The 108,194-nt window shown below is 55.6% G+C and carries 118 protein-coding genes and 1 tRNA gene (2 of these 119 only partly in view); 44 read left to right on the top strand and 75 right to left on the bottom strand.

Annotated elements, in window-relative coordinates:
* On the bottom strand, positions 1 to 1,073 hold the 5' portion of the coding sequence (locus TIRI35C_RS11060) for a carboxypeptidase M32 (RefSeq protein WP_188202869.1). The gene continues 424 nt to the left of window position 1, outside the view; 1,073 of the gene's 1,497 nt are visible here — the first part of the coding sequence; its start codon is at positions 1,071 to 1,073; its stop codon lies beyond the left edge, outside the window.
* 156 nt (positions 1,074 to 1,229) lie between these two features.
* Between TIRI35C_RS11060 and TIRI35C_RS11055 the strand changes: the two genes are divergently transcribed.
* A complete protein-coding gene (locus TIRI35C_RS11055) occupies positions 1,230 to 2,063 on the top strand; it encodes a carbohydrate kinase family protein (protein WP_188203263.1) in 834 nt (277 codons plus the stop codon).
* Here TIRI35C_RS11055 and TIRI35C_RS11050 read toward each other — a convergent pair.
* Genes TIRI35C_RS11050 through TIRI35C_RS11030 form a run of 5 tightly spaced genes read right to left on the bottom strand, consistent with a single transcriptional unit; the run spans position 2,060 to position 6,005 of the window.
* The gene (locus TIRI35C_RS11050; protein ID WP_188202868.1) at positions 2,060 to 2,482 is read right to left on the bottom strand and encodes a hypothetical protein; all 423 of its coding nucleotides are present in this window, start codon (positions 2,480 to 2,482) and stop codon (positions 2,060 to 2,062) included. The genes TIRI35C_RS11055 and TIRI35C_RS11050 overlap by 4 nt on opposite strands.
* The gene (locus TIRI35C_RS11045) at positions 2,473 to 3,783 is read right to left on the bottom strand and encodes a DUF58 domain-containing protein (RefSeq protein ID WP_188202867.1); all 1,311 of its coding nucleotides are present in this window, start codon (positions 3,781 to 3,783) and stop codon (positions 2,473 to 2,475) included. The genes TIRI35C_RS11050 and TIRI35C_RS11045 overlap by 10 nt, the downstream gene beginning before the upstream one ends.
* Before the next feature lie 9 nt (positions 3,784 to 3,792).
* Positions 3,793 to 4,746: an AAA family ATPase gene (locus tag TIRI35C_RS11040; protein WP_188202866.1), complete on the bottom strand. Its 954-nt coding sequence runs from the start codon at positions 4,744 to 4,746 to the stop codon at positions 3,793 to 3,795.
* Positions 4,715 to 5,167 (bottom strand): hypothetical protein, encoded by a 453-nt coding sequence (locus TIRI35C_RS11035; RefSeq protein ID WP_188202865.1) that lies wholly within the window; start codon positions 5,165 to 5,167, stop codon positions 4,715 to 4,717. Before TIRI35C_RS11035 ends, TIRI35C_RS11040 begins: the two co-directional genes overlap by 32 nt.
* Positions 5,154 to 6,005: a DUF4129 domain-containing protein gene (locus TIRI35C_RS11030; RefSeq protein WP_188202864.1), complete on the bottom strand. Its 852-nt coding sequence runs from the start codon at positions 6,003 to 6,005 to the stop codon at positions 5,154 to 5,156. Before TIRI35C_RS11030 ends, TIRI35C_RS11035 begins: the two co-directional genes overlap by 14 nt.
* A gap of 68 nt (positions 6,006 to 6,073) precedes the next feature.
* Here TIRI35C_RS11030 and TIRI35C_RS11025 point away from each other — a divergent pair, with 68 nt between their 5' ends.
* The gene (locus TIRI35C_RS11025; RefSeq protein ID WP_188202863.1) at positions 6,074 to 6,568 is read left to right on the top strand and encodes a DUF2118 family protein; all 495 of its coding nucleotides are present in this window, start codon (positions 6,074 to 6,076) and stop codon (positions 6,566 to 6,568) included.
* Between the two features lie 5 nt (positions 6,569 to 6,573).
* On the opposite strand, the gene TIRI35C_RS11020 is transcribed toward TIRI35C_RS11025, so the two are convergent.
* Positions 6,574 to 6,870 carry a hypothetical protein gene (locus TIRI35C_RS11020; RefSeq protein ID WP_188203262.1) on the bottom strand — a complete coding sequence of 99 codons (297 nt, stop codon included), beginning with the start codon at positions 6,868 to 6,870 and terminating at the stop codon, positions 6,574 to 6,576.
* Between the two features lie 125 nt (positions 6,871 to 6,995).
* On the opposite strand from TIRI35C_RS11020, the gene TIRI35C_RS11015 reads away from it, so the two are divergent.
* Positions 6,996 to 7,490 carry an FKBP-type peptidyl-prolyl cis-trans isomerase gene (locus tag TIRI35C_RS11015; protein ID WP_188203261.1) on the top strand — a complete coding sequence of 165 codons (495 nt, stop codon included), beginning with the start codon at positions 6,996 to 6,998 and terminating at the stop codon, positions 7,488 to 7,490.
* On the opposite strand, the gene TIRI35C_RS11010 is transcribed toward TIRI35C_RS11015, so the two are convergent.
* Genes TIRI35C_RS11010 through TIRI35C_RS10990 form a run of 5 tightly spaced genes read right to left on the bottom strand, consistent with a single transcriptional unit; the run spans position 7,467 to position 15,367 of the window.
* Positions 7,467 to 8,366 carry a type II secretion system F family protein gene (locus TIRI35C_RS11010; protein ID WP_188202862.1) on the bottom strand — a complete coding sequence of 300 codons (900 nt, stop codon included), beginning with the start codon at positions 8,364 to 8,366 and terminating at the stop codon, positions 7,467 to 7,469. The two genes, TIRI35C_RS11015 and TIRI35C_RS11010, sit on opposite strands and share 24 nt — an antisense overlap.
* 5 nt (positions 8,367 to 8,371) lie before the next feature.
* Positions 8,372 to 9,436 carry a type II secretion system F family protein gene (locus TIRI35C_RS11005; RefSeq protein WP_188202861.1) on the bottom strand — a complete coding sequence of 355 codons (1,065 nt, stop codon included), beginning with the start codon at positions 9,434 to 9,436 and terminating at the stop codon, positions 8,372 to 8,374.
* 11 nt (positions 9,437 to 9,447) lie between these two features.
* On the bottom strand, positions 9,448 to 12,882 hold the full coding sequence (locus TIRI35C_RS11000) for an ATPase, T2SS/T4P/T4SS family (RefSeq protein WP_188202860.1): 3,435 nt from the start codon (positions 12,880 to 12,882) through the stop codon (positions 9,448 to 9,450).
* Between the two features lie 6 nt (positions 12,883 to 12,888).
* Positions 12,889 to 13,896: a hypothetical protein gene (locus TIRI35C_RS10995; RefSeq protein WP_188202859.1), complete on the bottom strand. Its 1,008-nt coding sequence runs from the start codon at positions 13,894 to 13,896 to the stop codon at positions 12,889 to 12,891.
* A gap of 10 nt (positions 13,897 to 13,906) precedes the next feature.
* Complete coding sequence (locus TIRI35C_RS10990) at positions 13,907 to 15,367, bottom strand: DUF515 domain-containing protein (RefSeq protein ID WP_246454778.1); 1,461 nt, start codon at positions 15,365 to 15,367, stop codon at positions 13,907 to 13,909.
* Positions 15,368 to 15,443: 76 nt separating this feature from the next.
* Between TIRI35C_RS10990 and TIRI35C_RS10985 the strand changes: the two genes are divergently transcribed.
* Positions 15,444 to 15,776, top strand: coding sequence for a TIGR04076 family protein (locus tag TIRI35C_RS10985; protein ID WP_188202858.1), 333 nt, complete (start codon positions 15,444 to 15,446; stop codon positions 15,774 to 15,776).
* Positions 15,733 to 16,806, top strand: coding sequence for a GTPase (locus TIRI35C_RS10980; RefSeq protein WP_188202857.1), 1,074 nt, complete (start codon positions 15,733 to 15,735; stop codon positions 16,804 to 16,806). Before TIRI35C_RS10985 ends, TIRI35C_RS10980 begins: the two co-directional genes overlap by 44 nt.
* Here TIRI35C_RS10980 and TIRI35C_RS10975 read toward each other — a convergent pair whose 3' ends face one another.
* Positions 16,807 to 18,057: an ABC transporter permease gene (locus TIRI35C_RS10975; RefSeq protein WP_188202856.1), complete on the bottom strand. Its 1,251-nt coding sequence runs from the start codon at positions 18,055 to 18,057 to the stop codon at positions 16,807 to 16,809.
* 1 nt (position 18,058) lies between these two features.
* The gene (locus TIRI35C_RS10970) at positions 18,059 to 19,090 is read right to left on the bottom strand and encodes an ABC transporter permease subunit (protein WP_188202855.1); all 1,032 of its coding nucleotides are present in this window, start codon (positions 19,088 to 19,090) and stop codon (positions 18,059 to 18,061) included.
* Between the two features lie 118 nt (positions 19,091 to 19,208).
* Here TIRI35C_RS10970 and trm14 point away from each other — a divergent pair, with 118 nt between their 5' ends.
* Positions 19,209 to 20,306: a tRNA (guanine(6)-N2)-methyltransferase gene (gene trm14, locus TIRI35C_RS10965; protein ID WP_188202854.1), complete on the top strand. Its 1,098-nt coding sequence runs from the start codon at positions 19,209 to 19,211 to the stop codon at positions 20,304 to 20,306.
* A 20-nt stretch (positions 20,307 to 20,326) separates the two neighbouring features.
* Here trm14 and TIRI35C_RS10960 read toward each other — a convergent pair whose 3' ends face one another.
* The 4 genes from TIRI35C_RS10960 to TIRI35C_RS10945 all read right to left on the bottom strand — a co-directional run bounded on the left by TIRI35C_RS10960 (position 20,327) and on the right by TIRI35C_RS10945 (position 24,004).
* Complete coding sequence (locus TIRI35C_RS10960) at positions 20,327 to 20,845, bottom strand: cell division protein (RefSeq protein ID WP_246454776.1); 519 nt, start codon at positions 20,843 to 20,845, stop codon at positions 20,327 to 20,329.
* A gap of 4 nt (positions 20,846 to 20,849) precedes the next feature.
* Complete coding sequence (locus tag TIRI35C_RS10955; RefSeq protein WP_188202853.1) at positions 20,850 to 22,601, bottom strand: OPT family oligopeptide transporter; 1,752 nt, start codon at positions 22,599 to 22,601, stop codon at positions 20,850 to 20,852.
* A 341-nt stretch (positions 22,602 to 22,942) separates the two neighbouring features.
* Positions 22,943 to 23,281, bottom strand: a complete 339-nt coding sequence (locus TIRI35C_RS10950) for a hypothetical protein (RefSeq protein ID WP_188202852.1) — start codon at positions 23,279 to 23,281, stop codon at positions 22,943 to 22,945.
* Between the two features lie 45 nt (positions 23,282 to 23,326).
* Complete coding sequence (locus tag TIRI35C_RS10945; protein ID WP_188202851.1) at positions 23,327 to 24,004, bottom strand: fumarylacetoacetate hydrolase family protein; 678 nt, start codon at positions 24,002 to 24,004, stop codon at positions 23,327 to 23,329.
* A 468-nt stretch (positions 24,005 to 24,472) separates the two neighbouring features.
* Here TIRI35C_RS10945 and TIRI35C_RS10940 point away from each other — a divergent pair, with 468 nt between their 5' ends.
* On the top strand, positions 24,473 to 25,435 hold the full coding sequence (locus tag TIRI35C_RS10940; RefSeq protein WP_188203258.1) for a hypothetical protein: 963 nt from the start codon (positions 24,473 to 24,475) through the stop codon (positions 25,433 to 25,435).
* On the opposite strand, the gene TIRI35C_RS10935 is transcribed toward TIRI35C_RS10940, so the two are convergent.
* Together TIRI35C_RS10935 and TIRI35C_RS10930 are read right to left on the bottom strand one after the other, a co-directional pair.
* Entirely contained in the window at positions 25,432 to 26,586 is a 1,155-nt protein-coding gene (locus TIRI35C_RS10935; protein ID WP_188202850.1) for a tryptophan--tRNA ligase, read from the bottom strand. The two genes, TIRI35C_RS10940 and TIRI35C_RS10935, sit on opposite strands and share 4 nt — an antisense overlap.
* A 120-nt stretch (positions 26,587 to 26,706) precedes the next feature.
* On the bottom strand, positions 26,707 to 28,116 hold the full coding sequence (locus tag TIRI35C_RS10930) for an acetate--CoA ligase family protein (protein WP_188203257.1): 1,410 nt from the start codon (positions 28,114 to 28,116) through the stop codon (positions 26,707 to 26,709).
* A gap of 205 nt (positions 28,117 to 28,321) precedes the next feature.
* Here TIRI35C_RS10930 and TIRI35C_RS10925 point away from each other — a divergent pair, with 205 nt between their 5' ends.
* The 4 genes from TIRI35C_RS10925 to TIRI35C_RS10910 all read left to right on the top strand — a co-directional run bounded on the left by TIRI35C_RS10925 (position 28,322) and on the right by TIRI35C_RS10910 (position 31,358).
* Positions 28,322 to 28,897, top strand: coding sequence for an ArsR family transcriptional regulator (locus TIRI35C_RS10925; RefSeq protein WP_188202849.1), 576 nt, complete (start codon positions 28,322 to 28,324; stop codon positions 28,895 to 28,897).
* 24 nt (positions 28,898 to 28,921) lie between these two features.
* Positions 28,922 to 29,227: a DUF211 domain-containing protein gene (locus TIRI35C_RS10920; RefSeq protein WP_058939297.1), complete on the top strand. Its 306-nt coding sequence runs from the start codon at positions 28,922 to 28,924 to the stop codon at positions 29,225 to 29,227.
* Positions 29,228 to 29,788, top strand: a complete 561-nt coding sequence (locus TIRI35C_RS10915; protein WP_188202848.1) for an ArsR/SmtB family transcription factor — start codon at positions 29,228 to 29,230, stop codon at positions 29,786 to 29,788. It abuts the gene before it with no gap.
* Between the two features lie 196 nt (positions 29,789 to 29,984).
* Positions 29,985 to 31,358, top strand: a complete 1,374-nt coding sequence (locus TIRI35C_RS10910; protein ID WP_188203256.1) for an alpha-amylase — start codon at positions 29,985 to 29,987, stop codon at positions 31,356 to 31,358.
* A gap of 42 nt (positions 31,359 to 31,400) precedes the next feature.
* Here TIRI35C_RS10910 and TIRI35C_RS10905 read toward each other — a convergent pair whose 3' ends face one another.
* The 5 genes from TIRI35C_RS10905 to TIRI35C_RS10885 form a co-directional block, all read right to left on the bottom strand.
* On the bottom strand, positions 31,401 to 31,781 hold the full coding sequence (locus TIRI35C_RS10905) for a hypothetical protein (RefSeq protein WP_188202847.1): 381 nt from the start codon (positions 31,779 to 31,781) through the stop codon (positions 31,401 to 31,403).
* Positions 31,781 to 32,416, bottom strand: coding sequence for a hypothetical protein (locus TIRI35C_RS10900; RefSeq protein ID WP_188202846.1), 636 nt, complete (start codon positions 32,414 to 32,416; stop codon positions 31,781 to 31,783). The genes TIRI35C_RS10905 and TIRI35C_RS10900 overlap by 1 nt, the downstream gene beginning before the upstream one ends.
* A gap of 9 nt (positions 32,417 to 32,425) precedes the next feature.
* On the bottom strand, positions 32,426 to 33,868 hold the full coding sequence (locus TIRI35C_RS10895; RefSeq protein ID WP_188203255.1) for an NAD(P)H-hydrate dehydratase: 1,443 nt from the start codon (positions 33,866 to 33,868) through the stop codon (positions 32,426 to 32,428).
* 149 nt (positions 33,869 to 34,017) lie between these two features.
* Positions 34,018 to 34,350, bottom strand: coding sequence for a hypothetical protein (locus tag TIRI35C_RS10890; protein ID WP_188202845.1), 333 nt, complete (start codon positions 34,348 to 34,350; stop codon positions 34,018 to 34,020).
* A gap of 24 nt (positions 34,351 to 34,374) precedes the next feature.
* Positions 34,375 to 34,944: a [protein ADP-ribosylglutamate] hydrolase gene (locus TIRI35C_RS10885; protein ID WP_188203254.1), complete on the bottom strand. Its 570-nt coding sequence runs from the start codon at positions 34,942 to 34,944 to the stop codon at positions 34,375 to 34,377.
* Positions 34,945 to 35,081: 137 nt separating this feature from the next.
* Here TIRI35C_RS10885 and TIRI35C_RS10880 point away from each other — a divergent pair, with 137 nt between their 5' ends.
* Positions 35,082 to 35,894: a hypothetical protein gene (locus TIRI35C_RS10880; protein WP_246454774.1), complete on the top strand. Its 813-nt coding sequence runs from the start codon at positions 35,082 to 35,084 to the stop codon at positions 35,892 to 35,894.
* On the opposite strand, the gene TIRI35C_RS10875 is transcribed toward TIRI35C_RS10880, so the two are convergent.
* The 5 genes from TIRI35C_RS10875 to TIRI35C_RS10855 form a co-directional block, all read right to left on the bottom strand.
* On the bottom strand, positions 35,891 to 37,165 hold the full coding sequence (locus TIRI35C_RS10875; RefSeq protein WP_188202844.1) for an amidohydrolase family protein: 1,275 nt from the start codon (positions 37,163 to 37,165) through the stop codon (positions 35,891 to 35,893). The two genes, TIRI35C_RS10880 and TIRI35C_RS10875, sit on opposite strands and share 4 nt — an antisense overlap.
* A gap of 70 nt (positions 37,166 to 37,235) precedes the next feature.
* Positions 37,236 to 37,697 carry a thermonuclease family protein gene (locus TIRI35C_RS10870; RefSeq protein WP_188202843.1) on the bottom strand — a complete coding sequence of 154 codons (462 nt, stop codon included), beginning with the start codon at positions 37,695 to 37,697 and terminating at the stop codon, positions 37,236 to 37,238.
* 105 nt (positions 37,698 to 37,802) lie between these two features.
* Complete coding sequence (locus tag TIRI35C_RS10865; RefSeq protein ID WP_188203252.1) at positions 37,803 to 38,576, bottom strand: S-methyl-5'-thioadenosine phosphorylase; 774 nt, start codon at positions 38,574 to 38,576, stop codon at positions 37,803 to 37,805.
* Positions 38,577 to 38,656: 80 nt separating this feature from the next.
* The gene (locus tag TIRI35C_RS10860; protein ID WP_188202842.1) at positions 38,657 to 39,364 is read right to left on the bottom strand and encodes a hypothetical protein; all 708 of its coding nucleotides are present in this window, start codon (positions 39,362 to 39,364) and stop codon (positions 38,657 to 38,659) included.
* Positions 39,365 to 39,379: 15 nt separating this feature from the next.
* Positions 39,380 to 39,682 (bottom strand): hypothetical protein, encoded by a 303-nt coding sequence (locus TIRI35C_RS10855; RefSeq protein WP_188202841.1) that lies wholly within the window; start codon positions 39,680 to 39,682, stop codon positions 39,380 to 39,382.
* Between the two features lie 293 nt (positions 39,683 to 39,975).
* Here TIRI35C_RS10855 and TIRI35C_RS10850 point away from each other — a divergent pair, with 293 nt between their 5' ends.
* Positions 39,976 to 40,704 carry a proteasome assembly chaperone family protein gene (locus TIRI35C_RS10850; RefSeq protein WP_188202840.1) on the top strand — a complete coding sequence of 243 codons (729 nt, stop codon included), beginning with the start codon at positions 39,976 to 39,978 and terminating at the stop codon, positions 40,702 to 40,704.
* Between the two features lie 9 nt (positions 40,705 to 40,713).
* Complete coding sequence (locus TIRI35C_RS10845; protein WP_148883137.1) at positions 40,714 to 41,094, top strand: DUF473 domain-containing protein; 381 nt, start codon at positions 40,714 to 40,716, stop codon at positions 41,092 to 41,094.
* On the opposite strand, the gene nucS is transcribed toward TIRI35C_RS10845, so the two are convergent.
* The 3 genes from nucS to TIRI35C_RS10830 form a co-directional block, all read right to left on the bottom strand.
* Positions 41,091 to 41,843, bottom strand: coding sequence for an endonuclease NucS (nucS, locus tag TIRI35C_RS10840; protein WP_188202839.1), 753 nt, complete (start codon positions 41,841 to 41,843; stop codon positions 41,091 to 41,093). The genes TIRI35C_RS10845 and nucS overlap by 4 nt on opposite strands.
* Before the next feature lie 35 nt (positions 41,844 to 41,878).
* Positions 41,879 to 44,389, bottom strand: a complete 2,511-nt coding sequence (radA, locus tag TIRI35C_RS10835) for a DNA repair and recombination protein RadA (protein WP_188202838.1) — start codon at positions 44,387 to 44,389, stop codon at positions 41,879 to 41,881.
* A gap of 187 nt (positions 44,390 to 44,576) precedes the next feature.
* Entirely contained in the window at positions 44,577 to 45,593 is a 1,017-nt protein-coding gene (locus TIRI35C_RS10830; RefSeq protein ID WP_188202837.1) for a potassium channel family protein, read from the bottom strand.
* Between the two features lie 707 nt (positions 45,594 to 46,300).
* Here TIRI35C_RS10830 and TIRI35C_RS10825 point away from each other — a divergent pair.
* The 5 genes from TIRI35C_RS10825 to TIRI35C_RS10805 all read left to right on the top strand — a co-directional run bounded on the left by TIRI35C_RS10825 (position 46,301) and on the right by TIRI35C_RS10805 (position 55,368).
* The gene (locus TIRI35C_RS10825) at positions 46,301 to 46,924 is read left to right on the top strand and encodes a DNA-binding protein (protein WP_188203251.1); all 624 of its coding nucleotides are present in this window, start codon (positions 46,301 to 46,303) and stop codon (positions 46,922 to 46,924) included.
* Positions 46,925 to 47,301: 377 nt separating this feature from the next.
* Positions 47,302 to 48,549, top strand: coding sequence for an ORC1-type DNA replication protein (locus TIRI35C_RS10820; RefSeq protein WP_188202836.1), 1,248 nt, complete (start codon positions 47,302 to 47,304; stop codon positions 48,547 to 48,549).
* Positions 48,549 to 50,708: a DNA-directed DNA polymerase II small subunit gene (locus tag TIRI35C_RS10815; RefSeq protein ID WP_188202835.1), complete on the top strand. Its 2,160-nt coding sequence runs from the start codon at positions 48,549 to 48,551 to the stop codon at positions 50,706 to 50,708. The genes TIRI35C_RS10820 and TIRI35C_RS10815 overlap by 1 nt, the downstream gene beginning before the upstream one ends.
* The gene (locus TIRI35C_RS10810) at positions 50,709 to 54,632 is read left to right on the top strand and encodes a DNA-directed DNA polymerase II large subunit (RefSeq protein ID WP_188202834.1); all 3,924 of its coding nucleotides are present in this window, start codon (positions 50,709 to 50,711) and stop codon (positions 54,630 to 54,632) included.
* A 49-nt stretch (positions 54,633 to 54,681) separates the two neighbouring features.
* Positions 54,682 to 55,368 (top strand): hypothetical protein, encoded by a 687-nt coding sequence (locus TIRI35C_RS10805; RefSeq protein ID WP_188203250.1) that lies wholly within the window; start codon positions 54,682 to 54,684, stop codon positions 55,366 to 55,368.
* 592 nt (positions 55,369 to 55,960) lie between these two features.
* On the opposite strand, the gene TIRI35C_RS10800 is transcribed toward TIRI35C_RS10805, so the two are convergent.
* Positions 55,961 to 56,036, bottom strand: a tRNA-Gln gene (locus TIRI35C_RS10800).
* 169 nt (positions 56,037 to 56,205) lie between these two features.
* Here TIRI35C_RS10800 and TIRI35C_RS10795 point away from each other — a divergent pair.
* Entirely contained in the window at positions 56,206 to 56,979 is a 774-nt protein-coding gene (locus tag TIRI35C_RS10795; protein ID WP_188202833.1) for an SDR family NAD(P)-dependent oxidoreductase, read from the top strand.
* 43 nt (positions 56,980 to 57,022) lie between these two features.
* On the opposite strand, the gene tpiA is transcribed toward TIRI35C_RS10795, so the two are convergent.
* Together tpiA and coaD are read right to left on the bottom strand one after the other, a co-directional pair.
* Positions 57,023 to 57,703, bottom strand: a complete 681-nt coding sequence (gene tpiA / locus TIRI35C_RS10790) for a triose-phosphate isomerase (RefSeq protein ID WP_188203249.1) — start codon at positions 57,701 to 57,703, stop codon at positions 57,023 to 57,025.
* Positions 57,704 to 57,735: 32 nt separating this feature from the next.
* Positions 57,736 to 58,239: a phosphopantetheine adenylyltransferase gene (gene coaD, locus TIRI35C_RS10785; protein ID WP_188202832.1), complete on the bottom strand. Its 504-nt coding sequence runs from the start codon at positions 58,237 to 58,239 to the stop codon at positions 57,736 to 57,738.
* Positions 58,240 to 58,308: 69 nt separating this feature from the next.
* On the opposite strand from coaD, the gene TIRI35C_RS10780 reads away from it, so the two are divergent.
* The 4 genes from TIRI35C_RS10780 to TIRI35C_RS10765 all read left to right on the top strand — a co-directional run bounded on the left by TIRI35C_RS10780 (position 58,309) and on the right by TIRI35C_RS10765 (position 62,681).
* Positions 58,309 to 59,505, top strand: coding sequence for a hypothetical protein (locus TIRI35C_RS10780; protein ID WP_188202831.1), 1,197 nt, complete (start codon positions 58,309 to 58,311; stop codon positions 59,503 to 59,505).
* Positions 59,506 to 60,831 carry an acetate--CoA ligase family protein gene (locus TIRI35C_RS10775; RefSeq protein ID WP_188202830.1) on the top strand — a complete coding sequence of 442 codons (1,326 nt, stop codon included), beginning with the start codon at positions 59,506 to 59,508 and terminating at the stop codon, positions 60,829 to 60,831.
* A 99-nt stretch (positions 60,832 to 60,930) separates the two neighbouring features.
* Positions 60,931 to 61,908, top strand: a complete 978-nt coding sequence (locus TIRI35C_RS10770) for a bifunctional N(6)-L-threonylcarbamoyladenine synthase/serine/threonine protein kinase (RefSeq protein WP_188203248.1) — start codon at positions 60,931 to 60,933, stop codon at positions 61,906 to 61,908.
* Positions 61,899 to 62,681: a DUF835 domain-containing protein gene (locus tag TIRI35C_RS10765; protein WP_188202829.1), complete on the top strand. Its 783-nt coding sequence runs from the start codon at positions 61,899 to 61,901 to the stop codon at positions 62,679 to 62,681. Before TIRI35C_RS10770 ends, TIRI35C_RS10765 begins: the two co-directional genes overlap by 10 nt.
* On the opposite strand, the gene TIRI35C_RS10760 is transcribed toward TIRI35C_RS10765, so the two are convergent.
* Genes TIRI35C_RS10760 through TIRI35C_RS10725 form a run of 8 tightly spaced genes read right to left on the bottom strand, consistent with a single transcriptional unit; the run spans position 62,665 to position 72,992 of the window.
* Entirely contained in the window at positions 62,665 to 63,501 is an 837-nt protein-coding gene (locus tag TIRI35C_RS10760; protein WP_188202828.1) for an NAD(+) kinase, read from the bottom strand. The genes TIRI35C_RS10765 and TIRI35C_RS10760 overlap by 17 nt on opposite strands.
* Positions 63,498 to 64,577: a lysylphosphatidylglycerol synthase transmembrane domain-containing protein gene (locus TIRI35C_RS10755; protein ID WP_188202827.1), complete on the bottom strand. Its 1,080-nt coding sequence runs from the start codon at positions 64,575 to 64,577 to the stop codon at positions 63,498 to 63,500. Before TIRI35C_RS10755 ends, TIRI35C_RS10760 begins: the two co-directional genes overlap by 4 nt.
* Positions 64,578 to 64,588: 11 nt before the next feature.
* Positions 64,589 to 65,653, bottom strand: a complete 1,065-nt coding sequence (locus tag TIRI35C_RS10750; RefSeq protein ID WP_188202826.1) for a lysylphosphatidylglycerol synthase transmembrane domain-containing protein — start codon at positions 65,651 to 65,653, stop codon at positions 64,589 to 64,591.
* Between the two features lie 2 nt (positions 65,654 to 65,655).
* Positions 65,656 to 66,807 carry an RsmB/NOP family class I SAM-dependent RNA methyltransferase gene (locus TIRI35C_RS10745; protein WP_188202825.1) on the bottom strand — a complete coding sequence of 384 codons (1,152 nt, stop codon included), beginning with the start codon at positions 66,805 to 66,807 and terminating at the stop codon, positions 65,656 to 65,658.
* A gap of 9 nt (positions 66,808 to 66,816) precedes the next feature.
* Positions 66,817 to 67,335, bottom strand: coding sequence for a DUF3201 domain-containing protein (locus tag TIRI35C_RS10740; protein ID WP_188203247.1), 519 nt, complete (start codon positions 67,333 to 67,335; stop codon positions 66,817 to 66,819).
* Positions 67,336 to 67,390: 55 nt separating this feature from the next.
* Entirely contained in the window at positions 67,391 to 68,296 is a 906-nt protein-coding gene (locus tag TIRI35C_RS10735; RefSeq protein WP_188202824.1) for an LEA type 2 family protein, read from the bottom strand.
* 50 nt (positions 68,297 to 68,346) lie between these two features.
* Positions 68,347 to 70,731: a COG1361 S-layer family protein gene (locus TIRI35C_RS10730; RefSeq protein WP_188202823.1), complete on the bottom strand. Its 2,385-nt coding sequence runs from the start codon at positions 70,729 to 70,731 to the stop codon at positions 68,347 to 68,349.
* A complete protein-coding gene (locus TIRI35C_RS10725; protein WP_188202822.1) occupies positions 70,728 to 72,992 on the bottom strand; it encodes a hydrophobe/amphiphile efflux-3 (HAE3) family transporter in 2,265 nt (754 codons plus the stop codon). The genes TIRI35C_RS10730 and TIRI35C_RS10725 overlap by 4 nt, the downstream gene beginning before the upstream one ends.
* Before the next feature lie 96 nt (positions 72,993 to 73,088).
* On the opposite strand from TIRI35C_RS10725, the gene TIRI35C_RS10720 reads away from it, so the two are divergent.
* Genes TIRI35C_RS10720 through TIRI35C_RS10705 form a run of 4 tightly spaced genes read left to right on the top strand, consistent with a single transcriptional unit; the run spans position 73,089 to position 75,188 of the window.
* A complete protein-coding gene (locus TIRI35C_RS10720) occupies positions 73,089 to 73,610 on the top strand; it encodes a GbsR/MarR family transcriptional regulator (protein ID WP_188203246.1) in 522 nt (173 codons plus the stop codon).
* A gap of 39 nt (positions 73,611 to 73,649) precedes the next feature.
* Positions 73,650 to 74,165, top strand: a complete 516-nt coding sequence (locus TIRI35C_RS10715) for a CDP-2,3-bis-(O-geranylgeranyl)-sn-glycerol synthase (protein ID WP_188202821.1) — start codon at positions 73,650 to 73,652, stop codon at positions 74,163 to 74,165.
* A gap of 56 nt (positions 74,166 to 74,221) precedes the next feature.
* Complete coding sequence (locus TIRI35C_RS10710; protein WP_188202820.1) at positions 74,222 to 74,488, top strand: ubiquitin-like small modifier protein 1; 267 nt, start codon at positions 74,222 to 74,224, stop codon at positions 74,486 to 74,488.
* A 1-nt stretch (position 74,489) separates the two neighbouring features.
* Complete coding sequence (locus TIRI35C_RS10705; RefSeq protein ID WP_188202819.1) at positions 74,490 to 75,188, top strand: ThiF family adenylyltransferase; 699 nt, start codon at positions 74,490 to 74,492, stop codon at positions 75,186 to 75,188.
* On the opposite strand, the gene TIRI35C_RS10700 is transcribed toward TIRI35C_RS10705, so the two are convergent.
* On the bottom strand, positions 75,181 to 76,044 hold the full coding sequence (locus TIRI35C_RS10700) for a hypothetical protein (RefSeq protein ID WP_188203245.1): 864 nt from the start codon (positions 76,042 to 76,044) through the stop codon (positions 75,181 to 75,183). The genes TIRI35C_RS10705 and TIRI35C_RS10700 overlap by 8 nt on opposite strands.
* Positions 76,045 to 76,139: 95 nt before the next feature.
* Between TIRI35C_RS10700 and TIRI35C_RS10695 the strand changes: the two genes are divergently transcribed.
* Complete coding sequence (locus tag TIRI35C_RS10695) at positions 76,140 to 76,568, top strand: molybdenum cofactor biosynthesis protein MoaE (RefSeq protein ID WP_188202818.1); 429 nt, start codon at positions 76,140 to 76,142, stop codon at positions 76,566 to 76,568.
* 104 nt (positions 76,569 to 76,672) lie between these two features.
* Positions 76,673 to 77,605 carry an SPASM domain-containing protein gene (locus TIRI35C_RS10690; protein WP_188202817.1) on the top strand — a complete coding sequence of 311 codons (933 nt, stop codon included), beginning with the start codon at positions 76,673 to 76,675 and terminating at the stop codon, positions 77,603 to 77,605.
* Here TIRI35C_RS10690 and TIRI35C_RS10685 read toward each other — a convergent pair.
* Positions 77,602 to 78,519 carry an Lrp/AsnC family transcriptional regulator gene (locus TIRI35C_RS10685; protein WP_188202816.1) on the bottom strand — a complete coding sequence of 306 codons (918 nt, stop codon included), beginning with the start codon at positions 78,517 to 78,519 and terminating at the stop codon, positions 77,602 to 77,604. The genes TIRI35C_RS10690 and TIRI35C_RS10685 overlap by 4 nt on opposite strands.
* Positions 78,520 to 78,590: 71 nt before the next feature.
* Between TIRI35C_RS10685 and TIRI35C_RS10680 the strand changes: the two genes are divergently transcribed.
* Genes TIRI35C_RS10680 through TIRI35C_RS10670 form a run of 3 tightly spaced genes read left to right on the top strand, consistent with a single transcriptional unit; the run spans position 78,591 to position 80,193 of the window.
* On the top strand, positions 78,591 to 79,079 hold the full coding sequence (locus TIRI35C_RS10680) for an adenosine-specific kinase (protein ID WP_188203244.1): 489 nt from the start codon (positions 78,591 to 78,593) through the stop codon (positions 79,077 to 79,079).
* 51 nt (positions 79,080 to 79,130) lie between these two features.
* Positions 79,131 to 79,685, top strand: a complete 555-nt coding sequence (locus TIRI35C_RS10675) for an XTP/dITP diphosphatase (protein WP_188202815.1) — start codon at positions 79,131 to 79,133, stop codon at positions 79,683 to 79,685.
* 55 nt (positions 79,686 to 79,740) lie between these two features.
* On the top strand, positions 79,741 to 80,193 hold the full coding sequence (locus TIRI35C_RS10670) for an Lrp/AsnC family transcriptional regulator (RefSeq protein ID WP_167889888.1): 453 nt from the start codon (positions 79,741 to 79,743) through the stop codon (positions 80,191 to 80,193).
* 59 nt (positions 80,194 to 80,252) lie between these two features.
* Here TIRI35C_RS10670 and TIRI35C_RS10665 read toward each other — a convergent pair whose 3' ends face one another.
* The 3 genes from TIRI35C_RS10665 to eno all read right to left on the bottom strand — a co-directional run bounded on the left by TIRI35C_RS10665 (position 80,253) and on the right by eno (position 83,294).
* Positions 80,253 to 81,080: a radical SAM protein gene (locus TIRI35C_RS10665; protein WP_188202814.1), complete on the bottom strand. Its 828-nt coding sequence runs from the start codon at positions 81,078 to 81,080 to the stop codon at positions 80,253 to 80,255.
* 219 nt (positions 81,081 to 81,299) lie between these two features.
* Positions 81,300 to 81,965, bottom strand: a complete 666-nt coding sequence (locus TIRI35C_RS10660; protein WP_188202813.1) for a hypothetical protein — start codon at positions 81,963 to 81,965, stop codon at positions 81,300 to 81,302.
* Positions 81,966 to 82,001: 36 nt separating this feature from the next.
* Complete coding sequence (gene eno, locus TIRI35C_RS10655; RefSeq protein WP_188203243.1) at positions 82,002 to 83,294, bottom strand: phosphopyruvate hydratase; 1,293 nt, start codon at positions 83,292 to 83,294, stop codon at positions 82,002 to 82,004.
* A gap of 115 nt (positions 83,295 to 83,409) precedes the next feature.
* Here eno and TIRI35C_RS10650 point away from each other — a divergent pair, with 115 nt between their 5' ends.
* The 5 genes from TIRI35C_RS10650 to TIRI35C_RS10630 all read left to right on the top strand — a co-directional run bounded on the left by TIRI35C_RS10650 (position 83,410) and on the right by TIRI35C_RS10630 (position 86,089).
* Positions 83,410 to 83,832: a hypothetical protein gene (locus tag TIRI35C_RS10650; protein WP_188202812.1), complete on the top strand. Its 423-nt coding sequence runs from the start codon at positions 83,410 to 83,412 to the stop codon at positions 83,830 to 83,832.
* Positions 83,795 to 84,625, top strand: a complete 831-nt coding sequence (locus TIRI35C_RS10645; protein WP_188202811.1) for a CGP-CTERM-anchored Cys-rich protein — start codon at positions 83,795 to 83,797, stop codon at positions 84,623 to 84,625. The genes TIRI35C_RS10650 and TIRI35C_RS10645 overlap by 38 nt, the downstream gene beginning before the upstream one ends.
* Before the next feature lie 30 nt (positions 84,626 to 84,655).
* Entirely contained in the window at positions 84,656 to 84,964 is a 309-nt protein-coding gene (locus TIRI35C_RS10640; protein ID WP_188202810.1) for a hypothetical protein, read from the top strand.
* A 169-nt stretch (positions 84,965 to 85,133) separates the two neighbouring features.
* A complete protein-coding gene (deoC, locus tag TIRI35C_RS10635) occupies positions 85,134 to 85,808 on the top strand; it encodes a deoxyribose-phosphate aldolase (protein WP_188203241.1) in 675 nt (224 codons plus the stop codon).
* Positions 85,805 to 86,089: a family 4B encapsulin nanocompartment shell protein gene (locus TIRI35C_RS10630; RefSeq protein ID WP_188202809.1), complete on the top strand. Its 285-nt coding sequence runs from the start codon at positions 85,805 to 85,807 to the stop codon at positions 86,087 to 86,089. The genes deoC and TIRI35C_RS10630 overlap by 4 nt, the downstream gene beginning before the upstream one ends.
* Here TIRI35C_RS10630 and TIRI35C_RS10625 read toward each other — a convergent pair.
* Positions 86,086 to 86,685: an ECF transporter S component gene (locus TIRI35C_RS10625; protein ID WP_188203242.1), complete on the bottom strand. Its 600-nt coding sequence runs from the start codon at positions 86,683 to 86,685 to the stop codon at positions 86,086 to 86,088. The two genes, TIRI35C_RS10630 and TIRI35C_RS10625, sit on opposite strands and share 4 nt — an antisense overlap.
* 73 nt (positions 86,686 to 86,758) lie before the next feature.
* Here TIRI35C_RS10625 and TIRI35C_RS11220 point away from each other — a divergent pair, with 73 nt between their 5' ends.
* Complete coding sequence (locus tag TIRI35C_RS11220; RefSeq protein WP_281400572.1) at positions 86,759 to 86,890, top strand: hypothetical protein; 132 nt, start codon at positions 86,759 to 86,761, stop codon at positions 86,888 to 86,890.
* Between the two features lie 100 nt (positions 86,891 to 86,990).
* Complete coding sequence (locus TIRI35C_RS10620) at positions 86,991 to 87,623, top strand: hypothetical protein (RefSeq protein ID WP_188202808.1); 633 nt, start codon at positions 86,991 to 86,993, stop codon at positions 87,621 to 87,623.
* Between the two features lie 201 nt (positions 87,624 to 87,824).
* Here the strand turns inward: TIRI35C_RS10620 and TIRI35C_RS10615 are convergent, their stop codons facing one another.
* The 7 genes from TIRI35C_RS10615 to TIRI35C_RS10585 form a co-directional block, all read right to left on the bottom strand.
* On the bottom strand, positions 87,825 to 88,712 hold the full coding sequence (locus TIRI35C_RS10615) for a hypothetical protein (protein WP_188202807.1): 888 nt from the start codon (positions 88,710 to 88,712) through the stop codon (positions 87,825 to 87,827).
* 103 nt (positions 88,713 to 88,815) lie between these two features.
* Positions 88,816 to 89,589 carry a hypothetical protein gene (locus TIRI35C_RS10610; protein WP_188202806.1) on the bottom strand — a complete coding sequence of 258 codons (774 nt, stop codon included), beginning with the start codon at positions 89,587 to 89,589 and terminating at the stop codon, positions 88,816 to 88,818.
* Between the two features lie 189 nt (positions 89,590 to 89,778).
* The gene (locus TIRI35C_RS10605; RefSeq protein WP_188203240.1) at positions 89,779 to 91,116 is read right to left on the bottom strand and encodes an ornithine aminotransferase; all 1,338 of its coding nucleotides are present in this window, start codon (positions 91,114 to 91,116) and stop codon (positions 89,779 to 89,781) included.
* A gap of 157 nt (positions 91,117 to 91,273) precedes the next feature.
* Entirely contained in the window at positions 91,274 to 92,263 is a 990-nt protein-coding gene (gene trxB / locus TIRI35C_RS10600) for a thioredoxin-disulfide reductase (protein WP_188202805.1), read from the bottom strand.
* Positions 92,264 to 92,328: 65 nt separating this feature from the next.
* On the bottom strand, positions 92,329 to 93,174 hold the full coding sequence (locus TIRI35C_RS10595; protein WP_188202804.1) for a hypothetical protein: 846 nt from the start codon (positions 93,172 to 93,174) through the stop codon (positions 92,329 to 92,331).
* Between the two features lie 45 nt (positions 93,175 to 93,219).
* Positions 93,220 to 93,750 (bottom strand): metal-dependent hydrolase, encoded by a 531-nt coding sequence (locus TIRI35C_RS10590; protein ID WP_188202803.1) that lies wholly within the window; start codon positions 93,748 to 93,750, stop codon positions 93,220 to 93,222.
* Between the two features lie 6 nt (positions 93,751 to 93,756).
* The gene (locus TIRI35C_RS10585) at positions 93,757 to 94,962 is read right to left on the bottom strand and encodes an AAA family ATPase (RefSeq protein ID WP_188202802.1); all 1,206 of its coding nucleotides are present in this window, start codon (positions 94,960 to 94,962) and stop codon (positions 93,757 to 93,759) included.
* Between the two features lie 61 nt (positions 94,963 to 95,023).
* Here TIRI35C_RS10585 and TIRI35C_RS10580 point away from each other — a divergent pair, with 61 nt between their 5' ends.
* From TIRI35C_RS10580 to TIRI35C_RS10565, 4 genes are read left to right on the top strand one after another with little or no spacing between them, the layout of a single operon-like run.
* Positions 95,024 to 95,509, top strand: coding sequence for a THUMP domain-containing protein (locus tag TIRI35C_RS10580; protein ID WP_188202801.1), 486 nt, complete (start codon positions 95,024 to 95,026; stop codon positions 95,507 to 95,509).
* Positions 95,510 to 95,542: 33 nt separating this feature from the next.
* Positions 95,543 to 96,250, top strand: a complete 708-nt coding sequence (locus TIRI35C_RS10575) for a SagB/ThcOx family dehydrogenase (RefSeq protein WP_188202800.1) — start codon at positions 95,543 to 95,545, stop codon at positions 96,248 to 96,250.
* Positions 96,243 to 96,422 carry a hypothetical protein gene (locus tag TIRI35C_RS10570; RefSeq protein ID WP_188202799.1) on the top strand — a complete coding sequence of 60 codons (180 nt, stop codon included), beginning with the start codon at positions 96,243 to 96,245 and terminating at the stop codon, positions 96,420 to 96,422. Before TIRI35C_RS10575 ends, TIRI35C_RS10570 begins: the two co-directional genes overlap by 8 nt.
* A 41-nt stretch (positions 96,423 to 96,463) precedes the next feature.
* The gene (locus TIRI35C_RS10565; RefSeq protein WP_343044045.1) at positions 96,464 to 96,964 is read left to right on the top strand and encodes a ferritin-like domain-containing protein; all 501 of its coding nucleotides are present in this window, start codon (positions 96,464 to 96,466) and stop codon (positions 96,962 to 96,964) included.
* Positions 96,965 to 97,070: 106 nt separating this feature from the next.
* Here TIRI35C_RS10565 and TIRI35C_RS10560 read toward each other — a convergent pair whose 3' ends face one another.
* The 18 genes from TIRI35C_RS10560 to TIRI35C_RS10475 all read right to left on the bottom strand — a co-directional run.
* Positions 97,071 to 97,562 (bottom strand): 4Fe-4S dicluster domain-containing protein, encoded by a 492-nt coding sequence (locus tag TIRI35C_RS10560; protein ID WP_188202798.1) that lies wholly within the window; start codon positions 97,560 to 97,562, stop codon positions 97,071 to 97,073.
* A gap of 3 nt (positions 97,563 to 97,565) precedes the next feature.
* A complete protein-coding gene (locus TIRI35C_RS10555) occupies positions 97,566 to 98,531 on the bottom strand; it encodes a respiratory chain complex I subunit 1 family protein (protein ID WP_188202797.1) in 966 nt (321 codons plus the stop codon).
* Positions 98,528 to 98,770 (bottom strand): hypothetical protein, encoded by a 243-nt coding sequence (locus TIRI35C_RS10550; protein WP_188202796.1) that lies wholly within the window; start codon positions 98,768 to 98,770, stop codon positions 98,528 to 98,530. The genes TIRI35C_RS10555 and TIRI35C_RS10550 overlap by 4 nt, the downstream gene beginning before the upstream one ends.
* Positions 98,767 to 100,005, bottom strand: a complete 1,239-nt coding sequence (locus tag TIRI35C_RS10545; RefSeq protein WP_188202795.1) for a hydrogenase large subunit — start codon at positions 100,003 to 100,005, stop codon at positions 98,767 to 98,769. The genes TIRI35C_RS10550 and TIRI35C_RS10545 overlap by 4 nt, the downstream gene beginning before the upstream one ends.
* Positions 100,005 to 100,568 (bottom strand): NADH-quinone oxidoreductase subunit C, encoded by a 564-nt coding sequence (locus TIRI35C_RS10540; protein ID WP_188202794.1) that lies wholly within the window; start codon positions 100,566 to 100,568, stop codon positions 100,005 to 100,007. The genes TIRI35C_RS10545 and TIRI35C_RS10540 overlap by 1 nt, the downstream gene beginning before the upstream one ends.
* The gene (locus TIRI35C_RS10535) at positions 100,565 to 101,011 is read right to left on the bottom strand and encodes an NADH-quinone oxidoreductase subunit B family protein (RefSeq protein ID WP_188202793.1); all 447 of its coding nucleotides are present in this window, start codon (positions 101,009 to 101,011) and stop codon (positions 100,565 to 100,567) included. The genes TIRI35C_RS10540 and TIRI35C_RS10535 overlap by 4 nt, the downstream gene beginning before the upstream one ends.
* Entirely contained in the window at positions 101,012 to 101,365 is a 354-nt protein-coding gene (locus TIRI35C_RS10530) for a hydrogenase (protein WP_188202792.1), read from the bottom strand. It abuts the gene before it with no gap.
* Positions 101,362 to 102,915: a proton-conducting transporter transmembrane domain-containing protein gene (locus tag TIRI35C_RS10525; protein ID WP_188202791.1), complete on the bottom strand. Its 1,554-nt coding sequence runs from the start codon at positions 102,913 to 102,915 to the stop codon at positions 101,362 to 101,364. The genes TIRI35C_RS10530 and TIRI35C_RS10525 overlap by 4 nt, the downstream gene beginning before the upstream one ends.
* Positions 102,912 to 103,277 carry a sodium:proton antiporter gene (locus tag TIRI35C_RS10520; RefSeq protein ID WP_188202790.1) on the bottom strand — a complete coding sequence of 122 codons (366 nt, stop codon included), beginning with the start codon at positions 103,275 to 103,277 and terminating at the stop codon, positions 102,912 to 102,914. Before TIRI35C_RS10520 ends, TIRI35C_RS10525 begins: the two co-directional genes overlap by 4 nt.
* Positions 103,270 to 103,737 (bottom strand): MnhB domain-containing protein, encoded by a 468-nt coding sequence (locus TIRI35C_RS10515; protein WP_167892836.1) that lies wholly within the window; start codon positions 103,735 to 103,737, stop codon positions 103,270 to 103,272. The genes TIRI35C_RS10520 and TIRI35C_RS10515 overlap by 8 nt, the downstream gene beginning before the upstream one ends.
* Entirely contained in the window at positions 103,734 to 104,006 is a 273-nt protein-coding gene (gene mbhE / locus TIRI35C_RS10510) for a hydrogen gas-evolving membrane-bound hydrogenase subunit E (protein WP_167892835.1), read from the bottom strand. Before mbhE ends, TIRI35C_RS10515 begins: the two co-directional genes overlap by 4 nt.
* The gene (locus TIRI35C_RS10505) at positions 104,003 to 104,266 is read right to left on the bottom strand and encodes a hydrogenase subunit MbhD domain-containing protein (RefSeq protein WP_167892834.1); all 264 of its coding nucleotides are present in this window, start codon (positions 104,264 to 104,266) and stop codon (positions 104,003 to 104,005) included. Before TIRI35C_RS10505 ends, mbhE begins: the two co-directional genes overlap by 4 nt.
* Positions 104,263 to 104,616 (bottom strand): monovalent cation/H(+) antiporter subunit G, encoded by a 354-nt coding sequence (gene mnhG, locus TIRI35C_RS10500; RefSeq protein WP_188202789.1) that lies wholly within the window; start codon positions 104,614 to 104,616, stop codon positions 104,263 to 104,265. Before mnhG ends, TIRI35C_RS10505 begins: the two co-directional genes overlap by 4 nt.
* A complete protein-coding gene (locus TIRI35C_RS10495; protein ID WP_188202788.1) occupies positions 104,613 to 104,915 on the bottom strand; it encodes a cation:proton antiporter in 303 nt (100 codons plus the stop codon). Before TIRI35C_RS10495 ends, mnhG begins: the two co-directional genes overlap by 4 nt.
* Positions 104,912 to 105,415 (bottom strand): Na+/H+ antiporter subunit E, encoded by a 504-nt coding sequence (locus tag TIRI35C_RS10490; RefSeq protein WP_188202787.1) that lies wholly within the window; start codon positions 105,413 to 105,415, stop codon positions 104,912 to 104,914. The genes TIRI35C_RS10495 and TIRI35C_RS10490 overlap by 4 nt, the downstream gene beginning before the upstream one ends.
* A gap of 255 nt (positions 105,416 to 105,670) precedes the next feature.
* Entirely contained in the window at positions 105,671 to 106,090 is a 420-nt protein-coding gene (locus TIRI35C_RS10485; RefSeq protein WP_188202786.1) for a 4Fe-4S binding protein, read from the bottom strand.
* On the bottom strand, positions 106,087 to 107,076 hold the full coding sequence (locus TIRI35C_RS10480; RefSeq protein WP_188202785.1) for a respiratory chain complex I subunit 1 family protein: 990 nt from the start codon (positions 107,074 to 107,076) through the stop codon (positions 106,087 to 106,089). Before TIRI35C_RS10480 ends, TIRI35C_RS10485 begins: the two co-directional genes overlap by 4 nt.
* Positions 107,073 to 108,194, bottom strand: the 3' portion of a protein-coding gene (locus tag TIRI35C_RS10475) for a hydrogenase large subunit (protein ID WP_188202784.1). It continues 174 nt past the right edge of the window; only the last 1,122 of its 1,296 coding nucleotides appear in the window; the start codon falls outside the window, past its right edge; it ends in the stop codon at positions 107,073 to 107,075. The genes TIRI35C_RS10480 and TIRI35C_RS10475 overlap by 4 nt, the downstream gene beginning before the upstream one ends.

The following is a 108,194-nucleotide window of genomic DNA, read 5'->3' as shown; positions in this document are numbered from 1 at the left end:
GTGACAACGTCCGCCTCGGTCCTTATGAAGTCCGGGCGAACCGTGTTAAAGTACAGGTAAACGTCCTCCTGAGTGTAGTTTGCCATGAAGGGCAGGTTCTCCCTCAGGACCGGGTAGATGAGTCCCGCGAACTCCCTTGAGCGGCCGATGATGTTCTCCCAGAAGCGGCTCTGGCTCTCGTGGATTCCAAGGCTGACGCCACCGACTATCGGGCTGAACATGAACCTCTCGTCCTGCTGGAGCTCGTAGAGTGCATGCCCGAACTCATGGACGGTGCTCAGAATCGTCCTCCTGAAGTCGTAGCCCTCGTAGCGGGTGGTTATCCTGACGTCCCTTATTCCAAACTCCGTTGTGAACGGGTGAGCGGATACATCAAGCCTTGAGCGAACGCCGAGCGGGAAGCCGAACTTCTCGAGGATCCAGCGGTTTACCTTCTCCATCTGGGCCTGCTCATAGCGCTCGTTCTCGAGCGGGTGGCTCTGGGGAACCCTTCCCTCCTCCATTATCTTCTCAACGAGCGGTTTCAGCTCCTTCTCCAGCCTGTCGAACATGCGCTCGACGTCCTTGGTGGTGGTTCCCTCCTCGAAGAGGTCGAGCAGTGCATCATAAGGCTCGTTCTCATAGCCGAGATATTCAGCGGCGCGCTTGGCGAGGTCTATAATCCTGTCGAGCCAAGGCTCGAACTTGGAGTAGTCGTCGGCCTTTTTTGCCTCCTCCCAAGCCTTGGTTGCCTGACTGGTCACCTCGCTCATCTCCCTGAGGAACTCCGGCGGGAAGGAGCGGCTTATTCTTATCGAGCGGTCGAGGACGCGAACGACGCCGCGCTCGTACTCGTTGAGGTTCTCGATTCCCTTCGCCCTCTCAACGAGCTCGACGAAGTCGGGTTTAAGCAGAAACTCCTGGCTGAGAACGGAAAGCTCGCCCTGGGCCACCGAACGCTCAAGAATTCCCTCACCGGGCATGTTCACCTCCATGTCCCAGCCGAGGACGCTCTGGGCGTGGCCTATCGCCCATATCCTGCGGTACTTGCCGAGAATCTCCTTTACCGTCTCGTTCTGGAAGACGCTCTCCATGGCAATCACCCCGTATCACTTTGAAGAATTTTCGGGGGCAGTTCTTTTAATCTTTTCGATGTCCATCTAAACGAGGGGGTAGAAATCGATTACTCAGACCGGAAACTGCTTAAAGGGATGGCCGTAGTCAGTGAAAACAAACCCCCGGTGATGAAGATGAAGTTCGACCTGGTTGTCCTGGGACACGTTTCCATTGACCACATCATATTCCCCGGAAGGGATGAGCTACTCCTGCCCGGCGGAGCGGCGGCTGCTGTTGCCACCTCCGCCGCCCTGGCCGGCGCAAAAGTGGGCCTTGTGACCAGAGTTGGGGAGGATTTTCCTGGAGAATGGATGAAAAAGCTGGCCTCCATCCTCGATGTGCAAGGTGTCCAGGTGTTGCCGGGGAAGACCATCCACATCTACATGATTTACCACGAGGACGGGAGCGTGGATGCCCCCGTGGAGATGGGCGTCGCCCGGAGGATGGGCGAGACCCCGATTCCCGAAGGATACATGGGAGCGGAGCTGTTTCACATCGCACCCATTCCGCCGGCGGAGCAGCTTAAAGCCCTGAAGAGGCTCGAGGGGAAGAGGATAAGCCTCGACTTCAACCCCACCTACATGAAGGAGTACCGGGAAAAGAGCGACCTCATGATGGAAATTGTCTCGAGGACGGACGTTGTCTTCCCAAACGAGAGAGAAGCGCTCGTCATGACCCGCGCGGAGAGTGTCGAGGAGGCCGCGGCGACTCTCCACGAATGGGGCGCCGGAATCGTGGTTGTAACCCGCGGCGAGAGGGGGGTTCTCATCTACGATGGGAAGTTCAGGAAGTTTCCGGCGCTCCCCATAAATGAAAACGAAATCGTGGACCCCACGGGCGCCGGAGACGCCTTTGCCGGCGGCTTTCTGGCCGGCTACGCCAGGGGAGAGCCCCTTGAGACCTGCGTAAAACTCGGACTGGAGCGGGCGAGGGAGGTTCTGAAGAAAAAGGGAAGTTGGAGCGTCTAATCCGTCGCGAGCCTGACGAAGACGTAAAGCACAACCAGCAGGAAAGCGGCCAAAGCGGTGACCTCGAGCCTCGGCAGGAGTGGGGAGGCGGAAACCATCAGCAGGTACGTGGGGAAGGCCAGGCCAACCGCCGCCAGAAGGACGGCGTAGTGCTCCAGCGGCGCCCGCTCCCTGTCGAGGTGGGCCATCTCTATGACCAGAAGGGCAAGGGTCATAACCGCCAGGCCGTAGAAACCGCCGGTCCTAGTGTAGATTAGGAAGGCCCCCACGGAGACGAGGAAGAGGGAGCCAATAAAGTACCACTGAAGGCCCATGATGGCCAGGGGAAGCAGGAGGAGAGTGCGGCGGTCGATCAGGGCCAGCAGGAGGAAGAGCGGAACCAGCGGTGCAAGGGAGTAGAGCCTTCTTTTTATCCCCATACCTGAATCACCTCCGCTATCGCGGCCTTGAGAGGTTTCCTGACGTCCCAGTCGATTATCCTCCCGTAGCCCGCCATCTTCATTAAAATCGCCCTTCTCCGGAGACTTAGGAGCCTCAGCGCCAGCTCCTCCTCGCGACTCTTTGGCTCAACTGCGGTGTATGGATCGGGGCTTATAACGACGACGTTGTAGCCGAAGGATGACATTATCCTGAGCGCTTCCCTGCTCTCCTCAGTAAGGAGTGGGGAAAAGTAGACCAGCTGCGCCCTCGGCGGGAAGTGGGAGCGTATCAGGTGCTCAACCTGGTAGGCTATCATGTTGTTCCTGTCGGGCCTGGCCGTGCTGAGGAAGTCGATGCACTTGAAGAAGTGCCTCTTGCCGTAGTCCGGGCGGACCCAGAGGGGAACCTCCTCTGCAAGGAGAAGACCGAAGCTGGTTCCGCTGTTGAGGGCATTGAGCATGAGCGAAGCGGCGGCTCGAATGAGGTTGTCGAAGACCGGCTCCCCGGTGTAGGAGGCATCGACGATGAAGATAACGTCCACCTTGCGCTCGCTCTCGTACTCGTTGGCCATTATCCTGCCGGTTCTGGCGGTGGCCTTCCAGTTGATTATCTTGAGCGGGTCCCCAGGCTGGTACTCCCTGATAGCGTGGAACTCCACGCCCTCACCGACCCTTGGACTGGGCAGGGAACCGACGGTTATCTTGGTTCCCCTCGTGGAGTAGGGCGTGGGGACGTCCTCTATTATGGGAACGCCTATGAGCTCGGTGTAGAGGTCGAACTTCTTCGTGAAGTGGAAGAAGCCGAAGGGGTCGCGGTAGCTCAGCTCGACCCAGCTGAACTCGTGGATTCCCCGCTTAACGCGGACGCGGTAGCGAAGTTCCTTCAGCTCGCCTTTCCTCAGGGACAGCACCCACTCGGTTCTTCCGTCTATCAGCTCAAGCCCCTCGGGGAGGTCCTCCCTCACCTTTAGGCTTGGAATCCTCTCACCGGCCCGTATTTTGAGCACTATCTCAATCTCAGTGCCCTCCAGGAAGCGGTTGTGGGGGACGACCCGCTCCAGCTCCACCACCATCTTGGGCTTGAAGAAGAACACCGCGACGAAGACGAGCCACAGGGCCGGAAGGAGGAGGTAAACCAGCTCCCAGCGGAGCAGGAGGAAGGCGATGAGAACCAGGAGCCAGAGGGCGAGGAAAAGCTCTTCCGCCTTCTCCGTTGGGACCATTCTCCCATCTAGCCCAGCGTCCTCAGCAGGCTCATTCGCAAGTTCAACTGGTGTTAGAGCTCTTGGAACCGGCTGCACCGTTTCACCTCACTCGAATTTAGGGACCGGAACGCGTTCGAGGAGCTTTCCCATTATGCTCTCCTGGCTCACCTTGGTGTACCACAGCTCGCGCTTTAGGATGAGCCTGTGGCTCAGTGCCGGGACTGCAACGGCCTTCACGTCGTCGGGAATCACGTAGTCCCTGCCGTTGAGGGCGGCGTAGGCCCTGGAGAGCTTAAGAAGGGCCAGGCTTCCCCTAGGGGAGGCACCTATCTCTATCTCCCTCTTGTCCTCTCTCGTGGCGGTGACGATGTCGGTTATGTACTCCAGTATGGCGTCGCTGACGTAGACCTCCTCGATAGCCCTCTGCATCTCAACCACTTCCTCCGCGCTTAGAACCGTCTGGACGTCCGGTTCCTCCTTCTTCCTGGCCATTCTCCTGCGGAGTATCTCTATCTCCTCCGCCTTGGAGGGGTAACCAACGCGAAGCCTGACGAGGAACCTGTCGAGCTGGGCCTCCGGGAGCGGGTAGGTTCCCTCCTGCTCTATCGGGTTCTGAGTCGCTATGACGATGAAGGGCTTGGACAGTGAGTAGGTGTTCCCCTCAACGGTAACCTGCCTTTCCTGCATGGCCTCAAGTAGCGCGCTCTGTGTCTTCGGCGGGGCGCGGTTTATCTCGTCCGCCAGAAGGACGTTCGTGAAGACAGGCCCCTTCCTGAACTCGAACTCGAGCGTCTTCTGGTTGAAGACCGAAACGCCGAGTATGTCGCTCGGCAGAAGGTCAGGCGTGAACTGGACGCGGGTGAACTGGACGCCCAATGCCTTTGCGAAGCTCTTGGCCATCAGGGTCTTGGCAAGCCCCGGCAGGTCCTCCAGCAGAATGTGGCCGTCGGCGAGTATCGTGGTCAGGATAAGCCTCAGCACCTCGTCCTTTCCAACTATCGCCTTCCTTACCTCTCCAAGGACGGCGTTACCCTTCTCGTGTATCTCCTCCACCTTCATCTAAATCAGCCTCCACAATCTTAAGGGCCTTCTCAAGGTTGTCGAGAAAATCCCCCTCCGCGCGGAGGGTTCTTATAGCGTCGTTCGGGTTCGTGATGAGTGAGTGATAGGTTGAGTTGTAGTCATCGGACAGTGTGGCGTAGATTTCCACTATCCTCTCCTCCACCAGCGAGCGGGCGACCCTGCCGGTTCTGGCCTTCCGGAGGAGGGAAACGGTTCTGTCCACGTCGGTCTTCCTCTCAACCCTCTGTTTGCGGTCCCGCTTCCGCCTCGCCACGTTCATCTCGACGCCGAACAGAAAGAACGCCATCACCGCCCCCAGGAAGAGAACGGCCAGCCACCTGACCAGGTAGGAGCCGGCCAGTGTGGCCACGAGCACCAGGACGGAGCCGATGACGAGGAGGACCTTATGAAACTTCATCCACAGCACCCCTCATCTTCCTGTAGAGTTCAAGCACCTTCTCCGCATCCTCCCACGTGACCTTCTCCGGGGCGTACTTTGCCTTCTCAAAGAGCTCCGTTATGCCCCTGAAGGGCTCCCTGAAAATTTGAACCCTCTCAGCGTGCTCCCAGTGGGTCCAGCTCTCCTGATAGGGAACGCCGAGTATTTCGAGCCAGAGGACGGCGTTCTTGTATATCCCGACAACCGCCTCCCTGGGGTCGCTGAACATATCCAGGCCCAGCTCCTCCACCTTCCTGTCAAAAAGCTCCGCCTTAAGCCTCATCTCCTTGAGCTTCCTCCTCCGGAGGGCCTCGCGGTAGTAGATCACGGCAAAGTAGGACAGACCCGCGAGGAACAGAAGCGCCGCGCCGTAGAGAACGTAGCTCGAGGGAACCCCCGAGGAAGGGGCGGCTGAAACTGTGTCGTTGTGGTAAACCGGGGCGGGGGGAGTGGCAACACCGGCGGTCGTATTGTTGAAGGAGCGGTTGAACGTGAGGTTGGAAGGCACACTAGCCACGCGGGTTCTTTCCAGGTAGTAGATTATCCCCGCCGTGCCTGCTATCGCGAACGCCCAGGCCATAAGGTAGGACCTGACGTTAACGGGATACTTTTTCTTGCCTGGCGAAAGGTCCCTCCAGCTCAGGAGAACGAGAAAGATGACCAGCAGGGAAACGGCAACGATAGCAAGCAGCAGAACGCCGAAGGATGAAGCCTCGCTCCTCTGAAGTTCGGAGTTTTTAACGCTGTAGCCCATCATAAGGGTCATCAATGTGAAGAGCAGGGCGTAGAGTGCCGCGAATTTTACCCTGATGGACATTTTTATCAAAGGTGGTACGAAGGGCAGGTTTAAAAGCTTTTACCCCGAGGTAAACCTTGGGTGGTAGCATGGAGAAGATGCCGAGGCTCTACGTGGAGGTTCCTCCGGAGGAGTGCATCAAAGATGGAAAGGTAACCAGGGACTGTGTGATAATCCAGGGAAGCGTTGAGGTCTGGCTGAGAAAGGATGAAGGGGTTCCCACCTTCGTTGAGGCAGAGGGAGCGAAGTTCCTGGCGAAGGAGGTCTACGACCGCTTTTATCTATACGTGGACGGAACGGAGGGAAGGATGCTCGCCGACGCGGTACTAATCCTCCCCGACGGGAGAACCAGGATATACCTGAAGAAGAGCGACGAACTGCTCATCCTCCCCGTGGAGGGCTATACAAAGACCATCATAGCCAACGTCGGCAACCGAGTGAGGAGAGGGGACGCCTTCGCCGCGGTGACGACGAAGAAAGGGGAAGTCCACTACCTCAAGCCACCGAAGACCGGAACGGTGGTCTTCATCGACGAGATAACCAACAGGCCGCACTACGTGTACTACATCCTGCCCGAGGAGTGAGGGGCTCACCCCTTCCCCATTCCCGCCATCATGGCCTCAATGCTCGACTTGAGGGCCAGCTTTATGCCCTCCAGGGTGTCCATTCCCTTAAGCGTCCGGGTGTTGTGGGCGCTGGTTATGATTATTGACCACTTGTAGAGGTTCTCCTTAACCGGAACGCTCTGGAACATGGCGATGAACTTCTCTCCTCCCACAGAGACCTCGAGTATCTCCACGTCCGTCTCCCCCAGCTTCGTGGAGTAGACTTCCCTAACTTCGAGGTTTCCATATTCCTTACTCAGCATATCAGAAAGGTATCCCATGTCAATCACCGACATTATATAGTGCAACGTCCTTATATACCTGTCGTGCCTTCCGAAAGGGACACCAAAAGCGTTATAAGGCGCGGGAGTAATCCCTATTGAAGACAGTTTTGGAGTTGAAGGAAATGAAGATTGAAGCTGGAGATTTTGTGGTGTTCCACTACATAGGCAGGTTTGAGAACGGTGAAGTTTTTGACACGAGTTACGAGGATATCGCCAGAGAAAACGAGATATACGTCGAGGAGAGGGAGTACGGCCCGCTCGGCGTCAATGTCGGCGTGGGCGAGATAATTCCCGGCCTCGACGAGGCACTGATCGGGATGGAGATCGGTGAAAAGAAGACCGTCACGATTCCGCCGGAGAAGGCCTACGGTATGCCCAACCCGGAGCTGATCATAGACGTTCCCCTCACCGAGTTCACCAACATAGGGATGGAGCCGGTTGAGGGCATGTACGTCATGACCGACTCGGGGATAGCGAAGATAGCCAAAGTCGGGGAAGAGAGCGTCAGTCTCGACTTCAACCACCCGCTCGCAGGAAAGACCCTCGTGTTCGAGGTCGAGATAGTGGATGTAGAGAAAGCAAAAGAAGAGCCATCAGGCAGCGAGTCCGATGCCTGAGGCACCCTTGTAAACTATAACACCCATTACGGCAAGCAGCAGGCTGTACTTCAGCCCTGCTGAGTACTTTCCTTCTCTTATGACCCCGATTCCAAGGCCCGATGCTATGGCCTGGAGAACGACAAACCCGAGGAGTATGTTCTTCACGGTCTCCACTGGGAGGTTTATGTCCCCGACGTTCATCGAAGCCATGATTTGGGCAACCACACCGAGGATCAGCGGACCTATAACGCCACTCGTGATTATGAAGAACATCACCTGCATTCCGGTCGATGCTTTCCTCTCCTGCTTGATCCTCAGTATCTCCCTGACGTCGTTTCCAACGAAGACCAGAACGTCGCTCATCGGGGCACCCCTCTCAAGGGCCTCAATGATAATCATCATTGAGCGATATATGACCGTGGACTTCCTGTTCCTGATGGCGAAGGATTTGAGGGCGTCAATGGTGGGGCGGCCCTTCTTTATCTCGGCAACGGTTTTTCTGAACTCGTCCGTTAGCGGTCCGAACTTGGCCGTGGTCAGCTCCTCCAGGGCCTCGGAGAAGGATATACCCGCCCTGAGAGAGCTCGCGAGGTAGAAAAACGCATCGGGCAGCATTCTCTCCATCTCTTCAGTGCGCTTGCTGACCCTCCAGTAGGGATAGCCGAAGGCCATTAACAGGAACACCGCCAGGAATGCCGCCAGAGAGTACATCCACATGGAGGCTATGTACGCGAGGAGACCAGCTATAACTCCCATCAGAAGGGAGACAACGAGGTACTCCGCAGCCAAGAAGTTTATGTTCGCGGAGTATATGAAGACCTCGTACCGTTTCATCCATTTGGATGGAACCAGCCTCTCGATGATCGATACCAATACCGATGAAAGTCCAGCCATCAGAGTCACCTCGGCTCTCCCTTCTTGATCATGTTGATTATTATCAGCGATATGGCGGGAAACGCGAACAGCAGGATTACCGCCAGTGTCTCAGGGGGCATTATCAGCTGCCTTGCCATGACAGAGCCGGCGAGGATTCCAACCACGAACATTGTGGGCATGACGATCGTGAGGAACATGTATATGAATGCTATACCGTTGACCCTCTGAACGTACTCCACGAGCTTCATTCTGTACTCGAAGGCGAAGTCCTCGGCCAGTTTGTAGAGTATCTCTGAGAGGTTTCCACCGAATTTGACCGCCCTCAGTATCTGCTTGACGACCCTGCTGACGTTTTCCGAACCCATCTTCTCGTCAAACTTCATGAGGGCATCCTCAAAGGAGGAACCCGTTCTCATGTCCCTCAGCACAAGCTCAAACTCCTCGGAGATAACGCCGTAGTCCGCACGGGCCACGGAGAGCATCGCCTCCGAGATACCAACGCCGGCGCTGAGGAGGGAAGCCATGTGTCGGAGGGCGTAGGGCATGCTTCTCTCAACCTCAGCAACCCTGCGCTTCCACACCATCTTGGGATACTGCCTCATGTAGAAGAAGCCCCCAATGAATCCCAGAACCCCTATCAGGGCGGATGTTTCAATGGGCATGTAAAGGAGGTATGCGAAGATGAAGCCGAATATCCCCGCAAATATAGCAACGGCCAGTATCAGGGCGACGTACCTGTCTGGAGGGGTAAGTATGCTTGCCCGGTAGAGATCCTGGTCGAGGCCCTTAAACGAGGATGTCATGGACTCGATCGGGCCCCTGAAATAGCGCAGCATGGTATCGGCGAGCCTATCAGAGAACGGGCGCTGTATCTCTTTCTTCCTCCATTCGATTATCTCCTCCATCTCCTTTTCGGTCTCGACCTCGGCCTTCTCCGCCTCGATCTCCTTCTGGAGTTCCTTCAACGCCCTGAGCCTTTCCTGAACGCTCTTGCCCTGGGGAATCTTTCTCACGGGCTTCTCAGCTACTTCTATTGTCTTCCCGCCAAGGCGCTCCAAAAAGTTCGTGATGACTCCAATGACGCCCACGATTATCACCCTTAGATTATATTCTTAATCTGTCTGCTAGTCTCAAGACTGCTCTCCGCGGCTATCTTCTTGAGCAGCGCCTCCTCGTCTATGTAGAACTGTCTGATGTAGTGACCCACCTTCTCGATGCTCCTTATTCCCTGCTCGACCATCCAGTCGAGGATTATCTTTCTCTTTTCCCTCTCCAGCTCCAGCTCGGATACGCTCATACCTGTGTGGTGGGAGAGGGTGTTCAGTGTCTTGCTCGGCACACCAGTGGGGACCAGCTCATCCTTCGCCGGGTCGTACTTGTAGAGCTTGTTGAGCTGAACGCTCTCGGCCTCGATGCCCGATATCTCCGCTATCTCGGTGATGCGCCTTATAGTACCCTTCTTTCTGCTGTGGAACCTGACCTGCATGATGACGATATCAAGTGCGGGGATCATGATCCTGGGGACGGACATTGGGGGGCTCTCAAGACGGACTATCGTCTCACGGGCGCTGTTGGCGTGGATTGTACCCATACAGTTCGAAACAAGTATACCGTTAGCAACGTAGTTGTGATCCTCCTCGACGGTGAGGTCGTAGAGGTACTCTATACCCAGCTCCGCCGGCTCGACCTCATCAACGCTGATAACCTCGTCCCAGTAGACGTCCCCCTCTGCTATTAGCTCAAGCCTCTTCGCCTGAACCCAGGCCTCGTCATCGTTCAAATCCTTCGCCACCTGCTGGAGTGCTATTGCAATTCCCTTCAAAGCGGAGCGCCTTATCTCCTTTACCCTACCCTTCTCGACGTGGCGTATGAGGCTTTCTGAAACCTTCTCGCCGGCGTGGCTGGTGGCGAGCTTTGAAAGCTCGGAAACCCTGAGGTTGAGTTTCTTTCTTATGGGTTCGAGCATTGACGGTGAAATCGGAACGCGATCGGTCCTCTTTCCGCGGTAGGCTCTGTACTTCCTGATGAGTCCCTCAAGCTTTGCTTTCTTCCGCGAGTGCATGAGGGGAACCGAGCGGTTGAACCTGATTAAATCATCGACGCCCCTCACGGTGACCCTGAAGATTAAGCTATCTTTGTAGCCTTTGTTCTTCACCCTGGAAACAGTGCTTACTATCCCCAACCTCTGAAGGGCGTACCAGACCTTCCTCGCGAGGTTCTCACTCCTCGTCGTGAGTATCACTGCCGGGCCGTTCTCGTCAACGTAGCCATCGGCATCGAAGAGGCCAGCTATGAAGTACCTCAGAAGGTCGTCGTTGGAAAGAACCAAATCGGGTACGTCAATGTTCTCCTTCCGACCCTTCGGGATTCCAAATGCCCTGTTAAGGAACTCGGCGAATATCTTCGAGCCGTAGGTCACAACGGTATAACCATTGTTTCTTTTGATTTCGGGCTCGCTCTTCGGCAGGAACTCCGACAGGGCCGAGGTGAAGGCGTTCATGTAGGAGGAGTCGTCGAAGGTGGCCGAGACGTAGTAGCCGTTCGAGGAGATGTAGCCGTCGCCGAGGATTACGCCAACGGCGTAGGAGAGCTTCTCGTCCACCTCGCGGACAATCCTAACTGGCCGGGAGTTGACTGAGATCAAATATTGGGCTTCCTCAGGTGGAATTCCGTCGTTCGGAACCTTCACGAGGCCCTCTCCGTTGGGAACGATGTAGTAGTCACTTATTCTCGCGTAAACCTCCGGACTTACGATGGCCTTCCTCTGCGGTGGCCTTGGCGGTTTCCTCATCACAGCAACTCTGTCCCCTGGCTTCAGCTTCTCCGCCTCTTTTCTCACGACGTCACCATCGGAGAAGACAAAGAACGGGTGGGTCTTGGTGAGTATTACCTCGTTGCCCGTCCTCGTTCTCACGCGGATAAGCTTCTCTCCGGGCCTTACCTTTCTCCTCCAGACCCTTGAAACGACGTGCTTTCCTGCCTTCAGGTCGGGACCGACGCTTACCACTTCGAACCTGTCCTTCTCGTCGAGGGCTATGTACTCCAAATCCTTGTAGGTTTCAACTCTGTCCGAGTACTTCTCGAAGAGTTCATCGATGAGGTCACCGATGAGCACGAACCTGCCGTCCGAGAGCTGTATGACCGAGAAGTCGTAGAGGGCCCCATTATGTCCCGTGTTCATTGCAGTAAACATCGTCCTCGCTTCCGGACCACGAACCTCACCGACGATAATTCTGTCAGGACGCATACGGAGGGTGTTCTTAACGAGGTCGTCCATCGTGACCTCTCCCTTGCCTTCGACGTTTGGCGGTCTGGTCTCGAGTCTGATCCAGTGCTCAACTGGCAGCTGAAGCTCCGCGGTGTCCTCTATGGTTATGACACGCTCGCTCGGCGGGATGAACATTCCGAGTGAGTTGAGGGTGGTGGTTTTACCTGAACCCGTTCCACCAGCAACGAGGACGTTGGCGGGCTTGACACCGAGTCCATCGACAAAGATCCAGAGAAGGGCCGCTATGTCCGTGTTCATGGTACCGTACTTGATGAGGTCTATGATGGTGAGCGGGTCCTTCTTGAACTTACGAATGGTTATGGTCGGTCCGTCAATGCTTATCGGCGGTATGGTGGCGTTCACACGGCTTCCATCGGGAAGGCGGGCATCAAGGAGGGGGCTCTGCTGGTCTATCCTCCTGCCTACCTCCCTGGCTATGCGCTCGATGATGTTCAGTATCTCCTTCTCCTCATCGAACACAATGTTGGTCTTGCACATGTTGAAGCGCCTGTGCCAGACGTAAACCGGCCTGTTGTTCCCGATAACCATGACTTCCTCAAGGTTGTCGTCGCGGACGAGGGGGTCCAGCTTGCCGTAGCCTATCATTGACTGGACTATCATCTCGGCGAGTATCTCCACCCTGCCCTCCGAGAAGTGCGGGGCCTCGTCCTTTATCATCCTCCTGACCGCGTTCATGAAGACCCTTCTGCGCTCCTCAGCGTTGGGGAACGCGGAGGGGTCTATCTGAAGCTCGGTTATAGCCCTGTCCTTGATCCTCAAAAACAGCTCCTCCTCCTCGCGACTGAGCTTGGGGAGGCGTATCTCGTACAGGGGGACTGGCTCTCCCTTGACCCTCAGGATACGCACGTTACCGTACGCGTCAAGAACCTCAGCCCTTCCGGCGTAGGCGGTCTCTTCAACGCGTACGGAAGAACCAAGGATATCCTGGAGGGTGGATGGCGGCTTGGACTTCGGTGCCGGCTTTGGCTTCTCCTTGGGCTTCTCTTCCTTAACCAATATCTCCCCCAGGATATCGGCACCGGTGGGTCTGTTCTCCGCCGCCTCCTCTGGGGTCGTAGGGGTGCTCAGGATGTCCTCCAGATTTACCCCGCCGCCTCCTTTGATGAAGGGAACACCCTCTCCCTTGTCTTCCTTTCTCTTCTTCTCATCCCCCTTCAGCATGTTCTCAAGCAGGTCATCTTCCCCATTGAGTATCTCATCGATCCATGAGAGGCTTTCTTTCTTCTTTTTCTTCTCATCGAACACAGACTCTCACCGCCCCTCAGCAGTCCACTCCACGTGGTATTTTATGTCAACTCCCTTACCCATGAAAATTATCCAGACCGGGAAGTCAAGACCCGCTTCCCTCGGGGGTTTAACCTCTGGGGCACCAACCGTAACCCCCGTCAGAAGGGTGTCTGAGAGCTGGAACAGGTTGGACGTGCTCGGGAGCTGCTGGGGTTCCCTCCTCTTCGGCGGCTCCAGTCCCTTGTACCTCCATACGAACTCGTCCATGTACTCCCTGTAGGTCATCGTGTAGTTGGGGGTGAAGTTGTACATCCTGGCATCTTTGAAGATAACCGGTATCGCCGCGGCAAAGAACGTGTTGAATACGCCGGCCCTGTTTGGAGCGTTGGTGAGGCGGAAGGTGACGGTTCCCTCGTATTTGAGGACCTTTATGTGCCCGTCGTTCATCGGGAACATGCTCCTCATTGAGATAACCTTCGGCGTGTTCACCAGCTGGGGATACGCCACCCCACAGCTGAGCATGGAAATGTCGTCCGGCACCTCTATGTGACCACCGTAGGTCAGATTGCCTCCAATGACGTAATAGGTAACGTTGGTTATCTTACCGGAGTCGCCGCAGAGGGACTGATAGTCCACGGTCTGAAGAAGGTAGGAGTTGTTGTAGGGTATCCTGAAGTTGACGACCACGGTCTCATAGGGCATGACCCAGAAACCCAGATAGTAGTTCAGGGACGTTCTATCAAGACGGGAGGGAGCGTGGTAGGTGGTGTTTCCAATGCGGAAGGAGACCATATACTCATCATGGGAGAGCCTGAGAACGTGAAAATCGTAACGGGGGTTGACTATCACGAACTTGGGGAAGGGAGCGGTGTTTACAACGGTAACGTTGAGGTCCACCATGACCTCCCCGAGGATTCCAATGTTGTTATAGGGCTTCTGATCCGGGGTCTGGCCGGGGAGGTTGTAAGTCTCCGCACTAACCAGAGAAGAAGCTAACAAAAGAATAAAGATGGTCGCTACGAGGCGCTTCATGCCGACCACCTCAGGTTGCAATCTTAGCTATGTAGAGGTACTGCTGGTTGGAGAGTATGTCGGGCACGAATATCGAGGGTACCCTGACGACCACGAGGAACTGGGAGTTCGGGTCGAGCACGAGCATTCCCGACTCCTTCTCGAGGTCAACCACCTCCCAGCCGTAGGCCCTGAGCTGCTCCTTGACCTCATCGCTGGCCTGTATCTTGCCAGCGGCGATCGCCTTGAGTATCTCGGTGAGGTCAACGGAGTAGCTGTAGCTCGCCGAAGCGCTCTGGCTGGCGCTCTGGCTGTTGGTGTAGGTGTCGCTGGTGGTCTGTCCATCGCTTATGGTGGTGTCGCCGGGGGTGTATGTGGTGGAGTGGTCCTCACTGTACTGAGTGCTCGAGGACGTACTGGATGAGCTGCTCTGGCTCTGGGCTTCGTTGACTGAGATAATACCCGCATCCGTCGGCAGGAGTACCAGCTGGACGTAGCCCTCGTTGGCTATCTCCTTGAACTGTGCGCTGGTATCGTTCTTGGCGAAAACCATGATCTTGTCTCCGGGTGAGAGGAAGGCACCGTTTATCCTGTCCCTTGAGAGGACAAGGGCTATATCCACGTACTCAACCTTGTAAACCTGGTACTGCATGAGCTCCCTGTAGTCAAGGATCCCGCCCAGGATTGCCTTGGCGTCCGCTTTGCTAACTATCCTCTTGACGGATTCCCTCTCAAGGATGACCTCCTGGCCCGGGATCATGTCAATCTTATAGTAGTAATAGTCCCTCCAAAGCTCGAGGAGGTAGGGGGACGGGTCGATGGAATTCACCTGCTCCACGGTCTCCGCGCTCTCGACCTGCGCCTCGAGGCTTTTCATGGAGTCTATGACGTTGGCCTTTATATCATCCGGAAGTGGCATGGCAAGGAGGCCCTGGAACTCGGTCTCTATGTCCCGTATCTTCTCAGCCTTGGTCTGGTTGAGAACCCTCTCATACTTCAGGCGCTCTATCCTCTGGAGGCATTCGTTGTACTCATTCAGGGCCTGATCGTAGGCTCCCTTAACGTCAACGGCACTGAGCTCATCAACCGACTGAGCAGATTTGATGGCATTGATGAGGTCCCTTCTTATCTCTATCGGCTTCTGGGTACAGTTCTTGGACTGGTTGACGATGTCCCCCTGGAAGTAGGTGTATACTTCTTTGAGCTTCTGGTTCTTCTCATTGGCAAGCTGTTCCGCAGCCCTGTTCTGTATGTAGAAATACGCACCCACGGAGATTATGAGGATGACGATAATGACTATCGCGGCGCCGGTGAGGATTCTTTTCCTTCTCTCCCTCTCCCTAATGCTCCCCACAGGACGGGGCTTCTTGGGAGGCTTTTTGACAGGAGGGGCAGCGGTTTTTGGGACTTCGGGCTCCGCGCTGGCTTTACCCAGCTCCCTCAAACGGCGAATCTTCGCCTCGATATCCTCGGACACGTTGAGCACCACCATCAATCGTTATCATAACTGGCTTCTTATATCAAATAGTTTTTTGAACGTCAATCTTTATTTAGGTTTCGGTGAGTGTATGGAGCGGTTAGAGATTCGCGTAGTAGAAATCCGGGGAAAATGTCCCGTTTTTCGCCTCGGAGACAGGATAGTGGTCGAGGGACCCAGGGTGAACCTGGAAGAAACGGACGCAATATGCACCCATGCATTCTCATCGCTGCTGCCGTACATAGTTGCGCTGCGAAAGGGTATTAAGCCGGGTGAACTAGGCCTGGGTAGGGGTGAGAAGGCATACGTTCAGTGCCTCGACCCGGGGCCGCCGTACACGGACGGCGGTACAGTAATCTTCGAGATAACGGTGGTGAGAGATGAAGGCGAGAAAGGCGTGGAGGGTGGTGAGGGAGGTAGTTGACGAGGCCGACGTTATCGTCGAGGTCGTCGATGCCCGCGACCCCATAGGAACCAGGAACCGAAAGCTTGAGAGGCTCATCCTAGAGGAGGAAAAACCGCTCCTCATAGTCATGAACAAGGCGGACCTGGTACCAAAAGAATGGGCCGAGGAGTACAAGCGAAAGAGCGAGATACCGGTGGTTTTCATATCCGCCCGCGAGAGAAAGGGAACCGGGATACTGAGGAGGGAAATTAAAAGGCTCGCCAGGCCGCTTTTGGATGAGAGGGAAAAGGTCAAGGTGGCCCTCATCGGCTACCCCAACGTCGGCAAGAGCACGATAATCAACACCCTGAAGGGAAAGAAAGCGGTTGGAACCGCCCCGATTCCAGGCTACACAAAGGGCAAACAGCTGATAAAGCTGAGCAAAAAGCTATGGCTCCTCGACAGCCCCGGTGTCATCCCGATAGACGACTTCGACGAGCTGGTCATCAAGGGGGGCTTTCCCGCGGACAAGATAGACGAGCCCGTCAAACCGGCGCTCAAACTCATCAGGCGTATTCTGGATACGAGGAGGGAGGCCCTCACCGAGAAATTCGGCATCGAGGAGTTCGAGAGTGAGGAGGAAATCCTCAGGCGGATAGGGGAGAAGAGGGGCCTCATAAAGGCCGGTGGCGAGGTCGACCTGGAGGAGACGGCAAGGTGGTTCCTCCGGGAGTGGCAGACCGGCAGGTTCACCCTCTTCGGCAGGGAGAAGAAAGCCGAAGAAGACGTCACATGGGATTTCGAGGAAATCCTCGACGGTGTCGAGCGAGAACTCCTTCTCGACCCGAGGAGGATACTCTGGAAGTACGGCGACGAGCTGAGGGAGAAGCTTGACGGCACAAAGCGCGTAGGAATAAGGGAAATAGAGGGCTTCACCGTGGGAATAGCGACGGGCTTCAAGAAGTGCGACGGCGGAACGAAGCTCCTGGAGCGGCTGACTGGCAAACACGTCCTGGCGAGCGAGTGCTTCGGCAAGAAGTGGAAGGGTGTGGTGGCGATAATGGAGTAGCTAACCGGAGCCAGAGGAGACGAAAGCCAGACCGGCGCTCAGGACGGCCATGGCGAGGCCTGGAGCCACTATCCACCACCAGTAGCCCCCGTAGAGCGCCCCCTGGTTCATGGCCTCTATCATAAAGGAGCCCCAGTTGGTACCCGGAATCAGGCCAAAGAACCCGAACACGGAAACGAGGGCCACTATCCTGGCTAGGAGTATAGTGGAGTACCTCAGCGAGAACTCCCCGACCGGCGGGAGTATGTGCCTCCTCAGGACCCAGAGCGTGCCGGCGCCCATGCTCACCGCGGCTTTGACGTACTCGTTCACCTTCTCCTTTATCGTCATCATTCTAACCGTCTTGGCGAACTTCCCGAGGGTGAGGAGGGCAACGAAAAACATGAAGAGGACGGGGTTTATCCTGACCTGCTGGCCGTAGCCCTGGGTGGAGAAGAGCCAGACGAGGACGACGAGGATCGGGAGCATCGGCAAAGCGACGAGAACCTCCAAGAGGAACGTTATGAACTCACCCAGGGCACCGCCAATGTAGCCGGACAGGAGGCCTATCAGAACCCCCAGGACCACTATTATCACCGTGGTGAAGAATGCAAGGTAGAGGGTGTTGTTCATTCCCTTGACGAAGCCGACCCACATGTCCCTGCCGTAGGAGTCCGTGCCGAGGAGACCGTAGCAGGTTCCGAGGATTTCAACGGAGGGTGTGGCGTTTCCAGCAAAGCGAACCTCAAAGACGTACTCCCCGTTGAGAGTCGCCATACTTCCGTCGCGGGAGAACAGGAGCTGAGTTGCGGAGAAGAGAACGTACCCAGCTTCGCTGAGATTGAGAACGTCGGAAAGCGAAGAAACAACTCCCGCCCGCATGTTGGTGTTGAGGCTGAGGTTGCCCGAGGTCGCTATACCGCCATAGAGGGGCACTCTAATCCCGTCCGGCCTCAAAACGCTTATTTCAACCTCTCCACCGTAGGGAAGGCCGTAGAACCTAACGTCGCTCGGCTTGTCGCGGTAGGTATGTTCGTAGGAAAACCTGTAGACCAGCGAGCCGTTCTCCTCAAGAACCACCGGCTTCAGAAAGGCCGTGGGGGTCCTGTCGCCGAAGAGGACGAACCACGAGGGGTAAGCCATTCGGGGGTTGTCCTTCCAGTAGTTAAGGTTCTCCCAGTTGGCCATGTCCTCGTCGCTCACGCCCGCGTTAGAGAAGGCCACGAAGAGCGCGAAGATTACCAGTATCGCTATTCCCGCTTTCCGCCCCATTTCAGCTCACCCTCGGATCGAGCAGTCCCTTGGTCAGCTCAAGCAGCAGGGAGAAGAGGAAGGTTATGGTAGCTATAGAGAGAGTGACGACGAAGAAGAGGCGGTAGTCAAAGCGCACGACGACACCTATGGCCGGGACTATGGTCCTAACGAAGCTGGCCCTTAGGAGGGTTCCAAGACCGCCGAGGCCGAAGAGGACGTCGATGACTATGTAATCCGTGAACATCTCCACGAACTTCTGGACCGTGAAAGAACTCAGGACGATGGAAACGTTTCTGAGGACGTGCTTCCTGTATATCAGCCCCTCAGGAAGGCCTTTAGCCCTCTCCGTGAGGACGTAGGGCTTTCCAAGCTCGTTCCTCACCTCGTGGGCCACAGTAACTATGAACTCCCAGACGTAGACGAAGACCAGCGTGGAAACCGGGAGGATGAGGTGCCAGAGAACGTCGAGGAAGTCCCCAAAGCCCTCCTTTGGAGGGGTGCTCCTCAGGCCGGCGATGGGAAGAACGCCCAGCTCGACCGCGAAGACCGCTATCAGAACCGCACCAATCCACCAGGAGGGCAGGCCGTTGAAAAAGCGCGCCAGTCCCTCAACCGTTCCAAGGAACCTACCGTTCGCCAGCCTGAAGCCGAGGAAGAGGCCCAGGAAAAGAGTCAGAACCATGGCCAGCCCCATGACTGCGAGGCTGATTCCTATGACGTGGGCGAAGTCGTACTTGGGGTTCTCGCGGTAGTAGTCAAAGCTCTTCCTGAGGAGGTCTATCCCCATGAGGAGAAGGTTGTCGGTTTCAACTCCCTTTGCCTTAGTGAGTATTCTGTAGTAGTACTCATCGACCGTCAGTCCTTCCCGAGTGGCGTTCCTCTCAAGCTCGGCGTAAAAAGCCGGGTTGGATTCGCGGATGTGGAGAACAGCCTCATGAGCATACTCCCACGTCAGTTTGTTCGAGCTGGCGCCGGCTACCAGAACGATCACTAGGAGGACGCCAAGGTAAACCGCCACAAGGCGCACCAGGCTCCTGACCGGAAGTCTCATGGCAAAGTATTTTGACCGCGAATTGTATATAAAGCTATCGGGAAAAGTTAAATATAAAAACTCCAAAAACACGGAAGGGCGGAGCAGGTTTTTTAAACGGGGCGAACAACGTGACCACATGAGGCTTTTACTAACGACTTCCAAGGGCATGGAGGACATTGCAAAGGGAGAGGTTGAGAACCTGCTCTCTGGCCTTGGAGTTCCGTTTCGAGTGGAGGAAAAGCCACTCGGCGTTGAGGGGAGGGTTTTAGCTGAAGTCGGCGAAGCTTTCTACACCGACGAAAAGGGCAGGAAGAGGGAGCTGAGCGTTTCAACCTATCTTAACGAGCGCTCAAGGCTCCTTCACCGTGTAATAGTCGAGATAGCGAGCGAGCGCTTTGAGGGGATCGGGGGAGACGAACCCGACCTTGCCCTCAGGAGGATAGAGGAGTTCGTCTCAGAGCTTCCAGTGGAAAGGTACGTCAAGGTGAGCGAACCCTTTGCAGTACGCTCCTTCAGGAAGGGTGAACATAAGATAACGAGCCTCGACATATCAAAGAAAGTTGGAAAGGCGATATTCGAGAGGCTTGAGCGCTTCGGAAGGCCAAAAGTCAACCTCGACCACCCGGCGGTGATTTTCAGGGCGGAACTTATAGGAGACGTCTTCTTCCTCGGGATAGATACGACTGGAGATAGTTCCCTCCATAAGAGGCCCTGGCGCGTTTACGACCACCCCGCTCATCTCAAGGCCAGCATAGCGAACGCATTGATTGAGCTGGCAAGGCCAGACGGCGGTTCCTTCGTAGACCCATTCTGTGGAAGCGGTACGATTCCGATTGAGTTAGCGCTCAGGAGCTACGAAGGGAGAATACTCGGCCTGGAGAAGTACAGAAAACACCTGCGCGGGGCCGAGATGAACGCCCTCTCCGCGGGAGTCATGGGGAGGATAGAGTTCCTCCTCGGAGACGCCACCAGGCTGAGCGAATACGTCGAGAGTGTGGACTTCGCGGTGAGCAACCTTCCCTACGGCCTTAAAATAGGCAGAAAGAGCATGATTCCGGGGCTCTACATGGACTTCTTTGGCGAGCTGGCAAAGGTTCTCGAAAAGCGCGGGGTCTTCATAACGACAGAAAAGCGGGCGATAGAGGAAGCCATAACAGAGAACGGCTTTGAAATCAAGCACCACCGCCTCATAGGGCACGGAGGGCTTATGGTGCACACATACATCATAGAATAGCGAGAAAGAAAAATTTAGGATCAGACCTTCAGCGCCTTGACCGCGCTGAGGGTCTCCTTGAGGTCCTCGTAGCCGTAGCGGAGGTATCTCCTTCCCTCGTTCTCATAGCCGTCGGCGAAGGCGCTCCATGCCCTGTTGAGGGCCCTCTCGCCCCTGCTGAAGACGCTCATGATGGTTCCGTATGTCATGAGGCCCTCTATCCTTAGGGGCTGCGCCTTCTCGGCGAACTCATCGAGCTCCTCAAGGATTCCGGTGAGCTCTTCAACGGCCTTCTCGCGCGGGGCGTCCATTATCCTCTCAATCCTGCCAAGGGCATCGGTGAGGAGCCTCTCAAGCTCCCTGACGCCACCGGTTCCGCTCTGGGCCGCCCTATGGAGCTCCTCCCTGGCACCCTGGCGCCTGAGGAATATTCCGGCACCCATGACGGCCAGGGAAACTGCCAAGCCGCCCCACATGGGCGGTATCCTGGCGGCGGTAATGGCTCCCGTAACGAGGCCTACCGTGAGCAGGACGTTTCCAACGAGCTTCTTCATTTCCATCACCTCACGGGTGGAGCACTCCCATAACGGTCAGGACCGCGAAGAGGAGCGTCATTGCCGCCTCTCCGACCATCAGTCCGGCCGCGACCGGGAGCACCTTCTCGGTTATGAACTCGTTGCCCTTCTTCCTCTTGGCTATCTCGTGGACGATACAGCCGAGTCCGTAGGGCAGGATGTAGAGCATCGGCAGGTACATTGACAGGCCGACGAGGACGCCGAGTCCCGGTATTCCGCTCATGGAGAGGGCGAAGCCGAGGATTCCTCCCGCGAGGAACTTGTCCACCGGAACGTTGCCGCCGAGGATCGCATCGACCATGGACTTGAGGGCCATCGCCTGCGGCGCCGGGACCATCTCGTTTCCAATGCCGTAGGCCTTCCATATGAGGCCGACGACGGTGAGGGCTATTATCGGGCCTATCCAGGCGGTGAGGAGCTCGACCTTCTGCTGCCTGGAGGGAATGCCGCCAACGAGGTGGCCGGTCTTGAGGTCCTGCATCATATCGGCGGCGCCGGAGATGGCGACACCGACGGTGGCTCCGAGGAGTATGGTCAGCGGCACCTGCTTGCCGGTGAGGTAGAGGAGTATCATGACCGACACGAGCGAGAGGCCGGAAACCGGACTCCAGTCGGTCATTCCGGTGGACATGGCGACGAGCAGCGAGGCGACGAATATCCAGGCGACGCCGACGAGTGCAGTGAGCAGGCTCCTGCCGATGCCGAGGCCGCCGAGCTGGTAGGTAGTGACCAGCAGGAGGAGGAAGGCTAGGGTTATTCCGGCGTAGAGGTACTTTATCGGGAGCTCCTCGTTCCTTCCGGTTCCGAGCTTGCTCGCGTTGGCTATGCTCCTGAGGGCGACTATGATGACGGGCATCGAGAGTATCAGCCCGGCTATCGAGCCGCCGAGGAGCATTCCTATGCCAAGCGGCCTGGTCATGTTGGCGTAGACGAAGCCGCTGATCGCTCCACCGCTGACGTCGCTCGGAAGCCAGCCGAGGGTCTTAACTATGGGCGTGATGATGTAGTATGAGAGTATTCCACCGGCGAGGACTATGAGACCGTTCCTTCCGGTGATGAGGCCCATTCCAAAGACCATCAGCGAGAGGGCCATAGCCAGGCTGACCCATCCGGGGAGGTGGAGCATCGCGCCGAGGTCAATGTACTCTGGGATTATCTCCGGAAGGCCAAGCACCGGGAACTGCTGAATCAGGTAGACAACTGCACTGACGGCCATGCCGAGGAAGAGCAGTCTGGCCTTCTCGATTCCGCTTCCCGGGGTCTTGAGGACGGTGGCAACGGCCGTTCCGGTCGGGAAGCGGAGGCGGTCTATCTCAATCATCTGCTTCCTCAGCGGGATGATGAAGGTGATTCCCAGTATCGCCCCAGCCGCGGTGGCGAGGAAGAAGTAGGTCGTGTTTATCTCCTGGTGCAGGCCCATGATGTAGAGCGCAGGTATGGTGAAGATGACTCCGGAGACGGAGATGTTGACTGCCGAAGCGATGGTCTGGACGATGTTGTTCTCGACGACGGTTCCCTTCTTGAGAATTCCCCTGAGGACTCCCCATCCGACGATGGCGGCTATCGCTGAACCGCCGGAGGTGAAGCCCATTATCATTCCCGCGTAGGTGAAGCTGGCGGCCATGAAGGCGCCCCAGATGACGCCGAGGATTATAGCAGCGGGCGTCACTTCGCGGTAGGTCTCGTCCGAATCCTTACTCTTCCAGCTCGCTTCTCCAAGCTTCCAGTTGGCGTCCGCCATCTCCCAACCTCCTGTACAGTTATGAGCATTCATGTCCACGTTCTTTAGGAATGTGCATTCCTTGGAGGTTGGCCCGTTTCAGAATATAAAGTTTTTCAGCCCTGTAAAAGTCAAGAACGCGAAGTTAAAACCAGAAACGAGTTGAAAGGAACTTCTATGCCGTTTTTAGTCTTAGCATGAATAAAAATTCATCAGGAAGATGGACAAGTGGACACCAACGCACATTACGACATTGGAGGCTCGAAGGGCGTTTAATGTGTCGTTTAATCTGCCGAACGATGGTTAGTTGAAACTTGAAAAGGCTGAAGCGATTTAGGAAAAGCCCGGGAAAAAACGAAGGCTCAGGCCTTAATGGTCACGTCAATGACCGCGGTCTCATTGCCGGGGTTCTTCACCACGACCTTCCATCTACCCTCAGGAAGTTCAACGACCCCATTCACTTCCCTGACGGTTCCAAAATCCCTCAGCACGGTTCCGTCGGGGGAGACAACCTTCACCTCAACCGGAACGCTGGAGCTTATCTCAACGCTAAGGTTCGCCGGACCCCTGAAGGGCCACTCTCTGCTCTCCCCGGCCGGAACGCTCTTTCCCCTGGCGTAGACGAAGTTGTTGTCCAGACAGCCAGCCATCGCAACAGAGAGAACCAGCAGGAGGACGACCCCCAAACGCACCCTCTTCATAACACCACCGGAGACAGTTAAAGATTAAAAACTTAAAAAAGTTTTTCAGCAGAGTATCGAGCCCTCGGCCAGAACGTCGAATTCAACTTTCCCGATTCCCTCAATCCACGCCTCAACCCTGTCGCCGTGCCTGAGCGGGCCTATTCCGGCCGGGGTTCCGGTCGCTATTATGTCGCCGGGTTCGAGTGTCATTATGGTCGAGATGTATTCGATTATCTCCGGGACCTTGAAGACCATCTCGCTCGTCCTTCCGAGTTGCCTGAGTTGGCCGTTCACCTTGAGGCCGATTTCAAGGTCTGCTATGTTCAGCTCGCGCCTGTCAACCACCCTCGGCCCGACCGGGGCAAAGGTGTCAAAGCCCTTCGCTATCGTCCATGGGAGACCCTTCTCCCTCGCCTCGGCCTGAAGGTCCCTCGCCGTTATGTCAAGGAGTATCGTGTAGCCGAGGATATAATCGAACGCCTTTTCCCTCGGGATTCTCCTCCCGCGCTTCCCGATTATCACCGCCAGCTCAACCTCGTGGTCAACCCTTTTGCTCATCCTCGGCAGTATTATCGGCTCGCCGGGCCCTATCAGTGCACTCGGTGGTTTGAGGAAGAAGACCGGCCTTTCAGGGACATTGCCCTTCATCTCTTTAGCGTGTTCTGCGTAGTTCTTGGCAAGGGCCACTATCTTGCTCGGCCTGATTTCGTAGTACGTGTCACGGAAGGGGAGGCGCACCATGATGCAACACCGGCATAAATTCGGGGCAGGGGTTATAAACCGCTCGCGGGAAAGCTGACCTCCTCCCCGCCGTGAAGGGGCGGTTCGGTTCGCGGGCCCATCACCTACTCCTCTCGCGAGTTTCGGCTCGGCCCGCAGGCCCGGTCTCGGGCCCGTTACCCCTACGGGTAAAAACCCGCTCGGGGTTATCGCTCAACGGCCACCCTTCAGAGGTTTTGACTGCTCAAAGGCGGTTTTGAAAGGACGCTTAACAGCGTCAACCCTCTAATGCTGGAGGGTAACGTGAAACCCCTCTTAGTGGGGTTGTTTTACGGTAGCCTCTTCGAGGCCTTATTACACTGGCAAGACTTAAAAAGGTCTCGGTTGTTTAGTTACTCATTGAGCTAATCATTGCACCCCCCGTGAGCGGCGAGACTATCAAAAGAAAAATGTAATAAACAACCCCTCCGAAGCCCATTGGTGGACATCATGAAAGTCGTCGTTCTCAGGGACAGGGGAAGCACCCTGGCGGTGGTATTCATACTAATCTTCATGGTGGCGTTCATGGCGCCTCTGATCTACATGTTCCTGAGCGCTGCCGGGGGGACGCTGTTTCTGATGCTCTTCATCGCGTTCGCGCTCCTGATATTCGGGGGCGGGCTCTACGGCGTAATACGGGTTCGCTCCGCATCAAAGAAAGCGGAAGCGTTCTTCTCTGCCGCAGAGTTCTCGGACTCGGCAGTTTCCATTCCAGGCGAGATGGACTTCGAGGTTGGCGTTCTGGAGATGAGGGGCTGGTGGAGCGGAGGAAAGAACAGGACCTACCACGTGAGCAGAAAGTTCACGGCCGAGAGGATGTCCCGGGGCCCGCGGATCCCGTTCATCGATGGAGAGTTCAAGGCCGCGGTCTACTCGGACGGCACCGGATTCATCAGGGCGCCGGCGGTCAGGGTGCTGAGCGAGCCGTACAGGGACGTGGTGCTCCTCTTCCTGACCAGCAAAGGGCGTGTGGAAGGTGAGGGCACGGTGACGGTCTCAACGCAGGAGGACTCCGCCCAGGTGAGCTTCAGGGGCGACGGAAAACTCATCAGGGGAAGCGTGTACTCAACCCTCACGAAGGCGAGGCGGGTAAAGGTGGCGCTTACGACGGAGGGCTTCAGCTTCGAAAAGATTCTGGGGGCCGGAACGTCCTTCGAGTTCAGCACCCTCATGCTGCCAGAGGAGAGCACGGTGGTCGTCGGAAACTACAAAACGGTCAGCCCGAGGAGCCTGGCGGGCAGCCTCGGAGGCGAGACTCTCATTATGGGGCACGGTGAATTCACACTGCGCGCCATCCTCGACATAAGGCTGAGGCCGGACGTTAAAGCCGAAGAGCCGTTCAGAGTGGAAATGGAGACGGGAGAAGTCGAAGAAAGCGGAGAAAATGAATTCCAGGAAGGGTGGGGGTTCTAAACCCTCAGCGGCTCCGGAATTGATTTATCCCACTGCTCCCTCGCCAGTTCGCCGGTGTACTTGAACTTCTCGACCTTCTTTTCCGCTTCTTTGCGCTTCTTCTGGTGCTCCTTCAGGAACTCCTGAACCCTCTCAATCAGCTCGCGCTTGCACTGGCCGCAGAGTAGCTCACCGCTCTTGCACGCGTGGTAGCGCTCCATGAGCTTCTTGTCGTCCGGCTCAAAGAATATCTCGAACCACTTGAAGACGACGCACTTCTCCGGCTGGCCGCCCTTCTCGCGCTGCTCCTTTGCGGTTGCCCTGCCTCCGGTTAAAGCATACTTCCATATCTTCTTACCCGCCTCCTCCGGGTCGTCGGTGAGGTAAACTGCTGTTTCAGGCTTTGAGGCGCTCATCTTGCCCTCAAGGCCCATGAGGCCTGGCACGAACTTGGAGTGAATGGCAGCGGTCTTGTAGTAGCCGAGGCTCTCTGCAAAGTCCCTCTGGAGCCTCCAGTACGGATCCTGGTCTATAGCCGCTGGAATGAGACAGCGCTTCCTCTCAAAGAAGGTCGGCGCCGCCTGAATCGCCGGGTAGAATATCATCCCAATCTTGCTCTGCTCCGTGAAGCCAAAAACAGCACGGGCCATCGAGTAGTTTATCTTCTTCGCTATCGGTATCGCCATCTCGTATATCTTGGTGAACTCGCTGTCCTGGAAGATGAAGGTCTTGTCCGGATCGAAGCCGACAGCTATGATGTCAAGGATGTTGTCGTAGGCCCATCTCTTGGTGTCGTCGAAGGTGAGCTTCTCCTTGAAGAGGAACTTCTCGTCGTCCGTTATCTGGATGTAGAGGTTGACGCCGAACTTCTCCTGGAGCCACTTTGTGGCGAAGAATGGAATGATGTGGCCTATGTGCATCGGGCCGCTCGGACCCCTCCCCGTGTACAGGAAGAAGCCCTTTCCACTCTCGTAATCAGCCAGAACCTTGTCGTAGTCCCTGTGGGAGAAGAAGAACCTCCTCCTGAAGTATATCGGCAGTTCGCTCTTCGTCAGCTCTGCGGTCTTCTCTATCAGCTCGTCCGTCAGCGGACTGGTTCCGAACTCCTCTATCAGCTTCGCGTAGTCCACAACACCCTCAACGTCCCATGGGGTGACCTTAAAGTCGTCCATTCAAAACACCTCCATTTCCAGTGGAAACGAAACTCAGGACTAAGCCGGGGCAGAAAAGGAAGGCTTCACCAGGGCCAAAAACGACCACCGCGCATGGGAAGAGAAAGGGAAGAAGGGGATTTAAAGTTTTCCATTCTCCCTCAGCCACTCGCCGTACTTGACGAGGGCGTAGACCGCATCGACGCCGTCCTCGACGGTCTCGTAGACGGGAACGCCCTTGAGCTCGATGTTCCTGGCCATCTTATGCGGATAGTCTCCACCTGGAGCGACAAAGACTATCGGCTTGCCGTAAGCTTGCATTCTCTCCATGGCCTCAACGATTCCCTCATCGAGGGCTGGGCTCTGGAAGAGCGCTATGACGACGAGGACATCGACGTTCGGGTCTTCGAGGGCATAGCGCATGGCTATCTCATAGCGGCTCGACGGGGCATCGCCTATGACATCAATCGGGTTTCTGTAGGACATGTGGTGCGGGAGCTTGCCTTCCTCGATGTCCTTCCTAAAGCGCTCGTTGGTCTCATCGCTCAGCTCGGCGAGCTTCATTCCCCTTTCGAGCAGGCCGTCGCTCATCATGACTCCCGCTCCACCGCCGTTGGTGACTATGGCCACGCGGTTTCCTCTGGCCGGCTTCTGCATGGCTAAGGCCTTCGCGTAGTTGAAGAGCTGGCGCATGCTCTTGGCGCTCAGAACACCAGTCTGCTCGAACGCGGCCTCGTATATCTTGTAGGAGCCTGCCAGAGAACCGGTGTGGGAAGCAGCTGCCTTAGCTCCGGCCTCGGTCCTGCCGGCCTTGAGGATGATGATGGGCTTCCTGAGGGTGACCTCCTTGGCGACGTTGAAGAACTTCCTACCGTCCTTGACGCCCTCGATGTAGCCGGTGATAACTCCGGTCTTCTCATCCTGGCCGAGGTAGGCTATGAAGTCGCTCTCATCTAAATCTGCCATGTTGCCGAGGCTGATGAACTTGCTCATTCCTATCTTGTGGCTGGCGGCCCAGTCGAGGATTGCAGCGCCGAACGCTCCACTCTGGCTCATGAAGGCGACCTTTCCGAAGGCTGGCCTGGCCTGCCTCTCCGGCGGGTTGAAGTTGCAGTCAAAGCCGTTCTCGAGGTTCGTCACGCCGAGACAGTTCGGGCCGACGAGCCTTATTCCCCACTTCCTGGCGCGCTTAACGAGTTCCTCCTCAAGCTCGGCCCTTCCGGCCTCTTTGAAGCCGGCGGAGATGACAACAGCCCCTTTAACGCCCTTCTCGCCGCACTCGTCAATGACGTCGGGAACGAACTTCGCCGGAACCGCTATGACTGCAACATCAACCTCGTCAGGTATCTCCTTAATGCTCCTGTAAACTTTAAAGCGCTTCCCGTTGACCTCGACCTCGCCGCCCTTGACGTTTACCGCGTAGACCTTTCCATCGTAGCGAAGAGTTATCGAGCGCATTATGGCGTTTCCAACCTTTCCAGGGACGTTTGACGCCCCGATGACCGCGACGCTCTTTGGATAAAACAGGAAATCGAGCTTTGGAGCCTCCATCTTACCCACCTCCGAAGGTTTTTCGGGAGCCCATATTTAAGCCTTCCTCCCCAGATGGGTACATCCAGGGAAGTGGATATTTTGTCCATCAATGGTTCTTAATGAACCATGGCCTTTACATATATAAAGCTACCGGGGGAAAGCAAAAGGGTTATATGCCATAACGTTAAAAGAAGCATTAGAACGTTTAAATTGGGTGATCCAGATGGCGAAAGTGAAGGTCATAACCGACCCAGAAGTCATAAAGCTGATGCTTGAGGACACGAGAAGGAAGATACTCGGACTGCTCCGCAACAAGGAGATGACCATCTCCCAGCTCAGCGAGATACTGGGGAAGACGCCCCAGACGATATACCACCACATCGAGAAGCTCAAGGAAGCCGGCCTGGTCGAGGTAAAGAGGACGGAGATGAAGGGCAACCTGGTGGAGAAGTACTACGGAAGGACCGCCGATGCGTTCTACATCAACATGTACCTCGGCGATGAGGAGTTGAGGTACTTCGCCCGCTCAAGGCTCAAGATAAAGCTGGAGATATTCAAGGCCCTTGGCTATGAGTTCGATGACGACGAGCTGCTCAATACGATGGATGAGCTCCTCAAAAAGGAGCACGAGTTCAAGACGGAGATATCCAAGGAGATCGAGGCCAACGAAGAGGCGCTTAAGGACTTCTCCAACGAGGACATAATCCACGCCATCGAGTGGCTGGCCATGGCCAGGATGGGCCGCGACGAGGAGACCCTGGCGCTCTTGAAGAAGCTGGGAGAAATACTTAAAAAATGACGGGGAAAGGAGAAGCGATGGGATATGGCGAAGGGCATAAGACTTCTTGTCCTGGACGTGCTTAAGCCACATCAGCCGATGGTGACGGAGCTGGCGCTCGGACTCAGCGAGCTCGACGGGGTCGATGGCGTCAACATAACGCTGGTGGAGATAGACAAGGAGACGGAGAACGTCAAGATAACGATGGCCGGCGACAACCTCGACTACGACGAGATAGTCAGGACGATAGAGGAGTTTGGAGGAGTCGTCCACAGCATAGACATGGTTGCAGCGGGTAGGAAGATCGTTGAGGAGGGAGAAACCCCCCAGGACAAACTGGAGGAGTACTGAGTGAGGGAAGTTTTGATAATCACAGAGCCCGAGAAGGTGAAGGTGCTCTCAGAAGAGACGCGCTTCAGGATTCTCCAGCTCCTCAGAGAGAGACCCATGACCATAAACGAACTGAGTGACGCCCTGGGAAAGGACAGAACAACAGTCTACCGCCATATCAAGACCCTGGAGAGAGCAGGACTCGTTGAAGAAATAGAAGCCCACGGAAACGAGAGGGTCTACTCCAGGGCCGCCAGGCTGTTCCTCATCAAGGCAGACCCGGACGAGAACATAGAGAAGTTCAGACAGGCGTACCTCCAGGTAGAGGCCGAGAAGCTCGTTCAGATCCTAGAGAAAGCGGGTTTCAAGATAAAGAACCGGACAGAGCTGGTAAAACTCGCCAAAGAGGTCCTGGACGAGATAGAGATCAACTCCCAGCCAGTTCTCAAGAGGATATCCCAGGCGGGGATAGAGCTGACAGAGATAGAGCTCTTCCACCTCCTCAACATGCTCGTCTTCATGCAGAGCTGCGAGCTGTGCGGAAAGGCCCAAGAGGTCCGAGGGATGATTGAAGACGACTGAGCCTTGTTATCCCGCCTTTCTTTTCAACCGATCCCAAAGGGCCAGGCTCACGGAAAGAGAAACTCAACGTTGAAACGGGATGTTTCATTTCTGACCATCCATTCAGTGTTCTTTTACGTTCCACAATGAACAATAGTGGCAAAGTTTAAATATTTCACCACCGGTGATATATTCTGACCATCCGGTGGTGATTGCCATGGCCAGAAAGGTGTTGGTGGCAATTCTAGTACTTCTGGTCTTTCTCAGCGTCTCGGCGGTTCCGGCGAAGGCGGAAACCCTTGAGAACGGCGGCGTCATAATGCAGGCCTTCTACTGGGACGTCCCAGGCGGGGGAATCTGGTGGGACACGATAGCCCAGAAGATACCGGACTGGGCGAGCGCAGGGATTTCGGCGATATGGATTCCCCCTGCGAGCAAGGGCATGAGCGGCGGCTATTCCATGGGCTACGACCCCTACGACTACTTCGACCTCGGCGAGTACTACCAGAAGGGGACGGTAGAAACGAGATTCGGCTCGAAGCAGGAACTGGTGAACATGATAAACACCGCCCACTCTTACGGCATGAAGGTGATAGCGGACATCGTGATAAACCACCGCGCCGGCGGCGACCTGGAGTGGAACCCCTTCGTGAACGACTACACCTGGACCGACTTCTCAAAGGTCGCGTCGGGCAAGTACACGGCCAACTACCTTGACTTCCACCCCAACGAGGTCAAGTGCTGCGACGAAGGGACCTTCGGGAGCTATCCTGACATCGCCCACGAGAAGAGCTGGGATCAGTACTGGCTCTGGGCCAGCCAAGAGAGCTACGCCGCCTATCTCAGGAGCATCGGCATCGACGCCTGGCGCTTCGACTACGTCAAGGGTTATGGAGCGTGGGTCGTCAAGGACTGGCTCAGCTGGTGGGGAGGCTGGGCCGTCGGAGAGTACTGGGACACCAACGTCGATGCACTCCTGAACTGGGCATACAACAGCAACGCCAAGGTCTTCGACTTCCCGCTCTACTACAAGATGGACGAGGCCTTCGATAACAACAACATCCCTGCCCTCGTTGATGCCCTCAGATACGGTCAAACAGTGGTCAGCCGCGACCCGTTCAAGGCGGTGACTTTCGTGGCAAACCACGACACCGACATAATCTGGAACAAGTATCCAGCTTATGCGTTTATCCTCACCTACGAGGGTCAGCCCGTCATATTCTACCGCGACTACGAGGAGTGGCTCAACAAGGACAGGCTCAGGAACCTCATCTGGATACACGACCACCTCGCCGGGGGAAGCACCGACATAGTCTACTACGACAGCGACGAGCTTATTTTCGTGAGAAACGGCTACGGGGACAAGCCGGGACTGATAACCTACATCAACCTCGGCTCAAGCAAGGTCGGAAGGTGGGTCTACGTCCCGAAGTTCGCCGGCTCCTGCATACACGAGTACACCGGCAACCTCGGCGGCTGGGTGGACAAGTACGTCTCCTCCAGCGGCTGGGTCTACCTCGAGGCCCCTGCCCACGACCCGGCCAATGGCCAGTATGGCTACTCCGTCTGGAGCTACTGTGGGGTGGGCTGAACCCTGCCCCCACCCATTCCCTATTATTCTTCCCGTTTCTGTTTACGACGACACTTGATTGGTTCCCTTTCTCGCGAATCCGGGCCAGAGAAACTCAAAAACCCCACTGAGAAGCCAGGCCGTGAAGAACATCGCCATCTCTTTCGAAATGCCGTAAACAGTCCCTTCAAGGAAGAAGTACTCTGCCCCCACCAAGGCGGTTAAAGTAGCATAAAGGAGAACGTTCTGAATCAGAGTGCCCCCATCCAGTTTCCCGTTCCGAAACTCCCAGGCGCGGGGGAAGAGGACGCCAGTGACCCAGAGAAGGACCAGAACGAGCATCGTCCCAGGGGAAAACCCTCTAACCGCGAGGAGAGCAACCGCAAGGACAACGGCCGGAACCGACATGAGCACCCGAACCGCATTTTCGGAGGCCATTTTCATCACCCGCACCATCCTTCGTTTACAGCAACAACCTCGTCGGTGAGATACGTCCCGTTAATGACCTCCACCGGGCAAAGGAGGGTCCCGTTCGTCCCGGTTATCTCCGCGAAAACCCCCCACGTTCTTCCAAGGACTTCAACGCTCTCGTTCACGCAGGTTGTCTCGTTTGAAGCCTGGAAGAGAAAGTAAACGATGGAGTTCCTTTCAATTTTGTAGCCGAGGTAAGTGCCGTTGATGCAGGAACTCAGAGTTATCCTCCTCTTGAGGGCGTCTTCAAGGGTTGGGAAGCAGTTTTCTTCATGAATCACAAATCGTCCATCCTCAATGGCCGCCCTGCAGTAGAGTGAGCCTCCGTCGCGTATCTCCGCCACCACGTAATCGACGGGAAGGTCAAAGGCCTCCACGAGCCGAAAGTCCCTTCTACCCCCGCCTGAGCGCTTGAACTTGAAGAGCGCCACGTGGGTAACCTCGTTGGGATAGCCGGCCATAAGCTCCGCACCCTCAAACTCAAAGGGAGAGCTGAAGTGGGCCTCGACTTCTATCGGGTACTTCTCTCCCGAAAGGGGGATAAGAAAGGAAACCAGAACCAAAGATGCAACGGCAAGGAAAAGGAAGGCCTTCAAAAAACGCCCCATCGTACCACCTCAGAACTCCACCACCCATCTAACAGCTTTTGGCACTTTCTTCGCGACCTCCAAAGCGGTGAAGTTCTCGCCGAGTTCCCCCTTCACCATGTCCCCGGCGAGGCCGTTGAGGAAAGCGCCAGCGGAAGCGGCCCTTAGCGGCTCGTTGCCGAGTGCAAGGAGTGCTCCAACGAGGCCCGCTAAAACGTCCCCGGTTCCCCCGGTGGTCATGCCCCTGTTACCGGTTCTGTTGTACTTCCAGGTTTTCCCGTCGCTTATGATGTCGTAAGCACCTTTGAGAAGAATTACTCCCCCAACTTCTCCGGCTTTCTCCCCTACGAGCTTGGCTTTCTCTCCGAGGGAGCCTTCCGGCTTCACCCCAAAGAGAACCTTAAACTCACCGGTGTGGGGAGTTAGGACGAAGGTCTTGCCCTTGAGAACACCCAAGTCCTCGGCCACTGCCTTCAGGGCATCGGCATCTATGACCATCGGCTTTTCGCAGCGCTTTACAAATTCCCTGACGAACTCCTTCGTTTCCTCAGCGAGACCGATTCCCGGGCCGAGGACGACGGCATCGGCCTTTTCAGCTATGCTCAGGAGCTCATCAACGTGCCCCGGCGAGAAGTTTCTTCCCTCAACTGGCCTGAGTATCAGATCGGGGTCGCTTATCCGTTTCGCCGGTTCGGAGGGCATCGCTAAGTAAACCAAATCGACGAGGTAGCTCGCCCCCTTGGAAGCAAGGTAAGGAGCACCGTAATAGCTGGAACTCCCACCGATGATGAGCAGTTTACCGTTCTGCCCCTTGTGCTCGCCCTTCTTCCTTAAAGCGAACTTCGCATCACCGGGGCCAACGAGGTGGTAGAGCTCCTTCGGATAACCTATCTTAACCACAACGCGCTCGAAGCCTTCATACTCCTCCTTGTCCCACTGGAAGGTCACCGCGAAGTCGGCATTGACGCGAACTCCACTTGGATAACCGCTCGGCAGGTCAACGCTGACTATCTTCGCCCTTCCCGCGTATTCGTTAATCTTCTCTATTGCAGAGCGTATCGGCTCGCGCGGCTCGCCCTTTGTGCCGGCCCCGAGGAGGGCGTCGACGATAACGTCAAAGCCAGACAAATCAAGGGCTTTAATGTATGCCGAGTCCTTGAGGACTTTGATCTTCACAAAGTCCAGGCCCTTGAGTGTCTCCCAGTTGTGTCTCGCTTCTTCGCTCCTTATCTTCGTCTCATCTCCGACGAGGAAGAGAGTAACGTCGTTCTCGAAGCTGAGGTGTCTCGCTGTTACAAAGCCGTCGCCGCCGTTGTTGCCGGTCCCGGAGAAAACCGCTACCCTCAGCCCCTTTCCAAAGCGCTCCTCTATAACTCTGGCAACACCCGCTCCGGCGTTCTCCATGAGCTGGTAAGGAGTTATGCCGAGCCACTTGGCGTTGATGTCCCAGATGTAAACGTCCTCAATTCGCATCGGCACCACCGTGAGTGCTTAGGTTCAACATGTTAAATCATTTTCAGTCATTGCCCCACTAACCAGCAACACCGAGAGGAGAAGCAGGGGGTGAAACCCAAGAAAAGAACCAAAACAGCATATGCCACACGTTCCAACGACATTCAATTTCACCCCTTCAAATCTGAACTGTTTTCCACAGAAGATGTTTTCTCATCTTCATCCATTTCTTTCTCAGAGGAAGCCCCATCAAAACCGAAGCTCAGGTATAGCATCACAAGTAGAAACAGAGTTCCAACTACAAAAACCGCCACCGCCATGTCCAGCCCGTAAACAGGGCTCATTGAAGCAACAGGTCCGGGGTAACCTCTGCAATCCACGGAAAGACATATCAGCTTCCTGATGGAGTAATAGAGGATTAAAAAGCCCGTCAGATACAGCAGTATCAAACCGACTGCAATTCGCTTGACGGTTCCTTCACAGGAGGAAGCCACTATTACCACCAAAATAAATGATAAATTCAGAACTTATAACATTTTTGACATTCGATTCAACCCAAAAACACTTAACGCAGTCCGGTATGCGTCCCCCGAGTACAGCACGAGATAGACCTTCTCCACACTCCTCGCTCCCTTCGAGAACCCCTCCACAACCTCCTTGAACGTCCTCACGACCTCCTCCAAAGGACAGCCGTAGATGCCAGCGCTAATGGCCGGGAAGGCTATGGTTTTGACACCGAGCTCTTCCGCTTTTCTCAAGGCGCCGAGAATGGCCTTCCTGAGCTTCCCCTTTTTGTCCTCGTCCCATTTTCCACCGCAGTATGGCCCGACCGTGTGAATGACGTATTTGATCCCAAACTTTTCGAGCCTCATAGGAGGAGTTACGACAACCTCGCCGTGCTCAATTGAGCTCTTTCCCAGCTGTTTTTTCATAGCATCTTTGCTTATCCGGATGTATTCATCAACGTTTCCCGCGGCGGCCTTCGCTATGGCATAGGCCACGCCACCACCGTGCTCCAGATAGCGGTTGGCCGCGTTCACTATGGCCTCCGCCGGAAAGCGGGTTATGTCCCCGCGGACAATCTCAAAGGAGGGCATCGCAATCACCGTTTTACCGATTACTCATAGGTGATTTAACGGTTGCGAGGGTTGTTACTCAGTATCTCTCCCCATGACATACAACTTAAAACAGTAAACATTAAATAGTGTAAAGGCCCATAAACAACGGTGGTGGGATGAGGGCATTTGAAGCAGTGACAGAGGCTATTTCATCGATTTCCGAAGACAAAAAGCTGTGGAGGTATCCAGTTGCGGCATCGGGAATATCCGGTACGCTCCTGGCCATCTCCGGGCTTGATTCAAACGTGGAACCAGCGGCGTACACTCCCCGTTTCGGCATTGGCATCGCGATTTTGCTGGCCCTTATGGCCCTGCTGATAAAGCTCACCGTGATCTACTACCCCACCAGGGCATTCTACTATCACAAAAAGGGAATACCATTCGAGGAGTCAGCCCTCATAAGGGAGTCCCTGAGGGGTGGCATACTGGCCCTCCTGGTGGGCATAGTTTATGGAATCGTAATCCTCGTAGTCGGCGGCCTTATGCTCTTCCCGGCGATACTGGCTTATTATGCGCTCTCAGGAACGACAAAATACGTAGTGGCGGGAGTGCTTGGACTGCCCCCTGCGATCTTCCTGATGGGGATAATCACTATGATGATCCCGGCGTACATCTGGAGCCAAGACTTCGGTGAGGGTCTAGGGATCATCGGCACCGCACTGGACAACGCTAAAGAAGTCTTCGTCTTCGGGGCGCTGATGGGGGCGATCATCGTCGGCATCGGGGCCGCAGCAGGGGGGCTTGTTTTCCTGGCCTCCTTTGTTGCCAGAGGCTTCATTGGGGCCCTGCTGGCGGGCCTGCTTGACGGCATCATAACGGGCATCTCAAGCGTGCTCTCAGCCATCGCCGGGGCAGCCATGTACAGGGCGCTCAAAGCATGGGGAGAAAAGAGGGTGAACATCGACCCCGACTGGCTGGCGAGTCTCTAGACCAGCTTCTCTATCGTTTTTTCGGCCTCATCAAGGAGTTTCTCCTCGTCGAGCGTTAAGACCTCGCGGTCGAGCATGAGGATTTTTCCGTCGACTATCGTCGTCTCGACGTCGCTGCCGCTGGCCGAGTATACTAGGTGGCTTATAACGTTGTTAATCGGCCTCAAGTGGGGCTGGTTGAAGTCGATGATTGCTATGTCCGCCAGGTAGCCCTCCTTCATGACCCCGGCGTTGAGGCGCAAAGCTCTGGCCCCATTGAGAGTCGCCATCCTGAAGACAGTTTTAGCATCGGCAACCGTTGGATCGAGGTTGTGAACCTTGTGGAGCAGAGCGGCTAGCTTCATCTCGTCGAGCATGTCGAGGTTGTTGTTGCTTGCGCTCCCATCGGTGCCGAGGCCAACGTTCACACCCGCGTTCAGGAGCCTCTGGAGGGGCATTACACCGCTCGCGAGCTTCATGTTTGAGCCGGGGTTGTGGGCTACCGTAACGCCGTGCCTCGCGAGTATCTGTATGTCCCTGCTGTCGAGCCAGACGCCATGGGCTATGATGACGTCCCTCCCCAGGAAGCCTATCTCGTCGAGGAGAACAACGGGGCTCTTTCCGTAGCGCTCGCTTATCTGGCCTATCTCGGCCATCGTCTCGCTGACGTGGATAGTGATGAGCTTGCCGTGCTCGTTCGCCAGCTTCCTTACCTCCTTGAGCAGGGCTATAGAGCAGGTGTAAGGGGCGTGCGGCCCGAAGACGAAGTGAACCCTTTCCGAGTTGAGCTTCTCGATGAACTCCATCGTGCGGAGGGCCTCCTTTATCTCCTTCCCCGTCTTCTCGGGGTCGCCGAGGTCTATCATCCCATAGGAGAGGTAGCCCCTCAGCCCGGAGTCAAGAACGGCCTCCGCAACGGCGTCCATGAAGAAGTACATGTCGAGGAAAGCCGTGGTACCGGTCTTTATCATCTCCAGCGCGCCGAGGTATGCTCCAACCTTGGTGTATTCGCGAGTGAGCTTCGCCTCACGTGGCCATATGTGGTTCTGGAGCCAGTCCATGAGGGGCAAATCGTCGGCGAGACCGCGGAAGAGGCCCATCGGGGAGTGGGTATGCAGGTTTATGAAACCTGGGGAAACGACCCTTCCCTTCGCATCGATGACGGTATCGGCGGCCTCGTTTATATCCTTGGCAACCTTGGCAATGCGGTTTCCCTCGATGAGAACGTCGGCCTTGACGACCTCAAAGTCCTCCCCGTAGATAACGCGGCCGTTTTTGATGAGAATACTCATGATAACCACCTCTTTTAAAGGGATGTGTTTCCCCTGGAAGTTAAAAAGGTGTCGGAGAAGAGAAAAGCCCTCAAATCGGAACCCAGAGGCTCCAGGAGTAGGGGTTGAACTCGTTGTAGTGGTCCCAGATGTTCGCGTAGCCACTCTCGACGAGCCACTCATTGACGTTTAAAGCGTAGCCGTAGTACCAGAACGGGAGATAGACGACGGCAACGACCCTGCCGTAGCGGTCGGTTCCGTAGACATCATCGACGTCGAGGTAAACGTAGTGGCCGTAGGTGTCAAAGAGCCACTCCAGGGCGGCCTTCGATTCCTTGCCTTCATCGGTGTATATCTCGGGCGCGTTTATGTCGGCAAAGCGGATCTTGAAGGTTTCTCCAGCCCTGTAGCCGTAGTAGGAGTGGAACCACACGGTGTCGCCATCGACGACCTTTGTGACGTACCCATAGGCCTGGAACTCGTAGGCGCTGGCAAAAGGAATCAGGAGCACTGAAATGAACACCAAGGCAGCAACTAAAGCAACCTTCTTCATTTAAGTTCACCGAAGAACGTTGCAATCAGGATTTATAAGTTTTTACTCACAGCCATTAACACAAGAGCAAAAACCCGGAAAATATGCATAAAAATGACAAAAACATCACACGAACATCGTCTTGAGAACCTCCCCACAGCTGCACTTCCTCTCCTCTGGAATCCTCGGGATGGCCTTCTTGAGCAGTTCCTGGACCTTGTAGTTGTTTTCCTTCATCACCTTGAGCACTTCCTGTGCATCGACGGGCTTGTCAGCCCAGACGTCGTAGTCGGTAACGGTCGCTATGTTGACGTAGCACATGCCGAGCTCCCTGGCTAGGTTTACCTCAGGAACGAGCGTCATGCCAATGATGTGGGCATACTGCCTGAACATGAAGCTCTCAGCGCGCGTTGAGAACCTCGGCCCCTCGATGCAGACGTAGGTGCCATTTTCATGGACCGGAAAGCCGAGCTCCTTCGCCGTCTCGTAGAATATCTTCCTCATCTCCGGGCAGAAGGGGTCGGCCATGGAAACGTGGGCAACGCGCGGCCCGTTGTAGAAGGTGTAGTCCCTCTTTTTGGTGAAGTCGATGAACTGGTCGGTTATGACGATGTCCCCCGGTTTGTACTCCTCCCGGAGCGAGCCCACAGCCGTAACACCGATGACCCTCTCAACGCCGAGCTCTTTGAGCGCCCAGATGTTCGCGCGATAGGGAACCTCATGGGGCGGGAACTCGTGGTGCTTGCCGTGTCTCGGGATAAAGGCAACCTCAACACCCTCGATTTCTCCTATCTCCACTGGAGCCGAAGGCCTGCCGTAGGGCGTGTGAACCTTCACCGTCTCTTTCGGCTCGAAGACGCCGTAAACACCGGAACCACCGATGATACCTATCTTCGGCATGGTCATCACCGTGTTAAATACTAGCTTCACTCATATAAGGGTTGCTTTTCCAGTGGAAATGAAGCCCCAACAGTGGAATTTCAACCCCTTTTATCGCCCACACCATCGTCATCATTAATATCCCTAAAGGCAAAAACCAGCGCAAGGACCGAGATCCCCAATCCGAATAGAGCAAAGCTCCGAGCACCTGAGGAACCCAAGAAAACAATGTAGAGAAAGAAGTACAGCAAGAGCGGGATGGAGGAGTAACGCGGGCGCTTTGTCCTAAGGGGAATCGAGAGCAAACCCAACAGGAGAAGCGCGCAGGAAGCGGACTCTGGGGTGAAGTCAATGCAACTGATAACACCGTCGATTGCAAAGACGAGAAAGGTAGAGAGGGCGAGGCCAAAAGACAATCTTTCTGCCTCCCCTCCTGGCTGTGTAACACCATTTCCAGAGAGTCCGAAAGCGATGAGCGAGAGAACCAGACTCGCGAAGGCTAGAATTGGAACCCAGGGAGCCCAGCAGAGGAAAGCCAGCAGGGTAACTCCAAAGTAAGTGGAAAGAGACGCCATGAAAAGCTTCTCGTACCTGGGAAACCACGCTATCACCGAAGCCAAACCAAAGATGAACATCCCCACTGAAAAAACGAGACAAGGCAGATTGTAAAAGGTTACGCAGAATGCGTAGCACGTCCCGTCCAAGGAGCCAAAGAGATATAAGAACTCAAAAAACGCAAAAATTGTTAGTAAAGCCGCTAGGAGCAACCTTTGAATCGTCCTACTATTTCTGTGGGGCTTTGCTTTCATTTCCAACACCGCCCTTCAAACAGAGGACCACCCCGCGAGGGTCCTGTCGAAGCGGGTAACGCCCATGAGAAGCGGAAAGCCAGAGCAGGGTATGCTCGTCGCAAGGAAGACCCTCTTGTTAGAGAAAAGCGAGGCCAAAACCACAAGACCCAGCGACTCCAAGACTGCGGAGAGAACCAGACAGGGATTATCATAGATAATGGGTCCCCTTACGTAATAGCACTCGGTCGTGAAGGGAAGATACCAGAATTCAAAGTAGATTGTTACAGCTGAAATTGCAAAAAGGGAAAGAAGGGAGAAAATCCGCTTTAGTTCCATGCCGGGTACCCCCAATTTTGGGCATGTCAGGATGCTTGTAAGGTTCTGAGTGAACTGTCCATCTCACGGACATCACCATTAGGCATTAGACCTATATATAGTTTTCTATCGACAATAGTTTAGAACACAAAACTCAAAATAGAAAGTATTGACGTCTTAAGGAATTTCTAATGTTTTCTCGTAATATTCGACCCAATATACTACAAGACAAATCGGCCCCAGCATTGACTCCGGAACGATAGAGTCCAAAACTTTAATAACCTTTTGGAATTAAATTTTTAGGGGGTGGGAGCATGGACAACGGGGGGCCTGTGAAGATAGTGCTCCCGGAGATAAGGAATCCTATACTGATAGAGGGCTACCCAGGGATAGGCCTGGTTGGCCACATAGCGGCCAACTTCTTGGCGAAAGAGCTCGGAATGGAGATGATAGGCTACGTGGAAAGTCCGTTCATCCCGCCCATGGCGCTGATCCTCGAAGGAAAGCCCAACCCCCCGCTGAGGTTCTACGGGAAGGGCAACCTGATACTGGCCATGGCGGACATCTACGTGCCCCCAACCCTCGTGAGCGAGATAGCCCGGGAGCTCGTGAAGTACCTAAAGGAAATGGGCGCAGAGAAGGTGGTGTCCCTAGGGGGCATCGGGATAGGCTTTTTCAAGGAGAGAATGGACGTCTGGGGCGTTGGAGCAAGGGCAGAGCTGAACAGGGAGCTTGAGAACCTGGGAGTGAAAATCCTCCAGTACGGTTCCATTATGGGCATGAGCGGGAAGCTCCTCTGGGAGGCGAGCAAGGAGAAACTCGACGCCTACGTTTTGCTCGGCGAGACCTTCGGGGACAGACCCGACCCAAGGGCAGCGGCGAACGTCATAGAGATCCTCAAGAAGCTGACGCCAATAGAGGTCTCAACGGAGCCGCTCATCAAGGAGGCGGAGATGATAGAGGCCCAGCTGAGGAAGATGCACGAGCAGATGGAGCAGGCGAGGAGAAAGGCCGAGAAGCAGTACGAGAGCATCTACCTGTGAGGTGGGAGTATGGAGGCGATAACCCTCGCCGGAATTGCGAGACGGGTTCTTGATGAGCTTTTGAGGAGCCCGTACAAGACCCTGGAGATAAGGGGCGCGAGGAACGTTATCGCGCTTGAAAGGGCCCGCGAGCTCGGGAGGGTCTTCCTCACCTACGAGACTTTCCAAGACGTCACCGTGGGTACTGAGGGACTCCTCGCGGAGATACTCCGCCTGGAGAGCATGGAGCAGAGGATTCCATGGGAGGAGAGCGACGAGAGGGAAGTGACCGTGTGCAGGGCGCAGGTGAGGCTTCTGGGCCTCGGCAGGATAGTTGAGGTGAGGAAGAGGAACACGGTGCTGGTGGTCAGGGTTCGCGAGATGCTGCCACAGGAGATGGACATAGGCTAAAACAGGGTTTTCTGCCTGCCCTTCCCGAGCTTTTCCCTCTTCGGCGGCTCAACCTTCCTGAACTCAAGGCCCTCCTTTTCAAGGAGCCTCTTCGCCCCCGAAGTGAGAGAAGGAGCCACGAGGATTCCCCTAACCTTTGAGTGCTCCTTTTTAAGTGCCTCAACGTAGCGCTTCAGCTGGCTTACGGCATGCAAATCAGCTTTCCTGCGCTTCAGCTCAAGGACGACGAGGTTTCCGTTCTTATCGCGCCCTAGGATGTCCACTATGCCGTGGCCGATCTGCTTCTCCCTGAAGAGGGGCTTGAAGCCCGGCTCAATGAGTTCGGGATTCTTAAATATCATCTCCGCCATCTCGGCCTCGCTGCCCGTTAAAGCGAGCTCCTCGTAGTCCTCAGCCCTGAACAGGGAGATCATATAGACTTCCTCAAGCTCGACTTCAAGTATTTCCTTCGGCTTTCGCCGGACAGAGCGGAGGACTAGAATCCCATCGCGCTCCTCAACCGTTACGAAGCTCCCCGGCGGCTGCCAGTTGACGGGTTCCCTCTTCCTGCTCTGATGGATGAGAAAAGCGCCGTCCGGCTTGATTATTATCACCCTGTCGCCGGAGCCGAGCTCGCTCTTAGCCCTTCCATCGTAGTGAACCTTACATCGGGCTAATATCGTCAGCATTGCCTCGGATGACAGGGCGGAATCGACCATCCTCATGAGTTCATCGCGGGAGGGGTTCTGAACGGCCTCAACCTTTGACATGGAGTGAGGTAAAGAAGAGGGGTTAAAAAGCTAACTCAGTCCTCGGCGCCCTTGTCGGTTATCCTGAAGATCGCCTCACCCTCTGGAAGGTGCGGGCTGTCTATGAGCCTGGCGACGCGCTTGCCGGCCTTGCCCTTCCTCAGGTAAATCCTAAGGGTCGCGCTGTGGGCGAGGATGTGGCCGCCGACGGGCCTCGTCGGGTCGCCGAAAAAGGCATCCGGTTTGGCTTGTACCTGGTTGGTGACGAAGACAGCTATGTCGTAGAGGTCAGCAATGCGGTGCAGGTCGGCGAGGTGCTTGGCCAGCTTCTGCTGCCTCTCCGCCAGCGTTCCCCTGCCGACGTACTCGCTCCTGAAGTGGGCCATTAGGGAATCGACGACAAGGAGCTTGACCGGCCTGTCCGTCTCGGCCTTCTCCTTGATTATCTCCTCGGCCCTCTCGACTAGGAGCATCTGGTGGTTGCTGTTGAAGGCCCTGGCCACGTAAATGTTCTTGAGCGTCTCGTCGGGGTCGAGGCCCCTGGCCTCGGCTATCTGTCTTATTCTCTCCGGCCTGAAGGTGTTCTCGGTGTCTATCCAAACGACAGAGCCGTGAAGGCCTCCCTCCTCCCCCGGGAGCTGAACCATCACCGCGAGGGTGTGCGCCAGCTGGGTGTTGTGGAGGACGAGGCCGTTCGGGGCTATGAAGTTGTGTGTCTCTGGAACAACGAGGTCGTAGACCCAGTCGTTGTATTCAACCAGTTCAACGGACTTTACCTCGTAGAACTCCAGCTTTTTGACGAGCTCAATAAATTCAATGGCTTTTCTGGCAATCCTCTCGTGCTCTTCAATCTCACTCAGAAGAGCCGAGACCACCCTATCCCCAAGGGGTTCGCGCTTTGGAAGTCCTCTCGTACGGTAGTTCGAAATCTGCCTATCGGTAAAGCCATACTTCCTGAGAACCGTCCACGGGAACGGAAGCTCTGGTTTCTCCCCGTTTTCAATTGCTTTCTTTGTGAGTTCAAGCCTGTTGAGAGCATCCCTGAAGTAGTCAGAGATCCTTTCAAGGGTTCTCTCGGTGAACCAGACGTTCTTACTGCGTGTCAGAATGTGGTATGCAGTTTCACCATCCCTCTTTGGCAACCTGAATTCAGAGTAAAGGGCAGAGAGGTACCTGGCCACTGCTGGGGGATAACGACCAACGCCGCCCCCGGGTAGCTCCGAGTTCTTGATGAGGGAAACCTCAAGAACAGAGCTGAAGGAAGCCCTGTCCTCACCAGTTATGAAAATCCTGTAGTAGGTTTCTCCGTTTATGACCTTCTCTGAGACCGAGGGGGAGATTCCAAGACGCTTCAGCAGGAAAACGATGCCTTCCATAAGGTCTTTGCTCTTTGTAGTGAACTCGACGTGAGAATCCGCAATGTGGCCATCACCGTCGAGGTAGCCGGCGAGGAAGCTTACTATCGTACCCTCGTCACCGTTGAGTATTTCCTCTGGAACGGATTTTGTCTCGGCCGTTGACGCCGCGATGCCGCCGAGCCACTCGGCGGTCTTCTTCCTAAGGAGTATCCGGTAAAGGCCGCGTCTCATCTCAACGGTGGGGTCGTAGCCGTCGTACTTCCTGATGAACTCCACTATGAAATCCCTGAGCTTCTCCGAGGACGTTGTTATCGAGAGCGGGTTGGATGTACCCTCAGCGACAAAGAGACCGAGGAAGTACGCCTTCGCCTCTGGAACTTCCAGGGAATTTGCAGGAACCCTGCGGATCCCGACCACAACGTCGCCTTCCCTGAGCTCCCCAGCACGAACCCACTGAAGGCCGTTTCTAAAGACAAGAACAGGATGAACTGCGGTTATCCTGAGCTTCCGTCCCCGAGAGAGGTTAAGATGAAGTATTTTCCTGACCCGCTCGCGATACAGATAAGATGCCTTAGTGCGCTTTATTTCTCCGGTCGCAGGATCAAAAGTGTAGACGCTGACGGTTTCCAGTGGAACCGCAAAGCCAGTGTCGAAGGAAACTTCCCCGCCCAAGGCCCTGTACTTCTCGTACATCTCCTCAATAGTCTCAAAGTGAACGAGAGTATCGTTCTCGTAGTAAACTTTTGTATCCTTGGCAAAGCACTTCCCGCTACCGAACTCACCGAAGACCTCTGTTATCGCCTGGGTCTCAATACCACCACCGAGGAGCTTATCGAGGCTCTTGCTTCCAGTGGAGATCTTGCCGATGGTGCTCCTCCTCTCCAGGTACTCGTCAGCGCGCATGAAGGTCCCTATGTTTGCCGCTTCCCTTGCGGCCTGGATTATCTTGAGCGCTGCACCTTCACTTATTCCCGCGATCTCCTTAAGTTCCATCGGAGAGGCAACGGCTATGGCCTCGATGCTGTCGTAACCAGCCTCGCGGAGCTTTTCAGCAGTGGCTGGACCAACGCCTGGGAGGTCTTCAAGGGTCTTTATCTCTTTCTCCTTCTTTTTCTTGGTTGAGCTTGATGGGGACTCCTCAACGACATCGAGCTCCTCAAACTCTTCGAGCTCTTTTATTTCATCCTCAGCCTTCTTCTTCCTTGGCATCTCACTCACCCGCTACGGCTACCTTCCATAGGGGTAAAAAGCCGAAGGGTTATATACTTTTCTTTCCGGTGGAGCGGCAGATGAAACTGCCCGTTGTTGAGGAACATTTCAAATTCATGCCCCCGAAAAACCGTTCTGCGCTTAAATAGGGCATGTGGTTGGACATAAAGAGAATAAAGCAACACCATCACCTTTTTCCACTGGAAGAGCCGGGCTTTATGACGATCAGTTTTGACCCTTCGGGAATCTCCTCATTCAGCACAGGATTGAGAACGGGCTTTTCCTTGTAATAACCAAGGAGGAAGTAGCCTTCACCGTGGAGGCGTTTCATGGCCTCGACGTAGGGGACGCCCCACAGGTCCCTCCGCTCCAGAACGGTGATATCGTAGCCGCCTGAGGCTGTGGTCAGGTCGTCTATGACGTCCACCACCTCCGGCTCGAAAACGGAACTGGCGAGAAGCCTTCCCGCGAGGCTCCTGCTGAGTATCACCCTGTCAGCTCCAGCCCCCTTGAGCAGCTCCAGGCTCTCCCCGCGGAGGGCTTCGACGAATACCTTCGCATTAGACATGCGCTTCACCATGAGGGTAGTGAAGACGGACTTCGAGTCGTCCTCGAGGGCAAGGATGACGTAGGAAGCCTCCTTCACGTGGGCGCGTTCCAGTGTTTCCGGATTCGTCGGGTCGCCGATGAGAACCTCCACTTCCTCTGGAAGCTCGACCTTCTTCCGCTCGCCCTCGTCGGGGAAGACCACCACTATAGGTTTCAGCTCCACCTCTCCACTGGAAATCGCGGAGGTGAGTTCGCTCACGCAGCTTGGTATGCTGCTCCCGCGGCCGATTATCACGTAGTGTCCGGAATATCTAACACTGTGCATTCCCATCATCCTCCGTAGAGACGATGAAATGAAGTATTCGGCCAGAATGGAAACGAGGGCGGTAAAAGTCGAGATTCCAGCAACGGCGGCGACCATAGCCACCGCGCGGCCGGCTTCGGTTTGGGGAGTTATATCACCGTATCCAATTGTGGCCATCGTTATGACCGCCCAGTAAAAGGCAGTGTAGAAGCCCACGTTCTCGAAATACATGAAAAGTAACGCGAAGATAGCCGCCAGTATAAGCACAAGTGCCGCTATTTGAAGGAGCCGGTTCCTGCTGACCTTGGCCTTCATTTGGAGAAGTCTTCGCACGAGTGGTACCGGAATCATGATATAAGCTACAGAGGAGGTTTTAAAAAACTATCATCACTGCCCCGAGAAGTCCACGGATGGAGTATTTTTTCCAGTGGAAACAAAGGTCTTTTTCGATGTCCATCTGAAAGACCCCCCAGAGTTCCATTTCCACTGGAACCCGGTTTTGGAGATGGACGGATTTTCAAGGATGAAAAGATGAAAGAAGTGTTTATAAACGATATTTCGAACATCAAATAGGCAGATTTAAAAACACACCCTGAATTTTATAGTCTTTCGTTCATTACTATTTGAAAATTTGGGAATTTTATGAACATTGTTCATGAAAACATATAAATACAAAAAGTTTAAAAGAAAACGGGAGAGTTTACACCTCAAAACAAAAAACTAGGAGAGTAACCAAAACCCTGCTCCACTGGAAACAAAACTCCCAGGGGGTATTGAAGTGTTTAACTTATCTTAATCGCAAAATACTTTTGTTTATTCAGAATGTCCAAAACAGTCCATCACTGTCCGTATTTTGGTGTCCATTTAAGTTCATTCATCTTTCAGTGGAAATGATCATTTGATTTCATCCGGACATTTACAAACTTAAAATTTTACTATACATTGGTGGGTCCTTAGTCCCTTCGCTTCCTGTGGAGAATGAATGCTTGAATTTGCCTGTGCCGTTTCAGGTGCAAAGTTAATTAACCTATATCGCATAGTATTCTTCGGTGGTTCCCATGGACGACGTCGAGGTTCAGGTTCTTGAGTGGCTTCGGGAGGGTGACGACACCGCCCAGGACATAGTGGATCTCCCTTGGTCAGTCAGGGAGGCTCAACCGGGTACTTATCTGGCCGAGCACCCTAGAATGCCGTTTTCTCTCCTTGTGATATTCTCGGAGGGCTTTGTTCACCTTCTCGTGCCTATGGGGCTCGAGACGTTCTCCATGTCCAATGACGAGAAGCTCAGGATTTACCACACCCTCCTCCGCCTCAATGACCAGGTTCACTTGATGAAGTTCACCCTGTCGGGAATGAACGATGATGTGTACCTCCGCGTTGATCTGGATAAGAAGACCCTGGGAAAGGAGGAGTTCAACGACGCCCTCACCGCACTCCTCATTGGGCTTCTTTCCTCTGTCTCCGCGTTGGGTCTTGAGGAGGCATTCGCCCGCGAGATATTCGATCGTATAGTCGGGATGGTCTTAGACAGGGTGGATAGGGGTGCCAGCAGGGAGGAGCTGATGAAGTTTCTGACCGTTAAGGTCGGCATGACGGTGGAGGACGCGAAGAACCTTCTGGATGAGGTTTTTGCCGCGAAGCGGTCCCTCGAGGGTCACGAGAAAGACGTTGGGTACTTTTAAACCCTGGCCTTTTGTTCTCCCTCTTTTGAATGTTTCTCCTGCTTCTGGGACGCCTGTGCGGGGCTTCCCGGCTCCATCTCCTGCAGGGTACGCAGAATAACATCCCATTTTCCGTGGTTATGCCCGGTATTTTCGGGTCTTCTTTTTACATCCCCCTGTTCAACAACGCATATAAACCCCTGACCTCGAATATCTATGCTTTCCTCTGCATCCAGTGCTTCCTCTGGAGTGTGTGTCTGATGTCCAAAATATAAATAATAACCTAGGAAGATAGCCAGTAATAATGCCTTAAAACAGTCTTATTGGCACGATCACATGGTTAAGTTTGTACAATAATCCGAAACCGACCTGGATTTCCATTGGAATGGGTGGTGAGCATGGACGACAATTACCTTGATTCAATCTTCGAGAAGTACCTTCACGCCAAGAAGATATTCAAGAATAAAGAGGTTCTCAGGCACAGCTATACCCCTAAGGAGCTCCCCCACAGGCGCGAGCAGATTGAGGAGCTGGCGCATATTTTGGTTCCCGTCCTCCGCGGCGAGACACCTTCAAACGTTTTCGTGTACGGGAAGACCGGAACCGGTAAGACCGTCACCATAAAGTTCGTTACGGAGGAGCTGAAGAAGATATCCGACAAGTATCAGATTCCCGTCGATGTTATCTATATAAACTGCGAGATAGTGGACACCCAGTACCGTGTTCTGGCGAACATCGTGAACCACTTTAAGAACGAGAGCGGCGTTGAGGTCCCCCTCGTGGGCTGGCCCACCGATGAAGTTTACGCGCGGCTTAAGGAGGTAATCGACGCCCGTGAGCGCTTCGTCATAATAGTCCTCGACGAGATTGACAAGCTAATCAAAAAGAGCGGTGATGATATCCTCTACTCCCTCACGAGGATAAACACCGAGCTGGGCCTTGCGAAGGTGAGCATCATAGGCATCTCAAACGACCTTAAATTCAAGGAGTACCTCGATGCGCGCGTCCTCTCGAGCCTGAGCGAGGAGGAGGTTGTCTTTCCCCCGTACGATGCCAATCAGCTCAGGGATATTCTGATGCAGCGTGCCGGCGACGCATTCAACGAGGGCGTTCTCGACGACGGCGTCGTCCCCCTGTGTGCCGCCCTGGCCGCGAGGGAGCACGGCGACGCGAGAAGGGCCCTTGACCTGCTCCGCGTTGCGGGTGAGATAGCGGAGCGCGAGGGCGCGAGCAAGGTCACGGAGAGGCACGTCTGGAAGGCCCAGGAGAAGATAGAACAGGACACCATGGAGGAGGTCATAAAGACCCTTCCGCTCCACTCGAAGGTTCTGCTCTACGCGATAGTTCTCCTTGACGAGAATGGCGAACTGCCCGCCAACACTGGCGATGTTTACTCGATTTACATGTCCCTCTGCGACCACATCGACCTCGAACCCCTCACCCAGAGGCGCGTGAGCGACCTGATAAACGAGCTCGACATGCTCGGCATCATCAACGCCAAGGTCGTCAGCAAGGGCAGGTATGGGAGAACGAAGGAGATAAGGCTCAACGTAACACCTTATAAGGTCAAGAACATATACAGACACGATTCCCAGCTCCAGACCATGCTGACGGTGAGCATGTCCCGCCAGAGGAGGCTGCTCTGATGGGTTTGATAGAGGATTTAATGGCCAATCGCTATCTAATCACTCCTTCGGCTTACTACCTTCTCGTGGATAGCTACAAGAAAGACTTCACGCTGGCCGAGTTGATAAAGTTCGCCAAGGCCAGAGGGGTCTTTGTAATAGACTCCGCCATTGCGAAGGAGTTCCTTGAGATGAAAGGTGGGGTTCCACTAGAAGTTCCCTCCCTCCTCGAGCCCCAGCCGTCCACCGAAACTGGTGAGGGGACCTCTGAGGATTCTGGGGCTGTGGTTGGATATCGGGAAGAACAATCTTATTCTGCGAATTCGGCCGGGGATAGTGCTTCGTCGGCAGAGGCTAGCGGCGTCGAGGGAGATTCAGATGATGGGCCCGGCACGTTGATTTCCACTGGAAATACCGAAGACGTCCTCCTAAAAACGCCTTCCTTTTCACAATTGGAGCAAGAAGAATCCCACTTCTTCGGGGGGAAGAGTTCTATTTCCACTGGAACTTCCTCTGGTGATGTCTCTTCGGAGGGGTTCGTTGAGGGTGTGGATGGGGATTCCGAGGCGGTGCTTCCTGTGGAAGATGTCGAGGCTGAGGGTTCCTCCGGATCTGATGTCCTTCCGGGAGATAACCCTTTGGAGGGTAGCTCCCCTGGGGTTCCTGTTGCTGAAACTGGATATATCAACGGAAACGGCTACGCCGACGATGAGTCCTACTACTCCGACGAGAACGGGAACGGTGTGAGGCCCAAGATAGTTTACGGTGACTACGGGGTGCCGATAGCCTACGTCGGCGATGAGGTGCTGGAGGAAGAGAAAAGCTACTCGGTTTACCGCGATATCGTCATAGCCCCACGTGAGGGCTTCATTTACCGGGCTAAGGAGATCCCTGACGACTGGGAGCTCGTCTTCGACGTCAAGAATGTGAAGTTTGAGGTTCCCAAGGTCAAGAGCGCCGCCAGCAAGGAGGGCGAGATAATCGTCAAGGTGTACTCGGACTACTTCAAGAGCCGGCTGAGAAAGATGCGCAGAATCCTCCGCGAGAACCCCGAGCTCGGCAGCGTCATAGACATAGGGAAGCTGGGCTATGTGGGAGGAGACGAGGAGGTAACCATCATCGGTCTCATCAACAGCAAGCGCGAGACGGCCAAGGGCTTCATGTTTGAGGTCGAGGACAGCACCGGGATAATCAAGGTCTTCATAAACCGCAACAACGAGGAGAGCAGGAAGTTCTTCCAGATAATGCCCGACTCCGTTATAGCCTTCCGCGGCCGCTACTCGGGGAGGGGCATATTCTTTGCCAACCGGATCTACCTCCCGGACGTTCCGAAGTTCAAGCGCGACAAGCCTCCGCTCGAGGAGAAGGTTTACGCCATCCTCCTCAGCGACATCCACGTGGGAAGCAACAAGTTCTGCGAGAAGGCCTTTGAACGCTTCCTCGAATGGCTCAACGGTGAGGTGAACAACCGCGCCGAGGAGGAGCTTGTGAGCAGGATAAAGTACATGATAATCGCCGGCGACGTCGTCGATGGAATCGGCATCTACCCCGGCCAGTACAACGAGCTTGCCATTCCGGACATCTTCGATCAGTACGAGGCCCTGGCGAACTTTCTCCGCAACGTGCCCGACCACATAACCATGTTCATAGGCCCGGGCAACCACGACGCCGCCAGAACCGCCCTCCCCCAGCCGGGGTTCTACGATGAGTACACCAGGCCTCTCAAAAAGCTCAAGAATGCCGTCATGATAAGCAACCCGGCCGTCGTGAGACTTCATGGGCGTGACTTCCTCATTGCCCACGGGCGCGGCATAGAGGACGTCGTCAGCTTCATCCCGAACAGGAGCCACCACAGGCCCGCCGAGGCCATGCTCGACCTGCTCAAACTCCGCCACCTTGCGCCGACCTTCGGGGAAAAGGTGCCAGTCGCACCGGATTCGGAGGATACCCTCGTCATAGAATCCGTTCCCGACCTCTTCCAGGCCGGTCACGTCCACGTTATGGAGTACAAGATGTACAACGGCGTTTTTCTGATAAACACCGGAACCTGGCAGGCTCAGACGGAGTTCCAGAAGATGGTGAACATCATGCCGACACCGGCCAGGGTGCCCATAATCGACGTCGAAACCGCCCGCCTGAGGGCCGTTGTGAGGTTTGACGAGTACTGCGAGGGGGTTTGAATGGGCGAGGAACTCTACTCATCCAAGATGAAATCCTACTTTGAATCCCTCCAACGTGAGATAGACCGGGCTTACGAGGTGGCGAGAAAGGCCCGTGAACAGGGAAAGGACCCCAGCCTTGAGGTTGAGGTTCCCCAGGCGACCGACATGGCCGGCCGTGTTGAGAGCCTCGTCGGTCCGAAGGGCGTGGCCGAGAGGATACGCGTTCTTGTTAAGGAGTACGGTAAAGAGCTGGCCGCCCTGAAGGTGGTCGATGAGATTATCGAGGGGAAGTTCGGCGACCTGGGGAGCAAGGAGCGCTACGCCGAGCAGGCCGTTAGAACCGCCCTAGCGATTCTCACCGAGGGAATCGTCTCCGCCCCCCTGGAGGGAATAGCCGACGTCAAGGTCAAGAGGAACGAGTGGGGCGACAATTCCGAATACCTGGCCCTTTACTACGCGGGCCCCATCAGGAGCTCCGGAGGAACCGCACAGGCCCTCAGCGTCCTCGTCGGCGACTACGTACGGAAGAAGCTTGGCCTTGACCGATTCAAGCCGAGCGAGAAGCACATAGAGAGAATGGTGGAGGAGATAGACCTCTACCACAGGGCAGTTACAAGGCTGCAGTACCACCCGGAGGCAGACGAGGTAAGACTCGCCATGAAGAACATCCCCATCGAGATAACCGGTGAAGAGACCGACAAGGTTGAAGTCAGCCACCGTGACGTTCCCGGCGTTGAGACCAACCACCTTCGCGGCGGTGCCATACTCGTCCTCGCCGAGGGTGTCCTCCAGAAGGCCAAGAAGCTCGTCAAGTACATAGACAAGATGGGCGTTGAGGGCTGGGACTGGATAAAGGAGTTCGTAGATGCCAAGGAGAAGGGCAAGAAGGCAGAAGGGCCCGAGCCTGCCGAGTCCAAGGCCGAGGATTCCGGGGCAAAGGAAGAAGTTGCCGAAAAAGTTGAGAAGGGCTTCTACTACGAACTCTACGAGCGCTTCAAGGCCAACATCGCCCCCAACAAGAAGTACACGAAGGAGATAATCGGTGGAAGGCCGCTCTTCGCCGAGCCCTCCGAGAACGGCGGCTTCCGTCTGCGCTACGGAAGGAGTCGCGTCAGCGGCTTCGCCACCTGGAGCGTGAACCCCGCAACCATGCTGATCCTCGACGAGTTCATAGCGATTGGAACCCAGATGAAGACGGAAAGGCCCGGCAAGGGCTGTATAGTTACCCCTGCAACCACCGTCGAAGGCCCGATAGTCAAGCTCAAGAACGGGAGCGTTATACGGGTTGATGACTACGAGACCGCTTTGAGGGTGAGAAACGAAATAGAGGAGATACTCTACGTCGGCGACGCTTTAGTAAACTTCGGCGACTTCGTTGAGAACAACCAGACGCTTTTACCTGCCAACTACGCTGAGGAATGGTGGATTCAGGAGTTCGTCAAAGCTATAGCCGAGACCTACGAGGTTGAGCTTAAGCCGTTCTCCGATAACCCACGCGAAGCCATAGAGGAGGCGGCGGAATACCTTGAGGTCGACGCCGACTTCCTTGAAAACCTGCTGAAGGATCCGCTCCGCGTTAGGCCCAGTGTTGAGCTGGCGATACACCTATCGAAGGTCCTCGATGTTCCGTTTCATCCCCACTACACCCTCTACTGGAACACGCTCAGGCCAGAAGAAGTTGAGGAGCTCCAGAGGGCTCTGGTTGGCGCTCAGATAGGGTGGGACGAGCACATGAAGAACAAGTTCGCGAGGAAGGTAGTTCTCGACAACGACCCCAAGATAAAGCGCTACCTTGAACTCCTTGGATTGCCACACGGGCTTGAGAGAACTGAAGACAGGAAGAAGGTTATAGTGATCGATTACCCGTGGAGTGCCGCCCTTTTGACTCCCCTGGGCAACCTCGAATGGGAGTTCAGGGCGAAGCCCTTTTTCACCGTCATAGACATCATCAACGAGAACAACCGGATAAAGCTCCGTGACAGGGGCATAAGCTGGATTGGGGCCAGGATGGGCAGGCCCGAGAAGGCCAAGGAGAGGAAGATGAAACCTCCGGTTCAGGTTCTCTTCCCGATCGGTTTAGCTGGTGGCTCCAGCAGGGACATTAAGAAGGCCGCCGAGGAAGGTAAGGTAACGAGCGTGGAGATAGCCTTCTTCAAGTGCCCCGAATGCGGTCACACCGGGCCGGAGCACCTTTGCCCTCGCTGCGGAACGAGAAAGGAACTCCTCTGGCACTGCGCCAAGTGCAACGTCGATTATCCTGAAAACGAGGCGGAAAGCTTTGACTTCCACTGTCCCAAGTGCGGCACCGAGCTGAAGCCCTACGCGAGGAGAACCATAAAGCCATCGGAGCTTCTCCGCGCGGCGATGGAGAACGTCAAGGTCTACGGCATCGACAGGCTCAAGGGCGTCCAGGGAATGACCTCCGGCTTCAAAATGGCCGAGCCGCTTGAGAAGGGTCTGCTGAGGGCCAAAAACGACGTCTACGTCTTTAAGGATGGTACCATTCGTTTCGACGCCACCGACGCCCCGATAACCCACTTCAAGCCAAGGGAGATAGGTACGAGCGTTGAGAAGCTTCGCGAACTCGGCTACACCCATGACTTCGAGGGCAAGCCCCTTGAGCGGGACGACCAGATACTCGAGCTGAGGGTTCAGGATGTCATACTGCCCTACGAGGCAGGTAAATATCTCCTCAAGGTGGCCCGCTTCATCGACGACCTTCTTGAGAAGTTCTACGGTCTTCCGCGCTTCTACAACGCCGAGAAGATGGAAGACCTGGTCGGCCACCTCGTGATAGGTCTCGCCCCCCACACCTCGGCTGGAATCATAGGCAGGATAATAGGCTTCTCCGACGTTCTTGTGGGATATGCTCACCCGTATTACCATGCCGCCAAAAGACGCAACTGCGACGGGGACGAGGATAGTGTGATGTTACTTATGGATGCATTATTGAACTTTTCTCGTTACTATCTGCCCGAGAAGCGCGGCGGAAAGATGGACGCGCCTTTAGTCGTTACCACGCGCCTCGATCCAAGAGAGGTTGACAGCGAGGTTCACAACATGGACGTCGTCAGGTACTATCCCCTGGAGTTCTACGACGCCACCTACGAGATGAAATCGCCCAAGGAGATTAAGTTCATCGAGCGCGTCGAGGACAGATTGGGCAAACCTGAGATGTATGAAGGCATAAAGTTTACCCACGATACGGACGATATAGGTCTCGGCCCGAAGATGAGCCTGTACAAACAGCTCGGCGACATGGTGGAGAAGGTCGAGCGCCAGCTGGCCCTGGCGGAGCGCATAAGGGCGGTCGATGAGCACCACGTGGCAGAAACGATAATCAACTCCCACCTCGTTCCGGACCTGAGGGGCAACCTGAGGAGCTTCACGAGGCAGGAGTTCCGGTGTGTGAAGTGCAACACCAAATACAGAAGGCCGCCGCTGACCGGCAAGTGCCCCAAGTGCGGCGGCAAGATAGTCCTGACAGTCAGCAAAGGTGCCATAGAGAAGTATCTGCCAACTGCCAAAATGCTCGTTACAAAGTACAGCGTCCTGGATTACACGAGGCAGAGGATATGTCTGACCGAGAAGGACATCAAGAGCCTTTTCGAGAACGTCTTTCCGGAGAGGCAGAGGACGCTGATGGGCTTTTCCGCTGATGTCTGTGAGAAGATGATAAAGGAAAGGACCGGCAAGTCCAACGGGAAGAACGGCTACCTTGACGAGCTGAAAGCAAACGGAAAATTCAGGAAGAGTGCTAAGACCGAGAAAAAGAAGGAATCCAAATCTCCCAAGCGCTCTGAGAAGAAGATAAAACCCGTCAAGGGACCTGAAAAGGCCGCCCTTAAGGAATACATGATGAAAAAGAAAGCGGAGGACGAAAAATCGAAGGGTAAGAAGAAAAAGAAGGGCATAAGCCTCGACGAGTTTTTCGGTTCTTAGTTTTTCCGTTAATCATATATATCATTATACCGCTCTTTCTTTGATGGAGATGAACCCAGGGTTCAAATTGCTCCCCAGCGTGGCCTACCTGCGGGTTCAGAGGCAGGCGTTCATAGGCTATTCTATGCCGTTAGCGGGGTGGATAGGTGAGTATCTGGTGAACTATCAGCGGCTTCCAAGGCCGAACTTCCTTGGGCGGGCAATGGGCAAGCTGGGCTTTTCTTTAGCTGGCGAGGAGCGCGATGATGGGTACATAACCCAGTTCTTCATGAAGGGGAGCGTTTCAGTAAGCGCGAGCTGGGACGTTGAGAGGGAAAACCTTTTCCTCCAGCTGATTCCCCTTCGCTCAAGGCTCTCCCGCGGCTTAACAGTCAGGGCTGAGCACATAGAGTTCTACGACCAGTACGTGGTGAGCATAGAGCCGACCGGCAAGCTCCCGCCCGGTGTCAGGGGGATTGGGATAAACGCGCTCATCCTTGAGGACTTCTACCCGGTCGAGACCCCCTACTGGGGCATGCTCCACGAGGACTGGGAGGTCGAGCTGAACCTTCTCGTGATGAAGGACGAGGTTTACGACAGGCTTTCCCGCGAGGAGTACCGCTGCCCTGTCTGCTTTGCCCCGCTCCATGAAGAGAACGGTGTCCTAAAGTGCTCTTCCTGCGGCTTCACCTACGCGCCCGAGCACGACTTCGAGAGGGTCATGGAAGAGTTCAGCGTGGAGGAGTTCGCGTTTTAGCAAGCTTTGCTTGCGCAAAGCTTGACCAAAATATTCCAACTGTTCAAATTGGGAGTGTGGAAATTAGCATGCCTTATACAAGGTGTTCTTAAAGGGTTTTATACTGACGTTGGACAATTTGGCTGGCGTTTCACTCCAAGCCAGTGCCCTTCTGGCGCCAAAAACAAGAAACACAACCAATAACATTGACAATTAAAGCGCAAACCCTACCAAAAATTAGCATCGCAAAAGGCATGCAACAACACCAAAAGCAAGAGAATAGTCAAAACATTCCGCCAGCGCTTGCGAAGGAAGCTTTTGAAAAGAGCTTCACCAAAGGCATGTAGCTCCTCATAAAGAACGTCCATACAAGCCGATTTTACACGCCAAATGTTCATTTTCAGGCGAGAACATTTTGAAAAAGCCTGCTGAAATGGGGTTTATTCTCTCCTGACGCCCAATGGGCGTCGATTTTAAAGTTAAACCCGCAATTAGGAAACAACTAGGAAAGTTCTCACTTCCAAAACAGCCACTCAAAGAAAAAATCACCTAGAATCAGCCTTTCAAGAGGAGCTACAAACTTTGATGAAACTTTGCGCAGGCAAAGTTTCTATGGTAGCCCCGCCGGGATTCGAACCCGGGTCGCGGGATCCAAAGTCCCGCATGCTTGGCCGCTACACCACGGGGCTGCCCGATAGAAAAGCCGAGTCCGAGCTTATAAATCTTAAGCTTTGGACAGTCCTCTAAGTCATAATTATTAAAACTTTCCGGCTTCATCACTCTGGAAGAGTGGTAATAGAAAAAATTTATAACTATCAAGTTGTAATTATGGACTCGTAACTATATGGGGGCCTGCCTATGGGTAGGGTTGAGGGGAAAGTGGCCATTGTGACCGGTGCCACTTCCGGGATTGGAAGGGCTATAGCGAAGCTTTTGGCCAGAGAGGGCGCAAAGGTTGCCGTTACCGGACGGAACGAGGAGCGCGGTAGGAAAGTAGTTGAGGAGATCATCTCAGAAGGCGGCACAGCAAAGTTCTGGAAACTTGACGTTAGCAACGAGGCAGAGGTGGAGAGAGTTTTCAGGGAGGTCGTTGAGGAGTTTGGCAAGCTGGACATACTTGTCAACAACGCTGGTATCTCTGGCCCGGACAAGCCGACACACGAGCTGACGGAGGGGGAGTGGGATCAGGTTATGGATGTCAACGTCAAAGGGGTTTTCTTCTGCACGAAGCACGCTGTCCCGTACATGATTAAAAACGGTGGTGGGAGCATAGTGAACGTCTCCTCGATCTACGGCATAGTAGGTTCTCCGGGAATTCCGCCGTACCATGCATCGAAAGGTGCCGTCAGGCTCATGACCAAAACCGATGCCCTCCTTTATGCCAAGTACGGAATCCGTGTTAACTCTGTCCACCCAGGGAGCATCTGGACGCCCATGCTCATGAAGGCCTGCAAAAAAATGGGTGTTGATGATGAGGAACAGTGCAGGGGGGTCTTCGCCAAGATGAACCCCGTTGGCTTTGTCGGTGAGCCGATGGACGTTGCCTACGCCGTCCTCTACCTTGCCTCTGATGAGTCCCGCTTCGTTACCGGAGCGGAGCTTGTGGTGGACGGGGGTTACACGGCTATGTAATCTTTTTTATATTGTCTATCTTTGAAAATGGGGAGGGAAGACATTAAAGAATCAGCGACACCAGATCCCTTATCGCCTTCTCCGGGTCCTTGGCCTTGGTTACACCGCTCGCGAGGAGAACGCCAACGCTTCCAAGTTCAAGGGCCTTCTTCACGTCCTCTCCGGTGGAAATCCCCGCGCCGGTGAGAACCTTGACGTCCGGGTTGACCATCTTAACCAGCTCGACAGTGTCGGTGATGACTTCCGGCTTGGCCTTGCTGACGGGAATTCCAGTACCTATCAGTTCAGGTGGCTCCACTGCAACGTAGTCCGGGCCAAGAGCTGCAACTGCAGCACTGACGGCCGGGTTGTTGGAGCAGACCATCGTCATCAGTCCGACTTCCTCTGCCCTTCTAATACTGGCCTCCAGATCCGCCAGAACCATTCTGTTCTCGGAGTGATTGAGGAGCGTTCCCACAGCACCGGCCTCTTTAACCGCCTCAGGAAGGACGTGTCCAGTGTGGCTGCCCGGCGTTATCGGGTCGATGTGCTGGGCGAAGACCGGAATCTCGACCTCCTGGGCGATGCGGTAGAGGTCGACCAGCTGTGGCGCAACGACTATGGTTATACCCGTCTCCTTCCAGACCTTCTCTGCAGCCTTGGCTATCCTCAAAGCCCCATCGCCCGTGGCCTGGGCGTAGGTCTTGAAGTTGATCGCTATAATCGGCTCCTTCAGCTTCGACATTGATATCACCGTAGGTGTTATTATCCGAGGGCTTAAACGTCTTTCCGTCGGGGAGTTTCGTTTCCACTGGAGAGCGGCCTCCCGAACGGGTCTATGAGGCCGGCCCTTATGAGGGATGAGCTGATTTTGGACCCGAGGGAACTCCTGACGAGGCCGATGGTTACTATATCAAGCGGTCTCAGCCCGTTTTCCTCACGCGCCCGGTTGACCACCAGGGCACCCTTGTAGGTCTCCTCGCTCACGACTATGGCTTCTAGGCCCTTCATCTCCCCCGCAAATCCTATCGCAGTGTGTATTTTGATAACGCGGTAGCCGGAGTAGCCGTTGACTTCGAAGAACTTGATTAAATCCCTGAGGCGCAGCTCGTATGGGAGTATCTTTTCCGCGTAGGGCTTGTTCCTGATCATCTCGTCGGATGTCAGGCCTATGTAAACGTATTCCCCCACCTCGAAGGCCTTCCTCAGCAGGGCCTTGTGGCCGAGGTGAAGCCTGTCGAAGGTTCCGCCGACGACGACTTTTCTGTACCTCTTCCTCATGGGGGTACCTTGGGCGACGAACCAATAAGCTTTTTTATTGCCTGTGGAGATTCTTTCGGAGGTGATGGAATGAGGAAGCTGGCGGTTCTGATTCTCACGGTTCTTCTCATCACTCCTCTCTTTGGCGTGGCTTCCGCCGCGGACGATCCCCAGCCCCTATTTGACATAGACTTCGTGATCAAAGTGGCCCCCACCACCGTGAACGGCTCCCAGGTCTGGATGGCTACCTTCAAGGTTCACGCCGTTCTGAAGGACCCTGTCTATAGGGCTTACTTCGAGAACCTCGCTTCCAACAACAGCACGAAGGCTGAGGATGAATTTCGGGACTTTGTCCGGCAGCTGGTGTATGAGAACCTCAAGGACAACTTTGAGAAGCGCTTTGAGGCGGCCAACGTTTCCAGCACGATATACCTTCCTGAGGGAGGCCCTGTTCGCGTCCTTGATAACTGGTCAGCCACGGTCACCTTCGTGATTTCCAACTTTCTTGTAAGCGACGACGGGAAGGTTCTCAGGTGCCCCCTGCCCGGCTCGATGGACTTCGTCTTCAAGGGACATGTCTTCGCCTACACCTGGGACAAGATGACGCTGATCCTCCCCGAGGACTATGAGGTCAAGAACCTGGCCCCCAAACCGGATGACTTCACCGATGGGGTGGCCATCTGGACGGGGGGAGACTACATACCGCTGATCGAGGTCTACACGCCCCTCTACACTTTTATGCGGTTCCTCAATGAGACCAACAGAACCATTACCCTGGTTTACGACCCCCACGAGGGCTACGTCCAGTTCAACGCCACCTTCAGCGGGGCGGAGGCCAGCAAAAGCACCGTGGAATATATTATCAAGGGATTTAGGGGCACCATGGATATAGTCAGCATCGACTCCTCCCAGAGAAACGGCAGCCTGGTTGTCATCGGTGTGGCAAAGCCCGAGGTCTCTTACAGGGAGACCTCCAAGGAGAAGGTGTGGCAGGCCGTCATCAAGCTCCCCGGAAGCTTCGATGAGGTTCATGTGGAGGGTGGAACGTACCAGCTCGCCCCGGACAACACAGTAATCATCACGGTCACGGAGGAGAAAACAAATTACGTTCCCTACCTCTGGGGCGGCCTGGTGGTCCTGGTTGTGCTTGTCATAGTGGTTCTAAAGAGGCGCCGTTCCTCCGGCTCAGAGGTGGAAGAAACCGAGGAGCCCCCTGAAGAAGGAGAGGCTTCAGTGGAAGATTCAGGGAATGGGGAAGAATCTGGAGAGATGGATGGAGGTGAGTGAATGGACTTCTTCTTTTATCCCTCTCGCGTTGCGGTGTTTGGCTCATTCAAGAATGGCGCCATAGCCTACGAAATCCTGAGGAACATCGTCGAGGGCGGCTTTGAAGGTGAAATAATCCCGGTCAACCCGAAGGGTGGAACTGTCGAGGTCGCCGGGAGAACCCTCCAAATCCGTGAGACGCTTGATGAGGCCGTTGACACAGCCATAATCGCGATTCCGGCAAAGTTCGTGCCGTCCCTCATAGACGAAATCGGTCCCCTCATCAAGGGCGCCGTCGTCATCTCTGCCGGCTTCTCCGAGGTTGGGAACGCTGATCTCGAGCGCGAACTGGTGGAAAAGGCGAGAAAGCACGGCATCAGAATCATCGGACCAAACTGCGCCGGCATCTTCGGCGTCCACGGGAAGTTCTTCGGCTCCTTTGAGGTCAGGGTTAAGCCCGGTGGGCTGGCATTAATCAGTCAGAGCGGTGCCTTCGGTGGCGCGGCTTTGGCAATGGGCAACGACGAGGGGATTGGCTTTTCTGCCTTCGTTTCCTATGGAAACGCCGCTGATTTAAACGAGAGCGACTTTTTGGAGTACTTCGCGGACGATGAGAATACCAAGGCTATAGCCCTCTACATCGAGGGCGTTAAGGACGGCAGGCGCTTTTTAGAGGCCCTCCGCTACGCGAGCACTAAAAAACCGGTCATCATCCTCAAGGCCGGCAAGAGCGCGAGCGGAGCTAAAGCTGCGGCTTCACATACAGGCTCGCTCGCGGGTTCTTACGAGATTTATCGCGCGGCTTTCAGGCAGGCTGGAGCTATCGAGGTCGAGGAGATGGAGGAGCTCTTCGATGCTGCCAAGGCATTCGAGATGTACACCCGAGCCGGGAAGAGGGTCGCGGTAATTACCAACTCCGGCGGTCCGGGCGTTCTCGCAACGGACAAGCTCGAAAGGCTGGGCCTTGAGATGGCCAGGCTGAGCGATGAAACCGTCGAGGAACTCCGCTCTTTTCTCCCACCCCAGTGCTCGGTAAAGAACCCAATAGACCTGATAGCGGATGCCGACTATGAGCGTTACCGGAGGACCATCGAGGTCGTTTGTGGAGATAAAAACGTGGATTCGCTCCTCGTTATCTGCGTGCCACCGATTTTTATTCCAAGCGAAGAGATAGCGAAGGCGGTAATCGAGGCCGAATGCGACAAACCGGTCATCGTCAACTTCATGGCCGGAGACCTGGTCAGGGAAGGCGTTCGGCTTTTGGAGGAGCATGGGATCAAGAACTTCCCGACCCCGGAGCGCGCGGCGAGGGCCCTTTCATGGCTCGCGAGGCGCAGAGGTTTTTGAAGCCCCCCTTAAGATGAAGGGTTGACTTTGGGAGAGAAATCCACTGGCCGGGGAAGTAGCCCGGCAACTTTTTATAGGTTTTCTTCAACTTTCATGGCGATGATAGCTATCGGAATAGAGGGTACCGCCCACACTCTCGGCATAGGCATCGTTACAGAAAAAGAAGTCCTTGCCAACGTATTCCACACCCTCACGACGGAGAAGGGGGGGATACACCCCAAGGAGGCGGCGGAACATCATTCTAAACTCCTCAAGCCCCTTCTCAGAAAGGCCCTTGACGAGGCAGGGATAGGCATGGAGGACGTTGACGTTGTAGCGTTCTCCCAGGGGCCGGGTCTCGGCCCCTGTCTCCGCGTCGTTGCCACGGCCGCGAGGGCGCTGGCGATAAAGTACAGGAAGCCCATAGTCGGCGTCAACCACTGCATCGCCCATGTGGAGATAACCAAAATGTTTGGGGTTAAAGACCCGGTTGGCCTCTACGTCAGCGGCGGAAACACGCAGGTTTTGGCTTTGGAAGGCGGTCGCTATCGGGTCTTCGGCGAGACCCTCGACATAGGCATAGGCAACGCGATAGACACCTTCGCGAGGGAGCTGGGAATAGGCTTCCCTGGCGGCCCGAAGATTGAGAAACTGGCACTAAAAGGTGAACGCTATATAGAGCTTCCCTACGCGGTCAAGGGGATGGATTTGAGCTTTTCTGGAATACTCACAGAGGCCGTCAGGAAGTACAGAACCGGGAAGTACCGCGTTGAGGATCTGGCATATTCCTTCCAGGAGACGGCCTTTTCGGCGCTCGTTGAGGTGACGGAGAGGGCCGTGGCTCACACCGGCAAGGATGAGGTAGTTCTAGTCGGCGGCGTCGCCGCCAACAACCGCCTTCGCGAGATGTTGAAGGTCATGACAGAGGACAGGGGGATAGACTTCTTCGTTCCGCCCTACGACCTCTGCCGCGACAATGGTGCGATGATAGCCTACACCGGCCTGAGAATGTACCGCGGGGGGGTGCGCTTCTCGCTGGAGGACACCGTGGTGCATCAGAAGTTCCGCACCGATGAGGTGGAGGTAGTATGGAGCTGATGGTTCCGCCCGTAGTCCTCGTGGCGGATGTTGTTCTCTTCCTTGTGATTGGTTACTCTGCATTCTACGCCATAAGGAGGATACACCGCTATGGTGAGCCCCTTGACAGATTCATTGTGATCATAGCGGGATCCCTGTTCCTGGCCTCCATCGGAAGGGCTCTCGATGTGGTGGATGATCTGGTCGATGTAGGGGGGGCTTTTGTGCCCGCTGAGGGGACTCTGTATTTCTTCTCTATAATCGGGGTTGCATACGGTCTGCTGAGCTATATGGGCAGCATTGAGAGGAGAATTCTGCCCACCCCTGTCAGGGAAAAGGGGAGTGACGTTCTTGCCCCCGGCGGCTATATGTACACCGGAAGCGAGGGCCTCGCCGAGTTTCTGTCCGCGGTGGATGGGCCGGTTCTTGTTATAACAAGGAGCCCCTGGAAGTACCGGGAATTTGAAAACGTTCAGGCACTCTGGGTGACTCAGGCTGGGGAGGAGGGGGTGGGCCCGACAAAGCTCCACGTTCTCCTGGAGGCTGCGGTGGACTTCATGCGGGGCGGCGGCAGGCTGGTTGTTATTGACTGCCTTGAAATTCTGGTGCTCTACAACGACTTCAACTCCGTGTTCAGGTTCCTCTCCACCCTGAAGGACTACGCTGTCGGCACGCGCTCCACCCTTCTGCTGATTGTGGACAGGGAGGCCATCGAAGAAAAGGAATTCAAGGTGCTTTCAAGGGAGTTTCCACCCATCAAGAGTTTATGGGATGTCCTTAAAACTTCTTCTTGATCCTCATGGTGTACTTTGGATAGACCTCGTCCGTGAAGCGCACGAACTTTGTTCTCCTGGGTGAGAGCTTTATCGTTATCTCTGTCTCCGGTTTCAGGTAGGTGTAGAACTGGCCATCTATGGCGAGTATTATCTCCCTCTCGAGGGCTAGGTTCCTCACGTCTATCGTGCTGTAAGATGGTACTATCATCGGCCTGGAGCTCAGCGCTATGGGTGCAAGGGGCGCTATAACGATCACGTCCAGCCTGGGATCGACGAAGGGACCGCCAGCGCTCATAGAGTAGCCCGTCGAGCCCGTTGGCGTCGAGACTATCAGGCCGTCGGCCCTTATCTCGTCCGCCAGCCCGCTCTCGATGTAGTACCTGAGGTGGATTATCTTTCCGGGGATTCCCGTCAGGATAGCCACCTCGTTGAGGGCGTCGGGGACTGTGTTCTCCCCGTTGAGGTATGTCCTCAGCTTTATGCGCTCGTCTATATGATAGTCCCCCTCTATGAGCTTGCTGAGGGCAAAAAAGGCCTCGTGGGGTTCGACCTCCGTGAGAAAGCCGAGCGTGCCCATATTTATTCCGAGGATCGGTATCTCCCTTTTTGTCCTGTGCTCGACCCGCAGTATGGTCCCGTCGCCGCCGATGACGATTATGAAGTCAACATCGAACTCCTCAAGGGGGCATACGTCCTCCTCCTGGAACTCCGGGAGATGCCTGTGGGTCTCGGTGTCGACGCATACCTCGTACCCGCTGACCTTGAGGAAGTCGTAGACGCGGTAGGCGAGCTTGAGTGCCGCCTCCCGGTCCCTCCTGGCCACTATCCCGAACCTCATCCTCCATCCCTTTCGTCCGTTTCTTCCATTCCCTTTTTCAGAGTTTTCTCGTCCGGTGCGGTAACTGGCATCTCCTCCGGGGCCTCAGGTTTGTAGTCTGCGGTCACGAGTGAACCTATGACCGTCGGACCCCAGAAGGACAGCAGCCTCTCAAGGATGACCCCTGTAACAGCGTGCTCGGGGTTTATACCGAGCGCTATGAAGACGGCTGAATTGACTGCCTCGATTATGCCCGCCCCTCCCGGAACGATGGCGAACATACCAACGACCATCGAGACGACCAGGACGACGGTTATATCAATGGGTGCTATTGGATAGCGTATCGCGAGGAAGATCAGGTAGTAGCGGACTATCGTGAGACCCCAGTAAACGAAGGAGTGGAGTGTGGCAATGATCGTGATTGTCTTGTTCCGGTATAGCAACCGGAAGTCCGACTGGAGGCGTGGTATTGTGTTCTCGGCTATGTTCCTGAAAAAATCCCTCTGCTTCTCGGCTCTTCCCGACAATATCCTGTGGTAAAGCCGGTATATTCTCCATACAGCACGCGGAGCCCTGGTCTCGCCCATGAGGAGCCAGACCACGAGGGCTGTGAACCCCATCAGAATAACGTCGAGCACTATTATCAGCACGGTCAGCTCGATCTGCCCGAGCCGGTAGACGTGGAGCGTGGCTAGAACCATCATAACGGCGACCGGAACGAGATCCAAAATCCTGTCCATCATAACGCTGGCCGTCATCAGACCGTAGGGGCTTCTGGCCCTCTTTGCCAGATAGTAAACCCTTATGAACTCTCCGAGTCCCTTTGCCCCGGGGCTGATGTTGTTGAAGAACATCCCGACGAAGATTGCGGAGAAAACGGCCCTGAACGGGGCTTTTATGCCGAGCCCACTTAGGAGAACCTGCCACCTGAGGGCCCAGGCGACAAGGGTTACAGCGTACACCAGAATGGCGAGGAGAAAGTACTTTATGTCCGAACCCTTCAGGATTTCGGCTATCCCCTGGGCCCCCGCCCAGTTGATGAGGGCGCCTATGATTATGAGCGCTCCCGTAAAGAACGCTATCTTTTTCCAGTCCATAGAGTACACCGTCAAACCTGTTGTTGGGGTTCATCGTTTATATCCTTGTCGTCCTTTGCTTCCAGCTTCCTGTCCTGACTCACCTTGATGCCGAAGTGGGTCATTACTCCGGCACCTATTGCCGTCGGTGCCCAGTAGGATATCAGCCTCTCCAGCAACGTCGCGGTCACCGCTATCTCCTTGTCTATCCCAAGGAGCACGTAGACTGCAGAGTTAATGGCCTCTATTAGCCCAGCTCCGCCGGGTATTACCGAGAACATTCCGACGACTATGCCTATCATCTGGACGACCATGACGTCCGGGAGGCCGATGGGGCTGTTTATGCTGATGAAGATGAAGTAGGAGCGCAGCAGGACGAGGAACCAGAAGGCGAAGGAGTACAGAAGGGAGAGGGTGAAGGCCACCTTGTGCCTCATCAGGAGTTTGAAGTTCTCCTGGAACCTGGGAACGTCAACTTCAACCGCCCTGATAAACCGCTCTTCGTACTTCATAGCCTTCTTGGGCATTATCCTTCCGAACTGGCGGTATAACCAGTGTAGGATTCTCTTGGTTCTCCTCTCGCTGAGGAGGATTCCAACGGTGGCCAGGGTTATGGCGGCGAAAACGACGTCCAGGAGAAATATCGTCAGAGTTAGGGTGAAGGAGCCGAGCCGGTAAACGTGGACCGTCGCCAGGAGGAGCATCACGACGACCGGAATAACGTCCATTATCCTGTCCATCATTATGGTGGCAAAAACGTGGCCGTAGGGCTCGCCGGTTCTCTTGGAGACGTAGTACATCCTGACCGGCTCGCCCCCACCCCTCGCGCCGGGGGTCACGTTGTTTATGAAGATGCCGACGAAGAGGCCGCCGACTATTGTCTTCATCGGGACTTTTATCCCGAGGCTCTTGAGCAGAACGCGCCAGCGGAGAGCCCACATGATTACCGCCAGGACGTAGGCCAGAACAGCCAGGAGGAAGTAGTCCTGCCTGGCGGTTTTGAGTATCTTCAGCACGTCGCCTGTTCCAGCCCACCAGAGGAGCAGGATGATTATGAGCAGGCCAACGCCCAGGAGGGAGTACTTCTTCCACTCCATGACTACACCTTCCTGAAGCGGGCTATGAAGAAGCCCTGAGTGAGGTGTCTGTTCGGATAGAACCTCTGAACCTCATCAATGCCCATACCGCTCGAACCTATAAAGATGCTCTGCTCTTCGAGCTTTAAACCTTTACTCAGGATGTACTTCACGTTGGCCTCGTTCTCCTCGTAGCTCAGCGTGCAGGTGGAGTAAACGAGAACACCGCCCCTTCTGAGGGACTTTATGGCGGCGTTGATGAAGTGCCTCTGGTAGCGCGCAGTAGCTATTATGTCCTTCGGTGTCCTGCTCTCCCAGAGCTTCGGTCTTATTCCCAAAGCTGTGCACGGTGCGTCGAGGAGTATCTTGTCCGCCTGGATTCCCAGCTCAGGGAGCTTCCGCGAGTCCATGTGGATGGGCTTGACGTTCTTCACGCCGAGCCTTTTGAGTTCCTCCTCCATCTTTTTGAGCCTGTTCCTCGACTTGTCTATCGCTATTATCTCGCCCCTGTTCTGCATCAGCTGGGCTATGTGGCTTGTCTTCCCTCCGGGAGCGGCTGCCATGTCCACTATCAGCTCCTCCTCGCTCGGTTCCAGAACATGGGCGACCACCATCGAGGGCAAACTCTGCGCGTAGAAGAGGCCCTCTCTAAAGGACTCCAGCTCGCTCAGGCTCGGGAGCTTGAACTTGGGCAGGGTGACCTCCACGGCCAGCCCCCTCGTGGAGACCACCATCTCCTTGGCGCTCATTCTGGCGATGCCTATTCCGACGAGCAGACCTCTGGGGTCTCTTATCTGAACCTCGTCGCCGGGTTTTATTCTTTTGTCCGCCTGCAAAACTCCGGGAGCGTAGAGCATCGCACCCTGATAGACGCTCTCGCTCGCGAACTTGTTGGCGCGGACGACCGGAAGACCGGGTTCGTAATCGTCGGGGAAGTTCGGGCCTTCCCTCTCGAAGTATATCCCCTCCTTGAGGTAGGGGCTCCTCTTGGGTTTAAGCCCCTCCCTCCGGAGGATGCTCATAAGCTTTGACCTGCTGGTCTTTAGCGTGTTTACCCTGATGTAGTACTTCTCCACCGGCGTTCTGAGGGAGGCCATTATCTCCTCCGCTTCCTCCCCAAAAAGGCCGCGGTAGTACTCCCTGAGCTCCTCAGGAAATGCTTCCTCCGGTTTCATGGCGACACCTCAGAGGTCGAAGATTTCGAAGCGCTTTCCGATGTCTATCAGCCTCAGAATCCCCTGCTTCAGTGCCCCGACGCTCCCGAAGTTCGCCTCGAGCTGGAAGAGGTTTTCACTGCTCCCTTCGATTTTCTCAAGTATTTCGGTCGGGGAGACCCTTCCGTCGCGCCTCCAGTTGTAGATGTCGCTGAGGAAGTCCTGGGCGCCGTAGATGAAGCTCCTTGGGAATATCTCAATGAACAGACCAACGAAGTTCTCGCTTATCCTCTCCTTTGGAACCGCGACGACGAAGTAGTAGCTCTCCGGGGTTGCACCGACCTCTATCTGGGGCTTTATCTCGAACGCTGGGTGGGGGTACTTCATCAGCCTCCACTCGCCGTCGAGAAAGATGTAGGCCCCGAAGGCCTCCTCGACGTCTTCAACCTTAAAGCCCTCCGTGGGGAGCTCCAGCTTAAGCTCCTCGTTGAGGGTGAATATGTTCTCCCACATCTCGTTGAGGAACTCGTGGATCTCTCTCACGTTCATTTCTCTCACCGGAAAATGAAAGGAGAATTGATTTAAAAGTTCATCCCCTGGAGAATCAGCCGAGCATCTGGTTGAGGAGGTTGTTGAGGTCTTCAATTATGTGCGTCCGGACTATTTCCTCGTAGCTTGCCAGTTTGATGTCGTAGGGGTTCCCCATAAGGTTCACCCTCAGGAAAATGTCTGCTGTGACTCTGCTCGCCTCGCCGTTTCTTATGTGGATTTCCCAGACCTTGGGCAGTGAGTCCTCATTAATGTACATCCTCACGTCGATGGTCGCGTATCCCTTCGCTGGGATAACCGTCTTCTTTGAGGTTTCTCCTTCACCAATCTTGATGCTGTTGGCGTACGCTTGGAAACTGAGCTTTGTCACCGGAACCGGGAATCTGTTGGGGTTGTAGAGTTTCATGTGGGCTACCAGAACAGCTTTTCCGTTTTTCTCCCCTCCCCAGTCGAATGTCGTCTCGACCACCGCTGGGCTCTTGATCAGCCCTCCCGCGATTTCCTTGCTGTCAGCTGTGAAGTTCAGATACGCAAGGATGTTCTCGCTTATACCCTTTTTCAGGTCTAGGTTGATGGGTATAGCCTTTAGGAACGTTCCGTTAAGAATTATATCGACCTCTCCCCTCTGCTCGCTTTCCAGGTAGCTTATCAGGCCCCGCACGAGGTTTCTGTTGTCTACCCCTATGACCAGGGACACCTCTGTTTTCGTGGGCTCGTACTTGAATCTCTCTATTCTCATTACGGGGATCCCCGAGAAGACCACCGTTAGGTTTTTGATCGATACCGGAACGAGCAGGGGCTTGCTCAGCCTGGCGTCTATCCATATCTCCGTCGTCTTCTCGTCAACGTAGCCCCACTGGGAGCTAACGCGGGGGCTGAGGGTGTAGGCCGCGTAGGCAACGTACCCCACCCAGATGATGAAAATCAACGCCAGTCCAAGTATTATGTACCTGAGTTTCATTTTCCCACCGTGCCATTCCTTTCTTCGAAGGCCGTTTAAAGGTTTCCCGCTCACTTTTTCCTGCCCCTCATGTACGTGTAGAGCACCACCACGACCACCAGGGCCCCGATGGCGATCGCCAGGTTTCTGAGGTTGCTCTCGGTCCTCGTGTTCTCCCCCACGGTCATGACGACGGTTCTCTCGAAGACGTATACGTTGTCGTCTCCCTGGTTGGGGTCGCCGACGGCCCTTATCCTCAATCCTATGTTATAGTCCTTGGGTATTGCGTTCTTGTCTATCTTGAGGACTATCACTCCTTCCCCGACCGCCCCCGGGGCGAGGTCACCGATGTAGTCAGTCCTCTTGTCGAGGCTGAAGGGCTGATCCGCCTTCACGACGCCCTCGATGAGAACGCTCGTGGCCTTCTCGCCGCCGGTGTTCTTCAGCTTGATGTAGACGTTGACGGTCTCCCCCTGGAGGGGTTCGGGGTTGAAGCGCACCTCCACGACCTCTATGTTGGGCTTTGCTCCTATCATGACGGGAACCCTGAGCGTGAGGTTCTTCTCCACCCCAAGGTCGTTGGTGTAAGTCAGCAGCAGGGGTATCTCGTAGGTTCCGGAGCTGGCGTTGTCGGCCACGTTCACTCTGAAAGAGCCCTGGGCAGAGTCGCCCTTTCCCAGGCTTCCGAGGCCAAGCATCTGTTCGCCGCTCTCGCTGAAGGTGAAGGGCCACTTGAGCAGGGGCCTGACTATCACGGTCCTCGCCGTCCCGGTACCAGCGTTGTCTATCTTGAAGCTCACCTCCACGTTGTCGGTGCCGGGGAGAACCTTGCTCGGGGACGTGGATGCCTTCGAGAGTATCAGCTTTGCTTTTCCCGTTATCTCGATTCCCACGAGCCTCTCATCGGTCACCGCACTCTCGTCCGGCTCGCTCACGTACTTCAGCTCGATCTTCATGGGGTAGATACCGTTGGCGAGCCTGTCGTTCGCCTTCACTCTGAACTCGAGGGTGACGTTCTCCCCCGGCATCAGCTCTGCCGCGTACTTCACGTTGTCCTCACCCACCGGCAGGAAGGCTTCGATGTTCTCCTTTGCCAGCTGGTGCATCAGTCCGTTGAGGTAGTCCTGGAGGTTCTGGCTCAGACCCTCCGCACCCTGCACCGGAATCTGAGAGAGGCCGGAGAGGTCGACGTTACTCACCGCTCCCTGCACAAGCACCTGGTAGGAGCTTATTTTGAGGCTAACGGCCTTGACGGGTTCAGCTCCGGAGTTAACGAGGGTGAAGCGCACACGGAAGGTGTCACCTGGGCTTATCTCTCTGGGTTCTGTTTCGACGTCAGTTATCTCAACGAATCCCTCCCGCCTCTTCTTGACGGTGAGGGCGATGAAGTTGTAGCTTTGAACCATCCTCATGTTTGCCCCCATCCCCGTGAAGTACACCACGCCGACGTAGAGCGGGTAGGTTCCAACGTTTGCGTTTGGGTTTATTTTTATCCTGAACGTCAGTGTGACGTTCTCCTTGCCCTCCAGGTATTCAATGTACTGTGCCGCGCTCCCCTCGGGGTAAAAGACGCTCTGGGAGAGGCCGCTCTGACTCAGTGCCATTGACACGGCGCTCGCTATTGAGGAACTGCCGTTGAAGCTCATGGGTGTGGGGGTAACGAAGACGTTGAGGTAGCGCACCTTCATCGCTCCCTCGTTCTTCAGGTGAACTTTGACGGTGACGGTCTCCCCGGGTTGCACCGTCGGCGGAACCTCCACATTGCTTATGATGAGACCCGGGAGTGTCGCGGCCCTCCACCCGGCGGGCCCGCTCACACTGAGCCTCACACCGTTGGGATATATCTCGTTCACGGTGACGTACGCTTTCCCTCCGTCTACATCGACCTCTACGGTCTCTCCTTCCCTGACGGGCGTGATGTCTGGGTACGTGACCTCCATCAGGACGTCATCCTCTTTTATCCCGAGCTCCGGGTGCGTCTGAATGGTCCGCACCACGGCGTCTGCCAGCTCCCTTGGGGGGGCTGTGTTGAGCCACTGGTAGAAGCTGTAAGCATTGGCCAGGAGGCAGGCGTTGAACGCGGGTGTGTTGTTGATGTACTCCTCACACTCGCTCATGTCATACCCCTGGGTTTTGGCTAGGGCCACTAGGAATGCTGGATTTAGAAGCAGGAACTGTATCTTCTGGGGGTCGGGCACGAGCATCGTTTTGTACTCGGCGTTCAGTATCTTCCCGTCTTTCATTATAATCAACATGGCGTAGTACTCGCCGTTTCCGTAGTCCTTCTGTGTGTCGGTGAGGGTTATCATCAGTGGGCCGAGGAGCACCGCCTCGCCCTTGCTCAGGTATCCCTCGAAGAGGGGACTGCCGGTTTCGGAGGCGGACGCGCTTCTGGCAATCCCCCCAAAGGTCCCCGTGATGAGCAGTATGACAAGCAAGATTCCGTGCTTTTTCATCTGGAATCACCTCCGATTTTTCTCCCGTAGAAGACCTGCAGCAGCGCGGGCGTGACGAGGTACGCGGCCATCATCGAGGCGAATATTCCAAAGGCCAGGGTGACCCCGAAGTCGTGTATCGTTGGAAGCTCGCCCGCGAGCAAAGCCAGAAATCCTCCCGCGGTCGTCAGCGCACCGGCGAGTATGCCCGGCCCGACGCTCCCTACGGCCGTGACTATCGGCCGCGTGCTGCCCTCGTTCATCTCCTCCAGGAAGCGGTGGGTGAGGTGCATGCCGTAATCGACGCCCAGCCCGACTATCATTGATATAACCCCCGCGAGGGTCTGGGTGAATGGGATGCCCGCGAGCCCCATGAAGCCCACGGTCCAGAGGGCACCGAGGAACATGGGGGTTATCATTGCCAGGGCCACACGGATTCTCCTGAAGAGGAGCATGACGATGAGGACAACGAAGATCGTTCCGTAGGCGGATATGCGGTTTATCTCAACGCTGGTGAGCTGGTCAAGGACGTAGTTCAGGTACAGATCACCCGTCAGGGCCAGCCTCACCCCGGGCGGAAACTCCGTCCCCTGAGCCCGCTCCGCTTCTCCCTCGAAATAGCGCATTATCCTCCTGAACTCGTCCATTGAACCTCCGAAGTCCCCCGTGAACTTGATCACTGCCATTGAGTAATCCGATGAGACCAGGCCGGATCCCTGGTATGAGGCCAGTGCCGCCTTTATCTTTTCACCGTCGTTTGGGATGTAGCCGTACTGCCTGTAAACAACGTCGGCCAGGCTCTCGGAGCTGAAAACCCCGTTGTAGTAGGAGTCCGCCTTCACCTGATTCTCGAAGCGGTACATGGCCCTCACGATGGCGGGGTTCCTAACGTCGTCCGCCCTCACCAGCACGTACAGCTCGTCCTGGCCCCCGAACTCAGTTCTCACGTCCATGATCGCCTCTATCTCGGGCATTCCTGGGGGAACGAACTTCTCCAGCCTCACCTCGGTTGTAACCTGGGTCACGCCGTAGGCAAAGACCAGGGTGACCAGAAAAACCGCCCCGAGAAATGCGTGGGGTCTTGCCTTTATAGCCTTCCCGAGGGAGTGGAAGGCGCTTCCTATGAATCCCGAGCTCGAGCGTACCTCCGGGGGAACGTAGTGTCCCCTCAGCTTCTTCATAACGTCCTCCTCCAGAATTATGACCGCGGGGGTTATCACAACGGCGTTGAGGGCGGCTAAACTTAAACCGAGGATGAGCGTGGTTGCAAGGTTGTGGAGCATGGGGAGGGTGGAGAGGTACATGGCCGCAAAGCCCGCTATTGTCGTAAGCGCCGCGCCGAGGAGTGCCTTCCCCGTCTCGGCGACCGCCTCCGCCGCGGCCTCTTCGATGTCCCTGCCGCTGCGCCTCTCCTCGTAGTAGCGGTTCGTGACGTGGATGCCGTAGTCTATTCCCATACCGATGAGCATCGCGCCTATCGTGGTGGTTGCCAGGTCGAGGGGAATTCCAGCCAGCCCCATGAAGCCCAGCGTCATGGCCACCCCGAAGACGAGGGGAATGAGGGGAATCAGGGCTTTGACCGGGGAGCGGTAGAAGTAGAGCAGGAGCGCGATGACGAGGAGGAACGATATCGCCATCGTCTTGTTGAGGTCGCGCTGGAGGAGCTGGAGGATGCGGTAGGTTATGCCTATGTTGCCGGTCTGGATTACCTCGACGTTCTGCGGGAACTTGACGCTCTCCATGTCCTCCTGGACTCCCTCGTACACCCTCACTAGCGTCTCCGTCTTCTTCTCCCTGCTTATCGTGACGAGTATCATCGTCATCGTGTAGTCCCTGCTGACCAGGGAGTACCTCTGCTCGGGTGGGAGCATGTCGAGGACGAACCTGGCCTCCTCTTCAGTCCGGGGAAGCCTGCCGAGGACCTGCATGTACACGTCGGCTATGCTTATCGTATCCGTTATGTACTCCCTTTTCCTGAGCCTCTGTTCGAGTTCGTAGACCGCTGCTATGACCTCCGGGTCGCGGATGTCGTAAACGCCGCCCGGTTCGATTGAGTCTATCTTCACCACGATTATCGTGCTATCGCCGCTCTGGAACTCGTTCTGCAGGGCGTTGTAGTCGTCTATGGCCGGGTTGCCCTCGGGGAGCATTGAGCTAAGGTCGCTCTCAAAGCGAAGCTGGCTCATTCCGTAGATAGAGACGACTAGCAGAAACAGTGCTATCAGCGCGAAGGCAACCCTGTACCTGACTATAACCCTCGCCGCTCCCCTGAGCACGTCCATGAGCTTACCTCCAAACTTTCGGAAACTTCCGAAAGTTTTAAATATGTGGAACTTAAAAACCTTTTGTCAGTGGCGGATGAAATCGAGGTGTGGACGATGGGTATCAAAGAAGCCAAGAGAATAGTCATGGAGCACTTTGCCGGGGCCGCGAGACGCTTCGGCTTCAACGAGCTTTACGGATATATATACGGGGTTCTCTTCCTTGCGGGCGAACCGATGAGCCTGGGTGAGATCGCGGAGACCACCGGGTACTCGCTCTCCCACGTGAGCACCGCCCTCAAGTTCATGGAGCGCATAGGGCTCGTGGTGAGGATAAAGAAGCCCGGAGATAAGAAGGCCTACTACAGGGCCACCAAGCTCCTGAAGGACTGGCGCCAGGCGGCTTACTATTCCAAAGTAATGGAGGACGTCCAGCAGACTATGACAAACCTCGAGAGGGCTTTGCGGGAGCTTGAGGGTGAGGAAAGCGATGAGGCCCGGTTCATAAGGGAGAGCATCGAGTTCGCCATTAGGAGAAACGCCCTTGCTGAAAGGATTCTGAGGTTTCTCATAGAGCACGACGATGAAGAGGTTCTGGAGCGCCTCTTAAACTGCCTTGAGTCTGAGGAGAAGCGGTAGCTTTAAAACCGGCGGTCTGTACTCCAGACGGGTGGAATAATGGGGTTCGTTTCATCTCTCCTCTGGGCGTTCTGGTACATACTGCCGGCCTACGTCGCCAACGCCTCCCCCGTGCTCGTCGGAGGAGGGAGGCCCATAGACGGCGGCAGACACTGGAGGGACGGGAGAAGGGTGTTTGGGGATGGAAAGACCTGGCGCGGCTTCATCGGTGGAGTTTCCGCCGGAACTCTCGTCGGTGTAATCCAGTACTTCATCACCCCAGGCTTCTATGGAACTCTTAAAACCGCCCTCATGCTCGCTTTTCTGCTCTCGTTCGGTGCCCTTCTCGGCGACCTCGTGGGGAGCTTCTTCAAGAGGCGCGCGAATCTGCCACGCGGTGCTCCGGCCATAGGCCTCGACCAGCTGGGCTTCCTCATAAGCGCGCTTGCCCTGGCCTATCCAGTCAAAACGCTCGATTCTGGCCAGATAATCTTCCTTCTCGTCGTCTCGCCGTTCATTCACTGGGGGGCCAACTACTTCGCCTACAGGATGGGCTGGAAGAGCGTGCCTTGGTAGCATAACCGTCCAGCAAGCCTTTTTAACCCTCCGTTCAACTTTCCTCGGTGGTGTGAATGAGGGTCACGGTAAGGTATTTTGCCCGCTACCGCTCCCTCGTCGGGAAGGGCGAGGAGGAGCTTGAGGTTCCAGGGGGAATAACGGTTCTCGAACTCATCGAACTGCTGAAGGAGAGGCATCCTGTTCTCAGGAACGAGGTCTTCGCGGAGGAAGACGACCTCGCTGACGTCAACGTCTCCCGCAACGGCCGCTACGTCCGCTTCGATGAGGTTCTCCGTGATGGGGACATAGTGGCAATATTCCCCCCGGTTAGCGGTGGTTGAGATGCTGAGCGAGAAGGAAATCGAACGCTACGACAGGCAGATAATGATCTTCGGGAAGGAGGGCCAGGAGAAGCTCAAAAGCTCAAAGGTTGCCATTGTTGGTGTCGGCGGCCTCGGAAGCCCCGTCGCCTACTATCTAGCCGCCGCGGGGATAGGCATGCTCATCCTCATAGACGAGCAGGAACCCGAGCTCAGCAACCTCAACAGGCAGATACTCCACTGGGATGAGGACATCGGAAAGAATCCGAAGCCCATCTCGGCGAAGTGGAAGCTGGAGCGCTTCAATCCAGACATTGAGATCGAAACATTCGTCGGCAGGCTGAGCGAGGAGAACATTGACCGGGTTCTTGAGGGCGTGGATGTGATAGTTGACTGCCTCGACAACTTTGAGACGCGCTTCCTGCTTGACGACTACGCCCAGCGGAATCGCGTGCCCCTCGTTCACGGTGCTGTGGAGGGCACCTTCGGCCAGGTCACGACCGTGGTGCCTGGCGTCACCAAGAGCCTGCACGAAATCTTTCCAAGGGTTGGGAAAAAGAAGGAGAAGTTCCCCATCCTTGGTGCAACTGCCGGAGTCGTCGGCTCGATTCAGGCGATGGAAGTTATGAAGCTCCTCACGGGCATCGGCGAGCCCCTGCTGAACAAGCTCCTCATCATCGACCTGGCCTTCAACACCTTCGACGTCGTCGAGCTCAGATAGAGGGTTCCCTTACACTCCTCTTCTCGTTTATTGAGTCTATCTTGAATGTCTCGCTCCACTTCCCGTCCTGCTTTATCGTCATTTTACCTAGGGTTGGGTCGTCAACGTTCGTCTCCGAACTGACGCTGAAGCTCAGTCTGCCCCCGATAAGCCTTTCCTCGCTGAACCAGAGCTCCAACTGGCCGTCCTTCACGTATACAACGGTGTCGGGGGATGCCGCGAAGTAAACCGTGGCGAGGGGCTTGAGCCTGTAGTCCGGGATGCTGTAGGTCAGCTTCGTGACGGCCCCGGTCTCGACTGAATCCGGCTTCTCCTTCAGGTATTCCCTGGCGAGGCCGACGATGCTGTACCTCCAGAGGATATCGCTCGCGGCCCTGTCTTCCGTCCTCACCCAGCCAACGATGGTCTGGATGTAGGTGACGTTTTCAACGACGATCCTCGATGTGTTGGTCCTCGCCCCGTCGGGCAGGCTGACGGTCGTCGAGTTTATCCAGGCGCTCCAGGATTCAAAGTCCATGTATCCCCTTTCGAGTATGTGGAGGGTCACGTTGTCCTCCTGAGAGGTGCCGTTCCCCTCGATCGTCACGAGCATCTCGAGGCTGGCGTTGCTTGTGTATGTGAACTGCCGAATCTTGGAGACTCCCTGGAGCAGGGCGTTTACATCCTGCCCGGAGGGGGTTTCGGTCGCGGTCTGGCTCGGCGTCGTGGTGGTCTGCTGGGTGGTGGTTGTGGTTGGAGAGGTGCCCCCGCTTTCTGTCGTGGTGCTTGGAGTCACGCCTGAGCCGCCCCCTCCGAGACAGCCCGCTACCGCGCCGGTCAGAAGAACCACGATGAGAAGGAACGCGTACCTCTTCATATCCTCCACCTGGAGAGGCTGCGGTCGGAACCACTTAAACCTTTCCACCGCGCGGTTTTTAATCTCCATTGCCCTTATACCTGAGGGGGGTATGCATGAAGGTGAGGCTCACGAAGGAACCCTTCGACCTGAACGAGGCCCTTCGCTATCTCCTGGTTCCTGAGGCCGGAGGCTACGTGTTTTTCCTGGGCAAGGTTCGGAATGAGAGCCACGGGAGGCACGTCAGGAAGCTCATATACGAGGCCTATCCGGAGATGGCGGAGGCCGAGATGGAGCGGATAAGAAATGAGGCCATTGAGAAGTTCCCCATCCTTGACATGCTCATATGGCACCGCTACGGGGAGCTGGAGGTCGGTCAGGATACGATACTCATCATGACCAGCGGGAGGCACCGGAAGGAGGCATTTGAAGCGTGTGAATGGGCCATAGATGAAGTAAAGAAACGCGTGCCCGTGTGGAAGAGGGAGGTGACCGATGAGGGCGAGTTCTGGATAGAAGGGGACATGGCGGTCCCCCTGAGGTGACGGTGAGATTTTCCATTTTTTGCAGACTACTTATAGTGGTGTGCAAAATCGGAATAGAAAAAGTATATATACGATTCTCCCTATTCTCCCAGTGGTGATGTTCGGTGGAGAAGGTGGCTTATGATACCGCTCATTCCTTCGGTATAGACCTCTCCCCAAGGGTAACGTCTGTGGCGAAGCCCCCCTGGAGCAACAGGTCCCACAACGGCAGGCTCGAGAGGCTCATACTCCAGCTCGGTGCGGGCAGGGGTAAGTTCTCCGAACCGACCGGAATCCCCCGCTCGATTGGGTGTATCGGAAACAATTCTTTTATCCTCCGCCGGGATCCCCTGAGTGTTGAGCGCGTCAGGGAGCTTATCAGGGAGTTTCTGGAGGCTGGTGGAAGCGAGCTCTGGCTGACCAACTACGACAGCGTTGGGTACCTCCTTTCAATGGCCGCGTACGCCGTGGAGATAGGCGTTCCGGAGGTTTACGCGGTTGTTCTTCTCGATGACCTGGACGAAGTAAAACCGGTGGATGGTGTCCGTTTCATCGCTGAGCTCGAGTATAGCGAGGAGAACATCCAGCGGCTTGAGGCCCACAGCTGGCTCCACGGTGCCCTGGTTATGGTCAAAGGTTCTGACCTGGATGAGCTCAGGGGCCTCAAGACCACCTTCCCCGGTGAGATATACGTGGACGTCCTGTACCCCGGCTCCGCGAGGAAGCTCGACTTCAACGTCATTGAGCTGAGGCGTATACTCAACCCGACCACCGAGAGGTACCACGACTGCCTGGCGGGGACCCTCGCGATAACGGCCGACGGCTACGCCCTTCCCTGTCCGCTCCTCAGGAATAACGTGGTGGCGGATGCCAAGGAGGTTGGAATTAAGACGGTGCTCCGGAAGAGGCGCCTTAAGGAGTTCTGGAGGATGACGAAGGATAAGATCGAGGCCTGCAGTACGTGCCCGTTCAAATACATCTGCCACGACTGCAGGGCCCTCGAGTACCAGGCCACTGGCGAGATAGACGGCATAGAGTACTGCCAGATAACGTTCTAGAAGTCCAGTATTGAGCGATACCCGCTTCCGTCCTTTTTAACCATTCGGGCGAACCTGGTTTCTCCGTTTTTATCATTCATTTCCTTGAAGGTTGAGTCAAAATAGTGGATCACTATCTTATCCACGTAGTTGCTGAACTCAAGTATCTTCGTTCCCAGATCCTCCTTCGAGGAGAAGAACCATTCGAGGATATATCCCGTTCCTGGGAGCACCCCAACGGTGATTTCGTGTTCTTTGAACCTTTCCAGCACTGCCTCGTCCAGCGTTTTCGTTATCCCCAGGACGCTTCGGTCATGGACGTTGTTCTCCAGTATGGGCTCGAACCCCAGTATGATATCCATGCTCCTAAGCCGGTTTATCATGAACTTCACGGTGGGACGGCTCTTTCCAAGTTTCTGTGCTATCCTGGTTATTGGGGTTCTGGCGTCCACGTTCAGGATGTCCATGAGTATGGCATAGTCGTGGCTTAGGGTCCACTCCCCAAAGCTGTCATCCCCCCGGTATGGATATGCCCGGACCTCGTAGTACTCGTAGTCGTCGGAGTATTTTGACAGCATTTCGTCTATCCTGTCCCTCTGGTCGTCTGGAATGTGGAGTATTGGTGCCAGCCCGTTCTTGAATCCAAACATCGGGTTCACAAAGGCCACAAAAGGATTTTGGGTCATTCTATAGCCCACTTCAAATATCCTGTCTGATGGGACACTCAGGAACGCCAGATAACTTCGGAGCCCTATCACTTTGATGTTGTACACGGCACTGACGGTTATATACTTCCCGTAATACTTGTCGTAGAGTCTCTTGAGCCGGTAGTAGTCTATTCCCTCACTCTCGGCTATCTTCTTTAAGCTATCCAGTGGGTACTTCTTAAAGATTTCAACCAGGAACTCCAGCTCGGACATGACCGGTTCGGTCATTTTACCTCACCATTTCATCGGACGGGAAAAAGTTATATCGGTCGGGATATTAAATCCTTCCGGTGGTGACCATGGTAAAGATAGAGGTCGTTGACATCGAAAAGCCAGAGGGCGTAGAGGCCATAATCGGACAGGGCAACTTCTCCATATTCACCGTGGATGACCTCGCCAAGACTCTTCTGACGACGGTTCCGGGCATAAAGTTTGGGATTGCGATGAACGAGGCCAAGCCGCAACTGACGCGCTTCAGCGGCAACGACGAGGAGCTGGAGAAGCTGGCAGCCAAGAACGCCCTTAAGATCGGTGCCGGCCACGTCTTCGTGATACTTATGAAGAACGCCTTCCCGATAAACGTCCTCAACGCCGTCAAGAACCACCCCGCGGTGGTGATGGTCTATGGGGCCAGCGAGAACCCCCTCCAGGTTATAGTCGCCGAGACGGACCTGGGACGGAGTGTCCTGGGAGTCGTGGACGGCAAGGCCGCCAACAGGATAGAGGACGAGGAGCTCAAGAGGGAGCGCAGGGAGCTCGTGGAGAAGATTGGCTACCGGATCGACTGAAGAACCGGCAACCTTTTTTACCCGCCTCCCCTCTTCTCCTTTGGTGATGGTATGAGGCTGGCTTTCATCACTTCTAACCCCGGAAAGGTTGAGGAGGCTAGGAAGTACTTCGAGCCCCTCGGCGTTGAGGTTTACCAGCTTCGGTTCGAATACCCGGAGATACAGGCGGATACGCTTGAAGAGGTTGCAGAGTACGGCCTCAGATGGCTCGCGGAGAGGATAGACGGCCCGTTCTTCTTAGATGATTCCGGGCTGTTCATTGACGCCCTCAACGGCTTTCCGGGTGTTTACTCGGCCTACGTTTACAGGACCCTGGGGATAGACGGTATCCTAAGGCTTATGGCGGGTGTTGATGACAGAAAAGCGCACTTCAGGAGCGTGATAGCCTACTGGGACGGTGAGGTTCACCTGTTCACGGGCCGCGTCGATGGGGAGATAACCGGGGAGAAGCGCGGGACCGGCGGCTTCGGCTTTGACCCGATATTCATGCCTCAGGGATTTGACAGAACTTTTGCCGAAATGACAACGGATGAGAAGAACAGTATATCACATCGTGGAAGGGCTTTAAAAGCCTTCTCAGAGTGGCTAAAGGAAAACCTTAAATAAGCCCGATGTTCCAAAGTTAACAGTAATAATTGAATGAATGACGAAGGGGGTTGCGATGGCAAACACTCTTGATGCCACCGATTTGAGGCTGTTGAAGGAGCTCAAGGAGAACGCAAGGGAGAACATAGCCTCGCTCAGCAAGAAGCTCGGCATACCCCGAACCACCGTTCACTACCGCATCAAAAAGCTGGTCGAGGATGGCGTCATCGAGAAATTCACCGTCAAGCCTGACTACAAAAAGCTCGACCTCGGGACCACTGCCTTCATCCTCGCCCGCTACGAACCTGACTCCGGCCTGAGCCAGAGGGAAGTGGCTGAGAGGATAGCGGCCCTTGAGGGAGTTTACGAAGTCCACATAATAGCCGGTGAGTGGGACCTCCTCATAAAGGTGCGCGCCCCGAGCTCGGAGGCCGTTGGAAGGATAGTCGTGGATCGGTTAAGGGAGATAAAAGGGGTTGGCCAGACGGTTACGATGGTGTCATTCGTGACCGTCAAGGAGGAGCTTTAGCTAGGGCGATGATCGGCGTTCTCCTTTCTGATTTATGATGATGCGAGGAATGGTGAGCCCTACATCACACAGCACTCGTAGATTATCTCCACCTCCCTCACGCTCTTTGCCCATTCGATGACTTTTCTGGGAGGGTTTGTCAGCCTGTCGATGCCGGCCAAAACCGCCCCCCTGTCGAACTCCAGCCTCCACCGTCCCAGGGGCCTCATACAGCCTATGCTCAGCTCACCACCAAACTTCTCCCTGGCGTATTTCACAACCTTCAGGCTCTCCTCAACGCTCGGCTTCGGAACGTTTTCCATCTCCGTCCCCTTTGTCGGGATGAGAACATCTAAAACGAGGACGTCTATGGGGTACTCGACGAGCATGTCTATGGCATTGAACTCCCAGCCGACTCTGCCGAAGTCAAGGCCTATGGTTATATGGGGGGCCACTTTTACCCCGGCTTCCGTGAGCAGGTCGAGGATTCTGAGGTAGTCCTTCACGGTTCTGTCTATTTTGTAGACCCTCTTTATCACGTCGTCATCGCCCACGAAGTCGAGAGAAACGACATCCACGTATTTGACCCACTCCAGATCGCTCTCGTCTATGAACCCGACGTGGGCGTTGAGCTTGAGGCTCGTTCTTCGCTTTATCTCCCCCAGTTCGTCAGCGTACCTATCCAGGGGCACCTTGAGCCTCGAATCCATTCCGCCGCTGAGGAGACAGCCGGTGTAGCCCTCCCTCTCCAGACTGAGGCAATAGTCAACCAGATTCTTTCTGGTGGGTGTTCTCATACCCTCGAGGTAGTGCCTTCCGCAGTGGGCGCAGTTCAGCGCGCAGTAGTTGCCCGTGAGCGAGATAGAGGGAAACTTAACGCCCGGAATGTAAATTTTGAGCTTTTTCATTTAACTCACCTCAGAAAGGGGGTTGTAGGGGGCTTTGCCCCCTCCGGTATTTAAAAGAGGAGGAAGGGTCTGGGAAACGTAGTTTCCCGGCTTATGTGGGGCGAAGCCCCACGTTCGGGGGGAGGGGGTTGGCAAGGACGTGCGGGGTGAAACCCCCCGGTCCTGCGAGGGGAATTTGATGCCCGGGATGTAGATTTTGAGCTTTTTTCGTTCTACCATTCAATTTCCCTCCCACCGTGGGAGTCCGCCCTCCCGCTTAAAACCCTGACTGGACGTTTCTGTTTCCTCGAAGGTTAGGAGGAACCTGAGGTAAAACAGCTTGCCTAGTATCGCAAGAACAGTGAAGGAACCAATTATGGGAGCCGCTAGAACCGCCAAGGGCCAGGTCATCCCTCCAGCGTTGGCGAGCGCTGGCAGGAGCGGGATCGCCACCATGAGGAACAGAACGATCGAGTTCAGCCTCGACATCCAGAGGCTCATTCTCAGCCCCTCAATCTTCCATAGAACGCTGTTCCTTATCCCTACCGCGAGGTAGTTTATCCCAGCTCCCACGAGCGCCACAACCGACGTTATCGCGAACTCCCTTGGGCCAAATGGGAAGATGTTATCTATCACGGCTGAGTAGGTGTAGACTGCCGATGCGAGCATGAGAACCCAGGAAAAGGCCCTCAGGAGATACGCCAGGGTGAAGCGCTTCACCGCCCACCTTCCGAGCCTTTCCCCCACGAGCTCGGTCATGCCTACATAGTAGATGACCGTCGAGGCTCCGAGGAAGGCTATCGAGACGTTGTAGAATCTGGAAGCCAGAACCGCCAGGAGAAGAAATAACTCGGCCAGAATGAGGAGCGGTCTGGGCTTTATGAGCTTCTCGAGGTCAAACTCCATCGGCTCCACCAAAATTCCAAAATTAAGGAAAAGGAATCAGAGGAAGGGGTTCCTGAACTTCCTGCCGGGGTAGAGGGCTATTCCCTCAAGCTCCTCCTCTATGCGTATGAGCTGGTTGTACTTGGCGTTCCTGTCGCTTCTCGCCGGAGCACCGGTCTTGATCTGGCCGGCGTTGAGGGCCACTGCAAGGTCGGCTATGGTTGAATCCTCGGTCTCTCCGGAGCGGTGGGAGACGACGACGCCGTAGCCTGCTCTAAAAGCCGTGTATGCGGCATCGATAGCCTCGCTCAGCGTTCCAATCTGGTTCACCTTGAGGAGCAGAGCGTTGGCGGCACCCATCTCGATGCCCTTCCTTATCCTCTTCGGGTTGGTGACGAAGAGGTCATCTCCTACTATCTGTATCCTGCCACCGAGCTCCCTGGTTATCATAGCGAAGCCTTCCCAGTCCTCCTCGTGGAACGGGTCCTCGATGGAGACTATCGGGTAGGTTGAGACGAGCTCGCGGTAGAGTTCGAGGAGCTCCCCGCGGTCGTATTCCTTTCCACCGACGACGTACCTGCCCTTGTCCGGGTGGAAGAACTCGCTGGAAGCGGCATCAAGGGCGAAGGCTATCTCGTCGCCCGGCTTGTAACCGGCTTCCTCGATGGCCTTTATGAGAACCTCGAGCGGCTCGGTGGCTTCCTTCATCGGTGGGGCGAAGCCGCCCTCATCACCGACGTTGACCGCGTTCTTTCCGTACTTCTCCGCTATGACCTTCTTGAGGACGTGGTAGGTCTCGCTGACCCACATGATGCCTTCCCTGAAGGAGCTGGCCCCAACGGGCATTATCATGAACTCCTGGAAGTCGAGCTCGTTGCCGGCGTGAACGCCGCCGTTGATGACGTTGCTCATCGGAACGGGCATGACGTAGGCGTTGGTTCCGCCTATGTACTGGTAGAGCGGAAGTCCGAGGGCGTTCGCTGCTGCCTTGGCAACGGCAAGGGAGACGCCCAGAATGGCGTTGGCTCCAAGGTTGCTCTTGTTCTCCGTTCCGTCGAGCTCGAGCATGAGGCTGTCTATGTCCCTCTGCCAGGTGACGTCCATTCCGATGATTTCCGGGGCAATTATCTTGTTGACGTTCTCAACGGCCCTTCTAACGCCTTTCCCGTGGTAGCGCTTTCCGCCGTCGCGGAGCTCCAGGGCCTCGTGCGTTCCTGTTGAGGCTCCGCTCGGAACGGCCGCTCTTCCCATGCTTATCGGGGTGTAGACTTCGACCTCAACCGTCGGGTTTCCCCTGCTGTCGAGTATCTCCCTGGCGACGACTCCGGTTATCTCAAAGGGGTTCTCCATCTCAATCACCTCGGGTGATATTCCCGGCAGGGCATATAAAGGTTTTAGCTTCGAGCGGAGTTGAAGCGATGGACAGGCGTATATATTTTGGCGCCCTAAACCATCCGGTGGGAAAATGAAGAGGCTCGCGGCGCTCATAGTCCTCATTATGTTTACCCTGACTCCGGTTGTTAAGGCATGTATGAGTCCCGCCGACACGTACGCCGTCGAGGTGGTGTTGAACAAGCCAGGAATAATTTATAAGCCCTATCCACCATTCCATGCCCTTCACAACGCGCTGATTGAGAATGGCACCTTCATCTTCCGCTCCCACTACGATAGGAGGCTCTACGTCAGACTCTGGAACGGGAGCGACGGCCCCCACCTCAGGGTTCAGATACCGGTCGAGTGGAAGACCGAGGACGTCTCGATGGGGTCATTAAACGTCTCCCTCCTCGTCACTCCGGATGCCCTCGAAAGGCTCAAGGAGGACGGATGGAGCATCTCGGACAACACGACCTTTGAGAGAGGGGGTTACGATAACCCTCCTACCGGTTAGGGGTGGCGAATGCACCTCAGATGGGGATTGTGCCACCGGCGGCTGCTCCGGTGAGGTCTGTGCTCCCAGAGAGGAGGCGTCAAAGATAGTCACCCCCTGCGTTTACAGGCCATGGTACGACTGCCTCTCACTGACGAGCTGCGGCTGTGTGGACGGCCTCTGCACCTGGAAGCCGAACCCGGCCTTTGAGAAGTGCCTGAGGGAGCATGGGGTTGATCCATCCAGGGTGATCCGCGCGGGGTACTTTGAGCTCAGGGTTGAGGGGGTGAACAAGTCCGACGGCGAGATAAACGCAGCTCTAAAGGACTTCCTCGGTGCTTTTGGAGTATCTTGCAACTCACCGCTTACGCTGGTCAAGACTGCCGTAACCCGGCTTTCTCCCGCCATAGACCCCTCTGAAGTTAACGCTTCCGAGGCAATAAAGGCCGAGCTCGAGTGGCTGATTGAGACCGGTGTCCTTTGGATGGACGAATCGGACGTTGAGGGCGTTCTCCGGGCTGCGGAGTGGGGAAACGCGGGGCACAACTCCAACATAGGCTGGTACGAGACCAAAAACGGAACCTTCTCGTGGGTTCCCTACCTGGGGAGCAGGGATCCAAAACTCATCAGATGCACCTCCCAGGTAGTGAGGGAGTACGAGCTTCCCAACGGCACGGCCTACGTCGGACCGACACTAACTAAGCCCCCTTCGGCAAATCCTACCACGACGTCCGGTTCAACTGGTGGAGAAGTATGCGGGCCAGGGATAGTGATTCTGCTGGCGCTGCTGGGTGCCCTCGCGGGGAGGAGGTGAACTTTTAAACTCCCCCTCCAACTTTTCCCCATGGACTGGAAGAAACTGCTGCGCGAGGACGGCTTCGTCGAAGTCGATGGCTTTCGAATAGAGCTCAGCCTGGACAACACGTTCATGGACCTGGACTACATCCCCAGGGTGCTGTTCTACGACCCCCCAACGGGGAGATGGCACGTTCTCAGGAACCCGATTCCGAGGGGAAAGAGCCTTGAGGAGAGCTGGGACAGCGCGGTGGAGGTCCTCTGTAAAATCCTGGATGGGGAGGAAACGCCTGTGTTCGGCGAGGAGGGGGTTGCGGAGAGGTTTCTCCGTGTGCTTGAAAAGCTGGAGGCCCGATGACATCCCTTTGAAGTTTCTTCAAAAACCTGTGTTTCTTTCTGTTCTGTGGATATGGAGCCGGAGATTGCTGGAATTCCAAAACAAAGTCCGCATATTTTCCGGGGACTTGCCCATTTTTGAGGAGAAAAAGCCTAAATACCTTCAGGGAAAGTAGTCATTGGTGATGGTTATGGAGGATCACATCGATGTCGCCAGGTACATTGACCATACGAACCTCAAACCCTACGCTACCGCCGATGACATTAAGAAGCTCTGCGATGAGGCGATAGAGTACGGCTTTTACGCCGTCTGCGTCAACCCCTACCGGGTCAAGCTGGCCAGGGACTATCTCCGCGAGAAGGGCGCCGACGTCAAGGTCGCGAGCGTCATAGGCTTCCCGCTCGGGGCAACGCCAACCGAGGTCAAGGTCTTCGAGGCGATGAAAGCGCTTGAGGACGGCGCGGATGAGCTGGACATGGTCATAAACATCGGCGCCCTCAAGGACGGGGACTACGGGTACGTGAAAAACGACATAGCGGAGGTCGTTAAGGTCGCCCACGAGAGGGGCGCTAAGGTCAAGGTCATCATCGAGACGTGCTACCTCACCGAGGAGGAGAAGGTCAAGGCCTGCGAGCTGGCGAAGGAAGCCGGGGCTGACTTCGTTAAGACATCCACCGGCTTTGGAACTGGTGGTGCCACCGTTGAGGACGTAAGGCTCATGAGAAGGGTCGTCGGCCCGGAGATGGGGGTCAAGGCCGCCGGCGGAATAAGGACCTACGAGCAGGCACTGGCGATGATAGAGGCCGGCGCGACGAGGATTGGAACTTCGAGCGGAATAAAGATTGTGGAGGGAGCCCCGAAATGAAGGAGGTACGCGACCTCCTGAACAAGGCCATCCGGGAGCTCCGCGATGAGGGCCTCGAGCCGGACATACTCCTCGTTGGCCCCAAGTTCATAGAGTACGCGGTTGAGCAGCTGCGCGAGTGCAGGTTCAAGATATACAAAATAGAAGAACTGGGCTACGACGCGGTGGTCGCGGACTCCAGCTACCTCGGCCAGGTGAAGCGCGCCTCGAGGAGAATCTCAGTTGAGCCCCTGTTAGTCGAGAACGAGATGTGGGAAGAAATAAGGAAACTGGACGTTTAGAGGAGGTCCTCTATCTCTGGATATCTCTTCTTTATTGCCCTTGCAAGGACCGTACCCACGATAACGCCCGTGACTGCCTGGAGCATGTTCCCCGGGACCTCCGTGGCGGCAGCGGGAACGCCGAACATGTAAACCTCGAAGGCGAAGTAGCCCGAGACCATTATTATTCCGCCGACGAGGCCGGCTATCACCAGGGTTGAAACGTTGTCGCTTCTCCTGGCGATGTAGCCGACTGCCAGGCCCTCAAGTCCCTTGACTACGAGCGTTATCGGCGCCCATCCCGGGTAGCCGGCTATTATGTCGCCCAGGGCCGAACCAACGCCGCCGGCGAAGACGCCGATTACTGGGCCGAAGACCATTGCCGAGAACATGACCATGGTGTCGCCGAGGTTGAGGTAGCCGCCGGTCGCGGGGGTAGCTATCGTTATGAACGCCGTGGTGACGCCCACCACCGCGGCCATCACGGCGGAGAGGGCGAGGACGCTCGCGCTCCTGAACTTCTTCCTGTTCATAAAGAGGTACGCGACGTAGAGCAGCGTGACCGCGGCGAGGACGTACGGTCCGTACGGTTTGAGCATCTCGGTCAGCTCGGTCATCTTAACCACCGGGGATATCTCAAGTTATAACTTTAAAAACTTGTGGTATTGGTGGTATCTCTGTGTATCTTGAGTGTGTGACAAAGAATGGCTTTTCATATGGGCCGATGACCTCGGTGCCTACGGCATAAGCGACGTCGATATGCTCACCGACCCGAACGACAGCAACAGGATAACAGTCGAGGACGTCGTCTTCGGTAGCTGATTCCCTCTCTTCCTTTTCTCCCCCGAGTATTAATCGGAGCTAATTTCCGCCCCAACGTTTTATAAAACCTGAAAACCTAACTTTTTCTGGGGTGGAATTGATGGGATGGAAGAAGAAAACATTCATAGTTCTCATCCTGGTAGCCATACTGATTGCCCTCGACTACCAGTTCGCCTACGTCCCATATAAGAAAAGAGGCTACCCCGACTGGAATTATTGGCTCAAACGCGATTTTAAGTGCTCCAGGGACAGGGCAATCCCGCATATAATAGGGGTTAACGCCACCAACGAGAGGGACATCTATCTCGAACTCTCAAGGTATCTGGTGAACGGGAGTGGCGACACTCTGGAAATACGGGTCATCAACGGCACCATTTTGAGGCTCATCTCGGAGGATATATACAGGCCACCCAAGGACGACAAGAACGTCAATATATGGTGGATGACAATCCCTATTGAGAAGTATGGACTAGGTGTTCGTGTGAACACGAGCACTCGGATGGTCATCAAGGTGTACACCATCCATTCCCTCGACGACGCTGTCCTTGTTGTCAGAATGAATACTCCACACGTCACAATCACATATAACAACTGCACCGACGTCTTTAACCACACATACTGGGAAAAACTCGTGGTGAATAAAGAACACATAAAGGTCGACTTCCCGACTTTTGTGAAGAGGCAGGTCGTGGAGGCCATCGCCTGGCTTCAGGGTTTTCTGGACTCACTATGAGGATCTCTTTTGACTTTTCTCGAAGTATGGATGTTCATCGTCGAAGTGTTTCTACAAAACTCGGGTTGGGCTCTGTCTGTTGAATTTAGAATTATCCTATGGCCGTGACGACGAAAGCTATTCCAACGAAGACCATCTGGGCTTTTCTCCTCAAAAACCAACCCAAAGAGAATAGGGGTGGAAGAGTTTAAGACCGGTGCTTCACCCACAGGAGGCGAGTGCGAGCTCTGGAGTGGTGCTGACGGCGGCGCTCCCGACGAAACTGGCGAGATACATCTCTGCAGTGTCCCTCATATCGCCCGGAAGGAGGCCGAGGACGGCATTGTTGCCGAGGGGCTTGACATAATACCTCTTCACAAAGTTGTAGCTGATGACGTATGGGACGACCGTGACCTTATAGTAGACCCACCTGCGGTATTTGTTGTCGTAGAACTTGAAGTAATACTCGAGGGTGAGGAAGTCGGGGTTCCTGACCCAGTCGTCCTGCATACCGAAGTATTGCGGGACGTCTACGAGGCCATCGACAAACGAGAGGTCGGCGTATATTATCAGGTCGTTTATGCTGTTGTCGGAGCTGTTGTAGGGCATTATCCCGACCTTGGGGTGGAAGACCCTGTGAAGCCTGCCGTTGAGTCCGTGAGCCACCACGAGGACGTCGACCTCTCCAGTCTTGTCGCCGAGGGGGTTCACCCCGAAGTCGCTGAAGACCGCAATCGCTGGGGAAACGAAACGGTTGTATATGCCCTCTTGGTGGTCTGCTATTACGACGATGGGGGTCTTGAGACCGTTCATAAGCTCGACCCTGATGTGGCTACTCGAAAACTCATCGTCCTCGAGGGCGGTCGTGCCGTTGAGGAACGCATCAACCTTCTCCTTCCAGTCGGGGTCGCTCTTCAGGACGCAGGTCTGGTTGGAGCCAGCCGGGGCGTAGGCAACTCCCTCGTAGCCGTCGTCCAGCTCCTGGGTGTTGGTATCCTGGCTGTAAGACTCATAGGTGTGAACTTTGGTAACGCCGGTGCTGGTGCATCCGGAGGCTGAAACAACAACGCCGATGATGAGTATGATCACAAAGAGGTTTCCAACCTTCATCTTTCCACCCCATAACATTTTGGGTTTTTGGTATTTATAAATATGTGCAAAAATTTATGGACAACGATTACCATCTAATGTGGGGAAAAAGATAAGGGATGACTCACCACCTGTTGTCGCACTCCTCTGTCTTATTCCATTCACGGACACCATCCAGGATAATTAGCTCCTCCTTCGGGAGGACGAATGTTTTCTTGACTGTTATACCCCTGTCCATCGTCGTAACCTCTATGCTGAAAGCGAACTCGTCCCTCTTCTCGAATTCGTGAGGGTCTATTAGAATCTCCAGGTGGACATAGACAAAACCACTGCTGTCCTCCGGGACGGTGACTTCGTCGCTCGTCTTGTAGTCGGATGGTGAGATAGCTTCAACGCTACACCCTGAGAACACAAGCTTCAGCCCTGGGGTGAGACTCGTTGCCTTGACGTGGAACTCCGGGTGAGGCCATATGGTCTGACGACCGTCACCATCAGGCTTCAGGAACACGACCTTGATCGCACCCCCGGTGAGATAGTACGTCTCGTTGGTCGGGACATACACTGCTTTGACAGTCTCGATGAAGGCACCTATTCTCGTCGGAATCGTGAGGTTGTATTCGGGGATCTCATATTTCTTTTCCCCGACTGTGTTCGTCGACGTACTCGTCTTGGTGCTCGGAGCGGGGCTCTGGGTGGGGCTCTCGGTCGGTTTCAGCCCGGTTGAAGTTTCTCCGGGGTTGGTTGTGGTGGCCTCCCCAATGCCCCCTCCCTGGTTTGCCCCACCGACGTCGGTGAGACCCTTCGTGGGGGTGGCCTTCTCAGTACTACCACCAAGGCAACCGGCCACGAGGACGGCCAGCACGAGTATTCCAACCAGTATTCCACGCCTCCAGCTCATTATATCACCACAAGGGTATAGATTTTGCGAATTTATAAATCTATGTTTTATTTAAGTATTCGCTCTCATACTAGTATTAATTGATTACATTGGTATAATGGTGCTTATAGAGCAGGGAATAGAACAGCTAGATTTTAGGCTGAGGCAGTGCATCTTTTGCCATTAAATTGTGAAATATGAAAGGAAAAATCACCCGATGGTAGCCTTGAGGGCCTCCTCGAATATCTCCATGGCGACGTCGATCTCCTCCTTGGTGACGATCAGCGGCGGGATGAAGCGGATGCTGTTGTCACCGCAGCCGAGGAGGACGAGTCCGCGCTTTGCAGATTCCTTGACGATTCTATCCCTCAGCTCGGGGTACTTCTCCTTGGTGTCCTTGCTCTTGACTATCTCGACGGCCTGAGCCAATCCGAGACCTCTGGCATCTCCGATGACCTCGTACTTCTCCTCAAGCTCCTTGAGGTACTTGTGGAGGTAGTCTCCGACCTCCTGGACGTGCGGGAGGAGCTCCTTGACTATCTCGACGACCTCTATTCCTGCCGCTATGGCGACCGGGTTGCCGCCGAAGGTGGTCGCGTGCCTGCCCGGCTTGTCGAAGCTTACCTCCTTTCTGTGGACGACACCTGCGAGCGGGAGGCCGCCGCCTATGGCCTTGCCGAACTGTATGAGATCCGGGGCGACATCGAAGTGCTCGATGGCCCAGAACTTTCCGGTTCTTCCTATGCCCATCTGGACCTCATCGTCCGCGAGGAGGATTCCGTACTCGTCGGCGAACTTCTTAAGGGCCTTGAAGAAGCCCTTCGGCGGGACGACGTAGCCGCCTTCACCCTGTATCGGCTCGAAGAATATAGCACCTACCTCGTGCGGCGGGACGTGCTTGAAGACGTACTCCTCAATGAAGTCGAGTATGCGGTTGGTGAGCTCGTCCGGCTCCTCGTAACCGTCGATTCCCCAGAGGTTTCTGTAGGGGTTCGGGTAGGGGATGTGGGTGACGCCGGGCATCGTCGGGAAGAAGCCATCCTGCTGGACCCACTTACTTGCAGTGAGGCTGAGGACTGCCTGGGTTCTGCCGTGGAAGGCGTGATAGAAGGCTAAGAACTGCTTCCTCCCGGTTCCGTACTTGACGAGCTTCATAGCTGCCTCGTTGGCCTCGGCGCCGCTGTTGCCGTAGACGACCTTCTTCTCGAAGTCTCCTGGGGCGAGCTCCACGAGCTTCTCGGCCAGTACAACCGCGTTCTCGTAGAAGAAGTCAGTGAGTGAGTAGTGGGTGAACTTCTCGGTCTGCTTCTTTATGGCCTCGACGACGCGCGGGTGGGCGTGTCCGACGTTCAGCACTCCGACACCGCTTGCGAAGTCGTAGAAGACGTTACCGTCAATGTCGTAAACCCTTATTCCCTCTCCGTGGTCGATGACTATGGGAAGGTTCTCGGGGTCCTGGGTCGTGGTCGCGAGATATTTGAAGTTCCTCTCCATAATCTCCTTGCCCTTGGGGCCCGGGAGTTCCTTAACGTTCGGCCTAACCACCATATGCATCACCGGTGGGAGATTGTGCTTCTCCTATATAAGTCTGTGTTCATCGATGAACATTTTTGACCGAAGAATTTTCGGGAGAATTGGGGAATACCTCGATTCCCAAAACGGAAATCCGAAAAACGCCGAGAGAAAAAACGAGGGGTGTGGAAAATCACTCCACGACCTTTGAGTTCCACTCGTCGATGAGCTCCTTCGCCGAGTTGGCGGCTATCGCTCCCTGACCTACTGCCACTGCAATCTGCTTGAAAACGTTGGTTATATCGCCTGCCGCGAAGATTCCCTTCATCTTCGTGCGCATATGCATGTCCACCGGGATGTAGCCGTACTCGTCGGTTATTCCGAGGTGCTTGACGAAGTCCGTTTTAGGTTCATAGCCGATGAAGATGAAGACGCCGTCAACGGGCATCTCGGTCTCCTCACCGGTCACGCGGTTCTTCAGCTTGACCGCCTCGACCTTGTTCTCCCCGATTATCTCGGTCACGACGGTGTTGAGTATCGTCGGAATGCCGCTTTCCCTAAAGCGGTCCTGGAGTATCTTGTCGGCCCTGAACTGGTCGCGCCTGTGGACGAGGGTAACGTCTACTCCTATGCTCTTCAGGTAGAGTGCCTCCTGAAGTGCCGTGTTGCCTCCACCAACGACTATGACCTTCTTGCCCTTGAAGAGCGGGCCGTCGCAGGTCGCGCAGTAGGAAACGCCCCTTCCGGTCAGCTCTTCCTCGCCCGGAACGTGGAGCTTTCTCGGCGCGGCACCGACGGCTATGATTATGGTCTTCGCCTTGTACTCCTTGCCGTTCTTGGTCTTCACCGCGAACTTGCACGGGCCCTCGTAGTAGGCGCACTCCGCAGGGTCTATGCGCTCGACCTCGTCGAAGACTATATCAACGCCGAGGTTCTTGGCCTGCTCGTGCATTCTGTTGGTAAGCTCTGAACCGCTTATCTTGATGAACCCCGGGTAGTTCTCTATAAGGTCAGTCAGTGCCATGTTTCCCCCGAGGTCCTTGCTGAGTATCAGCGTTTCAAGGCCGAAGCGCGCCGCGTATATCGCCGCGGTGAATCCTGCCGGTCCCGCTCCAATAATGAGCACGTCCCAGGTCTTGTTTTCGTACTCTCCTCCGCGTGAGAATCCTCCCAGACTGAACATCTCTCCCACCTCCGGGCTTTTCTAACGTGAGCTATTTAAAAGCATTGTTGCCCAGTGGTGGGTATTCATACCACGACGTTAGTTTCCGGACTGCCCTCTGGGAACCCTTCCGCGGGTTCGATCAGGAGTTCCGTCCCCGCGTGTTCGTCCTGCTTCAGTGGGACGTCCATCGTGAGCAGAACCTTGTATTTCCCGTGTCCCTCCAGAACCCTCCGCGCTCCGAAGGCCTCACGGAGCTTCCGCGGATCGCTGACGTTCCTGTCCATCACCAGTATCAGGGGCTTTTCCCAGAACCTTCTCTCAAAATCCTTCTCCCCGCTTCCCCGGGTCTCCACTAGCTTCTCCTCTCCCTTCGATTCCGGGTGGATCAGCTCCACCCTGGCTCCCCTGCACTTCGCGACGCTGGTGTAGAGCCTCCCCGAGATCATCCCCCTCCCCGTCTCCAGCCGCAGGTGAGCGTACTCGTCGTTGTGGGACGTTCCCAGGGAGTTCTCCCCCGCCTCGATTCTGTACGTGGGCAGCACGGGGGATATCAGGGCGTCCCTGAACCTCCCCTCCGCGATAACGTAAACCGGGAGCTCAACCCAGGCATCGTCGTTTTCACCTATGAAGACGAAGAATTTCTCTGGCTCCAGCTCTATCCTGTCCGAGGTGAACTCCTCTGAGGTTCTAAGTTCCCGCTGCACGGAGTAGTGCCTGTGCTTTGCCCCGATCCATTCGCCCCTTATCCACAGGGTTCCCCTCAGGAGCCGGGTTTTCTCGGGAAGTACGAGGGTTCTCCCGTCGATCCTCATCGAGGAGGCCAGTTCCGTGCACTTCTTCCTTGCCTTCGCTTCCCTCTCCATGTCCATCAGTATGATGCCCAGCATGATGAATATGAAGACGATAAACAGGACCCCGCCGCCTTCCATGAAACCACCGGGACAAATACGAAGATGGAAAATAAAAGAGTTTCTCTACAGCAGTGATAGCTCCCCGTCGAGGAGCAGGTGAAGGGCATAGCCGCAGAAGGCCGCGAAGCCGACGTAGAGTCCCTCCCCTGTCGTCATGTTAAGGCCGTACTCGACCAGAACGAACGCCAGGCTCCCATAAACCGCCGCGAAGAGGAAGGAGTGAACTATTCCCCTGTGCTTCGGCATCATCCACGTGAAGGCGAACCACGCTATCACGGCGGCAAGAACCGCTATGCCCCATTCAACGGCCATGTTGAGCCATGGCTCCCCGACGTTTATCGACCCCGCGGCGTTGACGTAGACCGCACCCCCGACCACCACGCTGACTATCGGCTTCGTCCCGCGGTGTATCAGAGCGTTTGGATGGTCCATGTCCGGCAGATCACTCCCCAGAACGTAAAACGCGTAGCCCAGCACCAGGGCCATCGTTGTGAGGGCGAAGGGAGCGCCATGGGCAGCCGCGAGTCCCGCGGCGGCGACGATGACCGGATAGCTGGCTATCCCGCTGAGCACGTGAACATCGTAGTTGGGCATCGGGCATCACTCTTCCTCGTTCTCGGCTTGCCCTTCCTCAAGGAACTTCCTCACGTACTCGGGGACCTTGTAGTTGCCCTTGGGGTCTCCGACCAGGAAGCCGAGCCTTATGAGCTCGTTGAGCTGGTCGTAGACCTGTATTCCCGGCCTCTTGACGACCTTGGCTATCTGGATGTAGCTCACCGGCCCACCGTTGAACTCGTAAACGATGGCTTCAACTAAGTCCTTGTACTCCTTTGGAATCCTAGTGAGGTACTCCTCAAGGCTCTTCGGCTCCTCTAGTATGGTGGTCACCACGTAGTCGTCTATCGGGTCGAACTTGTGCTTCGCGGCTTCGCTCAGGACGTAGTGGAGCAGGCGGAGGATCTGCCTGGGATTGCCCTTTCCGAGCTGGTGGATGAGTTTTATGGCCTCCTCCGTGAAGGGGTAGATTGGATCATCAGTGTCCCTTATCCTCACCCTGTTGAGCCTCTTCTTGACGAGCTCGTAGGCTTCGTCTATGCTCATCGGTCTGAGCTTGAACTCGTAGTGCAGGCGCATGAAGAACGCCGGGAATATCTTCGTGTACTCATCGTAAGCCTCGGGAACGCAGGCGAATGCAACGATACAGCCCTTGGGCATGTTGCTGATGAAGTGCCTGAGCATCTCGAAAAACTGTATCTTCTCCCTCTCGCTCGCGCTCCCCATGTTCTCAAGCTCGTCCAGGAGAAGGGCGCAGTATGGATACCTGCCCATCTGCTCGGTCAGAAGCTCGGCTATGTCCCTGCTCTTGTACTCGTCCCTGCTGCTCAACATCTTCTCGAGCCTGTCTATGAACCCGAGCTTCCTTGAGAGGTTTTCCAGGAAGATGTTCGTCCTGCTCTTCGGCGGCTTGAGGGCGTAGAAGATATCCCTGGTCAGCTTGAGGATGTCGTTGGTGTCAACTTTGACGTATATCGCCTTTCCCCGGTTCTCCTCTATGGCCTTGGCTATTGTCTTGAGCCTCTGGGTCTTGCCCATTCCGAGGGGGCCTACGATGCTCATGGCTATCGAGCTTTTATTGCCGATCACCTCGGAGATTATCATCTGGAGGCGCATGTCTATCTCCTGGTAGACGTGAATGCTCTCGACGTCGCTTATTCCCTCGCTTGCAAGCTGTTCAAAGGGGTTCCGAGAAAGACCGTAAACTTCGTATGACTGATAGGGATAAAGCTTAAGGCCACCGGCTTCCATTTTAACTCACCGCATAGTTTAGGAACGCGAAATATAAAAACCTGTCCATCGGTGAGCGGAGATGACGATTCTTCTCGTTACGACCCCACAGGGACGCGAGGGTGATGGGATACTTGAACTGGAATGGGCGCTGGGAGAGGTCCGGGTCCGGGGAACGGACTGGAAGGGGGTCCTCCTAGCTGAGACGCCTCTGTCGAAGGACGAAGCTCTAGAACGGCTGAGAGACTTTGAGACCCAGGCTATACAGAGGGTTGTTCCCCTCGACATCATCGTTCCAGCAAAGAGGGAGGAGATTGAAGGGGCCGTCTTCCAGCTGGCGGGGAAAATAGACGGAACCTTCGCCGTTCGGGCAAAGGTCAGGGGAAACAAAAAGCTTTCCCAGAGGGAGCTTGAGATCGGCCTTGGCTCCCTGATAGTCGAGCGCTTCGGCCTGAAAGTCAACCTGAGCGACCCTGACTACACCCTCGTGGTTGAGGTCTTTGGAAAGAAAGCCGGGATCGGGCTTGTGCGGAGGGGTGAGTTCCTCCGCTTTGAGGTGGTCGAGTGAAGCCTAAAATAGGATGAAGTCGAATTCATAAACATGAACGTCAAGCGAGTTTCGTACCTGGTTATCGCCTTGGTCGTGGTTTCTTCGGTTCTTCTTTTCGTTAAGCCCCACGTTATTTGGAAAGAGGGAGGTGAGAGAATCTCTGGTGAGGTTGTTGTTCTCCCTGAGCCGAGATTGACTGGAGAGATGAGCGTTGAGGAGGCCATAGCAAAGCGGAGAAGCATCCGCTCGTACAGGAACGAACCGTTGACCCTTGAGCAGCTCTCCCAGCTCCTGTGGGCGGCCCAGGGAATAACAGATCGGCGGAAGTACCGCTCGGCCCCCAGTGCCGGGGCAACCTACCCCTTCGAGGTTTACGTGGTGGTCGGAAACGTTGAAGGCCTCGAACCGGGTATCTACCGATACGACCCCTTCAACCACACGCTGGTTCTGGTGAGAAAGGGGGACTGGAGGAGGGCCCTCCAGAAGGCTGCGCTGGACCAGTCGTGGGTCGGGAGGGCCGCGGTAGACATCGTTTTGGTGGCGTACTACTCTAGGACGACCTCATACTACGGAGAACGGGGTGTCAGATACGTCCACATGGAGGCTGGCCACATAGGCCAGAACATCTACCTCCAAGCGACAGCTCTAAACCTCGGAACCGTTGCGGTCGGGGCATTCTACGATGACCAGGTTGCTGGAGTAGTTGGAACCGAGGGTGTTCCACTCTACATCTTTCCGGTGGGTGTTCCGAATGGTTAGCTTTGACCATTACACACTGGGCTATGCAGCCTTTGCCCTCATGAGTCTGGCCATGGTCAGCGGAGCGTTTATCTTTCTCTCCAAGCGCAGGGATGCATGGATACGGATTCACATAGCCATCAGCATAATAGCTTACATCGTCATGTTCCTCTCGATATGGCTCGTTAGATGAACCTAAAGCTTATTAGGCCCTGCGGGCTATCCTTACGGGGGATGGGAATGTACGGTGTCCACGAGGTCGTCGATGCCCTTTCAAAACTGAGTTATGAAGAGGCCCTTGCGTACTGGATAGAGGGTGAGAAGGAGGAGGCGGAATTCTACCGCGAGCTCGCGAGACGTGCCCGGAACCTGGGTCTCGGAGAGGAGCTTGTGAGAACATTTGAGAAGCTGGCCGAGGACTCGCTTGCCCATGCGAAGGAGCTTGAGGCACAGTTTGAATCCAAATACGGCCGGAAGCCCGTGAGCAATCTCCCTCCACTTGAGGTTCTCCCAGTCCTCGAGGAGTTCGAGAGGGCCGACCAGCTGGAAGAGGTTCTTAAAGCCGCGATGGAGAGCGAGCTGATAGCCCATGAATCCTATAAGCTGCTCGCGGAGAGGGTTGATGGCGAGCGGCTGAGAGAGCTCTACTCCAGACTGGCAGAGGTTGAGCGGGGACACTACGAGATGCTCCGTCAGAGGTACGAGGAGCTGACAAGAAAAAAGGACCGTTCCTGAAATTCGGTTTTATTCCTTGTCCCTTTTCTTGGATCCTTTGATGGTAACAATTATCGTGGGTTGTGTGACAACACTAAATAAAAGAGGGCCGGATGCCCGGCTCACGCTAGCCTTCTGACTCCACTGCCTCCTTCACCTCTTTTTTAAATAGTTCCTTTGCCTCCGGCGGCTCCTCTATCAGGTTGTTGCTGTACTTGTCGTAATCCGCCAGCAGGAACTCCTCGCTCATCCTGAGCGCCTTGACGGCCTTCTCCTCGCCGGGGAACTTCTTGCCCGGACAGACATCGACGCAGAGGGCGCAGAACATGCAGCGCGAGACGTAGTGCCTTATCTTCTTGAGCTCCGGTACCCACTCCATGGCATCCGCCGGGCAGACCATTATGCACAGCCTGCAGCCTATGCATCTCTCAGGGTCATAGACCAGCTTACCCCTGAACCCTTCGGGAACCGGAACGGGCGGGTTTATCTGGACTTCGCCCTTCTGCACCTTCTCTATTAGGGCAGTGACGTTAGCGGGAGCATGCTTGACCGGGAACGGGTTTGTGGCTGGTCTCTTGACGAGCTGCTTGAGGAGGACGAACATCATCTTGTTCACCATGCTTCACACCCCCAGCCATACCAGCGCGAGTCCGACGAGCGCTATGATGTTGACGTAGACCCAGAACACCCTGGATGCCTGCTCTATCCTGAACCTGGCGAAGGACGTCCTGACCAGCGTTATCGCCAGCAGGTATATCGCCAGCACCTTGAAGAGGAACCACAACGCCTCGACGGCGTAGTATGCTGTTCCAGTGAGGCTTAGGTTCAGCATGCTCGTCAGCGTGAACGGGAAGAACAGCACCACCTCCAGCGCCGCCATGGCGAAGCCCCTGACGGCATCGGAGAGGTAGAACAGTGCCAGGTTCCTCCCGCTGTACTCGGCGAGCATACCCTCACATATCTCCGTCTCGGCCTCTGCAATGTCGAAGGGCAGTTTCGCCAGCTCTGCGGGTGTAACCGCAAGGAGCGCCACGAGGAGCAGCAGCACTCCCATGGCGGCGAGCGGGCCCGCGACGCCCCACACCGGTGTGCTCGCTATGGTCGTCAGCGAGAAGCTCCGGTAGAGCACGGCGAAGCCGACTATGACCGTCGCCAGCGGCATCTCGTAGCTCATCATGAGCACCATTTCCCTCTGCGCACCCACCGATGAGAACGGACTTCCTGAGGCGAAGCCGCCTATGGCCATTGCCAGCGACTGTAGGGTTAGCAGGTAGAGTATGACGATTAAGTCTCCGTAGCCCTCCAGCGGGGCCTTGAGCACTCCGAAGGGTATGTAGAGGAGCAGGGTCATCGAGGCCGCGAAGGAAACTATCGGCATGGCGTTGAATATCCATGCCACCGCGTTCTCGGGAACGACGGTCTCCTTCAGGAGGAGTTTCCCTACGTCCCAGAAAGGCTGTCTTATGGGTGGGCCTATCCTGGAGGTCAGCCTCGCCGAGAAGCGCCTGTCTATACCCTTGTAGACCAGCCCGAGGAAGACCCCCAGCACGGGGAAGGTGAAGGCATACAGCAACGTTTCAGGGGTCATTCTCTCACCCCCTCAGTCCTTTCTGACGAAAGCGCCGTTCTCACTGTCGTTCGAACGTCCTTGACGGATGGCGGAATTTTTCTAACTCCAAAACCGGCTTTTCCGCTGGTGGGTGCCTCAATAGTGTCCATTGTCCATTTGCTCACTCTTAAAGTGCGCCCTCCGGACTCAGGGTGGGTGTGAGCCTCACGAATGGCCGTGGTCCCCATGCACCCCTCATGAACGATGCCGCCGTTCATTCTCTCACCCCCAGCTCTTCCCTGAGCTTCCTTGTTTTCTCAACCGCCTTCCTATGGAGAGTTGCTGGGTCGATTATCCTGCCGTCCTCGTCCCTGACAACGGCAACCCTGTCGTTGCAGCACATGCACGGGTCGATGTAGGCGACAACTATAGGTATGTCCGCCACCTCGGCGCCGAGGAGAAGGGGTTTCCACGTGTTGATGTTGTTGTAGCTTGGAGCTATTACCTTCCAGACGACCGGTCCGTCGCGCTTGTTGCCGTATTTGAAGTAGTGGATGACCTCACCGCGAGGTGCCTCGTGGGCTCCGATGGCCTCGCCTTGGGTTCTCCTTATCTTTGCAAGAAGCGCCACGTAGTTCGGAATGGCCATTATCTTGCCCTCTGGCATCTCCTCCAGGCAGTACTCGATGATGTCGAGGCTCTGGTCTATCTCGTAGAGCCTCACCATGGTTATGTCGTACGCATCTCCCCTGGCCTCGCCGACTATGTCCTGGGGAACCACCGCCCTGACCCCGATGTCGGCGTATGCGTCGTATGGTATGTCCTGCCTGACGTCCATCCTTACTCCAGCGGCCCTTGCCACCGGTCCGACTGCGTTCAGCTCAAGCGCCATCTTCTTGGAGAGCTGGGCAACTCCTCTCGTTCTCGCCTTGTAAACCGGGTCTGAGAGGAAAACCTCCTTCATTTCCTCGTTGAATATCCTGTAGTAGCTTATCATGTCCTTGAGGGCCTTTACGTGGCTCTCCTTGATATCCCTCCTGACGCCGCCTATCATGAACACGGAGTAGTTTATCCTGTTTCCTGTGAGGAGCTCAAGTATATCGAGAACCTTTTCCCTGCCCTTCCATGTCCAGAACAGGAGGGAGTCGAAGCCCATTTCGTGGGCAACCACACCGAGCCAGAGTATGTGGCTGTGGATCCTCTCCAGTTCGCCTATTATCGTCCTTATGTACTGGGCCCTTGGTGGAGCCTCTATTCCCAGGGCCTTCTCGCTTCCTATGACGAAGGCATAGGGGTGCGATATCGAGCAGATTCCGCATATCCTCTCCGAGAGGTAGAGCGTCTGTATCGCGTTCCTCTTCATGCCCATGTACTCTATTCCCCTGTGGGCGAAGCCCCTCTTGACGTCCACCTCGACTATTTTTTCTCCCTCGACCTTAGCCTCAACCCTTATAGGCTCTTTCAGTGCGGGATGAATGGGCCCGACGGGGACGTAGTACTGGGTTTTCGCCATCACTCCTCACCCCTCATCTTCCTTATTTCGTTCACGCTCCTGTGGGTGTGCTTCACCATGTCCTCGACGCCGTGCTCGTCCTTCCTCCAGGGGTACTTGCCCTCGGGCCAGTCGTCCGGCAGGAAGAGGTGCCTCTTGTTCTTCAGTCCCTCGAACTCAACGCCCAGCATCTCCCTGATTTCCCTCTCGTTTGTCTCCGCCCCGGGCATCAGGTCGGTTATCGTCGGCAGGACTAGGTTATCCTTTGGAAGGTTGAAGCGTATGGTGACGCTGAGCTCTCCCCAGGGAATGGCCCAGAACAGGCCGAAGGAGTAGACCATCCTCAGAGAGTCGCCCCCGTCGTCCTCTCCTGTTATGAAGTGCAGGTGCGGGTAGTCAAGCTCGAACATGACTTCGACGGCCTTTCTGAAGGCCTCCGGGTCTATCTCTATCCACAGCTCCCTGTACGTTCTCTTCCTCCTGACGCCCATGGTGTACTCCCTGATCTCGTGGGAGAGTATGGCCTCCCCGAGCGCCTCCTGGAGCCTCTCGAGGACATCTTCCGCGCTCATTGGTTCCCTCATTCTTTCTTCCCCTCCAGCTCCTTTTCCAGTTTCTCTATCTTTAGCCAAGCCTTCACAACGCCGTCTATTATTGCCTCCGGCCTCGGCGGACATCCCGGAACGTAGACGTCCACAGGGATTATCTCGTCTATCGGGCCGGCTATGTTGTAGGAGTCGTAGAACACTCCGCCGGTGGTTCCGCAGTTCCCGATGACCACGACGGCTTTTGGGTCGGGCATCTGCTCGTATATGCGCCTCAGCTTGTCGGCGAAGTCCCTTGGAATGGCCCCGGTTACGAGGAGGACATCAGCGTGCCTTGGACTTCCGACGAGTTTGATTCCAAAGCGCTCGGCGTCGTAGCGCGGTGTTAACGCGGCTATAATCTCGATATCGCAGGCGTTACAGCTCCCTCCGGAGGCATGGAAAACCCAGAGGGAGCGTTTAAAGTTGGTCAGCTTCCCCATTCACACACCCCCCACGAGGACGAACAAGATTACGGCACCGAGTCCGAGGTACCAGAGTATGTAGTCCCTGAGGTCTCCGCTGTGCATCCTCATGAGGACGCTGTAGTAGCCCTTGAGCGCCTCGATGAAGCCCCAGTATATGTCCCCCGCCCTTACGCGGATTTCTTCCACGTCCTCAACCTCGTTGCCGCTCAGGAAGGGCTTCACCTGGTCAGTGTTGGACTTGTAGCTCCTGTTTCCGCGCGAATAAATGAGGTAACCGATGACCGCGAAGACAACCAGGAACGCCAGCCAGACTATCGGGTTCCAGAAGCCCGACGGCGAGTTCAGCGTAAGGCTCTCAATCCAGGTCATGGCAGACCACCCCACGTCTGGTAACTGCTCAGCTTCAGCAGCGCGTCAACTGCCGGGTACACCAGCTTGTCCAGCACAACGTTCGGAAACAGACCGAAGAGGATACACAGCGCCGCCAGGATTAGCATCGCCACTACCATGCTCCTCGGAACCTCCCTTACCTCTTCGTACTTCTTGACCGGCGGCCCAAGGAAGGCCGAGGCAAAGACCTTGACAAAGGACGCTAAGGTCAGAACGCTCGTGACCATCGCGAACACCGCGAATATCGGGCTGAGCTGGTAGGACGTCTCGTAGATGAGGAACTTACTGGCAAAGCCGTTGAAGGGCGGTATCCCCGATATTGCCGCGGCACCGACTATGAACGCTATTGTTGTGTAGGGCATCTTCCTGGCCAGGCCGCCCATCTCGTTGAGGTTCCTCGTCCCGGTGACGTAGAAGAGCGCCCCAGCGGTCATGAGGAGGAGGCTCTTGTAGATGATGTGGTTGATTATGTGGAATATTCCACCTGCCATCGCGTCCCTTCCGAAGGCGGCGAGTTTTGCCGGGTCGTTGAGAACGGCCAGGCCAACGCCAACGCCGAGGAGCATGTAGCCGGTCTGCGAAATCGCGTGGTAGCTCATGAGCCTCTTGACGTCCTTCTGGACGAGCGCCATGGTGACGCCTATGAACATCGTGAGGACTCCGAGGCTGCTCATTATCCACCCGAGGCTGCTCATGTTCACGGTTACCTTACCGAAGAGGCTGAAGCTCACCCTGAAGAGGGCGTAGAGGCTCGCGTAGGTCGCCACCAGCAGCGTGGGGTTGATTCCCGAGGGGACCTCGGTGTAGGCATCGGGGACCCAGTGGTGGGTCGGCACGGAACCGCACTTCATCGCGAAGGACGCGAAGAGTATTCCGAGGGCTATCATGTCGACGGTGTTGAAGCTTATCTGAGTGCTCAGGTAGGCCATGTTGAGGTTTCCGTACTGGCCGTAGAGCAGGCCTATCGAGAACAGCACCATCAGCGAAGCGACCGCGCTGACTATGAGGTACTTGATCCCTGCCTCGCTCGCCTCTCCCCTGTAGTTTCTGAAGCCTACCAGCGCCGAACCTGCTATTCCGGCTATCTCAAGGAACACGAACAGGTTGAACAGGTCTCCCGTCAGGACCATGCCCAGGATACCGACCTCGAGGAGGAGAAGCAGTGCGTAGTACTTCTCAAGGCCGGTCTCGTTCTTCACGTGGCTGTATGAGTAGAGCGCGCCGATGAAGCTCATGAGCGTCGCTGAGAGCGCCATGAAAGCCCCTATCGCGTCGACCTCGAAGATTATCCTCACCGGAACCCTGTAGCCGGAAGGCAGAACGAGGGTCGGGTTGTCCGCCCCGAAGACGTACACCATCATACCTCTCGCGAGCACTTCCTTGACGAGCAGCAGCCCCATGCCCAGCGTAACCGCGGTGATTATGATGGCCCACACTGCGGCGGCGTTGCCCTTCTTTTTGAACAGCGGTGCGACGAACGCCCCGAAAAGGGGCACGGCTATCATGAGCGCCGGTAAATGCTCGATCATCCTTTCAGCCTCCTGACCTTTGTAACGTCAAGGGTTCCGTAGTGGCGGTAGATGTTGACGGCGAAGGCGAGCATGAGGGCCGATACTGCGACGCCTATGACGATGCTCGTCAGGGTTAATGCTTGAGGCGTTGGCAGAACCATGTTGTTAACGGCTTCCTTCGGTGCCATGGTGTATATCGGGGCGTAGGCGCCTTTGACGTAGCCGAGGGCTATCAGAAACAGGTTGACCGCTCCCTCAAGGATTTCAATGCCTATGACGACCTTGATGAGGTTCCGCTTGAAGCCTACCGTGTAGAACCCCACCGCCAGCAGGAGCGCCACGACTATGAACGGGAGGTTGACCAAAATCACGTTATTCATCCTTCCTCACCCCCAGGAGGAGGTAGAACACCAGGATTATGCTCGTTAATCCGGCCAGAACCTTCGTTCCGACGAATATGTTCATGTACGGCAGCGTTCCGCCCGTGTTCAGGTAGCCTGGGTTTATCCCTATCGGGGTCGGGTCTCCGAAGAGTGGGAACCCGCTGTTGGCTATGACGTTCCTGAAGAAGGTGTATCCCATGAAGCCGAGTGTCGCCATTCCCAGAAAGCCAAGAGCGCCTACGCTCTCAAAGGCGCTGAGCGGAACCTTTCTGAACCTCTTCGCTATGACGTCCTTTTCGCACGCTACTAAAAGGAGCGCAAGCCCACTGGCGAAGACGGCCCCTCCCTGGAAGCCTCCCCCCGGAGTTAGGTGTCCGTGGAGGATGATGTATGCTCCAAACGTCAGTATGAGCGCCGTCAGGTACCTGGTGGTCGTCTTGATGATGAGTGTCGTCATGCTTTCACCTCCCTCTTTCTGAGGGCCATCAACACGCCGGCAACCGCGGTGAACAGCACTGTGGCCTCGCCGAGGGTATCGAAACCCCTGTAGTCGAAGACTATGCTCGTCACGACGTTGTTGGCCGAGGCTTCTTCCTGGGCGTGCCCGATGAAGTAGGAGTCCATCTCGGTGTGAGCCGGCTCGCCGAAGGGTCTGAGGCTTGTCACGGCCACGAGGAGGAACAGCGTGAAGCCCATGAACGCGAAGAGGCCTAATGCGCGCCTCATTCTATCACCTCCTCATCGGTGGTTTTCTTGATTGCCAGAAGGTACATGGCCGTCGTGAGGCACGCTCCAACTCCCGCCTCGGCTATCGCGACGTCCGGCGCTTGGAGTATGTAGAACTCCAGCGAGAGTATCAGGCTGAAGACGGCCATCGCGATGACCGCTGAGACAAGGTTCTTGAACCTCACCGCCGCTATGGCTGATACCAGAAGCCCCAGCCCCGCCATGACCTGAAGCGCCCAGAAGAGTTCTTCGAAGTTCATAGGCGACCCTCCAGTTCGTCTATAACAGCCCCGTGGGGTAGTATGCCCGACTTTCTGGCGGCCCTGCCGATGGCGTGGGCTCCTACGGGGTTGGTGAGGACAAGGAATATGACCACCAGAGCGGAATGTATCCCTATGGTTATCCACGAGGGGTCCCTCTCCACCCAGAAGTAGCTGTATATCGCGTAGGTGACCGTGGCCAGCACTATGAATATCGTGCCGAAGGTCGTGCATTTTGTTGCCGCGTGTATCCTCGTGTAGACGTCGGGGAAGCGAAGGATGCCAGCGCTGGCCAGAAGGTTGAAGAACACGCCGATGGCCAGGAATACCGCTATCACCCACTCTATCATACCGCCTCCCCCTCCTCGCACTCGCATGCAACTCCCACCCTCTTTTTGACCAGATAGCGGGCTATGTAGAGGGTCGCGATGTAGCTCAGGACCGCGTAAACCAGCGCGACGTCTATGAAGACAGCCTGTCTGGTTATAACGCCGTAGAGAACCATGGCACCCGCCGTTGTTGTCGTCATTGAGTCGAGCGCAACGGCTCTGTCCGGTATCGTCGGCCCCGCCAGAAGCCTTATAAGCGTCAGCATGGCCGAGAACAGGAGCAGTATCATGGCCCACATGAACATACCATCGACCGTCATTCCGCAATCCTCCTTGCCCATTTTGGAAGGTATCCGCACAGCTCTTCGGGAGTGGGCCTCTCCTTCCCGGGCGGAACGTTTATCCAGTGGACGTAGAAGTTGCCCTCGTCGTCTATCTCCAGGGTGAAGGTTCCAGGGGTCAGTGTTATCGAGTTGGCCAGAAGAGTCCTGCTCTCATCTCTGGTCAGGTCCGGAGATATCCTTACGATTCCGGGCCTTATTTTGCCGGTTATGACGCGGTAAGCTACGTCAATGTTCGCCTTGGCCATGGCGAAGAAGAACGGCCCTATCGCGTAGACTATGAAGAGTAGCCATCTCCTTGGGCTGAAGAAGTAGTCCACCTTTTCGTCCATGACTTCCTTTGTGGCGTAGCCGATGATGGCCGCTATTACAATTCCTGCAACCAGCTCCCCGGGGCTCCAGGCGATGACATTGCCGGAACCTGCTGTGAGGAGCAGGTAGACGATAAGGGACCACAGGAACGGTGCGGCAAACCCCATTTTCCCACCTCAACTTTAGGTTTTAAACCCTTATCGGGCGTATTTTCCCGAAATCTCGATTATAAATTGGCTAAATTTTTATAAATGGGTTTCTAAAACAAATGGTTAATAACCAGAAATTTGACAAATATAAATTGGACGACTCTTGACGTACGTCCATAAAACTGTACGTTGTAGTAGATTAAGGGGGATGAGCGTTCAGAAAAGTTCATTATGGAACTGAAATCGTCGGTGGGAAAAACAAGGGAAGAGGGGCTACTTCTTCTGGGACTCGGCCCCTTTGGCCTTCTTCTGCTCCTCCAGCTTCTTTTTGAGCTCCTCTATCTCATCCTCCTTGAACCAGCGGAGGTTGTCGTTGTACTTGTCGTCCGTCGCCAGGAGGAACTCGTCGCTCATCTCCAGGGCCTTTACGGGGCAGACGTCCACACACTGCTGGCAGAAGACGCACCTTCCGAGCCAGAAGGTGACCTTCCTGACCTCGGGGACGTATTCTATAACCCCCGCCGGGCAGACCATGACGCAGAGCCTGCAGCCGACGCACTTCTCGACGTCGTAGTTGAGCTTGCCCCTGAAGCCCTCTGGAGTCGGAACCGGATCGCTGGCCGGAAACGGATTGGTTGCCGGCTTCTTGAACAGGTTGCTCAGCACGGCTGAGAGCGTCGGTGGGATCCTCATACCACCACCCCCAGGGTGTCTATTGCCAGCAGCAGTGCTCCCACTATTGCGGCCGGAAGCATCCTGGTCCAGAACAGGGTCACCGCCTGGTTTATCCTGAGCCTTCCCGTTACCGCCCTGAAAAGGCTCATGCTCACGAAGAGGACCCCAAAGACCTTGAGGGTGTGGAAGAGCAGGTCCATGACAACCGCCGGAAGCCCCGTGAGCCCGATGTAGCCGGATATGCCCCAGGGGAAGAATATCGCCACGACGAGGCTCGCGCTCACGAAGGCCTTTATCGCGCTGGCCAGCTCGAAGAGGGCCAGGTGCCTTCCGCTGTACTCGGCCATCGTCCCCTCGGCGAGCTCGGTCTCGGCCTCGGGGATGTCGAAGTAGCCGACCTCAATCTCGCTGGCGAGCCAGGCCATGAAGACGAGCAGGAGCACCACGGCCCCTATTATGCTCATCGGCGTCCCGAGCTCCCAGACGTTGTGCTCGTAGAAGGTGCCCATGCTGAAGGGCTTGGTGACGCCGAGCTCATTGAGGCGCCAGAGTATGGTGAAGAGGGCCAGCATCATCGGTCCCTCCCTGGAGACGAGGATTACCATCTCCCTCTGGGCACCTATCTGGGCGTAGGGAGAGCCCGAGCTAACGGCACCGACGACCCTGAGGAAGCCGATTAGGGTCAGCAGGTAGATGAAGAGTATCACGTCACCCTTGGTTCCGAAGATTGGTTCAAAGCCGAGGGGAGTGTAGGCGAGCAGGGCGATGGAGGTGGCGAGGGCCAGCACGGGGGCCAGCTCGAAGAACCTGTTGGCGTCCCTTGGGATTATGGACTCCTTGCCCACCAGCTTCAGGAAGTCGTAGAAGGGCTGGAGCAGCGGGGGGCCCATCCTGCGCTGCATCCTCGCAACCAGCTTCCTGTCTATGCCTCCCCAGAGCAGTGAGGCGAAGGATACGTAAGCGTAAATCCCCAGGAATCCGAGCGTTGCGTAGAGGACGTTCATAGGACACCACCCCTTGGGCAGCCTACCCCAACAACTTCGGGCTTCGCCCTAACGTTCGGGTTCAGCTCCCTCGTCTTCTCGATGGAGAGCTTAAGGAGGTCCCTCTCGGTGAGGACCTTCTTCCCCCCAGTGTTCGCATCGATAACCGCGACCCTATCCGTACAGCTCAGGCACGGGTCTATCGAGGCTATCGCGACCGGGACGTCCGCCACCTGCTCGCCGACCAGCGCCCTGGCTATCGCGAACAGGTTCGGGAAGGTCGGTTCACGCATCTTCCACTTCGCCGGAACGTCCCTGCCCTTCTGGCCCATGACGTAGTGGATGAGTTCTCCGCGCGGCGCCTCGTACCTGCCTATTCCCTCCCCCTCGGCTTTCTTGAGCTGGAACAGGAGGGTGTTGTCCTTTGGAACTGCCTTTATCTTGCCCTCTGGCATCTGGTCTATGGCCCTCTCTATGAGCTCCATGCTCTGCCAGAGCTCCCCAACGCGGACGACCATCCTGTCGAAAACGTCCCCCTTGACAACTCCGGTGAACTCCTTGGGCGTTATCGGCTTCACGCCGAGGTCAGGGTAGACGCTCAGCCTCTCGTTGTAGCGGACGTCCTTCTTCACGCCGCTTCCCCTGGCAGTCGGTCCCTGGGCGCTGTACTCGATGGCTATCCTCTTGGGAATAACGCCAGCGTCTCTCAGCCTGGCCTCGACCGTCGGATCGTAGAGGAATATCTCCTCTATCTTGGGCATGACCTCGTTCCTGTAGTTATCTATCATGTCGAGTATGGCCCTGATGTGCTTCTCCTCCAGGTCCCTCCTCACGCCGCCGATGGTGTTGATGGAGTAGTTGACCCTGTTGCCGCCTATGGCCTCGAGGATGTCCATGACGCGCTCGCGGGCGAGCCAGCTGAGGTGGAGGGTGGTGTCGTAGCCTATGGTGTGTCCAACGACTCCGAGGTTGAGCAGGTGGGAGTGGATCCTCTCGAGCTCGCCGATTATCACACGGATGTACTCGGCCCTCTCGGGTACCTCTATGCCCGCTATCTCCTCAACGGCTCTCGAATAGGTGTGGTTGTGGGAGAAGGAGCAGATTCCGCATATCCTCTCGGCGAGGTAGAGGATCTGGAT

The organism is Thermococcus camini (assembly GCF_904067545.1).
Lineage (GTDB): Archaea > Methanobacteriota_B > Thermococci > Thermococcales > Thermococcaceae > Thermococcus > Thermococcus camini.
Note: the sequence above shows the minus strand (reverse complement) of the source record. Positions and strands in the feature narration are given on the sequence as shown.

Bases quoted from the DNA above. Each gene is read 5' to 3' on its own strand.
- TIRI35C_RS11055 (WP_188203263.1), top strand. From the start codon at position 1,230: ATGAAGTTCGACCTGGTTGTCCTGGGACACGTTTCCATTGACCACATC.
- TIRI35C_RS11050 (WP_188202868.1), bottom strand. From the start codon at position 2,482: ATGGGGATAAAAAGAAGGCTCTACTCCCTTGCACCGCTGGTTCCGCTC.
- TIRI35C_RS11040 (WP_188202866.1), bottom strand. From the start codon at position 4,746: ATGAAGGTGGAGGAGATACACGAGAAGGGTAACGCCGTCCTTGGAGAG.
- TIRI35C_RS11035 (WP_188202865.1), bottom strand. From the start codon at position 5,167: ATGAAGTTTCATAAGGTCCTCCTCGTCATCGGCTCCGTCCTGGTGCTC.
- TIRI35C_RS11030 (WP_188202864.1), bottom strand. From the start codon at position 6,005: ATGTCCATCAGGGTAAAATTCGCGGCACTCTACGCCCTGCTCTTCACA.
- TIRI35C_RS11025 (WP_188202863.1), top strand. From the start codon at position 6,074: ATGGAGAAGATGCCGAGGCTCTACGTGGAGGTTCCTCCGGAGGAGTGC.
- TIRI35C_RS11020 (WP_188203262.1), bottom strand. From the start codon at position 6,870: ATGGGATACCTTTCTGATATGCTGAGTAAGGAATATGGAAACCTCGAA.
- TIRI35C_RS11015 (WP_188203261.1), top strand. From the start codon at position 6,996: ATGAAGATTGAAGCTGGAGATTTTGTGGTGTTCCACTACATAGGCAGG.
- TIRI35C_RS11010 (WP_188202862.1), bottom strand. From the start codon at position 8,366: ATGGCTGGACTTTCATCGGTATTGGTATCGATCATCGAGAGGCTGGTT.
- TIRI35C_RS10995 (WP_188202859.1), bottom strand. From the start codon at position 13,896: ATGAAGCGCCTCGTAGCGACCATCTTTATTCTTTTGTTAGCTTCTTCT.
- TIRI35C_RS10990 (WP_246454778.1), bottom strand. From the start codon at position 15,367: ATGGTGGTGCTCAACGTGTCCGAGGATATCGAGGCGAAGATTCGCCGT.
- TIRI35C_RS10985 (WP_188202858.1), top strand. From the start codon at position 15,444: ATGGAGCGGTTAGAGATTCGCGTAGTAGAAATCCGGGGAAAATGTCCC.
- TIRI35C_RS10980 (WP_188202857.1), top strand. From the start codon at position 15,733: ATGAAGGCGAGAAAGGCGTGGAGGGTGGTGAGGGAGGTAGTTGACGAG.
- TIRI35C_RS10975 (WP_188202856.1), bottom strand. From the start codon at position 18,057: ATGGGGCGGAAAGCGGGAATAGCGATACTGGTAATCTTCGCGCTCTTC.
- TIRI35C_RS10970 (WP_188202855.1), bottom strand. From the start codon at position 19,090: ATGAGACTTCCGGTCAGGAGCCTGGTGCGCCTTGTGGCGGTTTACCTT.
- trm14 (WP_188202854.1), top strand. From the start codon at position 19,209: ATGAGGCTTTTACTAACGACTTCCAAGGGCATGGAGGACATTGCAAAG.
- TIRI35C_RS10960 (WP_246454776.1), bottom strand. From the start codon at position 20,845: ATGGAAATGAAGAAGCTCGTTGGAAACGTCCTGCTCACGGTAGGCCTC.
- TIRI35C_RS10955 (WP_188202853.1), bottom strand. From the start codon at position 22,601: ATGGCGGACGCCAACTGGAAGCTTGGAGAAGCGAGCTGGAAGAGTAAG.
- TIRI35C_RS10950 (WP_188202852.1), bottom strand. From the start codon at position 23,281: ATGAAGAGGGTGCGTTTGGGGGTCGTCCTCCTGCTGGTTCTCTCTGTT.
- TIRI35C_RS10945 (WP_188202851.1), bottom strand. From the start codon at position 24,004: ATGGTGCGCCTCCCCTTCCGTGACACGTACTACGAAATCAGGCCGAGC.
- TIRI35C_RS10940 (WP_188203258.1), top strand. From the start codon at position 24,473: ATGAAAGTCGTCGTTCTCAGGGACAGGGGAAGCACCCTGGCGGTGGTA.
- TIRI35C_RS10935 (WP_188202850.1), bottom strand. From the start codon at position 26,586: ATGGACGACTTTAAGGTCACCCCATGGGACGTTGAGGGTGTTGTGGAC.
- TIRI35C_RS10930 (WP_188203257.1), bottom strand. From the start codon at position 28,116: ATGGAGGCTCCAAAGCTCGATTTCCTGTTTTATCCAAAGAGCGTCGCG.
- TIRI35C_RS10925 (WP_188202849.1), top strand. From the start codon at position 28,322: ATGGCGAAAGTGAAGGTCATAACCGACCCAGAAGTCATAAAGCTGATG.
- TIRI35C_RS10920 (WP_058939297.1), top strand. From the start codon at position 28,922: ATGGCGAAGGGCATAAGACTTCTTGTCCTGGACGTGCTTAAGCCACAT.
- TIRI35C_RS10910 (WP_188203256.1), top strand. From the start codon at position 29,985: ATGGCCAGAAAGGTGTTGGTGGCAATTCTAGTACTTCTGGTCTTTCTC.
- TIRI35C_RS10905 (WP_188202847.1), bottom strand. From the start codon at position 31,781: ATGAAAATGGCCTCCGAAAATGCGGTTCGGGTGCTCATGTCGGTTCCG.
- TIRI35C_RS10900 (WP_188202846.1), bottom strand. From the start codon at position 32,416: ATGGGGCGTTTTTTGAAGGCCTTCCTTTTCCTTGCCGTTGCATCTTTG.
- TIRI35C_RS10895 (WP_188203255.1), bottom strand. From the start codon at position 33,868: ATGCGAATTGAGGACGTTTACATCTGGGACATCAACGCCAAGTGGCTC.
- TIRI35C_RS10885 (WP_188203254.1), bottom strand. From the start codon at position 34,944: ATGCCCTCCTTTGAGATTGTCCGCGGGGACATAACCCGCTTTCCGGCG.
- TIRI35C_RS10880 (WP_246454774.1), top strand. From the start codon at position 35,082: ATGAGGGCATTTGAAGCAGTGACAGAGGCTATTTCATCGATTTCCGAA.
- TIRI35C_RS10875 (WP_188202844.1), bottom strand. From the start codon at position 37,165: ATGAGTATTCTCATCAAAAACGGCCGCGTTATCTACGGGGAGGACTTT.
- TIRI35C_RS10870 (WP_188202843.1), bottom strand. From the start codon at position 37,697: ATGAAGAAGGTTGCTTTAGTTGCTGCCTTGGTGTTCATTTCAGTGCTC.
- TIRI35C_RS10865 (WP_188203252.1), bottom strand. From the start codon at position 38,576: ATGCCGAAGATAGGTATCATCGGTGGTTCCGGTGTTTACGGCGTCTTC.
- TIRI35C_RS10860 (WP_188202842.1), bottom strand. From the start codon at position 39,364: ATGAAAGCAAAGCCCCACAGAAATAGTAGGACGATTCAAAGGTTGCTC.
- TIRI35C_RS10855 (WP_188202841.1), bottom strand. From the start codon at position 39,682: ATGGAACTAAAGCGGATTTTCTCCCTTCTTTCCCTTTTTGCAATTTCA.
- TIRI35C_RS10850 (WP_188202840.1), top strand. From the start codon at position 39,976: ATGGACAACGGGGGGCCTGTGAAGATAGTGCTCCCGGAGATAAGGAAT.
- TIRI35C_RS10845 (WP_148883137.1), top strand. From the start codon at position 40,714: ATGGAGGCGATAACCCTCGCCGGAATTGCGAGACGGGTTCTTGATGAG.
- nucS (WP_188202839.1), bottom strand. From the start codon at position 41,843: ATGTCAAAGGTTGAGGCCGTTCAGAACCCCTCCCGCGATGAACTCATG.
- radA (WP_188202838.1), bottom strand. From the start codon at position 44,389: ATGCCAAGGAAGAAGAAGGCTGAGGATGAAATAAAAGAGCTCGAAGAG.
- TIRI35C_RS10830 (WP_188202837.1), bottom strand. From the start codon at position 45,593: ATGATTCCGGTACCACTCGTGCGAAGACTTCTCCAAATGAAGGCCAAG.
- TIRI35C_RS10825 (WP_188203251.1), top strand. From the start codon at position 46,301: ATGGACGACGTCGAGGTTCAGGTTCTTGAGTGGCTTCGGGAGGGTGAC.
- TIRI35C_RS10820 (WP_188202836.1), top strand. From the start codon at position 47,302: ATGGACGACAATTACCTTGATTCAATCTTCGAGAAGTACCTTCACGCC.
- TIRI35C_RS10815 (WP_188202835.1), top strand. From the start codon at position 48,549: ATGGGTTTGATAGAGGATTTAATGGCCAATCGCTATCTAATCACTCCT.
- TIRI35C_RS10810 (WP_188202834.1), top strand. From the start codon at position 50,709: ATGGGCGAGGAACTCTACTCATCCAAGATGAAATCCTACTTTGAATCC.
- TIRI35C_RS10805 (WP_188203250.1), top strand. From the start codon at position 54,682: ATGAACCCAGGGTTCAAATTGCTCCCCAGCGTGGCCTACCTGCGGGTT.
- TIRI35C_RS10795 (WP_188202833.1), top strand. From the start codon at position 56,206: ATGGGTAGGGTTGAGGGGAAAGTGGCCATTGTGACCGGTGCCACTTCC.
- tpiA (WP_188203249.1), bottom strand. From the start codon at position 57,703: ATGTCGAAGCTGAAGGAGCCGATTATAGCGATCAACTTCAAGACCTAC.
- coaD (WP_188202832.1), bottom strand. From the start codon at position 58,239: ATGAGGAAGAGGTACAGAAAAGTCGTCGTCGGCGGAACCTTCGACAGG.
- TIRI35C_RS10780 (WP_188202831.1), top strand. From the start codon at position 58,309: ATGAGGAAGCTGGCGGTTCTGATTCTCACGGTTCTTCTCATCACTCCT.
- TIRI35C_RS10775 (WP_188202830.1), top strand. From the start codon at position 59,506: ATGGACTTCTTCTTTTATCCCTCTCGCGTTGCGGTGTTTGGCTCATTC.
- TIRI35C_RS10770 (WP_188203248.1), top strand. From the start codon at position 60,931: ATGATAGCTATCGGAATAGAGGGTACCGCCCACACTCTCGGCATAGGC.
- TIRI35C_RS10765 (WP_188202829.1), top strand. From the start codon at position 61,899: ATGGAGCTGATGGTTCCGCCCGTAGTCCTCGTGGCGGATGTTGTTCTC.
- TIRI35C_RS10760 (WP_188202828.1), bottom strand. From the start codon at position 63,501: ATGAGGTTCGGGATAGTGGCCAGGAGGGACCGGGAGGCGGCACTCAAG.
- TIRI35C_RS10755 (WP_188202827.1), bottom strand. From the start codon at position 64,577: ATGGACTGGAAAAAGATAGCGTTCTTTACGGGAGCGCTCATAATCATA.
- TIRI35C_RS10750 (WP_188202826.1), bottom strand. From the start codon at position 65,653: ATGGAGTGGAAGAAGTACTCCCTCCTGGGCGTTGGCCTGCTCATAATC.
- TIRI35C_RS10745 (WP_188202825.1), bottom strand. From the start codon at position 66,807: ATGAAACCGGAGGAAGCATTTCCTGAGGAGCTCAGGGAGTACTACCGC.
- TIRI35C_RS10740 (WP_188203247.1), bottom strand. From the start codon at position 67,335: ATGAACGTGAGAGAGATCCACGAGTTCCTCAACGAGATGTGGGAGAAC.
- TIRI35C_RS10735 (WP_188202824.1), bottom strand. From the start codon at position 68,296: ATGAAACTCAGGTACATAATACTTGGACTGGCGTTGATTTTCATCATC.
- TIRI35C_RS10730 (WP_188202823.1), bottom strand. From the start codon at position 70,731: ATGAAAAAGCACGGAATCTTGCTTGTCATACTGCTCATCACGGGGACC.
- TIRI35C_RS10725 (WP_188202822.1), bottom strand. From the start codon at position 72,992: ATGGACGTGCTCAGGGGAGCGGCGAGGGTTATAGTCAGGTACAGGGTT.
- TIRI35C_RS10720 (WP_188203246.1), top strand. From the start codon at position 73,089: ATGGGTATCAAAGAAGCCAAGAGAATAGTCATGGAGCACTTTGCCGGG.
- TIRI35C_RS10715 (WP_188202821.1), top strand. From the start codon at position 73,650: ATGGGGTTCGTTTCATCTCTCCTCTGGGCGTTCTGGTACATACTGCCG.
- TIRI35C_RS10710 (WP_188202820.1), top strand. From the start codon at position 74,222: ATGAGGGTCACGGTAAGGTATTTTGCCCGCTACCGCTCCCTCGTCGGG.
- TIRI35C_RS10705 (WP_188202819.1), top strand. From the start codon at position 74,490: ATGCTGAGCGAGAAGGAAATCGAACGCTACGACAGGCAGATAATGATC.
- TIRI35C_RS10700 (WP_188203245.1), bottom strand. From the start codon at position 76,044: ATGAAGAGGTACGCGTTCCTTCTCATCGTGGTTCTTCTGACCGGCGCG.
- TIRI35C_RS10695 (WP_188202818.1), top strand. From the start codon at position 76,140: ATGAAGGTGAGGCTCACGAAGGAACCCTTCGACCTGAACGAGGCCCTT.
- TIRI35C_RS10685 (WP_188202816.1), bottom strand. From the start codon at position 78,519: ATGACCGAACCGGTCATGTCCGAGCTGGAGTTCCTGGTTGAAATCTTT.
- TIRI35C_RS10680 (WP_188203244.1), top strand. From the start codon at position 78,591: ATGGTAAAGATAGAGGTCGTTGACATCGAAAAGCCAGAGGGCGTAGAG.
- TIRI35C_RS10675 (WP_188202815.1), top strand. From the start codon at position 79,131: ATGAGGCTGGCTTTCATCACTTCTAACCCCGGAAAGGTTGAGGAGGCT.
- TIRI35C_RS10670 (WP_167889888.1), top strand. From the start codon at position 79,741: ATGGCAAACACTCTTGATGCCACCGATTTGAGGCTGTTGAAGGAGCTC.
- TIRI35C_RS10665 (WP_188202814.1), bottom strand. From the start codon at position 81,080: ATGAAAAAGCTCAAAATTTACATTCCGGGCGTTAAGTTTCCCTCTATC.
- TIRI35C_RS10660 (WP_188202813.1), bottom strand. From the start codon at position 81,965: ATGGAGTTTGACCTCGAGAAGCTCATAAAGCCCAGACCGCTCCTCATT.
- eno (WP_188203243.1), bottom strand. From the start codon at position 83,294: ATGGAGAACCCCTTTGAGATAACCGGAGTCGTCGCCAGGGAGATACTC.
- TIRI35C_RS10650 (WP_188202812.1), top strand. From the start codon at position 83,410: ATGAAGAGGCTCGCGGCGCTCATAGTCCTCATTATGTTTACCCTGACT.
- TIRI35C_RS10640 (WP_188202810.1), top strand. From the start codon at position 84,656: ATGGACTGGAAGAAACTGCTGCGCGAGGACGGCTTCGTCGAAGTCGAT.
- deoC (WP_188203241.1), top strand. From the start codon at position 85,134: ATGGAGGATCACATCGATGTCGCCAGGTACATTGACCATACGAACCTC.
- TIRI35C_RS10630 (WP_188202809.1), top strand. From the start codon at position 85,805: ATGAAGGAGGTACGCGACCTCCTGAACAAGGCCATCCGGGAGCTCCGC.
- TIRI35C_RS10625 (WP_188203242.1), bottom strand. From the start codon at position 86,685: ATGACCGAGCTGACCGAGATGCTCAAACCGTACGGACCGTACGTCCTC.
- TIRI35C_RS10620 (WP_188202808.1), top strand. From the start codon at position 86,991: ATGGGATGGAAGAAGAAAACATTCATAGTTCTCATCCTGGTAGCCATA.
- TIRI35C_RS10615 (WP_188202807.1), bottom strand. From the start codon at position 88,712: ATGAAGGTTGGAAACCTCTTTGTGATCATACTCATCATCGGCGTTGTT.
- TIRI35C_RS10610 (WP_188202806.1), bottom strand. From the start codon at position 89,589: ATGAGCTGGAGGCGTGGAATACTGGTTGGAATACTCGTGCTGGCCGTC.
- TIRI35C_RS10605 (WP_188203240.1), bottom strand. From the start codon at position 91,116: ATGGTGGTTAGGCCGAACGTTAAGGAACTCCCGGGCCCCAAGGGCAAG.
- trxB (WP_188202805.1), bottom strand. From the start codon at position 92,263: ATGTTCAGTCTGGGAGGATTCTCACGCGGAGGAGAGTACGAAAACAAG.
- TIRI35C_RS10595 (WP_188202804.1), bottom strand. From the start codon at position 93,174: ATGGAAGGCGGCGGGGTCCTGTTTATCGTCTTCATATTCATCATGCTG.
- TIRI35C_RS10590 (WP_188202803.1), bottom strand. From the start codon at position 93,750: ATGCCCAACTACGATGTTCACGTGCTCAGCGGGATAGCCAGCTATCCG.
- TIRI35C_RS10585 (WP_188202802.1), bottom strand. From the start codon at position 94,962: ATGGAAGCCGGTGGCCTTAAGCTTTATCCCTATCAGTCATACGAAGTT.
- TIRI35C_RS10580 (WP_188202801.1), top strand. From the start codon at position 95,024: ATGACGATTCTTCTCGTTACGACCCCACAGGGACGCGAGGGTGATGGG.
- TIRI35C_RS10575 (WP_188202800.1), top strand. From the start codon at position 95,543: ATGAACGTCAAGCGAGTTTCGTACCTGGTTATCGCCTTGGTCGTGGTT.
- TIRI35C_RS10570 (WP_188202799.1), top strand. From the start codon at position 96,243: ATGGTTAGCTTTGACCATTACACACTGGGCTATGCAGCCTTTGCCCTC.
- TIRI35C_RS10565 (WP_343044045.1), top strand. From the start codon at position 96,464: ATGGGAATGTACGGTGTCCACGAGGTCGTCGATGCCCTTTCAAAACTG.
- TIRI35C_RS10560 (WP_188202798.1), bottom strand. From the start codon at position 97,562: ATGGTGAACAAGATGATGTTCGTCCTCCTCAAGCAGCTCGTCAAGAGA.
- TIRI35C_RS10555 (WP_188202797.1), bottom strand. From the start codon at position 98,531: ATGACCCCTGAAACGTTGCTGTATGCCTTCACCTTCCCCGTGCTGGGG.
- TIRI35C_RS10550 (WP_188202796.1), bottom strand. From the start codon at position 98,770: ATGAACGGCGGCATCGTTCATGAGGGGTGCATGGGGACCACGGCCATT.
- TIRI35C_RS10545 (WP_188202795.1), bottom strand. From the start codon at position 100,005: ATGGCGAAAACCCAGTACTACGTCCCCGTCGGGCCCATTCATCCCGCA.
- TIRI35C_RS10540 (WP_188202794.1), bottom strand. From the start codon at position 100,568: ATGAGGGAACCAATGAGCGCGGAAGATGTCCTCGAGAGGCTCCAGGAG.
- TIRI35C_RS10535 (WP_188202793.1), bottom strand. From the start codon at position 101,011: ATGGGGAAGCTGACCAACTTTAAACGCTCCCTCTGGGTTTTCCATGCC.
- TIRI35C_RS10530 (WP_188202792.1), bottom strand. From the start codon at position 101,365: ATGACCTGGATTGAGAGCCTTACGCTGAACTCGCCGTCGGGCTTCTGG.
- TIRI35C_RS10525 (WP_188202791.1), bottom strand. From the start codon at position 102,915: ATGATCGAGCATTTACCGGCGCTCATGATAGCCGTGCCCCTTTTCGGG.
- TIRI35C_RS10520 (WP_188202790.1), bottom strand. From the start codon at position 103,277: ATGAATAACGTGATTTTGGTCAACCTCCCGTTCATAGTCGTGGCGCTC.
- TIRI35C_RS10515 (WP_167892836.1), bottom strand. From the start codon at position 103,737: ATGACGACACTCATCATCAAGACGACCACCAGGTACCTGACGGCGCTC.
- mbhE (WP_167892835.1), bottom strand. From the start codon at position 104,006: ATGAGGCGCGCATTAGGCCTCTTCGCGTTCATGGGCTTCACGCTGTTC.
- TIRI35C_RS10505 (WP_167892834.1), bottom strand. From the start codon at position 104,266: ATGAACTTCGAAGAACTCTTCTGGGCGCTTCAGGTCATGGCGGGGCTG.
- mnhG (WP_188202789.1), bottom strand. From the start codon at position 104,616: ATGATAGAGTGGGTGATAGCGGTATTCCTGGCCATCGGCGTGTTCTTC.
- TIRI35C_RS10495 (WP_188202788.1), bottom strand. From the start codon at position 104,915: ATGACGGTCGATGGTATGTTCATGTGGGCCATGATACTGCTCCTGTTC.
- TIRI35C_RS10490 (WP_188202787.1), bottom strand. From the start codon at position 105,415: ATGGGGTTTGCCGCACCGTTCCTGTGGTCCCTTATCGTCTACCTGCTC.
- TIRI35C_RS10485 (WP_188202786.1), bottom strand. From the start codon at position 106,090: ATGAGGATCCCACCGACGCTCTCAGCCGTGCTGAGCAACCTGTTCAAG.
- TIRI35C_RS10480 (WP_188202785.1), bottom strand. From the start codon at position 107,076: ATGAACGTCCTCTACGCAACGCTCGGATTCCTGGGGATTTACGCTTAC.